This is a genomic window from Paraburkholderia sp. BGA-UO-ETr-F12 (assembly GCF_059567945.1).
In genome coordinates this window covers 1-106287 of record NZ_JCAQOZ010000008.1, presented here as the reverse complement: position 1 = coordinate 106287, position 106287 = coordinate 1, and the positions used below count along the sequence as shown (strand labels likewise).

At 62.7% G+C, this 106287-nt stretch carries 96 protein-coding genes, 3 tRNA genes and 1 other RNA gene; 58 read left to right on the top strand and 42 right to left on the bottom strand.

The genetic code is table 11. The annotated features are described in order from the left end of the window. Positions 1-247: 247 nt before the first annotated feature. A complete protein-coding gene (locus AC57B6_RS02510; protein WP_454806707.1) occupies positions 248-841 on the bottom strand; it encodes a hypothetical protein in 594 nt (197 codons plus the stop codon). Positions 842-1099: 258 nt separating this feature from the next. Between AC57B6_RS02510 and AC57B6_RS02505 the strand changes: the two genes are divergently transcribed. The 3 genes from AC57B6_RS02505 (at position 1100) to AC57B6_RS02495 (ending at position 3269) form a co-directional block, all read left to right on the top strand. Then, the gene (locus AC57B6_RS02505) at positions 1100-2320 is read left to right on the top strand and encodes a Bcr/CflA family multidrug efflux MFS transporter (RefSeq protein WP_444512911.1); all 1221 of its coding nucleotides are present in this window, start codon (positions 1100-1102) and stop codon (positions 2318-2320) included. A 219-nt stretch (positions 2321-2539) separates the two neighbouring features. Next, the gene (locus AC57B6_RS02500) at positions 2540-2767 is read left to right on the top strand and encodes a hypothetical protein (protein ID WP_030101199.1); all 228 of its coding nucleotides are present in this window, start codon (positions 2540-2542) and stop codon (positions 2765-2767) included. A 97-nt stretch (positions 2768-2864) separates the two neighbouring features. Then, complete coding sequence (locus tag AC57B6_RS02495; RefSeq protein WP_444512912.1) at positions 2865-3269, top strand: RidA family protein; 405 nt, start codon at positions 2865-2867, stop codon at positions 3267-3269. Positions 3270-3299: 30 nt separating this feature from the next. Here the strand turns inward: AC57B6_RS02495 and AC57B6_RS02490 are convergent, their stop codons facing one another. The 6 genes from AC57B6_RS02490 to rph all read right to left on the bottom strand — a co-directional run bounded on the left by AC57B6_RS02490 (position 3300) and on the right by rph (position 7058). Then, positions 3300-3770, bottom strand: coding sequence for a FapB/FapC family functional amyloid domain-containing protein (locus AC57B6_RS02490; RefSeq protein WP_252888345.1), 471 nt, complete (start codon positions 3768-3770; stop codon positions 3300-3302). A 138-nt stretch (positions 3771-3908) separates the two neighbouring features. After that, positions 3909-4082, bottom strand: a complete 174-nt coding sequence (locus tag AC57B6_RS02485; RefSeq protein WP_167346785.1) for a hypothetical protein — start codon at positions 4080-4082, stop codon at positions 3909-3911. Between the two features lie 224 nt (positions 4083-4306). Continuing rightward, a tRNA-Ser gene (locus tag AC57B6_RS02480) sits at positions 4307-4396 on the bottom strand. Positions 4397-4451: 55 nt separating this feature from the next. Continuing rightward, positions 4452-5681, bottom strand: coding sequence for a radical SAM family heme chaperone HemW (hemW, locus tag AC57B6_RS02475; RefSeq protein ID WP_028200158.1), 1230 nt, complete (start codon positions 5679-5681; stop codon positions 4452-4454). Beyond that, entirely contained in the window at positions 5678-6325 is a 648-nt protein-coding gene (gene rdgB / locus AC57B6_RS02470) for an RdgB/HAM1 family non-canonical purine NTP pyrophosphatase (protein ID WP_030101201.1), read from the bottom strand. The genes hemW and rdgB overlap by 4 nt, the downstream gene beginning before the upstream one ends. After that, positions 6318-7058 (bottom strand): ribonuclease PH, encoded by a 741-nt coding sequence (gene rph, locus AC57B6_RS02465; protein WP_028200156.1) that lies wholly within the window; start codon positions 7056-7058, stop codon positions 6318-6320. The genes rdgB and rph overlap by 8 nt, the downstream gene beginning before the upstream one ends. A 269-nt stretch (positions 7059-7327) precedes the next feature. Between rph and AC57B6_RS02460 the strand changes: the two genes are divergently transcribed. The 5 genes from AC57B6_RS02460 (at position 7328) to AC57B6_RS02440 (ending at position 12297) form a co-directional block, all read left to right on the top strand. Then, entirely contained in the window at positions 7328-8251 is a 924-nt protein-coding gene (locus AC57B6_RS02460) for a YicC/YloC family endoribonuclease (protein ID WP_028200155.1), read from the top strand. A gap of 18 nt (positions 8252-8269) precedes the next feature. Further along, positions 8270-8950 carry a guanylate kinase gene (gene gmk / locus AC57B6_RS02455; protein WP_028200154.1) on the top strand — a complete coding sequence of 227 codons (681 nt, stop codon included), beginning with the start codon at positions 8270-8272 and terminating at the stop codon, positions 8948-8950. Between the two features lie 60 nt (positions 8951-9010). Continuing rightward, positions 9011-9214, top strand: coding sequence for a DNA-directed RNA polymerase subunit omega (gene rpoZ / locus AC57B6_RS02450; protein ID WP_006025620.1), 204 nt, complete (start codon positions 9011-9013; stop codon positions 9212-9214). A 108-nt stretch (positions 9215-9322) separates the two neighbouring features. Further along, a complete protein-coding gene (locus AC57B6_RS02445; RefSeq protein WP_496420638.1) occupies positions 9323-11677 on the top strand; it encodes a RelA/SpoT family protein in 2355 nt (784 codons plus the stop codon). Between the two features lie 131 nt (positions 11678-11808). After that, positions 11809-12297, top strand: coding sequence for a phage protein NinX family protein (locus AC57B6_RS02440; protein WP_028200152.1), 489 nt, complete (start codon positions 11809-11811; stop codon positions 12295-12297). A gap of 112 nt (positions 12298-12409) precedes the next feature. On the opposite strand, the gene AC57B6_RS02435 is transcribed toward AC57B6_RS02440, so the two are convergent. Next, a tRNA-Arg gene (locus tag AC57B6_RS02435) sits at positions 12410-12486 on the bottom strand. A 120-nt stretch (positions 12487-12606) separates the two neighbouring features. Between AC57B6_RS02435 and greB the strand changes: the two genes are divergently transcribed. Further along, positions 12607-13176 carry a transcription elongation factor GreB gene (gene greB / locus AC57B6_RS02430; RefSeq protein ID WP_028200151.1) on the top strand — a complete coding sequence of 190 codons (570 nt, stop codon included), beginning with the start codon at positions 12607-12609 and terminating at the stop codon, positions 13174-13176. A gap of 72 nt (positions 13177-13248) precedes the next feature. Here the strand turns inward: greB and AC57B6_RS02425 are convergent, their stop codons facing one another. Both AC57B6_RS02425 and AC57B6_RS02420 read right to left on the bottom strand, forming a co-directional pair. Further along, entirely contained in the window at positions 13249-14397 is a 1149-nt protein-coding gene (locus AC57B6_RS02425; RefSeq protein ID WP_028200150.1) for a porin, read from the bottom strand. Positions 14398-14932: 535 nt separating this feature from the next. Beyond that, on the bottom strand, positions 14933-15190 hold the full coding sequence (locus tag AC57B6_RS02420) for a hypothetical protein (RefSeq protein WP_106352547.1): 258 nt from the start codon (positions 15188-15190) through the stop codon (positions 14933-14935). A gap of 440 nt (positions 15191-15630) precedes the next feature. On the opposite strand from AC57B6_RS02420, the gene AC57B6_RS02415 reads away from it, so the two are divergent. Further along, a complete protein-coding gene (locus AC57B6_RS02415; protein ID WP_046570151.1) occupies positions 15631-15834 on the top strand; it encodes a cold-shock protein in 204 nt (67 codons plus the stop codon). Between the two features lie 368 nt (positions 15835-16202). Then, complete coding sequence (locus tag AC57B6_RS02410; RefSeq protein WP_046568008.1) at positions 16203-17357, top strand: exonuclease domain-containing protein; 1155 nt, start codon at positions 16203-16205, stop codon at positions 17355-17357. Between the two features lie 119 nt (positions 17358-17476). Here the strand turns inward: AC57B6_RS02410 and AC57B6_RS02405 are convergent, their stop codons facing one another. The 3 genes from AC57B6_RS02405 to AC57B6_RS02395 all read right to left on the bottom strand — a co-directional run bounded on the left by AC57B6_RS02405 (position 17477) and on the right by AC57B6_RS02395 (position 20184). Beyond that, positions 17477-18073 carry a chorismate mutase gene (locus AC57B6_RS02405; protein ID WP_496420637.1) on the bottom strand — a complete coding sequence of 199 codons (597 nt, stop codon included), beginning with the start codon at positions 18071-18073 and terminating at the stop codon, positions 17477-17479. 337 nt (positions 18074-18410) lie between these two features. After that, positions 18411-18560, bottom strand: a complete 150-nt coding sequence (locus tag AC57B6_RS02400) for a hypothetical protein (protein ID WP_028200145.1) — start codon at positions 18558-18560, stop codon at positions 18411-18413. Between the two features lie 508 nt (positions 18561-19068). Then, complete coding sequence (locus AC57B6_RS02395; protein WP_496420636.1) at positions 19069-20184, bottom strand: aldo/keto reductase; 1116 nt, start codon at positions 20182-20184, stop codon at positions 19069-19071. Between the two features lie 128 nt (positions 20185-20312). Here AC57B6_RS02395 and AC57B6_RS02390 point away from each other — a divergent pair, with 128 nt between their 5' ends. Beyond that, entirely contained in the window at positions 20313-21224 is a 912-nt protein-coding gene (locus AC57B6_RS02390) for a LysR family transcriptional regulator (protein WP_218623388.1), read from the top strand. Between the two features lie 438 nt (positions 21225-21662). Here the strand turns inward: AC57B6_RS02390 and AC57B6_RS02385 are convergent. From AC57B6_RS02385 to pepN, 5 genes are all read right to left on the bottom strand, one after another. Continuing rightward, a tRNA-Thr gene (locus tag AC57B6_RS02385) sits at positions 21663-21738 on the bottom strand. A gap of 55 nt (positions 21739-21793) precedes the next feature. Beyond that, positions 21794-22810, bottom strand: a complete 1017-nt coding sequence (locus AC57B6_RS02380) for a class 1 fructose-bisphosphatase (RefSeq protein WP_028200141.1) — start codon at positions 22808-22810, stop codon at positions 21794-21796. 121 nt (positions 22811-22931) lie between these two features. After that, positions 22932-23387 (bottom strand): HigA family addiction module antitoxin, encoded by a 456-nt coding sequence (locus AC57B6_RS02375; RefSeq protein WP_106352548.1) that lies wholly within the window; start codon positions 23385-23387, stop codon positions 22932-22934. A 16-nt stretch (positions 23388-23403) separates the two neighbouring features. Next, the gene (locus tag AC57B6_RS02370; protein WP_496420635.1) at positions 23404-23685 is read right to left on the bottom strand and encodes a type II toxin-antitoxin system RelE/ParE family toxin; all 282 of its coding nucleotides are present in this window, start codon (positions 23683-23685) and stop codon (positions 23404-23406) included. 222 nt (positions 23686-23907) lie between these two features. Further along, entirely contained in the window at positions 23908-26604 is a 2697-nt protein-coding gene (pepN, locus tag AC57B6_RS02365; protein ID WP_496420634.1) for an aminopeptidase N, read from the bottom strand. A 223-nt stretch (positions 26605-26827) separates the two neighbouring features. On the opposite strand from pepN, the gene AC57B6_RS02360 reads away from it, so the two are divergent. The 19 genes from AC57B6_RS02360 to AC57B6_RS02270 all read left to right on the top strand — a co-directional run bounded on the left by AC57B6_RS02360 (position 26828) and on the right by AC57B6_RS02270 (position 45381). After that, the gene (locus AC57B6_RS02360; RefSeq protein WP_028200136.1) at positions 26828-27535 is read left to right on the top strand and encodes a DUF4136 domain-containing protein; all 708 of its coding nucleotides are present in this window, start codon (positions 26828-26830) and stop codon (positions 27533-27535) included. A gap of 693 nt (positions 27536-28228) precedes the next feature. After that, positions 28229-28972 (top strand): beta-ketoacyl synthase chain length factor, encoded by a 744-nt coding sequence (locus AC57B6_RS02355; protein WP_046568019.1) that lies wholly within the window; start codon positions 28229-28231, stop codon positions 28970-28972. Next, complete coding sequence (locus AC57B6_RS02350) at positions 28956-29750, top strand: lysophospholipid acyltransferase family protein (protein WP_028200134.1); 795 nt, start codon at positions 28956-28958, stop codon at positions 29748-29750. The genes AC57B6_RS02355 and AC57B6_RS02350 overlap by 17 nt, the downstream gene beginning before the upstream one ends. After that, positions 29725-30024, top strand: coding sequence for a phosphopantetheine-binding protein (locus tag AC57B6_RS02345; RefSeq protein WP_028200133.1), 300 nt, complete (start codon positions 29725-29727; stop codon positions 30022-30024). Before AC57B6_RS02350 ends, AC57B6_RS02345 begins: the two co-directional genes overlap by 26 nt. Before the next feature lie 2 nt (positions 30025-30026). After that, complete coding sequence (locus tag AC57B6_RS02340) at positions 30027-30278, top strand: acyl carrier protein (protein ID WP_028200132.1); 252 nt, start codon at positions 30027-30029, stop codon at positions 30276-30278. Next, positions 30278-30940, top strand: coding sequence for a COG4648 family protein (locus tag AC57B6_RS02335; protein ID WP_496420633.1), 663 nt, complete (start codon positions 30278-30280; stop codon positions 30938-30940). The genes AC57B6_RS02340 and AC57B6_RS02335 overlap by 1 nt, the downstream gene beginning before the upstream one ends. Continuing rightward, a complete protein-coding gene (locus AC57B6_RS02330; RefSeq protein WP_496420632.1) occupies positions 30937-32634 on the top strand; it encodes an ApeI family dehydratase in 1698 nt (565 codons plus the stop codon). Before AC57B6_RS02335 ends, AC57B6_RS02330 begins: the two co-directional genes overlap by 4 nt. Further along, positions 32634-34394, top strand: coding sequence for a glycosyltransferase family 2 protein (locus AC57B6_RS02325; RefSeq protein WP_496420640.1), 1761 nt, complete (start codon positions 32634-32636; stop codon positions 34392-34394). Before AC57B6_RS02330 ends, AC57B6_RS02325 begins: the two co-directional genes overlap by 1 nt. Then, positions 34381-35988, top strand: a complete 1608-nt coding sequence (locus AC57B6_RS02320; RefSeq protein WP_496420631.1) for an HAL/PAL/TAL family ammonia-lyase — start codon at positions 34381-34383, stop codon at positions 35986-35988. The genes AC57B6_RS02325 and AC57B6_RS02320 overlap by 14 nt, the downstream gene beginning before the upstream one ends. Next, positions 35985-36416, top strand: coding sequence for an acyl-CoA thioesterase (locus AC57B6_RS02315; RefSeq protein WP_028200127.1), 432 nt, complete (start codon positions 35985-35987; stop codon positions 36414-36416). The genes AC57B6_RS02320 and AC57B6_RS02315 overlap by 4 nt, the downstream gene beginning before the upstream one ends. Beyond that, positions 36404-37102, top strand: coding sequence for a LolA family protein (locus tag AC57B6_RS02310; RefSeq protein WP_252888331.1), 699 nt, complete (start codon positions 36404-36406; stop codon positions 37100-37102). The genes AC57B6_RS02315 and AC57B6_RS02310 overlap by 13 nt, the downstream gene beginning before the upstream one ends. After that, positions 37102-39540, top strand: coding sequence for an MMPL family transporter (locus AC57B6_RS02305; protein ID WP_496420630.1), 2439 nt, complete (start codon positions 37102-37104; stop codon positions 39538-39540). Before AC57B6_RS02310 ends, AC57B6_RS02305 begins: the two co-directional genes overlap by 1 nt. Next, complete coding sequence (locus AC57B6_RS02300; RefSeq protein ID WP_106352555.1) at positions 39537-40733, top strand: beta-ketoacyl-[acyl-carrier-protein] synthase family protein; 1197 nt, start codon at positions 39537-39539, stop codon at positions 40731-40733. The genes AC57B6_RS02305 and AC57B6_RS02300 overlap by 4 nt, the downstream gene beginning before the upstream one ends. A gap of 7 nt (positions 40734-40740) precedes the next feature. Then, on the top strand, positions 40741-41226 hold the full coding sequence (locus AC57B6_RS02295; RefSeq protein ID WP_106352556.1) for a hotdog family protein: 486 nt from the start codon (positions 40741-40743) through the stop codon (positions 41224-41226). Further along, positions 41223-41948 carry a 3-ketoacyl-ACP reductase FabG2 gene (locus AC57B6_RS02290; protein ID WP_028200122.1) on the top strand — a complete coding sequence of 242 codons (726 nt, stop codon included), beginning with the start codon at positions 41223-41225 and terminating at the stop codon, positions 41946-41948. The genes AC57B6_RS02295 and AC57B6_RS02290 overlap by 4 nt, the downstream gene beginning before the upstream one ends. Then, positions 41948-43174, top strand: a complete 1227-nt coding sequence (locus AC57B6_RS02285; protein ID WP_030101218.1) for a beta-ketoacyl-ACP synthase — start codon at positions 41948-41950, stop codon at positions 43172-43174. The genes AC57B6_RS02290 and AC57B6_RS02285 overlap by 1 nt, the downstream gene beginning before the upstream one ends. After that, positions 43171-44427, top strand: a complete 1257-nt coding sequence (locus tag AC57B6_RS02280; protein ID WP_496420629.1) for a beta-ketoacyl synthase N-terminal-like domain-containing protein — start codon at positions 43171-43173, stop codon at positions 44425-44427. Before AC57B6_RS02285 ends, AC57B6_RS02280 begins: the two co-directional genes overlap by 4 nt. A gap of 34 nt (positions 44428-44461) precedes the next feature. Then, positions 44462-44884, top strand: a complete 423-nt coding sequence (locus tag AC57B6_RS02275) for a signal peptidase (RefSeq protein WP_028200119.1) — start codon at positions 44462-44464, stop codon at positions 44882-44884. Positions 44885-44934: 50 nt separating this feature from the next. Then, positions 44935-45381 (top strand): excinuclease ABC subunit A, encoded by a 447-nt coding sequence (locus AC57B6_RS02270; RefSeq protein ID WP_030101221.1) that lies wholly within the window; start codon positions 44935-44937, stop codon positions 45379-45381. A gap of 56 nt (positions 45382-45437) precedes the next feature. Here the strand turns inward: AC57B6_RS02270 and AC57B6_RS02265 are convergent, their stop codons facing one another. Further along, the gene (locus AC57B6_RS02265; protein ID WP_028200117.1) at positions 45438-46166 is read right to left on the bottom strand and encodes a class I SAM-dependent methyltransferase; all 729 of its coding nucleotides are present in this window, start codon (positions 46164-46166) and stop codon (positions 45438-45440) included. 121 nt (positions 46167-46287) lie between these two features. On the opposite strand from AC57B6_RS02265, the gene AC57B6_RS02260 reads away from it, so the two are divergent. Continuing rightward, positions 46288-47550 (top strand): NAD(P)/FAD-dependent oxidoreductase, encoded by a 1263-nt coding sequence (locus tag AC57B6_RS02260; protein WP_252888326.1) that lies wholly within the window; start codon positions 46288-46290, stop codon positions 47548-47550. A 104-nt stretch (positions 47551-47654) separates the two neighbouring features. On the opposite strand, the gene guaD is transcribed toward AC57B6_RS02260, so the two are convergent. The 10 genes from guaD to AC57B6_RS02210 all read right to left on the bottom strand — a co-directional run bounded on the left by guaD (position 47655) and on the right by AC57B6_RS02210 (position 60830). Continuing rightward, positions 47655-49037, bottom strand: a complete 1383-nt coding sequence (gene guaD, locus AC57B6_RS02255; RefSeq protein ID WP_252888325.1) for a guanine deaminase — start codon at positions 49035-49037, stop codon at positions 47655-47657. A 106-nt stretch (positions 49038-49143) separates the two neighbouring features. Next, positions 49144-50196, bottom strand: coding sequence for an adenosine deaminase (locus AC57B6_RS02250; RefSeq protein WP_252888324.1), 1053 nt, complete (start codon positions 50194-50196; stop codon positions 49144-49146). Between the two features lie 96 nt (positions 50197-50292). Further along, positions 50293-51306, bottom strand: a complete 1014-nt coding sequence (gene xdhC / locus AC57B6_RS02245) for a xanthine dehydrogenase accessory protein XdhC (protein WP_102857454.1) — start codon at positions 51304-51306, stop codon at positions 50293-50295. A gap of 89 nt (positions 51307-51395) precedes the next feature. Further along, on the bottom strand, positions 51396-53834 hold the full coding sequence (gene xdhB / locus AC57B6_RS02240; RefSeq protein ID WP_496420628.1) for a xanthine dehydrogenase molybdopterin binding subunit: 2439 nt from the start codon (positions 53832-53834) through the stop codon (positions 51396-51398). After that, on the bottom strand, positions 53834-55387 hold the full coding sequence (gene xdhA / locus AC57B6_RS02235) for a xanthine dehydrogenase small subunit (protein WP_496420627.1): 1554 nt from the start codon (positions 55385-55387) through the stop codon (positions 53834-53836). The genes xdhB and xdhA overlap by 1 nt, the downstream gene beginning before the upstream one ends. A 425-nt stretch (positions 55388-55812) precedes the next feature. Further along, positions 55813-56322, bottom strand: coding sequence for a disulfide bond formation protein B (locus tag AC57B6_RS02230; protein ID WP_028200111.1), 510 nt, complete (start codon positions 56320-56322; stop codon positions 55813-55815). Between the two features lie 178 nt (positions 56323-56500). Next, positions 56501-57880 carry an amidase gene (locus AC57B6_RS02225; RefSeq protein ID WP_406867454.1) on the bottom strand — a complete coding sequence of 460 codons (1380 nt, stop codon included), beginning with the start codon at positions 57878-57880 and terminating at the stop codon, positions 56501-56503. 75 nt (positions 57881-57955) lie between these two features. Then, on the bottom strand, positions 57956-58636 hold the full coding sequence (locus tag AC57B6_RS02220) for a GntR family transcriptional regulator (protein WP_496420626.1): 681 nt from the start codon (positions 58634-58636) through the stop codon (positions 57956-57958). A gap of 144 nt (positions 58637-58780) precedes the next feature. Beyond that, the gene (locus tag AC57B6_RS02215) at positions 58781-60133 is read right to left on the bottom strand and encodes an MFS transporter (protein ID WP_028200108.1); all 1353 of its coding nucleotides are present in this window, start codon (positions 60131-60133) and stop codon (positions 58781-58783) included. Positions 60134-60140: 7 nt separating this feature from the next. Next, positions 60141-60830, bottom strand: a complete 690-nt coding sequence (locus AC57B6_RS02210) for a DUF2848 domain-containing protein (RefSeq protein ID WP_496420625.1) — start codon at positions 60828-60830, stop codon at positions 60141-60143. A gap of 211 nt (positions 60831-61041) precedes the next feature. Here AC57B6_RS02210 and AC57B6_RS02205 point away from each other — a divergent pair, with 211 nt between their 5' ends. Next, the gene (locus AC57B6_RS02205; protein WP_046568052.1) at positions 61042-62799 is read left to right on the top strand and encodes a cation:proton antiporter; all 1758 of its coding nucleotides are present in this window, start codon (positions 61042-61044) and stop codon (positions 62797-62799) included. A gap of 83 nt (positions 62800-62882) precedes the next feature. Here AC57B6_RS02205 and AC57B6_RS02200 read toward each other — a convergent pair whose 3' ends face one another. Further along, the gene (locus tag AC57B6_RS02200) at positions 62883-63083 is read right to left on the bottom strand and encodes a hypothetical protein (RefSeq protein ID WP_235429607.1); all 201 of its coding nucleotides are present in this window, start codon (positions 63081-63083) and stop codon (positions 62883-62885) included. Here AC57B6_RS02200 and AC57B6_RS02195 point away from each other — a divergent pair. Next, positions 63067-64446 (top strand): gamma-glutamyl-gamma-aminobutyrate hydrolase family protein, encoded by a 1380-nt coding sequence (locus tag AC57B6_RS02195; protein ID WP_244207455.1) that lies wholly within the window; start codon positions 63067-63069, stop codon positions 64444-64446. The two genes, AC57B6_RS02200 and AC57B6_RS02195, sit on opposite strands and share 17 nt — an antisense overlap. Before the next feature lie 385 nt (positions 64447-64831). After that, entirely contained in the window at positions 64832-65548 is a 717-nt protein-coding gene (locus AC57B6_RS02190; protein ID WP_496420624.1) for a DUF2968 domain-containing protein, read from the top strand. 76 nt (positions 65549-65624) lie between these two features. On the opposite strand, the gene AC57B6_RS02185 is transcribed toward AC57B6_RS02190, so the two are convergent. The 3 genes from AC57B6_RS02185 to AC57B6_RS02175 form a co-directional block, all read right to left on the bottom strand. Then, positions 65625-66509 (bottom strand): hypothetical protein, encoded by an 885-nt coding sequence (locus AC57B6_RS02185; protein WP_496420623.1) that lies wholly within the window; start codon positions 66507-66509, stop codon positions 65625-65627. Between the two features lie 651 nt (positions 66510-67160). Next, complete coding sequence (locus tag AC57B6_RS02180) at positions 67161-69188, bottom strand: tetratricopeptide repeat protein (protein WP_496420622.1); 2028 nt, start codon at positions 69186-69188, stop codon at positions 67161-67163. Between the two features lie 174 nt (positions 69189-69362). Then, positions 69363-69887, bottom strand: a complete 525-nt coding sequence (locus AC57B6_RS02175) for a GNAT family N-acetyltransferase (RefSeq protein WP_028200102.1) — start codon at positions 69885-69887, stop codon at positions 69363-69365. Positions 69888-70188: 301 nt separating this feature from the next. On the opposite strand from AC57B6_RS02175, the gene AC57B6_RS02170 reads away from it, so the two are divergent. After that, positions 70189-71490, top strand: a complete 1302-nt coding sequence (locus AC57B6_RS02170) for an MFS transporter (RefSeq protein WP_030101236.1) — start codon at positions 70189-70191, stop codon at positions 71488-71490. 129 nt (positions 71491-71619) lie between these two features. On the opposite strand, the gene AC57B6_RS02165 is transcribed toward AC57B6_RS02170, so the two are convergent. Continuing rightward, positions 71620-73467, bottom strand: a complete 1848-nt coding sequence (locus AC57B6_RS02165) for a tetratricopeptide repeat protein (protein ID WP_216749972.1) — start codon at positions 73465-73467, stop codon at positions 71620-71622. A gap of 127 nt (positions 73468-73594) precedes the next feature. On the opposite strand from AC57B6_RS02165, the gene AC57B6_RS02160 reads away from it, so the two are divergent. From AC57B6_RS02160 to AC57B6_RS02150, 3 genes are all read left to right on the top strand, one after another. Then, positions 73595-73954 (top strand): ArsR/SmtB family transcription factor, encoded by a 360-nt coding sequence (locus AC57B6_RS02160; protein ID WP_496420621.1) that lies wholly within the window; start codon positions 73595-73597, stop codon positions 73952-73954. A 251-nt stretch (positions 73955-74205) separates the two neighbouring features. Then, positions 74206-75270 carry a cation diffusion facilitator family transporter gene (locus AC57B6_RS02155; protein WP_496420639.1) on the top strand — a complete coding sequence of 355 codons (1065 nt, stop codon included), beginning with the start codon at positions 74206-74208 and terminating at the stop codon, positions 75268-75270. Between the two features lie 68 nt (positions 75271-75338). Next, positions 75339-77063 carry an FAD-dependent monooxygenase gene (locus AC57B6_RS02150; protein ID WP_496420620.1) on the top strand — a complete coding sequence of 575 codons (1725 nt, stop codon included), beginning with the start codon at positions 75339-75341 and terminating at the stop codon, positions 77061-77063. Positions 77064-77139: 76 nt separating this feature from the next. Here AC57B6_RS02150 and AC57B6_RS02145 read toward each other — a convergent pair whose 3' ends face one another. The 4 genes from AC57B6_RS02145 to AC57B6_RS02130 are packed head-to-tail and all read right to left on the bottom strand — an operon-like array spanning position 77140 to position 82416. Further along, positions 77140-77394 (bottom strand): formate dehydrogenase subunit delta, encoded by a 255-nt coding sequence (locus AC57B6_RS02145; RefSeq protein ID WP_028200097.1) that lies wholly within the window; start codon positions 77392-77394, stop codon positions 77140-77142. An 8-nt stretch (positions 77395-77402) separates the two neighbouring features. Further along, a complete protein-coding gene (fdhF, locus tag AC57B6_RS02140) occupies positions 77403-80348 on the bottom strand; it encodes a formate dehydrogenase subunit alpha (protein ID WP_496420619.1) in 2946 nt (981 codons plus the stop codon). Positions 80349-80362: 14 nt separating this feature from the next. Next, positions 80363-81934, bottom strand: a complete 1572-nt coding sequence (locus AC57B6_RS02135) for a formate dehydrogenase beta subunit (protein WP_496420618.1) — start codon at positions 81932-81934, stop codon at positions 80363-80365. Beyond that, positions 81931-82416, bottom strand: a complete 486-nt coding sequence (locus tag AC57B6_RS02130) for an NAD(P)H-dependent oxidoreductase subunit E (protein WP_496420617.1) — start codon at positions 82414-82416, stop codon at positions 81931-81933. Before AC57B6_RS02130 ends, AC57B6_RS02135 begins: the two co-directional genes overlap by 4 nt. Positions 82417-82550: 134 nt before the next feature. On the opposite strand from AC57B6_RS02130, the gene AC57B6_RS02125 reads away from it, so the two are divergent. Both AC57B6_RS02125 and AC57B6_RS02120 read left to right on the top strand, forming a co-directional pair. After that, positions 82551-83630, top strand: a complete 1080-nt coding sequence (locus AC57B6_RS02125) for a substrate-binding domain-containing protein (RefSeq protein ID WP_496420616.1) — start codon at positions 82551-82553, stop codon at positions 83628-83630. A gap of 107 nt (positions 83631-83737) precedes the next feature. After that, positions 83738-84004, top strand: coding sequence for a hypothetical protein (locus AC57B6_RS02120; protein ID WP_028200092.1), 267 nt, complete (start codon positions 83738-83740; stop codon positions 84002-84004). A gap of 199 nt (positions 84005-84203) precedes the next feature. On the opposite strand, the gene ssrA is transcribed toward AC57B6_RS02120, so the two are convergent. From ssrA to ompA, 4 genes are all read right to left on the bottom strand, one after another. Next, positions 84204-84573: a transfer-messenger RNA gene (gene ssrA, locus AC57B6_RS02115) on the bottom strand. Positions 84574-84741: 168 nt separating this feature from the next. Then, entirely contained in the window at positions 84742-85455 is a 714-nt protein-coding gene (gene gph, locus AC57B6_RS02110; RefSeq protein ID WP_046568074.1) for a phosphoglycolate phosphatase, read from the bottom strand. Between the two features lie 30 nt (positions 85456-85485). Further along, positions 85486-86184 carry a bifunctional 2-polyprenyl-6-hydroxyphenol methylase/3-demethylubiquinol 3-O-methyltransferase UbiG gene (gene ubiG / locus AC57B6_RS02105; RefSeq protein WP_028200090.1) on the bottom strand — a complete coding sequence of 233 codons (699 nt, stop codon included), beginning with the start codon at positions 86182-86184 and terminating at the stop codon, positions 85486-85488. Positions 86185-86397: 213 nt separating this feature from the next. Further along, entirely contained in the window at positions 86398-87045 is a 648-nt protein-coding gene (gene ompA / locus AC57B6_RS02100) for an outer membrane protein OmpA (RefSeq protein ID WP_028200089.1), read from the bottom strand. A gap of 512 nt (positions 87046-87557) precedes the next feature. Between ompA and gyrA the strand changes: the two genes are divergently transcribed. The 17 genes from gyrA (at position 87558) to AC57B6_RS02015 (ending at position 106008) form a co-directional block, all read left to right on the top strand. Beyond that, on the top strand, positions 87558-90194 hold the full coding sequence (gyrA, locus tag AC57B6_RS02095; protein WP_030101247.1) for a DNA gyrase subunit A: 2637 nt from the start codon (positions 87558-87560) through the stop codon (positions 90192-90194). Between the two features lie 123 nt (positions 90195-90317). Then, positions 90318-90923 carry a DUF2059 domain-containing protein gene (locus AC57B6_RS02090; protein WP_028200087.1) on the top strand — a complete coding sequence of 202 codons (606 nt, stop codon included), beginning with the start codon at positions 90318-90320 and terminating at the stop codon, positions 90921-90923. A 360-nt stretch (positions 90924-91283) separates the two neighbouring features. Next, the gene (serC, locus tag AC57B6_RS02085) at positions 91284-92366 is read left to right on the top strand and encodes a 3-phosphoserine/phosphohydroxythreonine transaminase (RefSeq protein ID WP_046568078.1); all 1083 of its coding nucleotides are present in this window, start codon (positions 91284-91286) and stop codon (positions 92364-92366) included. Positions 92367-92444: 78 nt separating this feature from the next. Next, on the top strand, positions 92445-93527 hold the full coding sequence (gene pheA, locus AC57B6_RS02080; protein ID WP_030101249.1) for a prephenate dehydratase: 1083 nt from the start codon (positions 92445-92447) through the stop codon (positions 93525-93527). A gap of 90 nt (positions 93528-93617) precedes the next feature. Beyond that, a complete protein-coding gene (gene hisC, locus AC57B6_RS02075) occupies positions 93618-94730 on the top strand; it encodes a histidinol-phosphate transaminase (protein ID WP_106352575.1) in 1113 nt (370 codons plus the stop codon). Between the two features lie 51 nt (positions 94731-94781). Next, positions 94782-95732 carry a prephenate dehydrogenase gene (locus AC57B6_RS02070; RefSeq protein ID WP_496420615.1) on the top strand — a complete coding sequence of 317 codons (951 nt, stop codon included), beginning with the start codon at positions 94782-94784 and terminating at the stop codon, positions 95730-95732. Between the two features lie 18 nt (positions 95733-95750). Further along, on the top strand, positions 95751-97055 hold the full coding sequence (gene aroA / locus AC57B6_RS02065; RefSeq protein WP_496420614.1) for a 3-phosphoshikimate 1-carboxyvinyltransferase: 1305 nt from the start codon (positions 95751-95753) through the stop codon (positions 97053-97055). A gap of 35 nt (positions 97056-97090) precedes the next feature. After that, a complete protein-coding gene (gene cmk, locus AC57B6_RS02060; RefSeq protein WP_028200081.1) occupies positions 97091-97777 on the top strand; it encodes a (d)CMP kinase in 687 nt (228 codons plus the stop codon). A gap of 169 nt (positions 97778-97946) precedes the next feature. Then, on the top strand, positions 97947-99680 hold the full coding sequence (gene rpsA / locus AC57B6_RS02055; protein ID WP_028200080.1) for a 30S ribosomal protein S1: 1734 nt from the start codon (positions 97947-97949) through the stop codon (positions 99678-99680). Between the two features lie 110 nt (positions 99681-99790). Continuing rightward, positions 99791-100117 carry an integration host factor subunit beta gene (locus AC57B6_RS02050; RefSeq protein ID WP_028200079.1) on the top strand — a complete coding sequence of 109 codons (327 nt, stop codon included), beginning with the start codon at positions 99791-99793 and terminating at the stop codon, positions 100115-100117. Beyond that, positions 100101-100376, top strand: coding sequence for a hypothetical protein (locus AC57B6_RS02045; protein WP_216749966.1), 276 nt, complete (start codon positions 100101-100103; stop codon positions 100374-100376). Before AC57B6_RS02050 ends, AC57B6_RS02045 begins: the two co-directional genes overlap by 17 nt. Next, on the top strand, positions 100373-100666 hold the full coding sequence (locus tag AC57B6_RS02040; protein WP_030101253.1) for a LapA family protein: 294 nt from the start codon (positions 100373-100375) through the stop codon (positions 100664-100666). The genes AC57B6_RS02045 and AC57B6_RS02040 overlap by 4 nt, the downstream gene beginning before the upstream one ends. Before the next feature lie 69 nt (positions 100667-100735). Next, complete coding sequence (lapB, locus tag AC57B6_RS02035; RefSeq protein WP_046568092.1) at positions 100736-101911, top strand: lipopolysaccharide assembly protein LapB; 1176 nt, start codon at positions 100736-100738, stop codon at positions 101909-101911. A 151-nt stretch (positions 101912-102062) separates the two neighbouring features. Further along, complete coding sequence (locus AC57B6_RS02030) at positions 102063-103478, top strand: UDP-glucose dehydrogenase family protein (protein WP_028200075.1); 1416 nt, start codon at positions 102063-102065, stop codon at positions 103476-103478. Continuing rightward, a complete protein-coding gene (gene rfaE1 / locus AC57B6_RS02025; RefSeq protein ID WP_081833245.1) occupies positions 103432-104439 on the top strand; it encodes a D-glycero-beta-D-manno-heptose-7-phosphate kinase in 1008 nt (335 codons plus the stop codon). The genes AC57B6_RS02030 and rfaE1 overlap by 47 nt, the downstream gene beginning before the upstream one ends. Positions 104440-104536: 97 nt before the next feature. Then, complete coding sequence (rfaD, locus tag AC57B6_RS02020) at positions 104537-105529, top strand: ADP-glyceromanno-heptose 6-epimerase (protein ID WP_028200074.1); 993 nt, start codon at positions 104537-104539, stop codon at positions 105527-105529. A gap of 77 nt (positions 105530-105606) precedes the next feature. Further along, positions 105607-106008 (top strand): ComEA family DNA-binding protein, encoded by a 402-nt coding sequence (locus AC57B6_RS02015; protein WP_028200073.1) that lies wholly within the window; start codon positions 105607-105609, stop codon positions 106006-106008. Positions 106009-106287 lie beyond the last annotated feature (279 nt).

Genomic DNA, 106287 nt, shown 5'->3' with positions numbered 1-106287 from the left:
GGTAAGCAAAACGGGCTACCGCTTCCGGTGAACGGAAAGGATCAGTTTCCGGACACTGGGACCAATATACAAGTAAGCAAAGAAAGCGGCTTCACACCGCAAGCTCATAAGCGGGTCCCCCGCGCAGCCACGGTAGTGGTGCATCTGGAATCTGTGTTCTCGCACATTCGGCGCTAGTGACAAGGCAGTCATACCTCCGGCGGCGCTGCGCGCGCCGACGCGGTACTTCATCAACCCCTGGCGGCGTTTAGGTCTTGCGCGCGCTTTTTGCTGCGGGTTTTTTGGCCGGCGCTGGCTTTGTTTTTGCGCGGCTTTCTGTCGCGGTTTTCGCGGCTGCCGCCTTGTGGGCCGTTACCTTGCTTGAGCGAATGAGGCCTGCTGGCTCATTCAGCTTCGGTGGCTTGCGCTTGCCTGTGAGTTCGGCCCAACGCTTTTCCAATGCGCCTTCGGCGATCGGCTTGATGACGGTTCCCGAGCTTTGCGCGTCCCATGTCTGGACCGAAAACGGATGCGTGCGCAACACGTCGCGCGCAATCACGACGCCTTCATGCGCGTCGACCACCCAGTCATACACGAAGTCGATGCACAAGCGGTAGCCACGCTTCGTCGCCGGGTCGGGGACCTCGTACGGCGCGCGCGTGACGTAGCCCGAGCCGAAAATGCCCTTGGGTTCCTGCGCGACACGATGCAGAAATACGCGGTCCCCCGGCAGGATGCTGCGGGCGAATCCGCATCCCCACACGTCAGCCACCGCCACGCCCGCGGCAACCCGTTTCGCTACGTCAGGCAACTCGGGCCACGGCCATTTCTTGGGGCTCCAGATCAGCAGGAAAGCAGTCATGTCGGGGGCGGGGTAGGCTGGGTTGGATTCAGGTAAAGGGTGGCGCGGGCGCCGCTGCGGGGCGCTCCTCACGCGTTCTCGCGGCAGCTTAACCGATCGGCGGCGCGCCTGCCGCGGGGCAGGGCGGTCCGCTCGACCAGCGTCCGGGCGCGGCGCATGCTTGAGCCGTCGCGTACAATTGAGGTCGTCAAGCTGCGGTTTGAGCCGTTTCACCGCGTTTCGCTGCCGATCACGGCGCGGCGCTTCATCTGGATTCCCATGTCTCACGTCACCAGACGCCGGCCCGATGGCCGGCTGATTCTGTTGCTCGGTGCGCTTGCCGCATGCGGGCCGATTTCCATCGATATGTACTTGCCGAGCCTGCCGACCATCGCGCAGGCATTCGCCATCAGCACCGGCGCCGCGCAAACCACGCTCACCAGCTTCATGTTCGGTTTTTCGATCGGCATGCTGCTCTATGGTCCGCTGTCGGATACCTATGGCCGCCGGCCTGTGCTGCTCGGCGGCATCATCATGTATGCGCTCGCGAGCGTGGCCTGCGCGCTGTCGTTTTCGATCGAGTCGCTGGTGACGTTCCGCTTCGTACAGGCGCTCGGCGCGGGGGCGGCTTCGGTGCTGGCGCGCGCAATCGCTCGTGACGCGCACGGTCCGACCGACGCCGCGCGCGTGCTGTCGATGCTGGCCATCGTCACGTCGATCGGCCCGTTGCTCGCGCCGTTGATCGGCGGCCAGTTGCTGCTGCTCGGCGGCTGGCGCGTCGTCTTTATCGTGTTGACGCTATTCGGTGCAGTGTGCGCGGTGACCGCGTTTCTCAAGGTGCCGGAAACCTGGCCGCCCGAAAAGCGCGCGCATTCGGCGCTGCTGAAATCGTTCGGCGCCTATGGCAGGTTGCTGCGCGATCCGGTTGCGTGGGGGCACATGCTGTGCGGCGGTATGGCGTTCGCGTCGATGTTCGCTTACATCACCGCGACGCCTTTCGTTTACATCGAATATTTCCACGTGTCGGCGCAGCATTACGGCTTTCTGTTCGCGTTGAACATCGTCGGCATCATGTTCGGTAACTTCATGAATACACGTCTCGTCGGGCGGCTGGGTTCGTTGCCCATCATTTCGTTTGCCGCGACGGTGAGTTGCATCGCGTCGCTGTTCGTCTGTCTCGTTTCGCTCACCGGGTGGGGCGGACTCTGGTCGATCGTCTTCGGTCTGTTCTTCGTGGTCGGCGTCGTTGGACTGTTGTCCGCCAACTGTACAACCGATCTTATGCATCGGTATCCGGTGAATGCCGGCGCCGCGGCCGCCGTGTTCGGCGCCGTACAGTTGGCACTCGGCGCGTTGTCGAGCCTCGCCGTCGGACTCTGGCAGGACGGCTCGCCCAAGGGCATGGGCGTTGTTGTAGGCGTTGCTGGTGTGTTGTGTTACATCGGCCGGATTCTGGTCGTTAAATGGCATCGCACGAAGGTGCCCGTCGCCGCGGCTTGAAGCGGCCCGTGTTAGTGTGAGTCTGTGTGAGGCCGTATGAGGTGCGGGTCCGTTGCTCAACGCGGATCATTGTTCCTTAGCCGAAACGTGCGGCGAAACTGTGTCTGCGCCCAGCGTTAATAAGCGTGTCTACGGAAAACACCAGGTGTTGCGCGCGCGCTACCGTGCGTTTTGATTTGCATTGCTATGATGGAGTCACTGTTCCTCGGAGCGGCAATCATGGCGATCAGAGATTTGATGAACGGCGAGCGGCAGCATGCTGCCTTTGCTGAAGCGCAGAAGCTGGCGGACAGCGGCGCCTATCACGATTACACAGACATCGAATACGTCTTGCGCTTTGATTACGGTTTGTCTGATGTATCAGCGCTGCTCGACAGTCAGCTGATGCATCGCGACCTGAATCGCCGCTGCGCCGATGCGCGTGAGAAGCTGGATGTGCCTGCTTAGCGTGTAAGCGTGTAAGCGTGTGACATGCGCGGCAAGTGCTTACAGTGCACCGCGCGTAGCCATGCGCCGCTTAGGCGCGATCCCCTTCGGAGTTTTCATGGCTGTTAGTCAGCACGACCCGCACCTGCCGCACCTCGATAATCCCGCTGCTTTGGCGAAGCCAGGTGGACACTACAGCCATGTCGCGATCGCTAATGGTTTTGTTTTCGTCTCGGGGCAGTTGCCGATCAACCCGCAGGGCGAAAAACTCGCGGATGCCTCGTTCGAGATTCAGGCCGAGCAGGTGCTGGCCAATCTTCAGGCTGCGCTCGAAGGCGCCGGCAGCAGCATTGCGCAACTGGTGCAGGTGCGCGTCTATATCGTTGATGTCGAAAACTGGACGAGCTTCAATCAGATCTACGCGCGTTGGGCCGGCGACGCGCGTCCGGCGCGTGCCGTCGTGCCGGTCCCTCATCTGCATTACGGCTTGAAGATCGAGATCGAAGCGACCGCGCTGGTTTAACTCTTGGCTAAGGTGTTTTTGCGCATCGGTTTAGTGAATCACGAGCCCATTGAATTGGGCATTGCCCGCGCCGGCCGCGATATTCACGCCAACGTTGCCGCTCACGGCCGCCAGTGAACCGGCGCCGAGCCCCGCGGTGGCATTGCCCGTCAACTGCGCGGCGGTCTGCAGATTCTGTTGCGAGGCGATCGCGGTTTGAGGTGTGCCGACAAGGGCGATCTGATTGGTCTGCGCATTCAGCGTTCCGGACGCCAGATTCACGCCGATATTGCCGCTCGCCCCTTTCAGCGCATTCGCGCCAACCGTTGCTGCGCACGCTCCAGTCGATGCACTGCCGCGTACATTCTGCAGACTGGACAACCCGGCGGAGCCGAACACCGCGGCGCTGTCGTCGTCGGATAGCGCTGTTGACGTCCCCGCAAATGTATCTGCAAATGCGGACGGAACGACCGTGCTCGCGGCAACCCAAATCGACGCAACGGCCAAAGCCCGGATTTTCATGAGCAACTCCCTGACTTGTGCTGAGTGCACAGATAGTCTTGATATCGACCGGGGGAGCAAGATGTTGAGGGAGGGGTTCCCCTTAATAGCGGACAGCGCCAGCAAATGGAGATCGACTGGCGCCGGCCTGGTTGCGGCTTACCATCTCCCGCGACCGCCGTAATAACCGCCGACGCCAACCCCCACGCTGACGCTCGGGGCGGCGTAGTAGCCGGGGGCGTATCCGTATGCCGGTGCGTAGCCGTACGGCTGCGCGACGACACATCCGGACAGGGCCACTGCGAAGCCGATCACAAACAGTAGTTTGACCATGGTTCCTCCGTCTTTAAGACTTGGAGGAGCCGGCAGCAGGGTTCGTTCGGGGTGCCGTGTGACGGCAAATTACGAAACCTCGATCTGATCGGGTTTCATTTACAGTTGCTTACCCGTTCGATTTATTGCGTGATGGCAGACCTTACTGGCACGTCGCCAATTGACAGGTTATTCGGTGGCCGGAAACGAAAAACGGGCCGAGTGGCCCGTTTTCATTGAGTGTCTGGCGGAGGCGGTGAGATTCGAACTCACGGAAGGATCACTCCTTCGCCGGTTTTCAAGACCGGTGCCTTAAACCGCTCGGCCACACCTCCAAGCCCGAAATTGTAACCTGAAAAATCCCCGTTGCGGGGCTCAGCGGCTCTGCAATTACTGCGGATCCTTCAGAAACAGCGCTTGCAGATCGTTCAGGAAGGCTTGGCCAAGCGGCGTCGGGGCGATCTTTTCGTGGTCGCGCGTGATCAGCTTGCGCCGTTCCGCCTCCTGCAAAGCCGGCTCGATCGAGGTCATCGACATTCCCGTACGCTCGATAAATCGATGTACCGGAAACCCTTCCACCAACCGCAGCGCGTTCAGCATGAACTCGAATGGCAGATCGCGCGGCCCGACCTCGTGCTCTTCCTGCACAGCGGTGCCGGCTTTGGCCTGCTCGATGAACGTGGTGGGATGCTTGTAGCGCATCTGACGCAGCACGCGGTTCGGAAACGACAGCTTGGTATGCGCGCCCGCGCCGATGCCGAGATAATCGCCGAAGCGCCAGTAGTTCAGATTGTGCTTGCTCTGCCGATGCGGCTGCGCATACGCGGATACCTCATAGCGTTCATAGCCGGCGGCCGTTGTGCGTTCGTGAATCCAGTCCTGCATGTCGGCGGAAGCATCGTCGTCGGGGAGCGCCGGCGGGAATTTGGCAAACAGCGTGTTCGGTTCGAGCGTGAGGTGATACAGCGACAAATGCGGCGGCGCGAACGACAACGCTGTTTCCACGTCTGCCTGACATTGTGCGAGCGTTTGCCCCGGCAGGGCAAACATCAGATCGAGGTTGAAGTTGTCAAAGGTGGTCGCGGCCACTTCCACCGCATGGCGTGCCTGCGTCGAATCGTGAATCCGGCCAAGCGCTTTCAGATGCGCTTCATTGAAACTCTGGATGCCCACCGACAGGCGATTCACCCCGCTCGCGCGAAACTGCGCGAACTTGTCCGCTTCGAACGTACCCGGATTGGCTTCGAGCGTGATTTCCGCATCGGCGTCGAGCGGGAGCAGCGCGCGGATGTCGGACAGCATGCGGTCGAGCCCGGCGGCCGACAGCAGGCTGGGTGTGCCGCCGCCAATGAATACCGTGTGGACCTGACGCCCCCACACGAGCGGCAGCGCGAGCTCCAGATCGGCGCGCAGCGCATCGAGATACTCGGCTTCGGGAAACGTGTCGCCTTTCCACTCGTGCGAGTTGAAATCGCAGTAAGGGCATTTGCGCACGCACCACGGAAAGTGCACATACAGCGCCAGAGGCGGCAACGACGTCAGGCGAATGCTGCCCGGCGACGTGAAAGCCTTGATGACGCCGTTGCCGATATCGGCAGGCGCTGGTTTGATCGGAATCACGCTTCCTCCGTCAGCCGCGCGAGCAGATGCCGTAACGCAATCGCGCGATGGCTGCTGGCATTCTTCACGGCCGGCTCGAGTTCCGCGGCGGTTGCTTTCAGCGACGGCAGGAAAAAGTACGGGTCGTAGCCGAAACCATGTCCGCCGCGTGGCGCATCCAGCATTTCGCCGTGCCAGCGGCCTTCGGCGATCAGCGGCTCGGGATCGTCCGCATGACGCACCAGCGCCAGCACGCAGTAGTAATACGCGCGACGATCGGTTTCGCCGGCCAGCGCTGAAACGAGCTGTGCGTTGTTCGCCGCGTCGCTCTTTTCGCCGCCGGCGCGCTGCGCATAACGTGCAGAGTAAACACCGGGGGCGCCACGCAGTGCGCGTACGCACAAGCCGGAATCGTCGGCCAGCGCGGGCAGGCCGGTTAGCTTCGCCGCGTGACGCGCCTTGGTTAGCGCGTTTTCGACGAAAGTCGGATATGGCTCTTCGGCCTCCGGCACGTTCAGCTCGCCCTGCGGGATCAGCTCGATGCCGGCCGCGCCGAGCAGCGCCGCGAACTCGCGCAGCTTGCCCGCGTTGTTCGACGCCAGCACGACCTTCTTCAGCGGCGAGTCAGATGCAACCCCGCCGATGTCTTGACGACCTTCACTCACTCTTCTGCTCCAATGCTTCTTTCTGCTTCGCGATCAGCGTGTTGATGCCGTCGCTTGCCAGATCGAGCAGCGCATTCATTTCGTCGCGCGAGAACGGCGCGCCTTCGGCGGTGCCCTGAATTTCGACGAAGCCGCCCGCGCCCGTCATCACCACGTTCATGTCGGTGTCGCATTGCGAGTCTTCGTCGTAGTCGAGGTCCAGCACCGGCAGACCGTCGTACACGCCGACCGAAATCGCCGCGATGTAGTCGGTGATCGGCGAAGTTTCGATGCGGCCCGCGGCCAGCAACTTTGCCACCGCGTCATGCGCGGCGACGAACGCGCCGGTGATGCTCGCCGTGCGCGTGCCGCCGTCGGCCTGGATCACGTCGCAATCGATATGCAGCGTGCGCGCACCAAGTTTCTCGAGATCGAATACCGAACGCAAGGCGCGGCCGATCAGGCGCTGGATTTCCTGCGTGCGGCCAGTTTGCTTGCCGCGCGCGGCTTCGCGGTCGCTGCGGGTATGCGTGGCGCGCGGCAGCATGCCGTATTCGGCGGTCAGCCAGCCCTGGCCACGGTCGCGCAGGAACGACGGCACGCTCTCGGCGATGCTCGCCGTGCAGATGACCTTGGTGTCGCCGAATTCGACCAGCACCGAGCCCTCCGCATGCTTCGTATAGTGGCGCGTGATGCGCACGTCGCGCAGCTGGTTGGCCTGGCGGCCGCTGGGGCGTTGGGTGTCGTTGGTCATGTTGGGATCGGTCTGGAAGAAAAGCGGGAGGGAAAGCGCGATTTTACCGCCGATCGCGCCGGGCGCGGGGCGGCCTGGTAGCCGGGCGGGCAGCCGCATGCGCCGGGGCTCTCAGCGAAGTCGCACGGCGCAGGCGGCGGCCCGCGTATAAAGGGCCTTGCCGGTAAAAATGGGATAATGCGGATTCCCCGCCCCGCGTCTCGTACACGCCGGGCGATTCGACTCTCCGGCCATCGTCAAAACGCATGGCCACAATCGCGAGAAATACGATGATCTACAGCATGACTGGCTATGCGAGCGCCACGCGCGAACTCGTCGCGGCCTCGGGCACCGGCGGTGTGAGCGTATCGGTCGAATTGCGCACGGTGAACTCGCGCTTTCTCGATCTGAACTTCCGGATGCCGGAAGACGTGCGCGTTTGCGAACCGACGCTGCGTGAAATGCTGATGAACAAACTTTCGCGCGGCAAGGTCGATATTCGTATCAACCTGCAGCGCAGCGAACAGTCGGCCAACGCAGGCTCGGTCAATCGCGATGCGCTGACGCAACTCGCGCTGCTCGAGCGCACCGTGCTGTCGACGTTTCCGGAAGCGGGGCGCCTGCGTACCGGCGAAATTCTGCGCTGGCCTGGCGTGCTGGCCGAAACCGGCGTGGCGCCGGAAGTGTTGCGCGACGCGGTGCTTGCTTGCGGCAAGCAGGCGATTACCGATCTGATCGACGTGCGTGCTCGTGAAGGCGCGCAACTGGCGACCATGCTGCTCGCCAACGTCACCGAGATGGAAGCGATCGTCACGAAGATCACACCGTTGGTGCCGGAACTGATCGCCAAGCATCAGCAGAAGATCGTCGAACGTCTGCAGGAAGCGCTTGGTATTGCCGCGCCCGATACGGCGGCAACGATCGTCTCGCGCGAGGAAATCAACGAGCGGATTCGCCAGGAAGTGACGATGTATGGCATTCGCATCGACATTGCCGAAGAATTGTCGCGTCTCACGGCTCACCTGAACGAAACGCGTCACGTGATCGAGAAGGGCGGCAAGGTCGGCAAGCGCCTCGACTTCATGATGCAGGAGCTGAATCGCGAAGCGAACACGCTCGGCTCGAAGGCGGCCGCGAAGGAACTGGCCGATTCGTCGATGACCCTGAAGCTGCTCATCGAACAGATGCGCGAGCAAGTACAGAATCTGGAGTAAGGCAGGAGCCCCGAGAACATGACCGACCACACACGCGAAACCAGCGCACCGCGCAACCCTTACGCCGGTGCTTATCCCGGCAACCTGTTCATGGTGGTCGCGCCTTCGGGCGCAGGCAAGTCGACGCTCGTGAACGCGCTGCTCGCCGGCGACGACGCGATCCGTCTGTCGATTTCGTACACCACACGCCCGCCGCGTCCGAAGGAGCAGGACGGCGAACACTATCACTTCACGACGGTCGACGATTTCCTGACCCGTCACGCGGCCGGCGAGTTTCTGGAAAGCGCGGAAGTGCACGGCAACTACTATGCGACGTCGCGCGTGTGGATCGAAGAGCAGATGAAAAGCGGCCATGACGTGCTGCTCGAAATCGACTGGCAAGGCGCGCAACAGGTCAAGAAGCAGTTTCACAACGCAGTGGAAATTTTCATCCTGCCGCCGTCGCTCGAGGCGCTCGAAGAGCGTTTGAAAAAGCGCGGCCAGGACGAACCGAACGTGATCACGCGCCGTTTGCTCGCGGCCGGCAGCGAGATGGCGCACGCGGCCGAAGCGGAGTACGTCGTGATCAACGACAGCTTCGATCGTGCGCTCGGTGAACTGCGCTGCCTCGTGGCCGCGACGCGTTCGCGCTTCGCCTCGCAATACGCGCGCCACACGCAGCTTTTCGTGCAGCTCGGCATCCACCTGCCGCACGCGTGAACGCGGCGATGGTTCGAGCACATAAGGTAGAATAAGCGACATACTGAGAAGGAACCCAACATGGCCCGCATTACCGTCGAAGACTGTCTCAAACAGATCCCGAACCGTTTCGAACTCGCGCTTGCCGCGACCTATCGCGCGCGTCAGCTCGCTCAAGGTCACACGCCGAAGATCGAAAGCCGCGACAAGCCCACCGTCGTCGCACTGCGCGAAATCGCAGCCGGCCAGGTTGGCGTCGAAATGCTGAAGAAGGTGCCGGTTTAAGGCGCACTGTTCGGTTTTCGATTGCCTGTATTTGCCAGGTCTATTTGCTACACGTAATTGCATCACCGTGCAGACCGGCGTCCAACCCTAACCGCTACGGAGGCGAACATGAGTACGACCCCGCCCACCGCCTCGGAAGTGGAACACGACGCTGACTCGCCCTCGTCCGCACGGAAGTACATCGACGCGGTCCTCGAACAGTCGTTTCGCCATCTGTTTGGGCCGACCGCCACGCCGGAGCAACCGCGCCGGCATGACGTCGTTTCGATCGCCAAACTGACCTCCGCTCTGTCCGGCTATTTGCAGCCGGAAGAGATCAAGGACGTCAAGGCGGCGTTCCATTTCAGCGACGAAGCCCACCTCGGCCAGTATCGGCAGAGCGGCGAACCCTACATTACCCATCCTGTCGCCGTCGCGGAAATCTGCGCCGGCTGGAATCTCGACGCCCAGTCGATCATGGCGGCGCTGTTGCACGACGTGATGGAAGACCAGGGCGTGACCAAGGCCGAACTCGCCGAGCGATTCGGCGCGAAGGTCGCGGAACTGGTCGACGGGTTGTCGAAGCTGGACAAGATGGAGTTTCGCAATCGCGAAGAGGCGCAGGCGGAAAACTTCCGCAAGATGCTGCTCGCGATGGCACGCGACGTCCGCGTGATTCTGGTGAAGCTCGCCGACCGGCTGCACAACATGCGCACGCTCGGTGCGGTGCCGCACGAGAAACGCCGCCGCGTGGCGCGCGAGACGCTAGACATTTATGCGCCGATCGCCCACCGGCTTGGCCTGAACAATACCTATCGCGAGCTGCAGGACCTGAGCTTCGCGAACTTCAACCCGCATCGCTACGCCACGCTCGAAAAGGCCGTCAAGGCCGCACGCGGCAACCGGCGCGAAGTGGTCGGCAAGATTCTGGAGTCGGTGCAGCGCGCGATTGCCGACGCGAAGCTCGACGCCGAAGTGACCGGTCGCGAGAAAACCATCTTCAGTATCTACAAGAAGATGCGCGACAAGCAGTTGTCGTTTTCGCAGGTGCTCGACGTGTACGGCTTCCGCGTGGTGGTTGAAAGCGCGCTCGAGTGCTACACGTGCATCGGCGCGTTGCATGCGCTCTACAAGCCAGTGCCGGGCAAGTTCAAGGATTACATCGCGATCCCGAAGGTGAACGGCTATCAATCGCTGCACACCACGCTGGTCGGCCCGTTCGGTGCACCGATCGAGTTCCAGGTGCGCACGCGCAAGATGCACGAGATTGCCGAAGCGGGCGTCGCGGCACACTGGTTGTACAAGAACGGCGGCGCGGATCTGAACGACGTGCAGAAGCGCGCGCACCAGTGGCTCAAGTCGCTGCTCGACATCCAGAGCGAAGCGGGCGATTCCAGCGAATTCCTCGAGCACGTCAAGATCGACCTGTTCCCGGACGCGGTCTACGTGTTTACGCCCAAGTCGAAGATCATGGCGCTGCCGCGCGGCGCCACGGCGCTCGATTTTGCATATTCGATCCACAGCGACCTGGGTAACCAGTGCGTCGCCGTGAAGATCAATAACGAACTGCTGCCGCTGCGCACCGAGTTGAAGAGCGGTGACATTGTTGAAGTGATCACGGCGCCGTACTCGAAGCCGAATCCGGCGTGGCTCGGTTTCGTGCGCACCGGCAAGGCGCGTTCGGCAATCCGCCATTATCTGAAGACGATGCGCCTGAACGAGTCCGTCCAGCTCGGCGAACGTCTTGTCGACCAGGCGCTGAAGGGCTACGGGCTGGCGCTGTCGGACGTGACGCCGGAAGCGTGGGAAAAGCTCGTGCAGTGGACGGGCAACAAGAACCGTCAGGAAATCTTCGCGGATATCGGTCTCGGCCGGCGTGTCGCCGCGGTCATGGCCAAGCGTATCGAAGTGCTGATGAGCGGCCGCGACGCGGACGACGACGGTTCGCGCGACGGCACAGCGCCGCATGCGCCGCCGGTCGTTATCACGGGCACCGAAGGCATGTCAGTACAGTTGTCCGCATGCTGCCGTCCGATCCCGGGCGACGACATCATGGGCTATATCGGCATTGGCCTCGGCATGGCGATCCACACCACCGATTGCCGCGTCGCGCAGCGCATCCACAAGCGCGACCCGGGCCGCTGGATCGATGTTGCATGGGCGCCGCAGCCGGGGCGTCTGTTCGACGTCGCGGTGAAGGTGCTGGTCAAGAACACCAAGGGCGTATTCGCCCGTGTGGCGGCCGACATCACGTCGGCGGATGCGAACATCGTCCACATCGCGATGGACGAAGATCTGTCGCAGGAATCCACGGTGCTGCGTTTCGTGATCCAGGTGAGCGATCGTGTCCATCTCGCCAATGTCATGCGCCGCGTGCGGACGAATCCGGACGTGATGCGGATCGCGCGCGAACGGCCGAGCGATGAGGGGCATCACCGTCACGACGGCGGGATGCGGATCGACCGCGAGCGGGCGGACTACTGATCTGTGGCCGGCTGAAGCTGCTCGCAGCGGACGTCTGAGCGCCCCACGGGTGGCGCCGGGCAGCGCCTTCGTTGAGACCGCGAACGCATCGGCCGTCGGTAAGTCTCATCTGTTCTTCAGGGAGAACCCTTATGAACGTAGCTGACCTCACCGGCGTGGCGCTCGACTATTGGGTCGCCCGCAGCCTGCACGACTTCGTGCGCGAAATCTACTTTACCGACAGCGGCGAAACGGTCTCGATTCGCGGCATTGACCGTGGCCGGTCATGGGACGGCCGTTTTACGCCGTCCAGGTCATGGGAAGCAGCCGCTGCGGTGCTGGAACGTACGCAACGGCTGGAGGTGCGTGAGCGGACCGATCGGGGTGCGGCGCATTGCATCGCGGAATTCGAGGGCGGCCATCGAACCGTGGAAGGGCGCGGAGACTCGCTGCAGATCGCGCTACTGCGGGCGTTCGTGGAAAGTCGCTTCGGCGATAGTGTGGGCGACGTGTTGCGCCAGGAGCAGGCGGTCACCGGCGAGCGTGCGCGGCCAATTGGCGAGGACACGGTGGGTAGTTCGTTTGAAGATATACCGACTCCCGATGGGCAGATCGGTGATATTCAGTCGGCGCCGCGATAGTTGCCGTGATGCTGGCCCGGGCGCAAAAGCAAAAGCCTGGCCGCGGGGCGTGACGATAGCAGAACCGGTCACGCAAAAACAAAGGGCCTTCCGATCGGAAGGCCCTTATAGGTGGTGCGGCTGGCAGGATTCGAACCCACGACCCCTTGGTTCGTAGCCAAGTACTCTATCCAACTGAGCTACAGCCGCACGCAGAAACGAGATTATAGCAAAGGTTTTGAAAAAGGGAAGCATGTAACTGCGATTTGTCTCATTGCCCTGATCGTGTACCCTTGATAGGCAGTCGTTTGCTGCGGTTACCGGATCATCATGAACAAGGCCTTTGTCAAAGAGTCGAGTGAAGAGAATGACGACGACCTCGACGTCGCGCAGCCCGAAATCCCACCGGGTACGAAAAACTACATCACGCCCGCCGGCTACCGGCGCATGCGTGATGAACTGCTACATCTGATCGATGTCGAGCGGCCGGAGGTGGTCAGACTGGTGTCGTGGGCGGCCTCGAACGGCGACCGCTCGGAGAACGGCGATTACATCTACGGCAAACGTCGTCTGCGAGAGATCGATCGGCGGATCCGCTTTCTGACCAAGCGACTCGATATTGCCGAAGTAGTCGATAGCAGCAAGCAGGAAAACGTCGATCAGGTTTTCTTCGGCGCGACCGTCGAATATGCAACGGAAGACGGCGAGGTGCATACCGTGACGATCGTCGGTGTCGACGAGGTCGACCTGGACGTTGGCCACGTGAGCTGGATTTCGCCGATCGCGCGGGCGCTGCTCAAGGCAAAGATCGGCGATACGGTGACCTTGTACACCCCGGCCGGCCCCCAGTCCATCGACATTCTGGACGTTAAGTATCCGCCGCCCGATACCGCTGGCTAAGCGAACTTTCGTGGCGACATAAAAAAGGCGCCGCGAACGGCGCCTTGGATACTGCGGCGATTGCCGACCGCTTTAGAAGCGGTGACGCAGACCTGCGGTCACGGCGACCTGCTTGTTGTTGCCAGAAGCGGCCAGCCCGTTGATGTCGGCGTCGACAACAGCGTTCTCGTTGACTTGCTGGTATTCGCCTTGCAGATAGACGTCCGTGCGCTTGGAGAGCGCGTACGCCGTTTGCAGGTTGAACTGGTTCCAGTGCGGGCGTGTGCCGGCAAGGCTTGCTCGGGTGTACGTGTACGAACCGGCGATGCTCACTGCCGGCGTCAGCGCGTAGCGAGCGTTAGCTTCGAAGTTCTGGAAGTGAGCGCTGCTGCCACCGAAGCCGCCGATACCACCGGTTTGACCCGACGCGCCGGCGCCGATGCCAGCCAGACCCGACAGGTTCGTTTGCGAGTACACGAGACCGACGGTAGCCGGGCCGAATGCATAGTTAGCACCCGCGCCCCAGGTTTGTTGGCGGCCCGCGAAGAACGTGTTGTCGCTCGAAACCGCGCCGCCCGAATTGAATGCTGCCGCTGCGCCAGTCGCGCCATTGCTGTTGAGTTGCAAGTAAGCAGCAGCGATATTCAGGCCGCCCCAGTTGTACGAAGCGCCCGCACTGTAAGCGCGGTTGTTGGCGAAGCCGTCAGCCTGGTTCGAGAAACCGTACATGCCGCCGAACTTGAAGCCGCCGTAGTTCACGCTCTGGTACTTGACCGAGTTGTTGACGCGGAACGAGTTGTTGAGGTTGTCGTTATCGAACGGGTGGGCGAACTGCGTGCCGCCATATTGCGTGCCGGTAAGCGCCAGCGGACCCACGTAGTCGACCATGCTGTCGTATTGACGACCGAGGGTGACGGAGCCGAACTGATCGCTGGACAGGCCGACGAACGCTTGACGGCCAAATTCGCGGCCGCCTTGTTTCAGCGTGCCGTCATTGATGCCGAAGCCGTTTTCCAACGTGAAGATGGCCTTCAGACCGCCGCCAAGATCTTCTGCGCCACGCAAGCCCCAACGGCTGCCGTTCACCGAACCGCTGGTTTCTTGCCAGTTGCTGTGGCCGTGCTGGTTATTCGTATAAGTGATGCCGGCGTCGATCAAGCCATACAGCGTGACGCTGCTCTGGGCATGTGCTGCCGTTGCAAAAACGCCCGTGAGGGCCGCGACCATGAGTGTCTTCTTCATCTTGTAACTCCGTGAGCTAGAGTGGGCTTTTTGAACCCAGGCTTAGGGAGACCTTCACGCGGGCGCAGCGAGAGGCGAAATCCGCATGAGAAACGCGTTGTACTCCAAACGCGCCGGTTTCCGGTTAGGCAGAGTGTAAAGAGACGCTCACAAAAGCGCGCATTCCGAATTTCGCAATAAAGTATTACTGGATGTGAAATGATGGACGAATTCCGCTTAAGCCTTACTGATAAAGGCTTTCAGCGCTATTGATGGGGAGTGGGAAGCGAATTGACGGCGTTGCGTTGTTCATTTGCGACAGTAATCGATGCAAAAAAACAACGCGATAAATCATACAAAAAAGGATTGTTGTTGCTATGGAAACAGATGGTTGTTAATTATGCGAATAATCGATTGCGTTTAAACCGCTATACTGAAAGTTCTGCTTTCCGAAGCAGACTTTTTCGTTGACGAAAAAGATCTCCAAACCTTTGTCGGCGCGACTTCCCAGTCGCGCTTTTTTTTTGCTCGCTGGTTATGGCTTCGCGGGCGCCAGTCAGTGTGCTGGCGCGGCGTTGTCTACTTCGCTCCAGTCGGTCAAGGTTGAGATGCTCCAGTCTTCCATCACGTAGCGGCGTGCGTCCATGGGTGACGACAGCAAGTTTTGCCAATGGTCCCCATGCCACATCGGATCAAATTCGAACACTGAAGGTGACGTGGCGGCCGGTTCAGACTGAACGGGAACCGTGCTGGCGCGCGGCTGATGCGGGTGGGTGAGCCAGGTAATAAGGCGGCGGAATTCATTGAACAGCATAGTAATCTCCCCTGAAGCGAATTACTTCTCGCTACTGATTTCCATCATGCGGCGATGAGTGCAGCGCAACAACTCGGATAAACACTTACCAGAAACATGTCTTGTTACATATTTTCATTGGTGGGAGAAGTTTTTGCCGACATTGCCAGTATCTGGCACCGATTAAGTAATATTGACTTGAAAGATTGTCCGGTTTTCGCTGACTATGCTGCTGTGATTTTGATTCATCCGGCATTGCATTATCGTGACCTGTACTAAGGGCATATGAAAAATTCGCTTGACGGTAATTCTTCGTTCCCCGTATAACGGCAATGCTGAATTTCAATCGCCGGATCTGATTGTGCAGGCCTTCTGAAATGTTCTGTCGCGGACGTAATGGCAATGAAGTGCGGCTTGAGGGCAACGTGCCCATTTTGATAAACGTAGAGGGAAACTGGAATATGGAAACTGGTATCGTCAAATGGTTCAACGATGCTAAAGGCTTTGGCTTCATTACATCGGATGCGGGTGGCGAAGACCTGTTCGCGCACTTTTCGGAGATCCGCTCCGAAGGTTTCAAGTCGCTGAAGGAGAATCAGCGCGTTTCCTTCGAGGTTAAGGCGGGCCCGAAGGGCAAGCAGGCGGCGAACATCCAGCCGCTGTAAATCGCGCGCGGCTTTGCGCGTGCCTCAGGGCAGTGTGATCCCAGTCGTCCCAAAAGCCTTCGCCAGATGCGAAGGCTCTTTTACTTCCGTTCATTATACCGACGTGCCTGATTTTATTAACTATCTGGTTCGTATTAAATATATGAGGCTATACGGGCGGTAAAGTGGCGTCTCCCGAAGTTTCAGGCCGGAGTTTCAAGCCGGAGTCATAAAAATATAATAATGCGCAGCGCTGAGCGGGTCAGGGATCGTGCGAAATGCAGTCTTTGCAACGCGTGGCACCCAAGGCAAAGCAATACGGGGTGGGTGCGAGGCGGCTAACTGGTGCATACTTGCCGCAAAGCCACGCGTCCAAAGTATCCTTTTCCATGTCTGAACAGTTTGTGCCAGAGTCGGCTCTGGCTATGCCGATCGTCTTCGTCGACCTTGAAACCACCGGTGGCTCGACCAGCGAACATCGCATCACCGAAGTTGGGGTGGTTGAAATAGGGCCGGCCGGCGTATCGCGTTGGAGCAGCCTGGTCGACCCCCAGCAACCGATTCCCTCTTTCATTCAGCAACTGACCGGCATCACGAACGCGATGGTGCGAGGTGCGCCGACGTTCGATGCCATCGCCCCGGTTCTATTCGAACGCCTGAATGGCAAACTTTTCGTAGCGCACAACGCGAGTTTCGACCGCGGCTTTCTGCGCGGAGAGTTTCGCCGGGCCGGCCTGGCGTTCGATCCGGATGTGCTGTGCACGGTGCGGCTGTCGCGCGCATTGTTTCCGGCGGAAAAACGCCATGGACTCGACGCGCTGGTGGAGCGTCATGGCCTCGTTCCGTCCGATCGTCACCGCGCGCTGGCCGACGCCGATCTGATCTGGCAGTTCTGGCAGCGTCTGCACGGCGGTCTCGTGCCATTAGAGGTTTTGCAAGCGCAGATCGAACGCACCACACGGCGCTACCGGCTTGCGGGCGACATCACCGAAGACCTGCTCGATACTGCACCGGCGGGGTGCGGCGTGTATGCCTTCTATGGAGAAGACGACCTCCCGCTGTATGTCGGGCGAAGCGTACGCGTGCGTCAGCGGCTACGCTCACATCTGACGGGCGAGCGACGTTCGTCGAAGGACATGCGGCTCGCGCAGCAAGTGCGGCGGGTCGAATGGCGTGCGACAGGCGGTGAACTGGGCGCCATGCTCGCGGAGGCGCAGTTGATCGCCACACTGCGTCCCGGCCATAACCGCGTGCCGCGCGTCACGAAGAGCGATCCGGTGGATGCGCCCTGGCCGTTCGAAGGTCCGGTCGTATTTGAGGAGCGTGAAGAAGCGTCGCACGCACGCGCTTTTCACGTTGTCGACCGGTGGCATTACCTCGGGCATGCGCCCTCGCTCGCGCAGGCGGCGACACTGCATGCATCGAGCGTGACTGGCCCCTTCGAGTTGTCGACCTATCGGCTTCTGCAAAGTCATCTTGCGCGCGGCTTGCGTGTGATGCCGTTGAGCGTTTCGAACGGCATACCGGTGGCGACTCTGGCTTAAGGCAGGGTTTCCCAAGCGGTGTCCCCTTTGCTTGATACGGGCGCAATCCGCCTGTAGGGCGGTGGCCGAATGTGAGTTACTTGAGGCCCCGATCCGGCCGCGCAGACCGCACAGAGCGACTAGCCCGTCGCACCGACTCCACCTGTTTCGCACACATGGCCGAGCGCGCGCGTCAACGCGCTCGAGCGGGTCGAGTCGTAGCGCGTCAGCGATTTCCAGTTGGCGAGCGACTGTGCCACGCGCGACGGACAATCCTGCGCCGTGCGCAGCGGCTGCACGCGCGCGAGTCCGGCCACGAGTGACTGCGTCGACCGGTCCAACTGCGGCCTTGTGCTGGTGGCCAGGTCGGGCGCGGGACCTTCGGGCGGGCGCGTGCTACGCCAGTTGGCAAACAGCGCGTTCTGCACGTCCTTGCTGGCGTCGATCTGATCCTGGAAGAAGGCGCGCGCAAACGCCGGATCGACGTTCGCCGCGACGGCACGCTTTTCGACGTCGGCGAGCAGCGCGTTCTCGCGTGGCGTATCCGTAATCGGTTGATGGTTCGCCCACTTCCAGCGTGCCACCGGTTCCGCGAGCGCGAGACGCTGCGATGCCAGGGCGATCAAGCTGGTCAGCGCGGTGTCGTCGCCATCCGCAACGGCGGGAGTGGGCACCAGCGCGATTGCGGTGAATAAAGCGAGCGCACATGACGCTCCAAAGCGATACGAGCGATTCATCGAAGAGGGGAGTGACCGGATGGCCGCAGAAGAAAAACCAGAAGAATAGACGATGCGCCGATCAAATGGGCTTAAGCGGGATTAGGTAGGTAGGCCGGGCGGGCTCAGGCTGACGTGCCGATCGATTGCAACAAACGACCAGCAAGCGACCAGCTATTCAAAGACGCCCGTCAGAGACGTGCGCTAACAAGGCGCCAGACCACATGTGCCAGGCGCCGCGATCAGGCAGGCGTACCCCGCGCCGCGCAAGCGGCAACAGACAATCGTAGGGGCGCGATCAAACCGTCACCGCGCGCCGAACGCGCGGACGCAGATGCTGCATCGCTGCACAGCCCAATTACTTCGAGTCGCACGACTTACGTTGTTCGTCGAAAAATGCGCGAACGTGCTCAGGCAGTTCGGCACCCAAAAACTCGACGCCAGCGGGTTCCGGATCCGGGCTAAAGACTTTATCCGGGGTCGGAATCTTCGGTGGTTTGGCATCCATGATCTTTCTCCTTTACAAACCGATTATCTGCCTCGGTCCCCGTTTTACACCAGCGTCTGATGCGGCTCAGATGTTTGTGTTGCTTTAACGGTACAGGCCGCCACGGGAGCGGAATGTTTGAATAGAATTTATCGGTTGACTGCATCCGGCTGAATTCGCCGCCGTCAAACAACGCAGTCCAATATCTCTGCCGTTCCTTCCTCAGCCTTGCCCCGCGCGCCTTCCGCTCATTATCTTCAATGCATCACAGTATGGTCTGTTCAACTGTAAGCATATGAACAAATGGCAGTGCTTTTTGTGCACTGCCGCATTGGAAGGATTTTCTCTGCGTTAGGCCGAACGTTCGTTAATTACCGATTCGTTCAGTGCGGTCATTCAGCCCCTCATTTGTTGGTAAACGAACGATTGCCCGAATTCGTTGACGATCGGGAGTGTTTTTCAGGTTATTTTTCGCAAATAAAAAGGCGCCGCGTCCTCGAAGAAGCGCGGCGCCTGCATCGGATGATTTTTACGCTGTCGGCGCTGGAATTTTCACAGGTGCTGAGTAGGCTGCGGATTTGTCGGCGACTTCGACCTGCCCGTGAATCCGCGCCTGATGGCCGTCCGCAAACATGTAGTACGGGAACGGACGGGCAGGCTCCGAAACGGCATCGAGCCGTGCGGCCAATTCCGGCGCGAGCGTGAAATCGAGCGAGCCAAGCGACTCTTGCAACTGTTCCGGCCGGGTCGCGCCGACAATGATGCTCGACACGCCGCGCTTCTGATGCAGCCAGTTCAGCGCGACTTGAGCCATCGGCCGTCCTGCCAGATTCGCAACGGCCTCGAGTTCCGCAACGATGCGAAAGTTGCGCTCGGTCAGCTTGTCGAATCCCGGCGGCGGTGCGCTCGCGAGGCTCGCAAGACGCCCGTCGCCGGAAATGGCGTTTGCCGCTCCGCTTTGCGACGGACGATATTTGCCCGACAGCATCCCCATGCCTAGCGGACTCCACGGCACGAGACCCATGCCGAGATTGGCGGCGAGATCCGCGAACTCGTTTTCGGCGTTGCGTTCGATCATCGAGTACTCGAGTTGCATGGCCGCGACGGGTTCGAAACCGCGCCAGTCAGCCAACGTCTGCGCGCGTCCGGCGAACCACGCGGGCGTATCCGACAGGCCGACGTAGCGGATCTTGCCCGCGCGCACTGCGTCGTCCATCGCGCGCATCACTTCGTCGACCGGGGTGACGCGGTCCCACGTGTGCAGGTAGTACAGGTCGATGTAGTCGGTGCCCAGGCGCTTGAGCGAGCCCTCGAGCGCACGCAGCAGATTCTTCCGGTGGTTGCCGCCCGCGTTTGGATTGCCGGTCTCGGCGTTGTAGCCGTACTTGGTGGCGATCACCAGCCGGTCGCGCAGACCGCGCGCCGCGACGAATTTGCCCAGCCATTTTTCGCTTGTGCCTTCGGTGTACAGATCGGCGGTATCGATGAAGTTGCCGCCGGCATCCACATACAGGTCAAACAGGCGTTGCGCCGATTGTTCCTCTGCGCCCCAACCCCATTCGGTGCCGAAGGTCATCGTGCCGAGTGCGATCGGGCTTACGCGAAGGCCCGCGCGGCCGAGCAGGTTGTAGCGGTCCATCGTCATGTCAGTCTCCTTGAGTGATCAGGCGGGAAGAGTTGAATCGATGGAGTAATCGTGCGCCGATTTTTTACTTGGAAAAATGACCTCTGTCTGCAAGCATTGTGAAGTGCGGCTTAATAGTGGAGATCGAGATGGATCCAGCCCAGTTGCCGGCCTTGATGGCGTTTGTGTGCGTGGCGCGTCACGGCAACTTTACGCGCGCGGCTGCTGAATCCGGGGTGACGGCGTCGGCGCTGTCGCAAAGCATTCGCTCGCTCGAGACGCAGCTAAATGTGCGCCTCTTCAACCGGACCACCCGGCGTGTCGCCTTGACTGAGGCGGGCGCACAATTCCTCGCTCGTGTGCTGCCTGCGTTGGGTGAGCTGGAAGCCGCTTTTGAGGCGCTCGATGAAACCCGCGATCAGCCTGCCGGTACGTTGCGCATTAATTTGCCGAGGGTCGCGAGCGAGATGCTGGTGCTGCCGCATCTGGCTGAGTTCACACAACGTTATCCGCAGATCCGCCTCGACCTGACACTCGACGATGGTTTCGCCGACATGGTCGGCGAAGGCTTCGACGCGGGCATCCGACTCGGAGAACGGGTCGCGCAGGACATGGTAGCGGTGCCGCTGGGCGGCGCTATCCGCATTGCCGTTGCTGGCTCACCGGCTTACTTCGAGCGCTACCCGGCACCGGCGACGCCGGCCGATCTCGCGGCTCATGATTGTCTGCGCTACCGCTTCTCGACCAGCGGCGGTATTTATCGATGGGAGTTCGCGCCGCCCGACGATTCGTCGCGCGTGTTCGAAGTCGAGACGCGCGGGAGTCTGGTCACTAACGATCTGCGTACGATGGTGAGGGCGGCAGAGCAGGGCGTGGGCCTCCTTCATGTGATCGACGACTACGTGAAGGAGCAACTCGCGGATGGTCGTCTGGTGAGGGTGCTGGACGCATGGTGTCCAAGCTTCCCGGGTTTTTATCTGTACACGGCGAGCCGCGTGCAGATGCCCTTCAAATTGCGCGCGCTGATCGATTTCCTGAAGGAGAAGCGCGAGTTTCAATAGAGATTCCGCGCCATTTTAGTAGCGAATTGCGCCATTGGCCGGTGAGGGCGCGCCGCGCCGCCTATGGTTGTGGCAGCGATCCACGGCGTTCGGTGCGCTGGCTAACGGACGCACTGGGCCTCGCGCGGAAGATGGCTGTCTTCGCCCCTCAGAGAGTTCACCATGGAAAACGCTGTCTACTGGCAAGGACGCCAGGTCGGAATCGAGTGTGCCGGCCGGATCTCGTGGTTTCCGTCAGCGCCGCAGGAAGCGGTGTTGGCGTATGACACGAAGCCGGCTGAGAACCTGATCGTTGCAGATGCAGTGGTCGCTCGCAATCTTGGCATGACTGCGCGATGCGACCGATGGGACTTTGGCGGGTAGACTCCGCGAATCTCGCAAAGCCGCGACAGAAAAAAAAGCCCGGTCACGAGGACTGGGCTTTTTGCTTGAATCTTGTGGTGCCGGAAAGAGGAATCGAACCCCCGACCTTCGCATTACGAATGCGCTGCTCTACCGTCTGAGCTATTCCGGCATCAGGAGAAACGAGATTATAGGGACTCTTTTACGAACTTGGCAAGCCCCTGCGATTACTTTTTTGCTTCCAGATGGTAACGGGTGACGCGGTCGACTTCGTTCTTCGAGCCGAGGAATACCGCCACACGCTCGTGCAGGCTCTTCGGCTGGATGTCCAGAATGCGCTTCTCGCCGTTGGTCGCGGCGCCGCCCGCCTGCTCGACGATGAATGCCATCGGGTTCGCTTCGTACATCAGGCGCAGCTTGCCCGGCTTGTCCGGCGTGCGCTTGTCGGCCGGGTACATGAAGATGCCGCCGCGGTTCAGGATACGGTGCACATCGGCCACCATCGACGCGATCCAGCGCATGTTGAAGTCGCTCTGGCGCGGACCTTCCTTACCCGCCTTCAACTCGCCGATGTATTTCTCGACCGGCGGGTACCAGTGGCGCTCGTTCGATGCGTTGATCGCGTATTCACGCGTCTCGACCGGAATGCGCATATCGCTTTGCGTGAGCACCCACGAACCCAGCTCGCGGTCGAGCGTGAAACAGTTCACGCCGTTGCCGGTGGTCAGCACCAGCACCGTTTGCGGGCCGTAAACCGCATAGCCTGCCGCGACCTGCTGCGTGCCGGGTTGCAGGAACGACTGTTCGGTGGGTTGCTGGCCGTCCGGGCAGCGCAGCACCGAGAAGATCGTGCCAATCGACACGTTGACGTCGATGTTCGACGAGCCGTCGAGCGGATCGAACACCAGCAGGTATTCGCCCTTCGGGTAGTTGGCCGGGATCGGGAAGAACTGTTCCATTTCCTCGGACGCCATGCCCGCGAGGTTGCCGCCCCATTCATTCGCTTCGAGCAGGATTTCGTTCGACAGGATGTCGAGCTTCTTCTGCACCTCGCCCTGAACATTCTCGCTGCCAGCCGTGCCGAGTGCGTCGCCCAGCGCGCCCTTGCTGACGTGGTAGCTGATCGCCTTGCATGCGCGCGCGACGACTTCGATCAGAAGGCGCAGGTCGGCCGGCAGGTTGTTGGTCTCGCGCTGCTGCTCGATCAGGTACTTTGTGAGAGTGGTACGACGTTGCAAAGCCATTGCTGTACTCCGGGAAGGCTTGAGGAATGTCTCGATTTTAACCGCTCGCCGTGTCGGTTCCGTGCTTTTGAGGTGCAAGAACCGGCGACGGTGCTACCGGACCCTGCAAAGGCCCGTGAATTCACGCTTTGCGGCGAGCCTTGATGGCCGTGACATTGCCTGTGAGGCTCGCCGCAAGCGCCGCCGCCCGGGCGTGTTCGGCCGAGACTTTCGGCAGTTTCGGCCGGTTCGCCCTGGGCATCGGCTCGATCTCGCGTTCGATCTGCTCGCCGGCCGCGGCGGTGGCGACGCGCAGGTCGTAAGCGATCTGCAGATTTAGCCAGAACTGCGCACTCGCGCCAAAGTAGCGTTCGAGCCGCAGTGCGGTGTCAGCCGAGATGGCGCGTTTACCGCGCACGATGTCGTTGATGCGCGGCGCCGGTACTCGCAGCGCAAGTGCGAGCGCATTGACGGACATGCCGAGCGGCTCGAGGAACTCGCTGCGCAGAATCTCCCCCGGGTGAGTCTCCGGGATGCTTTCTCCCGTGCCGATGTCGGAGAAGTCGATACTGCCCAGATCGGAGCGTTTGATGACCATGGTGGTCTCCCAATAATCAGTGATAGTCGACAATTTCGACATTCAGCGCCTCCCCGTCGACAAAATGAAAACAGATGCGCCACTGCGCTTTGATGCGAATGCTCCACTGCCCGCTGCGCTGGCCTTGCAAGGCTTCGAGCCGGTTGCCCGGCGGCGCATGCAGGCTGCGGATAGACTCCGCGGCGTCGATCATCAGCAGCTTGCGGCGTGCGAGCGCCTGCATGTAGAGCGGCAGTGAATGCACGAACTTGCCGTGGAAGATTGCTGCCGTAGCCTTATCGCCGAATGTCGTGATCATGGGATGATATAACGCGGTGCGTTAAACGTAAACCGTTAAATGAATGCGTTTACTTTCACCCTGCCGAGCCGATACGAATAGTCGTCCAGACGGCTAACGTCGAGCACTGCAATGCCGCGCCACGGCGCAAATTCAAGACGAAAAAAAGCCGGCAACACGTGCCGGCTTTTTGCTGCGGGAAGCGTCTTCAGAAGCGCGTTCAGCAGCGCCGTCAGATAAGCCTCATGCCAACGCTTTCTCCACGATCTCGCGCACGTCGCGCGACTTCGCCTGCGACGCCACTTTCTCCAGCGCCGCGCGCATGCCGTCGCGCAGCGTCGGCGTGAAGCGGCGCCACAGTTCCAGCGAACGGGCGAGGCGGGCGGCCACTTGCGGATTGATGGCGTCGAGCGCGATCACCTGGTCGGCCCAGAACGCGTAGCCCGAGCCGTCTTCGGCGTGGAACTGCGCCGGGTTTGCCGCACAGAAGCTGAAAATCAGCGAACGCGCGCGGTTCGGGTTCTTCAGGTTGAACGCCGGGTGCGTCATCAGCTTGCGCACGGTCTCGATCACCGGACGCTGCGCGCTGCCGCGCTGCGTGGCTTGCAAGGCGAACCACTTGTCGATGACGAGCGGCTCCTTTTCGAAGCGCCGGTAGAAGTCGTCCAGCGCTTCCTGCGCCTGAACGCTGCCGCCATTCGCGGCCGATGCATTGAGCAACGCGGACAGCGCCGCAGAGCGGTCGGTCATGTTGTTGGCGGTGTCGTATTGCGCGGACGCGAGACGCACGGCTTCAGCCGGATCGTCCAGTTCCGCCAGATACGACAAGGCAAGATTCTTCAGCGCGCGATGACCGGAAGCCTCCGGCGTGGCTTCGTACGCGCCCGGCGTGCGGTGCTTGTCGTACAGCGCAAGCCAGTCTTTCCTGAGCGCATTCGCGAGGCGCTTGCGCACGAATTGCCGCGCGGCGTGCACGGCAGCCGGGTTCGATTCGGCCATCTGCTCAGCCAGATAGGCTTCCGACGGCAGCATCAACGCCAGCTCGCGGAAAGCGGGCGAGAGCGTTTCGTCGGTCAGCACACGGGCGAACGCGTCGACAACCGAGTCGTCGAGTTGCAGGGGCACGCCGGTGGCGGCGCGCCCGGCGAGCGTCAGCAACTCGCGGGTGGCGAGCCGCTGGCCGGCTTCCCAGCGGTTGAACGGATCGCTGTCGTGTGCGAGCAGGAACGCGAGCTGTTCGGCTGAATAGTCGTATTCGACAATCACCGGCGCCGAGAAATTGCGCAGCAACGAGGGCAGCGGTTCCTGCGCGACGTTGACGAACGTGAAGGTCTGCTCGGTCTGCGTGAATTCCAGTACGCGCGTGGTGGCGTCCGAAGCTTTGCTTTCGCCTTCCAGTTGCAGCGGCAGGTCGTGGCCGTCGTTGCCGATCAAACCGATCGCGAACGGAATCAGCAACGGCCCCTTTTGTGTTTCACGCGCGGCCGGCGCTGCGTCGCCATAAGATTGCGTGAGCGTCACGCTGTAGCGCTGTTGCGCGGCGTCGTACCGGGTGCGAACCGAGACGCGCGGCGTGCCGGCCTGGCTGTACCAGCGCTCGAATTGCGCGAGATCGCGGCCGTTCGCGTCGGCGAGCGCGTGACGGAAATCGTCGCACGTTACCGCCTGGCCGTCATGACGCTTGAAGTACAGGTCCATGCCCTTGCGGAAGCCGTCGCGGCCGAACAGCGTCTGATACATCCGCACGACTTCGGAGCCTTTTTCGTAGACCGTCATCGTGTAGAAATTGTTGATCTCGACGTAGCTTTCCGGGCGCACCGGGTGCGCCATCGGACCCGCGTCTTCTGCAAACTGCATCTGGCGCAGCACGCGCACGTCTTCGATGCGTTTGGTGGCGCGTGCGGCTTCATCGGTCGCGCCGCCTGCCATGTCAGCCGAGAATTCCTGATCGCGGAACACCGTCAGGCCTTCTTTCAGGCTCAACTGGAACCAGTCGCGGCACGTCACGCGGTTGCCGGTCCAGTTGTGGAAGTACTCGTGACCGACCACCGCCTCGATGTTCGCGAAGTCGGTGTCGGTTGCCGTTTCGGGGTTCGCCAGCACGTACTTCGTGTTGAAGATGTTGAGCCCTTTGTTCTCCATTGCGCCCATGTTGAAGTCGCTCACCGCGACGATCATGAAGCGGTCCAGATCCAGTTCCAGCCCGAAACGCTGCTCGTCCCAGCGGATCGAGTTGATCAGCGAATCCATGGCGTGACGCGTCTTGTCCAGATCGTGCGGTTCGACCCACACCTGCAGCAGCTTTTCCTTGCCCGAGCCGCTCGTCACACGTTCTTCGAGCGCGACCAGCTTGCCCGCGACCAGCGCGAATAGATAACTCGGCTTCCTGAACGGGTCTTCCCAGCGGGCGAAATGGCGGCCGTCCGGCAGATCGCCTTCTTCGAGCAGATTGCCGTTCGACAGCAGCACCGGATAGTCGGCCTTGCTGGCGCGCAGCGTGACCGTGAAGGTCGCCATCACGTCGGGGCGGTCGAGGAAATAGGTGATGCGGCGAAAACCCTCGGCCTCGCACTGCGTGAAGAAGTTGCCGCCCGACACATACAGGCCCGACAGCGTGGTGTTTTCCGCCGGATTGCAGATGCTGGTGAGCGTGAGTTCGAAGTTATCCGGCACGTTCTCGAGCGTGAGGCCGTGCTCGTGCGCATGCGCGTTGGCAAACGCGGCGCCGTTCATCTCGGCGCTGACGAACTCGAGTTGTTCGCCCATCAGTTCGAGATTCGAAGCGCGGGACGCGTCCGGGTTGCGGCGCACCCGCATCGTGTTCCTGACGACGGTGCGTTCGGGGACCAGATCGAACTCCAGCGCGACGGTGTCGATCAGGAAGGCGGGCGGCGCGTAGTCGGCGCGGCGAATCACATTGGGCGTTGCGGTATCGGCCATGGCGTTCTGTAGTGATGGGACTCGAGCCGTCACGCGTGCTCATGGCGCGCGAGCCGGGCTTGTCGAGCCATTGTACAAAGGCTCGGCCGATCGTGCGGCTCGAACTTTTTACCGAATCGCCAGGTCAGCGTATTATCGGACGCCCGCGCGGCAACGGCTGCGCGCCAACGAACCCGATCAGGACTGGCAAGGACTGGCAATAACAGGCAACACGAGGTAGACCATGAAAACCAATCGATGGACCCGCCATGCCGCGCTGCTGCTGGGCGCGCTGACGGTGCTGCTATCCGGCTGCACGAGCTACGTGACCTCCCAGGTCACGGCGTTTTCCGACTGGAGCGGCAGCGACGCCACCCGTACGTATGCCTTCACGCGGCCGGCGGATCAGAAGAGCAACCTCGAACTCACTACTTACGAACGTATCGTCGGCAACGAACTCGCCACGCACGCATTCCGTCAGGTCGACGCTTCAGCGGCGCGCTACCTGGTGGGGCTGTCGTATGGGATTCGTTCGGACATGGTGACAGTCGCCCAGCCGGTGTATTACAGCCCGTGGCCGTCGCCGTACTGGGGCCGGCCGTTCGATCCGTGGGGCCCGTGGGGTCCATGGGGACCGTATCCGACGGCATACGTGAACCAGAGCTACCCGATTTTCACGCATCTGCTCGGCGTGCGGATCACTGAGCGTGCTAGCGGCAAGGAGGTCTATAACGTGACGGCGCGTAGCTCCGACGACGAGTCGTCGCTGGTAAGAGCTATGCCTTATCTGGCGCGCAGCGCGCTGGCCGATTTCCCGCTCGGCAATGGGGTGGTCCGTACGGTGAAGATTCCCGTCGACAAGAATGGCGGGATCTCGAACGAGGCCGCTACGACGAGCGCCTCACCGGCGGCAGCACCGGCAGCGGCATCGGGCGCGAAGGTCGTGCAGTAAGCGCAAGCGACGGGTCGATACATCGAACGGCCTGGATTGCGACGCAGTAGAAAAAACGGCCCGGCAGGTTGTTCCCGCCGGGCCGTTTGCTTTGTAAGCCCGCGCGTGTCTGATCGGGCGAAAGCCGATAGCAATAGGCACGACCTTGCAAAAATGGCTGCACGGTAAGCATTCGTAAGTCGTGAGTATGATTGACCGATTGCGCTGAGGCATTGAAGTGTTCCGAAACGAAACACGAATTTTCGAAAGTTAGTTGAAAGTTTCGACATCTATTGGTGTTGTGCCGATCGAGACCGCTCACCGCGAGCCGGTCTGCGAAGCTCGCGGCAAGTGGCTTTGCGGGCCGGTGGCCGGTTGTGCAAGGGCCGCCAGGCTTGCCTCCATGAGTTTGTCCAGCGATCCGTCGCACCTGCGACACGGATACAGATAGATACGTCTTTTGTGGCTGATTTAATCCACAATATTCAGTATGATTCCGCCGACCGTAGGGCGCCTGAGCCAATCCGCAGATTAATTGTCAAAAGGCACCTAAATAATCGGGGCCACGTGCCGTTAAATCGCTGAACCCATATAACAAGATTGGATTGACCCCCGGCTGGAGATTGTGGTTCCGCGCGGCGCGCACACGCTGTGACGGTTGCATATTCCGTCAGTGGCCCTCAGCCCTCATCGCTTTTACGCGCGAACACCGATATGCCCGATCTGCACTGGACCATTCCGGTCGCTCGCTGGTCTAGCTGGCCTGCTGCCGCTTCTGTCGCACCCGATATCGGCTTTATCGAGCCGATTGTGCGGCGTCGTCTGAGCACACTGTCCAAGGCTGCCCTGAAGGTTGCACACGATTGCGTGGCGCAAGACGAGGCGCGGGTCGTGTTTGCTTCACGCCACGGCGAATTGCGGCGCACAACGGACATTCTGCGCCAGATCAGCGCCGGCGAACCGGTCTCGCCGACCGCCTTCAGTCTGTCGGTGCTGAACGCCATGACCGGCGTGTTCGGTATCGCGCGCGACGATCGCTCCGCCGCCAGCGCGATTTCGGCTGGCGCTCAGACGCTCGGTTATGCGCTGCTGGAAGCGTATGCGCAGTACGCAACGCAACCCGGCTCGCCGGTGCTGCTGGTATACGCCGACGAGCCCGCCGATCCGGCATACGGCACGATTGAAGACGAAGTGCAGGGCGGCGCGGTCGCGATCCTGCTGAACGGCGAAGCGGCGGCGGGGCAGTTGGCCTGCACGTTGTCCGGCGCGGGTGAGCGGGCGGCTGGCGAGGCTGCAGAGACCGTGCAACTGGCAAACCCCGCAAGCGAAGCAGGCGCGGAGGAAAGTTTCGCGACCCAGAGCCAGGCGCTGCTGCACTGTCTGGAAACCGGCAAGCCTGTCGTCTGGCAAGGCGCCGGCGCCACCTGGCATTGGAGGTGGCATGAACAGGCGGCTTGATTATGTTTGGCGGTTCTGCGCGACAGGCATGGCCTTCGTCGTGTTTGGCGTCTGCGGCCTGCTGTTTTCGGTGCTGGTGTTCCCGCTCGCGTGGCTATGGCCGCACCGGGCCTCGCGCCAGCTTGCAGTGACAACGGTGATCCACTGGTTCTTCCGCGCACTGGTCGCGGTATTGCGGTGCATCGGCGTGATGGAGCTCGAGGTGTCGGGCGCGCAGGCATTGCGCGCGGGCGCTCCGGCAATCGTAGTCGCGAACCACCCGACCTACCTCGACGTGATGGTGCTGCTGTCGCTCACGCCGCGGGCCTGTTGCGTGGTGAAAAACGCGCACTGGGGCAACCCGTGTTTCTGGGGAATCGTCCGTTCGGCGGAGTATGTGAGCAATGCCGATCCCTCGGAACTCGTCGAAGCCGGCGCGCGGCAGCTCGCAGCAGGCTACACGATGATCATTTTTCCCGAAGGCACGCGCAGCCCGGCGCCGAACCGGCTGCACGCGTTTTCACGCGGTTTCGCGCACATGGCGTTGAAGGTCGGTGCGCCGATCGTGCCGGTTCTGATGGATTGCGATCCGCCGGCATTCACCAAGCAGATGCGCTGGTACGACGTGCCGGCGCGCGCGTTCCGGATACGCGTGAACGTGCTCGAGCCGTTCGGCGTCGAGCAACTTGCGGACCATGACACCTCACCGTCTCTCGCGGCGCGCAGCGTAACCAGCGCCATCGAAGCACATATCACCCAGCACCTGTTCGATTATGGATTCTTTAAAACTGGAAATTAAACAGCTCCTGATCGAAGCCCTCGATCTGGAGGACCTGAGCCCGGCCGATATCGACGACGATGCGCCGTTGTTCGATACCGACGGCATCGGTCTCGATTCGATCGACGCGCTCGAAATCGGCATCGTGCTGCGCAAACAATACCAACTGACCATCGCAGCGAACGACGAACGCACCCGCGAACACTTCCGCTCGATCAGCACGCTGGCCGCGCTGGTCGCGAGTCAACGCGAAACAGTCGACGCTGTGAACGAAACCACGAAAAAAGGGGATTAATCGTGTCCGAGGCAGAGATTCTTGAACGCATCCGCGCCATCTTCAAAGAGAACTTCGCGATCGAGCCGGAGCGCGTGACGCCCGAGGCGCACCTCTTCGAAGAACTCGATCTCGACAGCATCGACGCCGTGGACCTTGCGATCAAACTGCAGGAAATGACGGGCCGCCGCATCAAGCCGGAAGAGTTCAAGTCGGTACGCACGGTCGGCGACGTGATCGTTGCAGTCGAGTCGCTGCTGGCGGCACAGGGTTGATGCCAGCCGTGCGCTCGCGAATGCAAGCGGCGACGAGCGAGCCTCTCGAGGCATCGTCCGGCACCCAGCGGCACTGGGCCAAAGCGGTGCTCCCGGTTCTGTTGAAACTCGCATACCCCGCGCTGATTCTGTGCGCCTGGCGCTGGGACACGCCGCGCTACGTCGGCTGCATGCTGTTTGCGATTCTGTGGCTGCAGCGCTGGGCCGGCAGCGGTCCGGTCGCGACCTCGTTGCGCCGGCTTTCCTCGATAGATTGGACCGTGGTCGGCTTGCTGAGCTGCGCCTCGGCGGCGATCGTACTCACCAACAGCGAACTGCTGTTGCGCCTCTATCCGTCGCTCGTCAATCTGGGCCTGCTGATCGCGTTCGGCGCGACGCTGGTGCGCGGGCCGTCGATGATCGAAAAATTCGCGCGGCTGGGCAATCCGAACCTGTTGCCAGGCGCCGTGCGCCATACGCGGCGCGTGACCCAGGTGTGGTGTGCTTTCTTCGCGCTGAACGGCGCGTTCTCCGCTTATACGGCGCTGTACTGGAGCCGTGCGAACTGGTCGCTCTATAACGGCGCAATCGCCTACGGATTGATCGGCGTGCTGCTGGTAGCCGAGATTATCTGGCGTTATCTGGTGGTGCTGCCGCGAGCCGCGCGTTCGGAGGCGGCATGATTGCGTTGCATGATTTGTTGTCGGCGGCTCTTGAGGCCTCCGTCGCGAATGCACCGGTATGCCGCGACGGCGCCACGGTGCTCGACCGTGCTGCGTTTCGCGCGCGCGTTTCAGCGCTGGTCGCGTCACTGCAGGCGCAAGACGCGCAACGCTACGCGCTGTGTATCGACGATCCTTTCGATTTTTCCTGCGCGCTGTTTGCGTTGTTCGCGTGCGGCAAGGAGCCGGTGATTCCAGCCAATGCGACACCGGGTTATCTCGCCGATCTCGCCGACGCGTACGACGCCGTGCTGACCGATGCGGACCTGCCGCATCATATGCAGGACACCGATGCGGTACCCGGGCCGGCCGTGTATACGATCGATCCGCACGCCCCGTTGACGCTCTATACCTCCGGCAGCAGCGGTACTCCCAAACCGATCCGCAAGTCACTCGCGCAATTCAATGCCGAAGTCCACACGCTCGAAAAGCAGTGGGGCATGCTGGTCGGCAATGCGACGATGCTTGCGAGCGTGCCGCATCATCACATCTACGGGCTGCTGTTTCGCATCATGTGGCCGCTCGCAGCGGGCCGCGCGTTTGAGCGCGCGATCAGCATCGAGCCAATGCATTTGCAGGCGCAGATCGGGCAGTGTGGGGCGACGGTGGTCGTCTCCACGCCCGCTCAATTGTCGCGTTGGCCCGCGTTGCCAGGCTTTGCCGCGTTGACGCCGGCACCGCGTGCATTCTTTTCTTCAGGTGGCCCGCTTGCCCTGGAAGCCGCGCAGGAATATGCGGCTGCCTACGGCGCCGCGCCGCTCGAAATCTACGGCAGTACGGAGACCGGCGGCATCGCGTGGCGTCGTCAGGATCAGACCGATGCATGGCAACCGGTGTGCGGTATCGAAGTGCGCTGCGACGAAGACGGTGCGCTGAACGTTCGCTCGCCGCATCTCGATCACGCCGGCTGGCATCGTACGGACGACAAGATCGCCTTCGACGCCGACGGCCGCTTCCGCCTGCAGGGCCGGCTCGATCGTGTGCTCAAGCTGGACGGCAAGCGCGTGTCTCTGCCGGAACTTGAAGCGCGTCTCGCACTGCATCCGTATGTCGCGCAAGCGGCGATCGTGCCGCTGGACGGTGCCTCGCGCGAGCGCGTCGGCGCCGTGGTGGCGCTCACTGAAGCCGGCAGCGAAGCATTGCGCACCGAAGGCCGTGTGCAATTCGCGAAGATCTTGCGTCGGCATCTCGCTGCGTATTTCGATGTGGTGGTGCTGCCGCGTCATTGGCGTTTTCGCCTCGCCTTGCCGTTCGACGCGCGCGGCAAACTGCCGGTGGCGGCGCTCGCTGCGGCGTTCGCGCCGCGCGCGGACGGCATGGAAATGCTTGCCGAAGCCCGCAGCGCCGATACCTTGCACTACGAACTGCGGGTGCCGCCCACGCTCGTGCATTTCGCCGGCCATTTCCCCGGTTTGCCGATTCTGCCGGGTGTCGTTCAGGTGCACTGGGCCGTGCATCTGGCTGCCGAGCATGTGCCGGCCGTGAGCGCGCCGGCATCGATCGACCGGCTCAAGTTCATGGCGCCGGTGCCCCCGGGCGCGGTGCTGAATCTCACGCTCGCGCACGACGCAGCACGTGGACGCGTGCAGTTCAGCTACCGCTTGAGCGGGCGTGAATGCGCGTCCGGCGTGATCGTGTATCGGGAGCCTGCATGATGAGCATCGCTGCATGCATCGTGATTCCGATCTACAACCACAAGGACGCGATCGGCGCGACCGTGGCTCACCTCGCGGTGCACGGCTTGCCGATCTTTGTTGTCGACGATGGCAGCGATGAGGCGACCCAGCAGGTGCTTGCCGCACTCGCGCAACAATACGCGGGGCAGCTCACGCTGCTGCGTTTGCCGGTCAACGGCGGCAAGGGTGCGGCGGTGATGGCGGGGCTGCGTGCCGCGCGCGCCGCGGCTTACACGCATGCGCTGCAGATCGATGCCGACGGTCAGCACGATGCGACGGATGTGCCACGCTTCATCGAAGCGGCGCGTGCGGAACCGGGCGCGGTGATCCTCGGTCGCCCGGTCTATGACGAGAGCGTGCCGAAAGCACGCCTGTACGGCCGTTATCTGACGCACGTATGGGTGTGGATCGAAACGCTCTCGCTGACGATTCGCGATTCGATGTGCGGCTTTCGCCTTTATCCGCTGGCGCTGGCCTGCGAGCTGATCGACAGCGTGCAACTGCCGACCCGCATGGACTTCGACATCGAAATTCTCGTGCGTCTCTACTGGCGGCGCGCGGCCTTCCGCTCGATCCCGACGCGCGTCACCTATGCAAGCGACGGCGTCTCGCATTTCGATGTGCTGTGGGACAACGTGCGTATCAGCCGCAGTCATACGCGGCTCGTGTTCGGCATGCTGTGGCGTCTGCCGATGCTGCTCGCGCACAAGGTGATGCCACGCCGCGCGGCTGTTGCAAGTGAGCCGGATCAGCCGGGTGAACCGGGCAAGCCGGCCGGGTCGCGCGAACAGAATCAGCAAGACTGGTGGCGCATCGCCGAACGCGGCAGCCACCTGGGCATGTCCTTGCTCGCGCTCAGTTGCAAGCTGTTCGGCCGCCGTTTCACCGCGCTCTGGCTGCATCCGATCGTCGCGTATTTTCTGCTCACGGGCCGTGCCGCGCGCGAGGCGTCGAGCAATTACTTCACGCATCTCAGTCAAACCGCGCCGCACGGCGATACGCCGCGTCCGGGTTGGCTGTCCGCCTATCGCCATATGCTGGCGTTCGCGCAATCAGGCTTCGACAAGCTGGCGGCATGGTCGGGCCGTGTCAATAACGGCGACGTCAAATTCGAAGATCCGTCGGCATTCGAAGCCCTGGTCGCGAGTGGCAAGGGTGCGCTCGTGATCGGTGCGCATCTCGGCAATCTGGAAATGACTCGCGCGCTCGCCGCGCAAGGCGCCTACGCGAAAGTCACCGCCGTGGTCTACACCGAACACGCGCGGCGCTTCAATAGCGTGCTGGCGTCGGCGAATAGCCAGTTCGCGCGGCATCTGCTCGAAGTGAGCGATTTCGGTCCCGAGACCGCCATGATGATGCAGGAGCGCGTCGACTCGGGCGAGTTGCTGGTGATCGTCGGCGATCGCGTGCCCGCTCATGAAGCGGGCCGCACAGTCGATGCGCAATTTCTCGGCTCGACCGCTCCGTTCGCGCAAGGCCCTTACGTGCTGGCGCATGCGCTGGGCTGCCCGGTCTATCTGTTCTTCTGCCTGAAAGAACGTGACGGCTACCGTCTGTATTTCGAACCGTTTGCCGAGCGTATCGAGTTGCCGCGCCGTGAGCGCACGCAGCATCTTGCGGCGTGGGCGCAGCGTTACGCGGCGCGCCTCGAACACTATTGCCGTAAGGCACCTTATCAATGGTTCAATTTCTTCGATTTCTGGGCCAGCCCCAAGCGAGGCACACATGGCCGAACATGATCTGATCGACGCGCCGAATGCCAGCGCGAATGAGAACGCCCGCGCAAACATGGCGGCGGTGACGATCGGCGGGCGCAAGCTGACGATCGAAGAGGTCGTCGCGATTGCCCAGCACCGCCTGCCAGTTGCATTGAGCGCCGATCCGGCGTGGCGCGCACGCATTCAGCGCGGCGCGGATTTTCTGCGCCGGCATCTGGCAGCCGGCGCGACCGTGTACGGCGTCAACACCGGCTATGGCGATGCATGCGTGGTCGACGTGCCGATGGAACTCGTCGAGGCCTTGCCGCTGCAACTGACGCGTTACCACGGCTGCGGAATGGGTCAGTATCTCGACGATGCGCAAACGCTCGCGGTGATCGCCGCGCGTCTGAATTCGCTCGCGTACGGTTTTTCGGGCGTGCGTCCCGTGTTGCTCGAGCGTCTCGCCGACCTGATCAATCATCGCGTGCTGCCGCGTATTCCGTCCGAAGGGTCGGTTGGCGCAAGCGGCGATCTGACGCCGCTCTCGTATGTGGCCGCCGCGCTTGCTGGCGAGCGCGACGTGATGTTCGAGGGCGCGTTGCGCGATGTCCGCGAGGTATGGACCGAACTCGGTCATACACCGTTGACGCTCGCGCCGAAGGAAGGTCTCGCGCTGATGAACGGCACCGCGGTGATGACGGGCCTCGCGTGTCTCGCCTTCGCACGTGCGGATCATCTGACGCGCCTGAGCGCGCGTCTCACGGCGCTCTCAACCGTGGCGCTCGACGGCCGTGCCGCGCATTTTGACGCAACGCTGTTCGAGGTGAAGCCGCACGTAGGCCAGGCCGAAGCCGCCGCGTGGATTCGCAGCGATCTGAGCGGGCGCGACGATACGCCGGGGCATCGTCTGCAAGACCGCTACTCGATTCGCTGTGCGCCGCATGTGATCGGCGTCGCGCGCGATGCGTTGTCGTGGGTGCGCCGCGATGTCGAGAACGAACTGAACAGCGCGAACGACAACCCGTTGATCGATCCCGACAACGAGCGCGTGCTGCACGGCGGCAACTTCTACGGCGGCCATATCGCGTTCGCGATGGACTCGCTGAAAGTCGCGGTCGCCAATCTTGCCGATCTGATGGATCGGCAACTCGCGCTGCTGGTCGACGTGAATTTCAATAACGGCTTGCCGCGCAATCTGTCGGGCGCAGCCCCTGCGCGCGCCGCGATCAATCACGGTTTCAAGGCCGTGCAGATTTCCTCGTCCGCATGGACCGCCGAAGCGTTGAAGAATACGATGCCCGCGAGCGTATTCTCGCGTTCGACCGAGGCGCACAATCAGGACAAGGTCAGCATGGGCACGATCGCCGCGCGCGACTGTTTGCGCGTACTGGAGTTGACCGAGCAGGTTGCTGCCGCGCACACGCTCGCAACGGTGCAAGCGGCCCGTCTGCGCCTGAAGATCGACAGCGGTACGCCGATTCCCGCACCGCTGCAAAGCTTTATCGACAGCGTGACGGCGCACTCGCCGTTCGTCGACGAAGACCGCGCGCTGGAGAGCGATCTGCGCGCGCTGACCGCGCGCATCGCCGCATGCGATTTGCTGCACGACTATCGCGGAGGCTCGAACGCATGACCGGCTCCCCTAAGGTGCTGACAGCCAGCGCGACGGTCGAAGTGCCGTTTCACGACGTCGATGCGATGAACGTGTGCTGGCATGGCCACTATCTGAAGTACTTCGAGATTGGCCGCGCGGCGCTGTTACGCACGTTCGACTACGACTACCGCGAGATGCAGGCTTCGGGCTACCTGTGGCCCATCGTGGAGGCGCATCTGAAGTATGTGCGCCCGGCCACCTATGGCCAGGCGATCGAAGTACGCACACAACTGCTCGAACACGAAAACCGCCTGAAAATAGGCTATGAGATCGTCGATTGTGCATCCGGTACGCGGCTGACGAAGGGTTACACGATCCAGGTCGCGGTCGACGCCGCGACCCAGGAGTTGCAGTTCGTGTCGCCGCCGGTCGTGTTCGAAAAGCTGGAGCGCGTATGGGGACGATGAACTTGCGCAGCAGGGTGACGGGCACGGCCGCAGGGCTAGTGCTGGGCACGTTGACCCTGGCTGGCGTATCGGGCTTGACAGCCTGGCCGGCAGTAGCGGTCGCGGCAGAAGCAACGCAGGCCGCCGGTAACCCGGCGCTGGTTTCGCAAATCGCCTCCCATCTTGCACAAGCGAAAGGCGTGCGCGCGCAATTCACGCAGACGCAGACGCTCGCCGCGATGAAGCAACCGCTCGTCAGCACGGGCTCGCTGCTGTTCTTCCGCGAGCGTGGCGTGATCTGGCAGATAGAGACGCCATACAAGGCCACCTACGTGATCACCGACGCGGGCGTGACCGAACTCAACGCCAACGGTCAGCGCGTAACGGCCCGCAGTGCCCAGGGCACGCGCGGCGTCGCTCAGGTCTCGAAGATGATGCGCGCGATGCTCGGCGGCGATCTTTCGGCGCTGTATTCGCAATTCGACGTGCAGGCCGAAGGCAGCGCCGCGCAGTGGCGCATGCAACTCACGCCGAACCAGCCGCAGATTGCGCAGTCGATCAAAGGCTTGCAGATGAACGGCGGTGACTATCTGCAAAGTCTGCGCATCACGCTCGCGAACGGCGACGTCACGAAGCTCGAGTTTGCAAAAAGCGCGGCGGTAAGCGAGCCGACGCTGGCTGAACGCAGCCTGTTCGGAGCGCCGTAATGCAGGTGCTGCGCCAGCGGTCCGCGAAACAGGCATGGGGCATCCGCGCCGCCTGGCTGTTGCTCGCGCTTGCCGCGGCGCTGTACTGCGGCTGGCGTTTCGCCGGACCTTCGCCGTTGCAGACCAATCTGCTGGCATTGCTGCCTGCCACCGAAGCGGATCCGGTCGCCGAAAAGGCGGTCGATACGCTGGCAGGCGCGCTCGGCGACCGCACGGTTTTTCTCGTCACCAGCAATGACGACGCGCATGCGAAGGCGGCCGCAAAGCAGCTCGGCGCGTCGTTACAGAAGAGCGGGGCGTTCGGCTCGGTGACGGCGGAATTGCCACCGTTCGATCTGTCGCAGATCGCGGCGCTGTATCTGCCTTATCGTTTCGGTCTGCTGACACCTGCCGACCGTACGACGCTCGCGCAGAGCAATGCTTCGAATGCGAGCTTGCGCGACGCGCTCGCGCAGCGCATCTACAGCCCGTTGCGCGGTGCGCTGAGCACGTCGCTCGCCGACGATCCGTTCGGCTGGCTCGAACACTGGCTCGGCGGTTTGCCGCTTGCCACGTCGAATCTCGAACTCGAAGACAACATGCTGGTGTCGCATCGCGGCGCCGCGACGAGTGTGCTGATCGTCGCCACGCTGCCAGGTTCGGCTTACGAATCGACGACCCAGCGCGCCGTGCTGAGCGCACTCGCGCAAGGCGAAAGCACGTTGAAGCAGGCGTTCCCCGACGTATCGGTGGCGAGAACCGGCGCGGTGTTTTACGCGGAATCGGCGCGCAGCGCATCGGAGCGCGAGGTGCACCTGATCGGCATCGCGTCGCTGTGCGGGATTGCGCTGTTGATGATGTGGGTGTTCCGCTCGCCGCGGCTATTGCTGCTGGGTTTTGTCTCGACAGCGCTCGGCATTGTCTGCGCGCTCGCGGCGACGATGCTGGTGTTCGGCCAATTGCATCTGTTGACGCTGGTGTTCGGCGCGAGCCTGATCGGCGAGGCGGTCGATTACTCGATCCAGTATTTTGTGGTCTATCTTGGCGCGGGTCGTGATTGGGATTCGCGCCGCGGTGCGCGCGCGGTACGCCCGGCCTTGACGGTCGCCCTTGCCACCAGCCTGCTCGGCTACGCGATTCTCATGTGGGTGCCGTTTCCCGCGCTCAAGCAGATTGCCTGCTTCGCGATGGTGGGGATTACGACGGCGTTTGCCTCCGTGCTGTACCTGTTGCCCGCGCTGCTCACGCGGCCGCCGAAACGCAGCCCGCAACGCCTGTTTGCCGGCGCGGCGCGGCTGCTGACGGTTTGGCATCGGACGATAGGCGGCAAGCGCGCATGGTTCGTCGCGGCTCTACTGCTGATCGTGGCGATTCCCGGCTGGCTACGTCTGACGAGTGACGACGATATCCATTTGCTGATCCAGCGCGATCCTTCGCTGGTCGCGCAGGAAGACAAGGTACGCGCGGCGGTTGGCGTCGATAACAGCGCACAGTTTTTTGTGGTGCGTGGCGAGACGCCGGAGATCGTGCTGCAACGGGCCGAAGCGCTGGGTGCGAAGCTCGACGAACTGAACGGCACTGCGAACAGGGTCGGCACTTATCAGTCGGTGGCACAGTTCGTGCCTTCAGCGAAACAGCAAAACGAAGACCGTGCATTGCTCGCACAGCACGTCTTCAACGATCCAGCGGCATTGCGTGCACTGCTGCTGCAGGCAGGGTTCAAGGACGAAGTCGCCGACGCCTGGCTTGCCGCGCAAGCCAAACCGCAGCCGCTGCTCACGGTCGATACGTGGCTCGCCGCTTCGTGGTCACGGCCGTACCAACATCTATGGCTGGGCGTGGTCGATCCGGCTACCCGAGCGTATGCAGCCGTTGTGATTCCGCAAGGCGTGACGCCACAGAACGAACCCGCGCTGATCGCCATCGCGCGGACGGTTTCCGGCGTCGTATTCGTCGACAAGGCAGCGAGCGTGTCGAAACTGTTCGGCGAGTATCGCGTGGACAGCGGGTGGTGGCTCGGCGGCGCGCTGGCGCTCGTGCTCGTTTTGTTGATTCTGCGGTACGCCCGGAAGGATGTCTCCGTGGGGGACCGGTTGAGCGGCGGTATCGCCGTGATGCTACCGGTGTTGCTCGCTGTCGGCGTCACGCTCGCGGTGTTCGGTTACGTTCACGTGCCGCTCAATCTTTTCAATTGGCTCGCGCTGATGCTGGTGCTCGGCGTAGGCGCAAACTATGCGGTATTCCTGCGCGAAGGCTGTTTGCGCGCGGACGCCGATCTCGGCGCGGTGTGGACGGGCGTGCTGCTCTCGGCTGCCACCACGTTGTTGTCGTTCGGCATGCTCGGCATGAGCGCGATGCCCGCGCTGAAGAGTTTCGGCGCCACGCTCGCACTCGGCATCGCGGTGTCGGTGCTGCTCGCGCCGATCGGCATGCCATCGGAATCAAGGAGGGCCGTATGAAGGCGCCATCAGTTTATTTGCATGCGCTCGGCATGATCAATGCGCTCGGCAACGGCCTCGACGCAATCGTCCCGGCGCTGGCCGCCGCTCATGCACCCGGTATGGCGAACGCGCACACCGGCATTGGCGAAGCGTTTGTCGGCAGCGTGCTCGCGCCGCTCGATCTGGCGCCGCCGGCCGCGCTCGCGCGTTACGACTGCCGCAACAACCGCCTGTTGCTGGCCGCGCTGCAGCAGATCGAGCCAGCAGTCGCCGCGGCGCGCGAGCGTTACGGCGCGCATCGGATCGGCGTGGTGCTCGGCACCAGCACGTCGGGGATCGAAGCGGCCGAAGCCGCGTTCGTCTACCAGGCGCAAGCGGGCAATTTGCCCCCCAACTTCAATTACCGGCAGATGGAGATTGGCACAGTCGCGCCATTTGCCGCCGCCGCGCTAGGCGTGCAGGGCCCGGCGTTCACGATCTCGACCGCTTGCACGTCGAGCGCGAAGGCTTTTGCGTCGGCGCGCCGGCTGCTGCAATTACGGCTCTGCGATGCGGTGGTGGTGGGCGGTGTGGATTCGTTGTGCGAGCTGACGGTGCAAGGCTTTGCATCGCTCGAATCGACCAGCGCCATGCGTACCAATCCGATGAGCCGCAATCGCTGCGGGATCAATGTCGGCGAAGGCGCCGCGGTGTTCCTGATGAGCCGCGATGAAGCGGAGGTACGGCTCGCGGGGGTCGGCGAATCGAGCGACGCCCATCACATTTCCTCGCCGGACCCGCAGGGTGTAGGTGGCGAACTCGCGTTGCGCGCGGCGTTGGCCGACGCGGGCATCGCATCGTCGGCGATCGGTTATGTGAATCTGCATGCCACCGCTACCCGCAAGAACGACGACATGGAAGCGAAATTGATGGCGCGCGTTTTTCCCGAAGGCGTCGCGACGAGCGGCACCAAACCGCTGACCGGCCATCAACTCGGCGCGGCGGGCGCCACCGAGCTGGCCTTCGCGTGGCTGACTTTGGCGCGCGACAACCGGGCCCAGCCCGTGCCGCTGCCGCGTCATGTGTGGGACGGCGAGGCGGACCCCGCTTTGCCGGCGCTGGACCTGGTCGAAACCGAACGTTTTCTGCCGCTCGGCGCGGGGTCGCAGTACGTGATGAGTAATTCGTTTGCGTTTGGCGGCAGCAATGTCAGCCTGATCCTCGGACGTTGACCACACGATGACCCAGACGCTTTCCATTCAGGACCTCATCCGGCAACCGATCGAAGCGATCATCCCGCATCGCGGCACGATGCTGCTGCTCGACGGCGTCGATACTTTCGGCGAAGACACGGTGAGTGCGCGGGCGACCGTCCGCGTCGACGCCTGGTATGCCGACGCCGCCGGCGCGATGCCCGCATGGATCGGCATCGAATTGATGGCGCAGACCATTGCGGCGCACGTCGCGTTGCTGGCCATGCGCGGCGGCGGTACAGCGCGTCCTGGCGTGCTGCTTGGCTCGCGCAGTTATCGGGCCTTGCAACCGTCGTTCGCCGGTGGTGCCCGATTGCAGATCCGCGCAACGGAATTGCTGCGCAGCGAAGAGGGCCACGGCGCCTACGAATGCACGATCCACCACGGTGAGGCGTGTTGCGCCGAGGCGGTTATCAAGGTTTTTCAGCCGCGCGATTTTCAGTCATTCATCGAAGGGAGTTTCAGTTCATGAGCCGGCGTGTTCTCGTTACCGGCGCAAGCCGCGGCATTGGCCGTGCGATTGCGTATCAGTTGGCCGCCGACGGTTTCGCGGTGTCCGTGCATTGCCGCACGGGCCGCAGCGAAGCTGAAGCAGTCGCCACGGGCATTGCCGCGCAAGGCGGCACGGCGCGCGTGCTGCAGTTCGACGTGCGTGAGCGCGCCGTGTGCCGCGAAGTGCTCGAAGCGGATGTTGCCGCACACGGCGCGTACTACGGCATCGTGTGCAGCGCGGGCGTGACCCGCGACGCTGCGTTCCCCGCGCTCACCGAAGAAGACTGGGACGTCGTGATCGAAACCGGTCTCGATTCGTTCTACAACGTGGTCCATCCGTTGACCATGCCGATGGTGCGGGCGAAGAAGGGCGGCCGCATCGTCACGATCGCGTCGGTCTCCGGCGTGATGGGCAACCGCGGCCAGGTCAACTACAGCGCAGCGAAGGCCGGGCTGATCGGCGCGAGCAAGGCGCTTGCCGTCGAACTGGCGACGCGCAACATCACCGTCAATTGCGTGGCGCCGGGCCTGATCGAAACCGGCATGCTCGACGAGATGCCGCTCGAGCACGCGTTGAAGACGGTGCCGATGAACCGCGTCGGCCAGCCTGCCGAAGTCGCGTCCGTGGTCAGCTTCCTGATGTCGGATGCGGCCTCGTACGTCACGCGTCAGGTGATCGGCGTCAATGGTGGGATGGTGTGATGAAACGCGTCGTCATTACCGGCATGGGGGGCGTCACGGCGTTCGGCGATAGCTGGGACGTGATCGAAGCGCGCCTGAAGAGCGGCGTGAACGCGGTGCGCCGGATATCCGAGTGGGATTATTTCCAGTCGCTGCATACTCGGCTCGCGTGTCCGTTGCCGGGCTTCACGGCGCCCGCGCATTATCCGCGCAAGAAAACCCGCTCGATGGGACCGGTCTCGATGTATTCGGTGCGTGCGAGCGAACTGGCGCTCGCCGACGCGGGCCTCGCCGCAGACCTCAGCATCAGGGACGGCCGCATGGGCGTGGCCTATGGTTCGTCGTCGGGTTCGGTGCAGCCGATTCGCGCGTTCGGCACGATGCTCGAAACCGGTTCGATGAGCGACGTCACGTCGAACAGCTACGTGCAGATGATGCCGCATACCGCCGCGGTCAACGTCAGCCTGTTCTGGGATCTGAAAGGGCGGATCATTCCGACCTCGTGCGCGTGCGCGTCGGGCAGTCAGGCGATCGGCTATGCGTATGAAGCGATCCAGACCGGCAAGCAGACGCTGATGCTGGCAGGCGGCGCGGAAGAACTCTCGGGCCCGGCGGTTGCGGTGTTCGATACCTTGTACGCGACCAGCACGCGCAACGACGAGCCGCATCTCACGCCGCGTCCGTTCGATGCCGCGCGCGACGGTCTTGTGGTCGGGGAAGGCGCAGCGACGCTGGTGCTCGAAGAATACGAACACGCGGTGGCGCGGGGCGCGCGCATTCACGCGGAGATTGTCGGCTTCGGCTGCAATTCGGACGGCGCGCACATGACCCAGCCGACCGCCGAAACCATGGCGATCGCAATGCAGCTCGCGCTCAAGGATGCGCAACTCGCGCCGCAAGCGATCGCCTATGTGAATGCGCACGGCACGTCCACGGACCGTGGCGACATTGCCGAAAGCCATGCGACCGCGCAGACCTTCGGCGCGCGCATGCCGATCAGTTCGCTCAAGAGCTATGTCGGCCATACGCTCGGCGCGTGCGGTGCGCTGGAAGCGTGGTGGACCATCGAGATGATGAAACGCAACTGGTATGCGCCGACCTTGAACCTGGATAACGTCGATCCGGCCTGCGCGCCGCTCGATTACATCGTCGGCGCGGGCCGTGAGATCGACGCCGAACATGTGATGAGCAATAACTTTGCGTTTGGCGGCATCAATACGTCGCTGATTTTCAGGCGCGTTCGATGAGCATGGCGCTGCACCGCGTGGTCATTACCGGCATGGGGATCGTGTCGTGCCTCGGCAATACGCTCGACAGCGTGTCGGCCGCGTTGCGCGCGGGCCGCTCGCGTATCGAGCGGATCGACGCGTGGCGTGAGCGCGGTTTCGGTTCGCAGGTGGCAGCCGTCGCGTCGGTCGCACAGGAGCCGCCGTTCGATCGCAAGCTCGAACGTTTCATGGGCGACACCGCACGTTTTGCCTGCCATGCCGCAAAAAAGGCGATCGACGACGCTGGGCTCGATCCCGCCGCGTTGCGTTCGCCGCGCGCCGGTACGGTGATCGGTTCGGGCGTCGGCACGATGTCGAGTTACGACGTGGCGATGTCGATTGCGAATGCCCGTGGCGTCGATAAAGTGCCGCCGTACACGGTTCCGCATGCGATGAGCAGCACCGCATCGGCCAATGTCGCGCAGGTGTTTGGACTGGAGGGCGTGAGTTATTCGCCGTCGTCGGCGTGCACGACGTCGGCGCTCGCCATCGGTCAGGCAATGCAACTGATTCAGACCGGGCGCCAGCAGATCGTGCTGGCCGGTGGCAGCGAATCGTTGCACGACAACATGACGCTGATGTTCGATTCGATGGGCGCGTTGTCGCGCGGTTTCAACGACACGCCCCAGCGCGCTTCGCGTCCTTACGACACGGCCCGCGATGGCTTCGTGATCGCGTCGGGCGGCGGCGTGCTGGTGCTCGAGGCGCTGGATCACGCGTTGGCGCGCGGTGCCCGTATTTACGCCGAGCTGACCGGGTTCGGCGACTGTACGGATAGTGCCGGCATGGTTACGCCACGGGCGGCCGGTATCGCGCGAGCGATGCGCGGCGCGCTGGGCGACGCGGGTGCACTGGATGCAGTGGATGGCGGTGCCCGGCGGCCCGACTACATCAACACCCACGCGCCGTCGACACCGCTTGGCGATGTCGAGGAACTGCAGGCGTTGCGCGACGTATTTGGCGGCGAAGTGCCGGCGTTCTCGTCGACCAAAGGCATGACCGGACATCCGCTCGGCGCATGCGGAGCGCATGAGGCGATCTACACGTTGCTGATGATGCGCGACGGTTTCATCGCGGGGACGGCGGGCATCGAGACGCCGGAGCCCGCCGTCGATGGGTTGCCGCTGGTGCGCGCGACGCGTGACGCGCGCATCGGCACGGCGATGTCGAATTCATTCGGGTTCGGCGGCAGTTGCGCGAGCCTGATGTTTGAAGTGTGGCAGGGCGGTTGAAACGGCCGTCATTTAAAAAACGAGGGCAACAACAATGAAAAAACGTTTTGTACTGGGAGCACTTGCGGTGGTGGTGCTGACGCAGGCGGGCTGCGCGACCGACGTGAAGTCGGTGCCGCTCGCGGCGGCGGCCGGTCAGTCGCGCGGCGGTGTGCCGGTTTATTTCGGCCAGCAGAATCACCCGCCGGTGACGGCTGATCTGGGAGAGGTGTCTTTTTCGGCGCGGATCGCGCGCAAGGTATCGAGCCCGGACGACGCATGTCACGAAGCGCTGGCTGAAGCCGTGCAGAAGCTGCGCGCGGCTGCTCACGAACGCAACGCGAACGCCGTGATCGACGTGTCGACGCGTTTTCACAGCACGAAGACCGACTCATCGACCGACTTCACCTGTGGGGTGAGCCCGAGCGCGGCAGCGGTCGCGGTGAGCGGCCAGCTCGTCGTGCTGCAGGCGAACTAGGTCAAATCGAATCTGGAACTCACTAAAGCAACAACAACCAAGGAGTCTCGATGAAACGCAAAGTACTGTTTGCCGCGCTGTTTGCTTCGCTCGCCACGCTGAGTGCCACTCAGGCTTTTGCTCGCGATACGGTCGACAACTATCCGATCGCGCCGGCGCTGCAAAGCGAACCGGGCAAGGTCAGTGGCGACGTTGCGCTGTATTTCGCGGGTCAGCCGCATCCGGGCGTGCTGAAAAAGATGGGTGAATTCGCCACTAACAAGAAGACCAACGCTTTCGGCAAGAGCGACCTGGAAGCGTGCCAGCACGTTTTCCTTTCGGCTGTGATCGAGTTGCAGGAACGGGCGCGCAAGGAAGGCGGCAATGCGGTGATCAACATCAAGAGCAACTACAAGAACGAATTGCGCGAGAGCGCGACGGAGTTCACGTGTGGTGCGGGTGCGGTGATCGCCGGCGTGGCGTTGACGGGTGAGGTCGTGACGCTGCGCGGCAAATAAGTACGTCGTGAAGTTTGCGAGGGCGATGGCGACGCCGCCGCCCTCGCAAGACAGATTCAACCCGCCTTGACCGCCGCGACATTGACCAGCGTTTCACGGCGCTTGCCAGGTTGCGGATGGGACAGGCCGATCCGTTCGAGCAGGCCGAAGTCTTTCGCGCGGCTCCACCAGAGATACGGCAGCGAGACGTTGCGCCGCTCGAAGCGAAAACCGCCAGCGCGGATCATGTCGAGGTACCCGTCCGCGCTTTTCTGCACGTGCATGGGATGGCGGAACAGCAAGCGGATCACCCACGACTTGATGTACGCGTCGGTGGATTCGGCGAACAGCAGGATGCCGCCCGGTTTGAGCACGCGGCGGAACTCGGCGAGCGCGCGGTCCTGCTCGACCAGATGGTGGAAGGTTTGATGGCAGAACACGATGTCGGCGCTGGCATCGGGCAACGGCAATTGCGCGCAGTCGCCGTGCAGCACGTCGATGTCGGCGAGCTTGTCGCCGCAGGCGTGGGCGGCATTGGCGGCAAGCGTCAGCGACGGTTCGTGAAAATCGACGCCGACAATGCGGCGCGGCTTGAACGCGTCAGCCAGCAGGCGGAACGAAATGCCTTGTCCACAGCCGACGTCGACGATAACCGGCGCCACCGGCAAGGGCGCGTCGATCAGGCGTTTGAGGTCGTTGATCGCGACCCGCAGAACATGGTGTTCCCACGTATAGGTACGCAGGAACCAGATCCCGAAGGCGGTTTCCGGCACATAAGGCACGCTGGATGTTTCGGATGACGACACGCTGGGCTCCCCGGCGAAATAGCGTTCTTGCTGCGAGTGTTCTTGCTGTGAAGCGTAATTGTAACGAGAAGTAAGGATGCAGCGTAACGCTGCCTAGAGCAAGCAAACGATTGAGGCAACTTTGAGTACACATTCGTCAAAGCGCGTGACCGTCGATGTCGCGATCATCGGTGCAGGTCCGGCAGGTGCGGTCGCCGCGGCGCTCTTGCGCCGGGCGGGACGCTCGGTGCTGGTGCTGGAGCGCCAGCATTTCCCGCGGTTCTCGATCGGCGAGAGTCTGCTGCCGCAAAGCATGGCCTACCTCGAAGAAGCGGGCATGCTGCAGGCAGTGGTCGAGGCCGGGTTCCAGTACAAGAACGGCGCGCATTTTGTTCATCGCGGCCAGTCGTCGGCGTTCGACTTCCGCGACAAGCATTCGGCCGGCTGGGGCACCACGTACCAGGTCGAGCGCGCGGTGTTCGACGATATTCTGATTCGTTGCGCAGCCCAGCAGGGCGCCGACGTGCGCTTCGGCCACACGGTCCGCGCGATGCATCCGGGCACGGCAGGCGAGGGCGGCAAGAAGCCGTTGCTCGAGGTGATCGACGAAGCGGACAACGCGTACGAAGTGGAGGCGCAGTTCGTGTTCGACGCGAGCGGCTTCGGCCGTGTGCTGCCACGCTTGCTGAACCTCGAAGCACCGACGCGCATGCCGACCCGCGCCGCGATCTTCTCGCACGTTCTGGACGGCATTCCGGCCGGCGCGACCGACCGCAACAAGATCTGCGTGGCGACGCACCCGGAGCGCCGCGACGTGTGGTTCTGGATGATTCCGTTGGCGGGTGGCCGCTCTTCGGTGGGTTGCGTGGCCGAAGCGAGTTTCCTCGATGTGCCGGAAGCTGAACGCGACGCGAAACTGCGTACGTTGATCCGGCAGGAGCCGACACTCGGGCCGCTGATCGGCAACGCGCCGTTCCTGATGCCGGTGCGTCATATCGGCGGCTACGCGGCGAATGTCGAGCGTTTGCATGGGCCCGGCTATGTCCTGCTCGGCAATGCGGGCGAATTCCTCGATCCGGTGTTTTCATCCGGTGTGACGATCGCGCTGCGCTCCGCGCATCTCGCGGTGCAGACTTTGAACCGGCAACTGGACGGCGAGCAGGTCGACTGGTCGGCCGCTTACGACGTGCCGTTGCGCAAGGGGATCGATACGTTCCGCGCCTTCGTCGAACGCTGGTACACGGGCGAATTGCAGGACATCATTTTCTATCCGGACCAGACGCCTTCGATTCGCCGCATGATCAGCGCGGTGCTGGCGGGTTACGCGTGGGATGAATCGAATCCTTACGTCGCCGATCCGGTGCGCCGTCTGAATGCGTTGCACGACGTGTGTACGCATCGTTGATCAGCCCGCATCGCATGGGCAAATGAAAAACGGCGCTTCTTGAAGGAAGCGCCGTTTTTCATTCAACTGTCCGCATCGGGTCGGGACTCAGCCCAACAATCCGATCAGGCTGCGATTTTCGCCGCGCGCGGTGCATGCTGACGCACATCGTCGCGACGATGCACACGCTTGCCTGCCGCATACGTTTCGTAGATCGCGCGGTCGTCGCCGAGCAGCGCGAACGCGAACAGCAGTTCTTCGAGCGATTCCGTGCGTGCGGTGCGGCGCGCGAGCAGCGGCGTGGCTTGCGGATCGAGAACGACAAAGTCGGCTTCCGACTTCGGCTTCAAGGTGCCGACCTTGTCGGCCAGATCGAGTGCTTCCGCTGCCCCTGCGGTGGCCAGATAGAACATGCGCGTAGCCGTCAGATGATGGCCGCTCAGGCGCGCGACCTTGTGCGCCTCGTTCATGGTTTGCAGCATCGAGAACGAGGTGCCGCCGCCGACGTCCGTGGCGAGCGCGATCGGCGTGCCGGCTTCGTCGGCTTTGTCGAAGTCGAACAGGCCGCTGCCGAGGAACAGGTTCGAGGTCGGGCAGTGCGAGGCGACCGTGCCGGTTTGCGCCATGCGCTTGCGGTCTTCGTCGTCGAGGTAGATGCAGTGGCCGTACACCGCGCGGCGGCGCAGCAGACCGTAGTGATCGTAGATGTCCAGGTAGCTGCGGTGTCCCGGGAACAGATCGGCGACCCACTTCACCTCGTCGGTGTTTTCGGCCACATGGCTCTGGATGAAGATGTCCGGATGCTTGCCCGCCAGCACGCCGCACGCTTCGAGCTGCGCCTCGGTCGAGGTCGGCGCGAAACGCGGCGTGAGCGCGTACATCTGGCGGCCACGGTTGTGCCAGCGGCCGATCAGCTCGGCGCTGTCGTCATAGCCCGATTGCGCGGTATCGCGCAGGAATTCCGGGCAGTTGCGGTCCATCAGCACTTTGCCGGCCACCATGCGCAGATTGCGCGCTTCGCTTTCGGTGAAGAGCGCGTCGGCCGAGTCCTTGTGGACCGTGCAATACACGAGCGCGGTGGTCGTGCCGCAAGCCAGCAGTTCGTCGACGAAGAAGCTCGCCGTGTCGCGTGCATAGGCCGGGTCGGCAAAGCGGCGCTCCGTCGGGAACGTGTAGGTGTCGAGCCAGGGCAAGAGCCCGGGCGCCGGCGACGCGATCATGTCGGTTTGCGGATAGTGGATGTGCGTATCGATGAAACCCGGCACGATCAGCTTGTCGCGCATCTCCTGCACATGGGTGCCCGGCGCGAGTCGGGACGCGAGCTCGGCATACGCGCCTGCTGCGACGACATGGCCGTCTTCGACGATCAGCAAGCCGTCTTCGTTGAAGACCGCTGCGTTGGGCGATTGCGCGGGGTCGCCATTGAAGGTCAGCAGTTGTGCGCGGAAGGCTGATTGGGCGGGTTGGGCCGAGGGTGCCGGTGGTGCCGGTGGTGCCGATTGAGTCATGAGAAAAACCGTCTCCGTATTGTGGGGAGCTACGCAGCACGGGCGACGGTTTTAGTCTGGCTCTGAAACGAACCCGTGCCGCCGCCGGCTGCTATTCATTGGCCCGTCAGTGCGGGCCGCCTGGGTGCCAGTGCGCGTCGAGCTTCGCGATCAGTTCGCTGCGTTGCTCGGGCGTGACGAACGACGCTTCGAAGCTGTTGCGGATGATCGTGTAGACCTCGGCATCGTTGAGCTTCAACGCGTCGATGATGGCGAAATAGTTGGCGTTCACGTAACCGCCGAAATAAGCCGGATCGTCGGAATTCACCGTGACGGCGACGCCGCGATCGAGCAGGACCTTCAGTGTGTGTTGAGTCATGTCGTCGAACACGCAGAGCTTGAGGTTCGACAACGGGCACACGGTCAGCGCGACGCGTGTGTCGGCGAGGCGCGTGACGAGCGCCGGATCTTCGATGCTGCGCACGCCGTGGTCGACGCGATCCACGTTCAGCAGATCGAGCGCTTCGTAGATATACGAGGGCGGCCCTTCTTCGCCCGCATGTGCGACCAGTTTCAGACCGAGCGCGCGCGCCTTGGCGAACACGCGTTCGAACTTCGACGGCGGATGGCCGCGCTCCGACGAATCGAGCCCCACGCCGATCAGGCGGTGTTTGTATTGCTCGAACAAGGGCCGCGCTTCTTCAAAGGTTGCGAGCGCATCTTCTTCCGATAGATGGCGCAGGAAGCACAGAATCAGCTTGCTCGTCATGCCGCGCTTTTCCGCGTCGGCGAGCGCGCGTTCGATGCCGGCCACTGCCGTTGCGATCGGTACGCCACGCTCCGTGTGCGTCTGCGGGTCGAAGAAAATTTCGCTGTGGATCACGTTGTCGGCGAGGCAGCGTTCGACATAGGCCATCGTCATGTCGTAGAAGTCCTGCTCGTGCAGCAGCACGCTCGCGCCGGCATAGTAGATGTCGAGAAACGATTGCAGATCGGTGAACGCGTACGCGGCGCGCAAGGCGTCGATCGAGTCGTACGCAAGCTTCACGCCGTTGCGCTCGGCGAGCGCGAAGATCAACTCGGGTTCGAGCGAGCCTTCGATATGGATGTGCAGCTCGGCCTTCGGTGCGCGAGCGGTTTTCTCGACGAGCGATAGTGAGGTAGCGGTTGTTGTATTCATGGTCGGTCAGGAGTTCGTTGGAGTCGGTTCGCGCCGGATGCGGGATGCGTGGCAGGATGCAATCGCGTTCGGGCGGCAGGTCGATTGTGCTGCAAATCAGACCGTCTGCGCCGCATGCGCGCCCGCATTCGCCTCCACGGCTTGCAATACCTGGGCGGCCGCCGAGATCGCGATGATCTCCGGCGACTTGTCGACGATACCGTCGACGCCAAGCGGGCACTTCATCCGCGCAATCTGCGCAGGGTCGATGCCGCGCGCGGCCAGCCGATGTTCGAACTGCTTGCGCTTGGTGTGCGAGCCGATCATGCCGAAGAACGCGAAATCGCCGCGCCGCAGAATGCGCTCGGCCAACTCGAGATCGAGCGCATGGTTGTGCGTCATCACGATGAAGTACGTGTGCGGCGCGGCCTGGTCGATCGCTTCGTCGGGCGCGTCGTTCGGATCGATCTTCACATTCGGCGCATGCAGCGTTTCCAGCGGCGGGAACTGCGCGTCGCGTTCGTCGACCCAGCGCACGGTGCAAGGCAGCGTGGCCAGCACGCGAACCAGCGCCGCGCCCACGTGACCGGCGCCGAACAGCACGACCTGGAAGTCGCCTGGCGCGATGGTCTCGGTGAGCAGCGCGCCGCTGTCGTCGAAACCGGCGCCGTCCCATAGCAGGCAGTCGGCGGCATCGACACCCGGCTCGGGGTCGGACAGCATCACCGCATCCGGTGCGGGGCCGAATGATACGCTACGCACCGTCGATTGACCCGCGGCCACGCGTTTTGCGAGCGACGTGATCCAGCCGAGATCGCCGATGTCGAGGCGCTCGAAGGCGAGAATCACCGCCCCGCCGCAGCATTGGCCGAGACTCGGCCCAAGCGCGAAGCGTTCGAGGCGGCGTGCGTGCGGCGAGCGCATGCCGTCGCGCAGCACCTGGCGGGCGGTCTCGATGGCTTTCCATTCGAGGTGTCCGCCGCCGATCGTATGTTTGGCCGATTCGCGCGTGACGATCATCTTGGTGCCGGCTTCGCGGGGCGCCGACCCTTCGACGCGCGCGACCGTTACCAGCACGGCGGCGTCGCCGTGCGCGAGCAGTTGTTGCAGGTCAGGTAGCCAGGCTTGCATCCGGCGGTTCTCCATACAGGGCCGCGCGGGGTGTCCGTGCGGCCGGTTGAGCGTGGCGCGGCGCGTTCGTGTCGCGTCGGGCCCTGGCTTTAAATTGCTGAAATCGTTGTGGTTGGGGACGCGCTTGCCGCTTGCGTCGACTGTCCGGTTGCCTGATCGTTTGCGCTCGTCGGCGGTTGCAACGCGTCCAGCGCGTCGAGAATCGCTTCGGGTGTCGCCGGTGCGCGCAACGGCGGCGCATGGTCCGCATCCGGCGCCGCGGCCGCAATCGCGTCACGAATCGCGAGGAATACGGAGAACGGCAGCAACAGGGGCGGCTCCCCCACGGCCTTCGAATGGAACACCGTCGGCTCGGCGTTGCGGTTCCGATAGAGCTGCACGTTGAACGCCGCCGGCGTATCGCTCACGGCGGGAATCTTGTACGTCGACGGCGCGTGCGTCATCAGGCGGCCATCGCGGTTCCACCACAATTCTTCCGTGGTGAGCCAGCCCATGCCCTGAATGAAGCCGCCTTCCACCTGGCCGATATCGATCGCCGGATTGATCGATTGGCCGGCGTCGTGCAGCACGTCCGCGCGCACCAGTTTCCATTCGCCGGTCAACGTGTCGATCACGACTTCCGACACCGCGGCTCCGTATGCAAAATAATAAAACGGGTGACCGGTTAGCGTTTGCGCGTCCCAGTGCACTTTCGGCGTCGTGTAGAAACCGTCCGACCACAACTGCACGCGCGCCAGATACGCCGCGCCGACCAGTTGTTCGAACGGCATCGCACCACCGTTCACCGACACTTCTCCGTTGGCGAATTCCACCGCGTCGGCGTTGCCGCCCAACTGCCTCGCGGCGAGTTCCGCGAGCCGGTTGCGAATGGTCCGCGCCGCCGCTTCGGCGGCTTTGCCGTTCAGGTCGCTGCCGGTAGAGGCCGCCGTCGCCGAGGTGTTGGCGATTTTCGACGTATCGGCCGCCGTGACGCGCACGCGCGAAAGCGGCAACCCGAGTTGATTCGCGACAACCTGCGCGACCTTCGTGTTGAGCCCCTGGCCCATCTCGGTGCCGCCGTGATTGACGAGCACCGAACCGTCTTTGTACACATGCACCAGTGCGCCGGCCTGATTCAGAAACGGCACGTTGAACGAGATGCCGAACTTCACCGGCGAGAACGCAAGGCCGCGTTTGAGCACCGGGCTCTGCGCATTGAACGCGGCGATCGCTTCGCGGCGCGCGCGGTAGTCGCTGGTTTCCAGCAACTCGTCGGTCAGCGGCGCGATGATGTTGTCTTCGACGCGTTGTCCGTACGGCGTCGTATCACGTTCACCGATCCCGTAGTAGTTGGCGAGCCGCACGTCGAGCGGATCGCAATGCAATTGACGCGCGATGCTGTCGAGCATTACTTCCATCACCAGTGCGCCTTGCGGGCCGCCGAAACCGCGAAACGCGGTGTTCGACTGCGTATTCGTCTTGCAGCACAGCGCGACGATGTCGACGTCGGACAGGTAGTACGCGTTGTCGAAGTGACAGACGGCGCGCGTTGCGACTGCGCCCGACAGGTCGGCGGAATAGCCTGCTCTCAGCGCGATTTCCACGCGTGCGCCGAGAATCCGGCCGCTATCGTCGAAGCCGGCTTCGTACTCGTAGACCGCATCGTGCCGCTTGCCGGTGATCATGAAATCGTCGTCGCGATCGGCGCGTAGTTTGACCGGGCGGCGCAGCAGTTTCGCAGCCAGCGACGCCACGCACGCAAACAGCGCCGATTGCGATTCCTTGCCGCCGAAGCCGCCGCCCATGCGCCGGCATTCGCACACGACGTTATGCGCCGGCCAACCGAGCATATGCGCGACCACCTGCTGCATTTCGCTTGGATGCTGCGTCGAACTGTAGACCAGCATGCCGTCCATTTCCTTCGGCACGGCGTACGCGATCTGGCCTTCGAGATAAAACTGTTCCTGGCCGCCGACCTCGAACGTGCCGCGGATCCGATGCGGCGCGGCGGCAATTTTCGCCTCCGGGTCGCCCCGCTTCAGGTGTAGCGGCGGCAGGACGAACTGCTTGTTGGCTTTCGCTTCGGCGGGCGTGAGGACGACTTCGAGCGCTTCGTAGCGCACCACGTCGTCGCTTTTGGCGAGCGCGGCGGCGCGGCGCGCGAGTTCATGACTCTCGGCGATCACCGCGAACACCGGTTGGCCTAGATACAGCACTTCGTCCACCGCGAGAATCGGATCGTCGTGCAGCACCGGGCCGCAATTGTTCTCGCCGGGGATATCTTCGGCAGTCAGAACCGCGACGACGCCAGGCGCTTTTCGTACGGCATCCAGATCGAGCGACACGATCCGCGCGTGCGCGTGCCGCGAGAGTCCCAGCGCAGCGTGCAGTGTGCCTTGCAATTCGGGAAGATCGTCGGTGTAGATGGCCTCGCCGCTCACATGCAGCGTGGCGGATTCGTGCGGCAGCGACACACCGATTGCCGTCTCGCTTTCCTGGGCGGCAGCGTGCCTCGCGGCAGGTTCGACAAAAGCATCGGTCCGGTTCATCACGACGGCTCCTTTGCAACGGCCACGGCACCGTCCGTCGCACCGGATTCGTACGCGAACGCATTCACGTCGCAGAGCGCGAGCGGCGCTTCATCGCGTGTTTCGAGGTGGAAGCGCCACAGCAGATTGCGCGCGACCTTGAGCCGGTAGGCGCTGGATGCGCGCATGTCGGTGAGCGGCTGGTAATCGGCGACGAGTGCGTTCATCGCTTGCCGCGCGGTGCTTTCGTTCCATGTTGCGCCAGTGAGCGCAGCTTCGGTTTGCGCGGCGCGTTTCGGGGTCGCGGCCATGCCGCCGAAGGCGATGCGGGCATCCGTGATCAGGCCGTTTTCGCCGATGTGCAGCGCAAACGCGGCGCACACCGCGGAAATGTCCTGATCGTAGCGCTTCGACACTTTATACGTGCGGAACCGCAGATCGCGAGCCGGACGCGGCACGCGCAGCGCCGCGACGAATTCGCCGGCCGCGAGCGCGGTTTTCTGATAGCCGAGGTAGAACGCGTCGAGCGTCAGCGTGCGGGTTTTGGCGCCGTGGCGCAGCACGACTTCGGCGCCGAGCGCGAGCAGCGCGGGCATCGAATCGCCGATCGGCGAGCCGTTCGCGACATTGCCGCCGAGCGTGCCGGCATTGCGGATCGGCAGCGACGCGAAACGCGTCCACAACTCAGCGAGCTCCGGATAATCGACGGCGAGCGCCGCGTAGGCGTCTTCGAGCGTGACCGCCGCGCCGATTGTCAGCGTCTGCGCATCGCGTTCGATCGTCTTCAATTCGGCGACGTTGCCGATATACAGAATGTCGCCGAGATCGCGGAACTGCTTGGTGACCCACAAACCGACGTCGGTGCTGCCGGCCAGCAGGCGCGCCTGCGGATGTTCGGCGCGCAGTCTGGCGAACGCGTCGAGTGTGAGCGGCGCACGGAAGACGGGCGAGCCGAATTCGGCGCCGCGCGTATCGGGCGCGCTGTATTCGAAGGTGTCACGGCGCTGGATCTTACGCAGCGTGTCGGCGACCGCTTTGCGGTCCAGCGTCACGCGGGGATATTGCGGATAGTCGAACATCTTCTGCGATGCGTCGACAATCGGGCGATAACCGGTGCAGCGGCACAGATTGCCTGACAGCGCGGCGTTGATTTCGTCACGTGTGGGCAGGCCGGCGGCGGCCGGCTGGTTTTCGTACAGCGCCCACATCGACATCACGAAGCCGGGGGTGCAGAAACCGCACTGGGAGCCGTGGCAATCGACCATGGCCTGCTGGACGGGGTGCAGGGCGCCGTCGGCGGTGCGCAGATCTTCGACGGTGAACAGGGCTTTGCCGTCCAGCGTCGGCAGGAACTGTATGCAGGCGTTGACCGCTTTCAGCGCGAGGCTGCCGTGCGCATCCAGTTCGCCGATCACGACCGTGCAGGCGCCGCAGTCGCCTTCCGCGCAACCTTCCTTGGTGCCCGTGCAATGCAAGTCGTCGCGCAGGTGCTGAAGCACGGTGCGCGCCGCCGGGACGCCCGCGACCTCACGGACGGACCCCTGGTGATAAAAGCGGATGGTTTGCGTTGTCATGGCGAATCCGAAAGACAGTGCGGACCGGGCGCGCGTTACGCATGGGGTCGCGCCAAAGCCGGCCTCGCGCACGTAGATCGCCATCCAGTTCCGAAGATAGCATTACCTTGTCCCGAAAATATTTCCCAACTCGCATGAAGCTTATTCGGAAGCGGTCATGTGATTGATACGATTCGCGCCGCGCCGGGAAGTTGCGTGAGGCGGGGCGGATGGGGGGAAAACCAGGCGGGGTGGGTCGGAACGGGGCGTGAAGGGCGCTGCGTATGTACCTGCAGGGGCGCCGGTGGTGCGGTTTTGCCGACTCTACGGGGCCAGAGCCGACATGAAAACGCCGGCCTTCGAGCCGTCGTAAAAAACGGTCCAAAGGCCGGCGCGAAGCCGGTTAAGTCAACCTAAGCAGCCGAAAAAGCTGGCTCGGGGCGCGTTCAGTCGAAACGGCGGCGATTCTTGACGAGGCTCAGCGCCAACGGCACGAAGGCCACGACGAAAGCCACCAGCGACCAGGTGGGCAGCGACAGACCCAGAATCGGCGGATAGGCCGTTTCGCAGAGCCCCGCCACCTTGAAGACGCCGGGCAGCCAGTGCGCGGGCGGCAAGCTGTCGACGACCGGCTGCAGCGCGTCGAAACCGCAGCTAAAACCCGGATTGGCCTGCACATACACGTGCCGCGCGGCGGTCACGATGCCGGCGAGAGCCGACAGCGCCGCCAGCACTTCCAGCAGCCGCACGCCGCGCCAGCTGTTGAAGCGCGCACCGAGAAACGCAAAAATCGCGATCAGCAGGAAGAAATAGCGCTGGATGATGCACAGCGGGCAGGGATCTTCATGCAAGCCGTATTGCAGATAGAGCGCGCCGGCGACGAGGCCGACGCAGATCAGGCCGAGCAGAACCAGCAGGGAGCGCTCGCGGCGCAGCATCGCATTGTCGTTATTCATGGGTCGTGTGGCTGTCTGGAAACGGAAAGGGCGGGTGCCCGCGATTCTAGCGCGAACCCCCGCCCTGGCGCTTATCGCGCTTTTAAGTCGCAATCCGGCTGAATGCCCGCTCGGTGCCCTGCTCAGTGCCCCGCTCAATGCCCATTCGTTGCCCGCTCGGCGCCCCGAGCGTCCTTGGTCAGCGAATCGCGTTGAGTACCGCCTCGGCGCCGCGGCCGATGGCCAGCAACGCGTCGTCGGCGTGCGGCGCGCCCGCCAGCATCAGACCCACCGGCGCGTCGCCGCGCAGATGGCAGGGCAGCGAGAGCGCGCAGGCGTCGAGGAAGTTGAACGCGCTCGGATTGCGCAGGATCAATGCGTTGGTGCGTCCGAAAGCGTCGTCATCGTGAATCAGATCGGCCACGCGCGGCGGCAGCACCGGCACGGTCGGCGCGACAACCGCGTCGAAGCGTTGCCACAGCGTGCGCGCGGCTTCGTCGAGCATGGCCTGGCGCTCGGCGAGCAGGTCCAGATAGTCGGCGGCGCTGGCGGGTTGGCCCTTGAGAATACGCACCAGCACGCGCGGGTCGTACTGCTCGCGGTGCTTTTCCAGCAGCGGACGGTGCCACGCGTACGCTTCGATCGGGGAAAAGCCGAAGCGGTTGATCTCAGGCAGACGGTCGAGCGGCGCGAAGCGCACTTCCGTAACGATAGCGCCGGCCGCTTCCAGATGCTTGAGGGCCGTGTCGATTGCGGCGGCGACTGCCGGTTCGACACCGTCGGTCACGAAATTGGTCAGCACGCCAAGGCGCACGCCTTCGAGCGGCCGGGCCGACGGAATGCGCGGCTCAAGCCCGGCCAGCATGCGATCGACCAGCGCGCAGCAGGCGACCGAGACGCCGATCGGCCCGAACGAGTCGAGCGTCGGAGAAAGCGGCACGCCGCCCTGCTTGGGGATACGGTCGGCGGTGGGCTTGAAGCCGGTCAGGCCGCACAGCGCCGCCGGGATGCGGATCGAGCCGCCGGTGTCGGTGCCGAGCGCGACGGCCGCCATGCCGTCCGCGACCGACGCCGCCGCGCCCGACGACGAACCGCCCGAAATCCGCTCGTCGCCCTTCACGCCGCGCCGATACGGCGACAGCGGGTTCCCGTAATGCGGATTCAGGCCGAGTCCGGAAAACGCGAATTCGCTCATGTTGGTGCGCCCGACGATCACCGCGCCCGCCCGTTTCAGTCGCGCGACGGCGACAGCGTCCGCCTTGGCGGCGGGCGCGTCGGCTAGCACCACGGAGCCCGCGCGAGTCGGCTGGCCTTCGATATCGAACAGGTCTTTGACCGACACCGGAATGCCGGCGAGCGGCGACAGGACCGTGCCGGCGGCGCGCAGGCGGTCGTGCGCATCGGCGGCGGCCCGGGCGCTGTCGGCGTCGACGTGCATGAAGACGGCGGCGCCCTGGCCGGCCGGCTCGGCGATCCGTTCGAGCGCGGTTTCGACGAGCGCGCGGCTCGTGGTGCGGCCGGCGGCGAGGTCGGCGGCAAGCTGGGCTAGCGGCGGGAAGGGCGTGAATTCAGTAGCCATGGTGTCGGGGGAATCCGGTTGAACCGGCTGAAACCGGTCGAGGTCGATTGGTTGCGTACGATGAAATGCGATCGATCAGATGCGGCTGAACAAGGTCGCGCGAAACGCTTCGATATGCTTTTGCACCGATTGGCGGGCGCCTTCGGCATCGCGTTCGCGCAGCAGGCGAAACAGTTCCAGATGTTCTTCGTGGACGTCTTCCAGATGATGCGGCTCGGACAGCGAAATGAACCAGAAGCGCAGCGAGCGTTCATGCAAGCCACGCAGGATGTCGGCCAGCACCGGATTGCGCGAGGCCGCCGAAATCGCCAGATGAAACTCGCGGTCGATGTCCATCATGCCTTCAATATCGTGCGCGGCGACGCAAACCGCCGAGCGTTCGAGCAGGGCCTGCATCGCGTCGAAATCGTGTTGCTGCGCATGGCGCGCGGCCAGCTCGACGCAGTAGCTCTCGTTGACGAGCCGCACGTCGATGATCGCCAGCACGTCGTCGAGTGACACCGGCCGGACCATGATGCCCTTTCTCGGCATGATGGTGAGCATGCCTTCGTGCACCAGCCGGTGCAGCGCCTGATGAACCGGCGTTCTGCCGATGCCCGTCAACGCCATCAATTCTGCTTCGTTGAGCACCTCGCTCGGCCGCAGACGCATCGTGATGATCTCGCGCTTGACGAAGGCGTAGGCCTGTTCGGCGAGACTCGCCGAGGCGGTTTCGCGGGGGGCACTGGAGCGGCGGGCGGTCTGCAAAAGCGTCATGTGAAGAAAGAGCGGGCGGTGTCGTCCGCATTGTAGAGCAAGGTTTTGCGCGGACGGCGGTCGGCGGGCGATTGCTCGCCGGCCGTCGTTTGCGTATGACGTACGGCTGCGTGTCATCTGCAATCACGCAGACCGCGCCGCATGTCAGGCGCTCCTCGGTGTGACCGCAGCGGCGTGCTGCACCTTGACGCGCGGCATCATCAACGTGACGAGGCCGCCGACGATCAACGCGCCCGCGATCAGCACCAGCCCGAAGGTCACGCTATGCGTCGCATCCTTGACGATGCCGAGCACGTAAGGGCTCACATAGCCCGCCAGATTCGCAATCGAGTTGATCACGGCGATGCCGGCAACGGCCGCGGTGCCTTGCAGGAAGGTGGTGGACATCGACCAGAAAATGCCGAAGCCCGCCAGAATGCCGATATAGGCGATCGACAAACCGGTGACGGCGAGCGGAATCGAATTCGTCACGGAGGCGCTGCCGAGCAGACCCGCCGCGCCGATGAAACAGCACACGGCGTAGTGCCAGCGCCGTTCGCCGGTGATATCCGACGAGCGTCCGATCAGGATCATGCCGATACCCGCCGCAAGGTACGGAATCGCGGTGACGAAGCCGTTCGTGACGAGATTCGTGACGCCGAGATCCTTGACGATCTGCGGCAGCCAGAACGAGAAGCCCGCGTTGCCGGTGACGAGGCAGAAGTAGATCAGCGTAAGCAGCCAGAAGCGGCCCGAGCGCAGGGCAACCGAGAGGCTATGCTCGGCGCCGGCTGCCGCGGCGGCGGTGTTTTCGCGCGCGAGGCGGCCGAGAATCACGCGCTTTTCGTCGTCGCTCAACCAGGCGGCTTCGGCGGGTGTGTTGCGCAACACGGCGAGCGCCCAGAAGCCGGCGAGGATCGACGGAATGCCTTCGATCAGGAACATCCACTGCCAGCCGCGCAAGCCGTGCGCTTCGTGCAGCGCCGACATCAGAAAGCCCGACAAGGGCGCACCGATGATGCCCGCGACCGGAATTGCCGCCATGAACACGGCGACCATCCGCGCGCGCCGGTCGGACGGAAACCAGAAGGTCAGATACAGCACCACGCCCGGCACCAGCCCGGCCTCGGCGACGCCGAGGAAAAAGCGCAGCACGTAGAACATCGTTTCCGAGCGCACGAACATCATCAGGCACGACAGCAGCCCCCACAGCATCGTGATGCGGGCGATGGTGGCGCGTGCGCCGAATTTTTTCAGCAGCAGATTGCTCGGCACTTCGAACACGAAATAGCCGAAGAAAAAGATCCCCGCGCCGAGGCCATACGCCGCATTCGAAAGGCCGAGGTCACCGGTGAACTGCAGCTTCGCGTAGCCGATGTTGACGCGGTCCAGGTACGACAATACGTAGACGAGAAACAGGAACGGCATGATGCGCCAGGTGATCTTGCGCAGGGCGGCGGCCTCGATCCACGCGTCGGAAGACGTGTCGGCGTTGGCGGATAGCGGGGGGGTGCTCATGGGTGCCTCATTCGACGATGGGGAGCGCGTGCACGCGATAAGCGTGGCGCAGTGTGCGTTTCAGGACGGGGTCGTGCAACTCAAGCTCGAGCGCGTCGCCGTCGACCATGCCGACGATGCCGCCTTGTACGGCCAGCGTGCCGCAGAACATCGCGGCGCCTTCTGCCACGGGCGCGCGTTCCAGCAGGTCGGCGGCCGGCAGCAGCGACGCGACGCTGCCTTGCTGATAGACGCGCCGCTCGCCGTTGCCGGTCACGGCGAAAGCGCGCAGTTCAAGCTGATCCCAGTGGCCGGCCACGTCGTCGAAGCGCCACGCGTCGCGCGCGACCGGTTTTGGGCAGACCTGTTTGGAGACGGTGACGCCATAGGCCTCGACTTCGCGATCGGTGTGATCCGAGCCGACGGTGACGAGCAGTCCGGCTTTCGAGCGGACCAGCACGCATTCGGCTTCGCCGCTGGATTTCACGCCAACCACATCGATCTGTTCGGCCTGGGTCAGCAGTTCGGCACCGAGGCGGTAGAAGCAGGGCGTGGTCGACGGCCGCTTAACGCCGAGTTCGGCCAGCTCGGCGATGTGATGCTCGATCGCCGCCTGGTCCCGGCCGGCCCAGCCTGCAATTGTCAGACGATTCACCTCGACGATATCGGCGTGGCTGTCGCCGGAACGATCTACAACATTGAAGGCCACCTGCTGCATCACTCGACTCCCAAGAAAATATGCGGAAAATATTATTGTGATATTTCACTGGTGTCCAGCGTGTCAAAAAAGTTTCGGATGAAACGGCCGGCCGGTTCGCTGGCGGTTCGACCAATCCCGCGTCCTCCCGGCGTTTGCGCGTTGCCGGCCGGTCGCATGAGTACGTTACACTGCGTTTTTTAAGACATTACTTTTTGTAAGGGACGCATCCATGCATCATGGCATCGGCTTCATTCAGGACCTGGCGGTCGTGATGGCGCTCGCCGGCGTCGTCACCGTGCTGTTCCATCGCCTGAAACAGCCGGTGGTGCTGGGCTACATCGCCGCGGGCGTGATCATTGGGCCGTACACGCCGCCGTTCCAGCTGATCCACGACGAGCAGACCATCCAGACGCTCGGTGAACTCGGCGTGGTGTTCCTGATGTTTTCGCTTGGGCTCGAATTCAGCTTGCGCAAGCTCTTTAAGGTCGGTGCGACGGCGATCGTCGCGGCGCTTTCCGAAATCGTGTTGATGCTGTGGATCGGTTACGAGATCGGCAGCGCATTTGGCTGGAGTTCGATGGACTCACTGTTTCTCGGCGCGATTCTCGCGATCTCGTCGACCACCATCATCGTCAAGGCGCTCTCCGAGTTGGGTCTCAAGCGCGAGAGCTTCGCGCAACTGGTGTTCGGGATTCTGATCGTCGAGGACATCCTCGCCATTGCGATGCTGGTGCTGCTCTCCGGCATTGCGCAGACGGGCGAGCTGAGCGCCGGGGTCGCCGTCGTAACGCTCGGCAAACTGCTGCTCTTCATGACGGTGTCGCTCGTGGTCGGCATTCTGGTCGTGCCGCGTGCGCTGAACTATGTGGCGCGCGCCAAAAGCGACGAAATGCTGCTGGTGTCGGTGCTCGGCTTCTGTTTCGGCTTCTGTCTGCTGGTGGTGAAGCTCGACTACAGCATGGCGCTCGGCGCATTCCTGATCGGCGCGATCATGGCCGAGTCGCGCCATCTGCATCGCATCGAGCATCTGATCGCGCCGCTGCGCGACGCTTTCTCGGCGATCTTCTTCGTGACGATCGGTCTGATGCTGAACCCGACCGTGCTGCTCGACTACGCGTGGCCGATTGCGGTGATTACGGTGGCGGTGATCGTCGGCAAGATCGTGTCCTGCGGGCTCGGCACGTTTCTCGCCGGCAAGGATGGGCGCACGGCGATGCGGGTCGGCATGACCGTCTCGCAGATCGGCGAGTTCTCGTTCATCATCGCCTCGCTCGGCCTGACGTTGAAGGTGACGAGCGCGTTTCTGTATCCGATCGCGGTAGCCGTTTCCGCGTTGACCACGCTTTTCACGCCTTACCTGATTCGCGCCGCCGATCCGTTGACGCAGCGCCTCGGCCGCGCCATGCCGCCCACGCTGGCCAATGTGTTCAGCATGTATGGACAGTGGCTGCGCAGTTTGAGCACCGGGAGCGGTGAGCCGACGCTGTTCAGCATGACGCGGCGGATCATTCTGCAGATTGCCGTCAATCTTGCGCTGGTCGCGGCGATCTTCCTGATCGTGTCGTATAGCGCGCCGTACACCGGCACCTTGCTCTCGCACTGGGTGGCGTCCGAGCCGATGCAGCGCGTGGTGCTGTGGAGCATTGCGCTGGTGCTGTCGCTGCCGTTCCTGGTGGCGGTCTATCGAAAGACCAAATCGCTCGCGCTGTTGCTCGCCGAAGTGAGCGTGCAGCCGGCGACCGCGGGGCGCTTCACCAGCGCGATCCGTTATGCAATTTCGGATCTGGTGCCGGTGGTTTCGATGGTCGGCGTATTTCTGCTGGTGGCGGCGCTCTCCGGCAGTATCTTGCCGCCGACCGGCCTCCTGACCGTGGTGCTGCTGTGCGCCGCGCTGCTGCTGGCGCTGGTCTGGCGCTGGTGCGTGAAAATCCACGCGGCGATGCAGATCGCTCTGCGCGAAACCTTTGAAGAGCAGCCTGATCCCTGAACGCGTTGATCTCACGCCTTGAGTTGCAACCTTGAGCTGCAACAATGTGAGCAATTGTGTGCGCGTTTGCCGGGCTTGCCGGGCTAGCGGATAATCAGGGCATATTCATTCGTTCGCGTGAAAGGCGCCTGTCTGACAGTTATGAGCGAAAACAAACCTGAAAATGCCGGCCAGCCCGGCAGCCCGTCGTCCTCTTCGGGGACGCCATCGCCTTCAACGTCGCCCACGTCCGCAACGGCGCCCACTTCGTCCGGCGTGACTTCCGGCGTGTCAAAGCCCGACACGCTGCCGCCCGAGCCGGCGGCTACGCTGCCGCTCTCGCATGAAGACGCCATCCAGTCTCCGGTCAAGGACGTGGTGACACCGGCTGCCGAAGAGGCCGCGGTGAGATCGTCCACCGACAACCCTGATAGCGCTTCCACGGTCACCCCCACGCATCCGCAAACGGCGCAGCAACGCGATGCGGCCGAGGCGCGCAGTTCGGCGGCCGCGTCGACTGCGCAACAGGAGACCGAGGTTCACGAGCGCGCGGCGGCCAAAGCCGAGCGTGCCGCGAAGGTTCAAGCCTCACGTCCCGCTGCGCTCGGGAGCAACGAAACGCTCGCAGGCGGATTGAGCGTGCCCGCTGACGAGGTGGTTCTCACAGAAAAGGCGGAAGAAGCTGCGGCCGCAACTCGCCCGGCCGGCTCACCGCCGCCGGGGTTCGGCGCTGCGCCGGATTTCACGGCAACGAACCCGCCGCCGCCGAACGCATTGCCGCCGTCGCCACCGCGCTATCTGAAGCAAAGCGACTCGGCGTGGACCGTGTTTGGACGCATCATCGCGGCCCGCGCGCGTCAGTTGTTCGATCGCGCCGGTCAGCGGATCACGCAGCGCACGCTGCGCATCGGCGTGTCGGCACGCATCTTCCACCCCGAGCCGGGTGCGAAGGGGCTGCGAGGCAAGACCTTGCAATATCTAGAGGAATCGATCGCGCACTGGGTCATGTCGCGTGACGTGCTGGTGTTCATGATTCCGACGGTCGGCCATCAAGGCATGCTGCACCCGAGCAATATCCGTTTGCGCGACTATGCGAAGCACCTTGACGGTCTGCTGCTGCAGGGCGGCGCGGATGTGTCGCCGCAGTCCTACGCCGAACAGGCGACGAGCCCCGAGTGGCCGGGCGACCGTGTGCGCGACATGTACGAGCTCGAACTGCTGCATGAGTTTATCGAGTCCGGCAAGCCGGTGCTCGGCGTATGCCGCGGTTGCCAGTTGATCAACGTGGCGTTTGGCGGCACCTTGTATCAGGACATCGCCACCGACGTGCCGACCGCCGGCGCGCACGTCAACGAGAACTACGACCAGCATCGGCACAGCATTCATTTCCCGGACGGCTCGACGCTCGTCAATATGTTTCCTGGCCGGCGTGAGGCGATCGTCAATTCGATCCACCATCAGGCGGTCAAGACGCTCGGTCGCGATCTGAATATCGAGGCCGTGTCGGCGTCGGACGGCATCATCGAGGCCGTGCGCTATCGGCGCGCGCCGTTCGTGATGGGTGTGCAGTGGCACCCGGAGTTTCATCGCGCGGGCGGTCCCGAATTGCTCGATTGCACGCCGTTGCTCGACACCTTCCTGCGGGTGGCACGCGAAACGCGGTTTTAGACGCGCGGTTTTAAAGACGCGATTCCAGAAACGCGGTCTAAAGGCCATGCCTTTAAGCCGCGCTTTCGAGTGCGGTTGTTCACGAAGATTCTTGCAGCGTGCCACCGGCATCTTCGCGGCCGCTATCTCCCTATTGTCACGATGCTCGAGGTCGAATTCGCGCGAGTGCGGTGCAGATTCCGAAACGTCCGCACGAGTCAGATTGTTGCGTTTTTGTCCTATCTGAAATCTTTTATTTCGCGACTGACGGCTTCGCCTGGCCAAATCATTCGGTATCGATTTATCTCGATTTAAAGTTCTTCAGCGTGGCGTTTGAATGCTTCGCTTAACGGCTAATCCGCGCGATAATCCAAGGCTGTTTTGGATTTGCATGGAGCATGCACGTATGAAGTACCCCTTAATAGTACGGCGCGCCATGCTGCTCGCGACCTCGTGTGCGCTGTTGCAGCATGGCGGTTTCGTGCTGGCAGCACAAAGCGACGAGGCCGCACCTCTGGTCGGCACGCGGCCGGCCATGAATACGCTAACGCCGCAACCGGTCGCGGATGCGCTACGTAGCGCCGCATCGAGTACATCGGCTGCCGCTGGCGACGTACAAGGTAACGTTGCCGAACTGATGCAGATGATTCACGACGCCAGGCTGAGCGAATTACGCACCACGTATAACGGCAGTTACGGCGCAAGTCTGTTTTTCTATCCGCAGGAAATGACGTACTACGTTGCGCTTTTTCAGGACAAGCATTGCTGGCGGGTGATCAGATCGGAAGACGTCGGTCGTGCTGAAGCGATCTATGCGGGTTTCGTCCAGCAGACGGCACAACTTGCAGACGTTGAGATTCGCCGCACACAGTTGCAAGCGCAGAAGGCGTATATCGAAAATATTATCGCGTTGTCGGAAGATCGTGCGCGGCGCTTGCAGGCCGATCTCGATGTTGCGCGTACGCAGCAGGCCAAGGTCAACGACTACCAGCGGCAGACGCAAGGCGAGGCGGCTGCGCTAAACGCGGAAAAGGAACGGGTACAAGCGCAGTTGCGTCAGGTGCAGGGCGAAGTGATGCAATTGCAGCGGCAAACCGAGTTCGGATTGCCAACCCGGAAGTAGACGTACGAGTGCAAAAAAAGCCCGGCAAAACGAATTGCCGGGCTTTTTTTGTTTCGCGTTTTTTAGATAACGGCGCTTACCTGGCGAACTGGTCGGGCACCTCGGTTACGCGACGTTGCGACACGTGATTGATCCATTCGGTCCCGCCGGTTGCAGGCGGATTGATCGACGAAACCGGGCGCGATGGCGGCGCAATATTGCGCAGGTGGGTGGCGGCTGACGTGGTCATCGACGCATATTCGCCGGTACCGAGTTGCGACGGCGCAAGTGGCGAGTAAGGACCCGCCGACGATGGCGCCGGTGTCGTTCGTTGCGCGATCGCCGGCACGGCAATTTGTGACACTTCGGCGTTCATCGGCGAAGTGCGTGGCAACTGCGGTGCCAATCGCGTTGCGATGGTGAGTTGCGAACGGCGATTGCTTCTTTCGTATCGGTTCGCGGCGTCTTTGCGCTGCTTATCCTGGCGGCGCGATACGTGCTTGCCGACGGAAGCGCGCGCCGGCGTGGTTTTGACCGGCGTGACGATTTTGGGAGCGGGAATTGCCGTGAAATCGCGTAGCGGAGCAGCGGCAAGCGCATTCGGAAAACTTTCAGGCGATGCGGGTGCGGATGCGGGCGTGGATCCGGACGCGCCTCCCACATATACCGGCGACGACGCGGCGCTCGGTGCAAGCACCGCTGCATGGTTGTCGGCGGTGGCATTGGAAACGACAGCGGCGTCAAACGAATGAGGATTAGCCAGTTGTGCTTGCTGGCGAGCCGGAGCCCTGGCCACTGGTTTGACATCGCTAATCGGGTGACGCTGCGCCAGATGATCGAACGCAACCCAGGCAAGCATCGCGGCGCCACCGAGCGCACAGGCGCCTCCCGCTAGCGCACCCCAACGCAATTGTGCCCCGCGCGGCGAGGCTGGAGCCGCCGGTGCGCTAACCGGCGAGAAAGGTGCGGCTTCGGTGGACATTCGCAAAGATTCGTCTACCGGTGTGTCGAACACAGTCGTCGAGGGAGCGGCTGCGTTGAGCCCTGATGACGCAGTTGGTGGCGAGCGCCGCGTTTCCCATTGACAGAGCGCGCGGATGGTCTCCGCATTCAAACAAAAGGTACGTAACACGGCCGCGTAGAGCGCCTTGAGTTCAGCTCTCAAACTGTACCCTGGCGGCAGCAGTGCCCAATCGCGGCCGAATGGCGGGGGCAGCAGGCGACCGAGCGGCGCCAGGCTCGGTAGCGCCATGGAGCCTTCGATCAGGGTGAGAGGGATCGTGGTCGACATTGGTTTCTTCGCAGCGGCTCGTAAAGGGGCCGTGGGCTGGCGGCTCAGGGGGCTCTGGCTTCGAAGCGATGCGCGTAAAACGCGGTACACAACGCCATAGGCGAGCGCTGTGCCCAAGACAGGAGCGGTCGCTGCGAAGCCAGTGGAGTATCGAAGATGATGCCTCGAAGCGACGGAGCTGACGATCGGATTGTTCCGAAAAGAAGTGACGATCTTCCGGAGTCCATGTCAATCCCACGGAGTGCTTCAGGCTTGCCAAACGGACGTGGTATTCAGCCTTGGCGCAGGGACCCCGCAGACTGGAAGGCAAAGCGGCTTACTAGCTGGCGGCTTGCGAGCGATTCACCGGGCATGCCGACCGCCGTCGTGAACAAACTCGCGCGGGAATTCATGCTGCAGGGCTGCGGCGACCCGTACGAGCACCTCGTCCCAGTTGCCTCGCTGTGCTTGGCTGAAGATGCGGATGGTGGGATACCAGGGACTGTCATTTCTATCGCGCAGCCAGCGCCAGCATCCTGCGAAGCGGTTGAGCAGCCATACCGGCTTACCCATCGCCGCAGCAAGATGAGCCGTTGACGTGTCGACGGAGATCACCAGATCGAGGTTTTCGATCAACGCGGCAGTGTCGGCGAAGTCGGCGATTTCATCGGTCCAGTCTGTCAGGCGTGCCTGGCTCGCCGTATCGGCGCGCTTCGAAACGTCATCGGTCTTTTGCAGGCTGATCCAGCGTACGTGTGACAAGGCGAGCAGCGGTGCCATTTGCGCGGACGTCATGCTGCGCACTTTGTCCTCCGCCATGCCTGAATGGCCTCCTGCCCATACCACGCCCACGCGCGGAAGTCCGGGATTGGGCAACTGAGCGAGCCTCGCTTGCCACGCGGCGGCGCGCGCGGAATCGGCATACAGATAGGTTGCGGGGGCGGGAATGTTGTCCAGTCGGGTGCCGAACGCCATCGGCAGGGACATCAAAGGACAATACCAGTCCCAGTTGTCCAGTTCGGGGAGTAGGGGATCGAGCAACACGAGACCAGGCCAACGCGAACAGAACGACTCTTCGTACAGGCGCCGCAAAGGTCGCGGGCAGATGTAGCCAACCTGCGCAAAACGTGTCAGTGCCAACGGCAGATAGCGCGCAAACTGCAGGCTGTCGCCCAGACCTTGCTCGTGAATGACCAGCAGGCGTGCGCTGCGCGGGGCCGTTGCATTGTCACGCTTCGCTGTGTCCGGAGGCTCTCCTTTCCACTGCGGCAGCGGCAGTTGCGGGCGTATTGAGTTGTGGCGACTGTCGGCATGGGTGAGATGGACCTGGCGGTCGTCGAAATAAGGCCATGCTTCTTCATAGCGGCCGGCGGCCAGTAAAACCATGCCGAGGTGGGCACGAGCGGGGAAATTGTCGGGCATGAGCGCGATGGCACGCCGCAGGTGGCGCTCGGCGTCGTCCCACGCGCCAAGATTCCTCGCGAGGACGCCGAGGCTCGTGTGCGCGTGCGCATAGTCCGGGTCCAGTTCGAGCGCGCCGCGATAGAACACTTCCTCCTCGTCGAGACGGCCTTGCGCGCCGAGCGAGGCGCCCAGGCAGACGAGATTGGCGGCGTTTGGCTTCAGGGCGACGGCCTGGCGGTACTGCTGCTCGGCGTCGGCATAGTGGCCGAGCCTGCACATTGCACTGCCCAGATTGATGTGCGCATTGGCAAAGGCGGGGCGCAACTCGGCGGCGCGGCGAAAGCACGCGATCGCCGCCGCGCTGTCGCCTTTCGCCATCTGGGCATTGCCGGCGTTGAAGTACGCGTCGGCAGAAAAGGGGGCGAGTGCCAGCGCCCGCTCATAGCAGGCGAGCGCCTCGTCGTGCCGTTCGAGCCTGGCGAGCACGCTGCCGAGATTCAGATACGCGTCGGCCAACGAGGGGTCGAGCGCAAGCGCGTCATGATAGGCCTGGATCGCCTCGTCGAAAGCGTTTTGCGCTTGCAGCGCCACGCCGAGATTGTTGTGCGCGTCGGCGAAATCGGGTTGCAGTTGCAGCGCGTTCCGGTAGAACCGCGTCGCTTCGTGATGATTGCCGAGCGCGGCGGCGACAAGGCCGCGGTTGCTCCAGCAGGCCGCGTCGGTGGGATCGATTATGAGGGCGTGTTCCAACAAAGCCGCCGCGGCGGCGTGCGAGCCGCGCTGATGATGCAGCACGCCGAAGTAATGCAGCGCTTCAGCATGGCGCGGGTCAAGCGTGAGTGCTTGCCGGTAGAGCGGCTCGGCTTCATCGAGCCGGCCGGCGCGATGCGCGGCGACCGCCGCGGCTACCAGACGCCCCGGGCCCGAAAGGCGGTCGGCGGATGATGAGATAGCGGGCGTGTCTTCGGGATGGGACGGCTGTCGCATGAAAATCCGCCGGGCGATGGGCCGGTGAACGCGCCGTTGTGCGTGCGGATGAGCGCACGCCTCGCGACGGCGCGAGTGGATGGAAAACCATCCGGCAGCGTACGTTTCACGTCAGTCGGTATCGATCAGACGAATCCTATTAGGCATGTACTTTCTCGACCGGACGCGGCCATCTCATCGATCCAGCCGGTACACGTAGCGTAAAGCAGTAATATCCACGCCGCCCATATGATCCGGTTCGGCGCCGACGAACTGCCAGCCTTGTCTTTCATAGAATCCGATTGCCGGCGTGTTGCCTTCGAGCACATAAAGGTATAACTGCGACTCTCCCTGTGCGCGAGCCCAGTCTTCGGCCGCGCGCATCAACAGCTTGCCGGCGCCGATCCCCTGATGGCCGGGCAGCGCATGCAGGTTGTCGAGCAGAACGCCCCACGCGGACTCCGGTTGCCGCTCGACACAGACGAAACCAATCGGCTCGCCCGCGAGTTCGGCAATCAGGACCATGCGGCGCTCGCCGCCCGGCGCGCGCAGGCGCGCTTCCCAGTAGGCGGCCCGCTCACGCGTCACTTCGCCGTCGAGGAAAGCGTCTGGCAACAGGCCGCGATACGTAGCCTGCCAACTGGTGCTATGGATCGAGGCGATCAGCGCTGCATCCGCGAGGGTTGCGGGGCGCAACGAAAGTGCGGGGGAGGTTTGCATCGGAAGGGTGGTCAACGGGAATGGCCTGTCTGCAAAAAGTTTATCGCGAGGGGAGCAAGCGTAGTTTGTAATGAAACTGTATGGAATGCGCAACGGTGCCATCAAAGGTAACATTACGTGTTGCGGGCTTCGGGTATTTCACAACGTTTACCCTGATACCGTGTAAATCTGTTCAGCATGAAAATGCAGCGCCCCCGGCGCGTTTCAAATTGCCGTGGGATCCGCTTGCCGAACGCGGTGGATCGTTTCAACTGCCCGAGCGCCACCAGTCTGCGTGGCGACGGGCTATTCAGAGAATGTCATGTCTACTGCGTCACACGCTCCTTCCTCATCCAGAGAATCCAAGGTCAAGACGGTTTTCCGCGTGGTCAGCGGCAACTTTCTTGAGATGTACGACTTCATGGTCTACGGCTATTACGCATCCGCGATCGCCAAGACCTATTTCCCGAGCGGCAACGAATTTGCGTCGCTGATGCTGTCGCTGTCGGTATTCGGCGCGGGCTTCCTGATGCGTCCGCTGGGCGCGATCATACTCGGCGCCTACATCGACCATCACGGCCGGCGTAAAGGCCTGATCCTCACCCTCGGGCTGATGGCGCTCGGCACGCTCACGGTCGCGGCGATCCCAGGCTACGCGACCATAGGCGTCCTCGCCCCGGTACTTGTGTTGTTCGGCCGGCTGCTGCAAGGCTTCTCCGCCGGGGTTGAACTTGGCGGTGTGTCGGTCTATCTGTCGGAGATCGCCACCAAGGGCAACAAGGGCTTCTATTGCGCGTGGCAATCGGGCAGCCAGCAGGTCGCCGTGGTGTTCGCCGCACTGATCGGCGTGGTGCTCAACAAGGTGCTGCCGGCCGACCAGATGACGGCCTGGGGCTGGCGCGTGCCGTTCCTGATCGGCTGCCTGATCGTACCGTTCCTGTTCCTGATTCGCCGTTCGCTGCAGGAAACCGAGGAATTCACGGCGCGCAAGCATCATCCGAGCATGGGCGAAATCATGAAGACGATGGCCGCGAACTGGGGCATCGTGCTGGGCGGGATGGGCATGGTCATCATGACCACCGTGTCGTTCTACATGATCACGGCCTACACGCCGACGTTCGGCAAGGAAGTGCTGAAGCTGTCGTCGATCGATACGCTCGTTGTCACCGTTTGCATCGGTTTGTCGAACCTGATCTGGCTGCCACTCGCGGGCGCGTTGTCGGATCGCATCGGCCGCCGTCCGGTGCTGCTGGCCTTCACGATTCTGACGATCATCACCGCGTATCCGGCGCTGCAATGGCTGGTTGCCGAACCGTCGTTCGTTCGCCTGCTGGTGGTCGAGTTGTGGTTGTCGTTCCTGTACGGCAGCTACAACGGCGCAATGGTGGTGGCGCTGACCGAAGTGATGCCTGTCGAAGTGCGGACCGCCGGTTTCTCGCTGGCTTACAGCCTTGCTACGACGATCGGCGGCTTTACGCCGGCCATCTCGACGCTGCTGATTCACACTACCGCCAATAAGGCCGCACCGGGGTTGTTCCTCGGCGCGGCGGCAATCTGCGGCTTGATCGCGACGCTGGTGCTGTATCGCACGCCGGAATCGCGCAATCAGTATCGAACCGCCTGACGGACACCTGGCTGAAGATTCACCGGTTGGTCTGGACAAACAAAAACCCCGCGCTCGTGAGAACGCGGGGTTTTTTTCTGAGCGCTGCACCGGCACATCGGCAACAGGCTGCAGACGAATCCGTCCTTGCTAACCGTCGCGCAATTCGTTTGCCACTGCCTCCACCACCTCGTTCCACGCGCCGGGTTGCGGCTGGCGCAGCAGCGTCGCGCCCGGATACCACGGGCTGCGCGTCTCGTTGACGAACCAGCGCCAATCCGCCGCGAACGGCAGCATCAGCCACAGGGGTTTTTTTAGTGCGCCGGCGAGGTGAGCGATCGACGTATCGATCGATACCACGGCGTCGAGCCGCTCGATGATCGCCGCGGTATCCGCAAAATCGCCGATCCGTTTATCCATGCGATGAATCGACGCCGCACGCGCATGCGTGTCGAGCGCCGCGCGTTCCTCGGCGCTCAGCTCAGGTTGCAGCACGATCCAGTCGATGCCCTCGAGCGCGAATAGCGGTGCAAGCGCGGCGAGCGGCATCGAACGGGTTTCGTTCTGCTGGATGCGTCCCGACCACGCAATGCCGATCTTTCGCTTCGCATGACCGCCGAGCGACCCGCGCCATTTGCGGCGGTAAGCGGGCGGCGCGCTGAGGTAGGGCGTGCGGCCGGGAATCGTGTCGTAGGTCGTGCCGAGCGCGAGCGGCAGGCTCAGCAGCGGGCAGTGCAGATCCGCCGCCGGGCGGGGCGTGCCCTGAGCGATCAGGGTGACGCGCCAGGCTTGCGCGGCCGGTGCGAGCAGCGGCAGTAGTTGCGGCTGCACTTCGAGTACGACGCGCGCGGCGCGCTGGGCGGCCAGTGGCACGAAGCGCACGAATTGCAACGTGTCGCCGAAACCCTGCTCGGCATGCACGAGCAGCGTGCGCTGTTCGATCGGCTCGCCGTGCCAACGCGGCAAGGTCTGGATGACCGGCTGCGCGGTAGTTTGCAGCCGCCATTCGTACTCCGGCAGCCCACGCGCGAAATCGCGCTGCGCGAGCCAGGCAAGCGCACGGTTCATATGCGCGGATGGGAGATCGGGGCGCAGGCGCAGCGCCTGATCGAAAGCCCGCACCGCCGCGGCATGCGCGCCGAGCGCCTGATGGGCTGTGCCGAGACTCAACCAGGCGAGCGCGAATTGCGGATCGAGGCCGACGGCGCGCTCCAGATAAGGCAGTGCCTGCGCGTGGCGCCCCAGCGCCGCGAGCGCGTTGCCGAGCCCGAAGATGGTGGGTGGCAGGTTCGGCTGCAATGCGAGCGCTGCCTGGAAAGAAGCGACCGCCTCTTCGTGACGGCCGGTGGCGTCGAGCGTGTTGGCGAGATTGAAGTGCGCGGCGACGAAACGAGGCTCGGCTGCCAGTGCCGCCCGAAAGTGCTGGATCGCCTCGTCCGCGCGTTCAAGCGCGTTCAGCGACATGCCCATGTTGTTGAGTGCGCCCGCGTGCCCGGGGCGCAGTTCGAGCGCGCGCTGGAACGATGCGATCGCTTCCGCATGACGGCCGAGCGCATGCAATGCGTTGCCGAGATTGTTATGCGACGAGGCGTCATTCGGCTGCAGGCGCAGCGATTTCTGGAAAGCGTCGGCGGCGTCTTCGTGGCGCCCCACCGACGCGTACGCATTGCCCAGGTTGTAGTGCGCCATCGGGAAAGTCGGCGCCAGCGTGAGCGCATTGCGGAACTGTTCGATGGCGTCGTCGATCTGGCCCAGCGCCTTGAGTGCGTTGCCGAGGTTCAGTTGCAGCGCCGCGTCTTCCGGGCGCAGGTTCACTGCGCGCCGCACGAGCTCGGCGGCTTCGGCGTGCTGGCCCTGCTGATGGCGCAGAACGCCCAGCAGGTGCAACGCATCGACGTGCGCGGGATTGCCGTCGAGCGTCGCGCGGTAGCCGCGTTCGGCGTCGTCGAGGCGGCCGTCACGATGCGCCGCGAAAGCGCTGTCAAATACTTGTTGCATGACGCAGGGATGGGATTTCGGGTGAGGCGGACGCCGCATTTTCCCACACTCGCCGCGCCACCCTCCGATTTGACCTGTCGTCTCGATATCTATAACATATGAACACGTGTTCATATGTGTGTCAATCATGTCGTTTGCTCTGGCTTCCGCTAGGTTAGCTGCTGGTTTCGAAGACCGTCCGGTGGAGACGATCGTGCCGCTGGCCGACCTGTTTCGCCTGCTCGGCGATCCGACGCGCTTGCGCATCGTGCTCGCGTGCGTCGAGGAGCGGCGCGCGGTCGGCGCCATTGCCCAAGGTCTGGGTTTGTCGCCGTCGCTGGTGAGCCACCATCTGCGGCTGCTGCGCGCGGCGCGGATCGTGCGCGCGGAGCGGCAGGGCAAGCAGGTGTTCTATCTTGCTGCCGACCGCCATATCAGCGCGATGCTGACCGGCATGCTCGAGCATGTGGCTGAGCCGGCCGGCGAATTTCCTGTGGATCCGTCATGAAAAAAACCACCGTACCGAACCACGTCGCCAAGGAGCGCGAGGACGACCACGCGCCGGTATGGCTCGACGGGGAGTCCGACGGGACCGATGGTGACGACGCGCAGCCGAAAAGCCAGGCGCGCGCGGCTGACGAGCAGGGCGGGCATCGTCATGGCGCGGTTCGTCCGGAGGTCGACGACGCTCGTGGTGAGGGCGGCACGCAGGACCACGGCGTACAGGTGAGCGATTCGCACGGCGACGGCGCGGACCGGATGCAGTCCGACACCCACACGCACACCCACAGCCAAGGCGCCGACAAGGGGCCGAGCCACGCTGCTCACAGCCACGATAGCCATAGCACGCACAAGCACGGCGACCACAACAGCCACGCCGGTCATAACCACGGCACCCGCAGCCACGGCTCACACAGCCACGCCGGTCACAGCCACGCCCATGCCCCCGTCGCAGGTCACGGCCGCGCCTTCGCACTGGCTGTCGCACTGAACGTAGCGATCGTGGTGGTGCAAGCCGTGTATGGCGTGATCGCGCACTCCACCGCGCTGCTCGCCGATGCCGGCCACAATCTCTCCGACGTGCTCGGCCTGCTGCTTGCCTGGGGCGCAGCCTGGCTCACCACGCGCCGCCCTTCGGCACGCTATACCTTCGGCTACGGCAGCTCGTCGATCCTCGCGTCGCTTGCCAACGCGGGGCTGTTGCTGTTCGCGTGCGGCGTGATCGTCGCCGAGGCGATCGGGCGCCTGATGAACCCGGCGCCGGTCGCGGGACTGGTCGTGTTCGTCGTCGCGACGGTCGGTGTGATCGTCAACGGCTTCTCAGCATGGCTTTTCATGCGCGGCCAGAAAGATGATCTGAATATCCGCGGCGCTTTTCTGCATATGGCCGCGGACGCCGGCATCTCCGCCGCGGTCGCGATCAGCGGGCTCGTGATTCTCTATACCAACTGGACGTGGCTCGACCCGGTGATGAGCCTGCTGGTGGTCGCGGTGGTGATCTACGGCACGTGGGGTCTGCTGCGCGATTCGGTGCGCATGGCGCTGGATGCCGTGCCGCCGGGCGTCGATCTGCAGCCGATCCGCGACTATCTCGCCGGACAGCCGGGCGTCACCGATGTGCACGATCTGCATGTCTGGGCGCTATCGACCACCGGCAATGCGCTCAGCGCCCATCTGGTGATGCCGGCAGGCCATCCCGGCGACGAGTCGATCGACGCCATCGTGATCACGCTGCGCGAACGTTTTTCGATGCAGCACGCCACACTGCAAGTCGACCTCGGCACCACCGAGCATCGATGCGCGATGGGTCATCCCCGCGATTGATGCAGCGCACCGTTACGCGCGCTATCGGCGGCGTACACTAGGACGTCCTGTTGTCTCCGGAGGTCCGCATGGATGCTGCCGCACACGATGCGTCGCCAGTGCTGATCGTCGGCGCGGGTCCGACCGGGCTCGCCGCGGCGATGAGTCTCGCGCGTGCCCACATCCCCGTACGTCTGATCGAGAAAGCGTTGCAGCCGGACCCGCACTCGCGGGCCATCGGCATTCAGGCGCGCACACTCGAACTGCTCGAACAACATCGGCTGGTCGAACCGTTTCTCGAACTCGGTCATCGCGCGCGCATCGCCAATCTTTTTTCCAATGGCATGCGTCTCGCGCGCCTCGATTTCGATCCGCTGCACACCCGCTATCCGTATCTGCTGTTCCTCGACCAATCCGTGACCGAACGCTTGCTCACGGAACATCTCGCGACATTCGGCGTGACGATCGAACGCGGCGTCGAGCTGACGACGTTCTCGCAGGGTTCGGCCGGCATTCAGGCGACCTTGCGGCACGTGGACGGCCGTACCGAAACGATCCGTCCGTCGTACATGATCGCCGCCGACGGTGCGCATAGCACGATCCGTCACCGGCTCGGCTTGAGCTTTGAGGGCAACACCTTCGAGCAGACCTTCCTGCTTGCTGATCTGCACGCCGAAACCGATTGGCCCGAAGACGAGTTCCATATCTTTGCTTCAGGCGAGGGTCTCGTCGCGCTGTTCCCGATGGGCCATGGCCGTCATCGTCTGATTGCGGATCATCCCGCCGAAAAGGCTACAGTCTTGACCTCGGCCGCGCCCGTCGTACTCGGTGAACCGCCGCTCAACCAGGTTGCGCCGCCGTCGCTCGCCGAATGCAAGGCGCTGATCGCCCGGCGCGTGCGCGAACGCGTCGACGTGTCTGACCTGGCATGGTCGTCACATTTTCGTCTGAACAGCAGGATGGTGGACAGGCTGCGTGTGGGTCGCATTTTCCTCGCAGGCGACGCGGCCCATGTACACAGCCCGGCCGGCGCGCAAGGGATGAACACCGGCATTCAGGAAGCGTTCAATCTCGGCTGGAAGCTCGCGCGCGTGCTGCAAGGCGGCGCGCCTGACCGGCTGCTCGATACGTACCATCAGGAACGGCATCCGATCGAGCGCGACGTGCTGCGGCAAACCGGCTTCATCACGCAGATGGCCGAGGCCGATCATGGACCGCTCAGGCTGCTGCGCGAGCGCGTAATGCCGGTGCTGGCCGCGCTCGGTCCCTTGCGCGATGCGGCGCGGATGACCATCAGCGAGTTGTCGATCCAGTACCGGCGCAGTCCGCTGACGCTCGAGCGCGTCCTCGATGGCGGTCCGCGTGCCGGTGAGCGCGCGCCGGACGCGCTGGTGCATGTGGTGGATGGCCCGCTTGGCCGCGCGCCGGGTGTCGGGTGCATCTTCGATCTGCACGATCCCGCGTTCTTCTCGCTCTTCCTGCTGGTGCCGCCGCAGCCCGTCGACGACATGCCGCTCGATCCCGCCGCGAAGCACGCGCCGCCGCCGGACCCGGAACTGGAGAAAATGACCGCCGAAGTCGAGAGGCTGTTGCCGGGCGCGGTACGCATCTGGCGCGTGACCGATACGAACGGCGAGGGCGCTCCGGCTCTCGTCGAATCCTATGGGCGCACACGGCCTTCGTTCTATCTGGTGCGGCCGGACGGCTACATCTGCGCGCGCGGGCGCACCGGTTCCGATCTGAACGGTCTGCTGCGGCATTGCGAAGCGTGGTTCGCCGTGGGGGGCGTGATACCGGAGCAGGCGGCCTTGTGAAATGACCGTGCAGGCCGGCCCGTGATGTGGGCCGCCTTATCGATGGATGGCGGGCGCCGTTCGAACGGCGCCTCGCCTACACCGCCGTAGAAAGAGCGGCAGGCGTCAACCCGTCACGATGCTTGACGAGCGCCTCCCTGACGATGCCCGACATCTCGACGCCGTTCGCGTCGGGCTCATCGAGCGTCGCCAGCAAAGCGCGCCGCATGCGCGGCTCCCAGAAGCGGCGGATATGATCGGCGATGCCGTCGAGCGCCTCTTCGCGATCCGGCATCGAATCGAAAAAATCTCCGATCCGGTTCGCCATGTCGATCAGATTCTGATTGTCCATGGCTTGCCTCACTTACCCGAGCTTGCATTGGCCAACTCGCGCTGCTTCAGCAGATCGAGTTGCTCGCTATTGAAGCGCGAATAGTCCTTTTGCCATTGCGACGGTTGCTCGACCGGCATCACCTGCACCGCGGTCACCTTGTACTCGGGGCAGTTGGTGGCCCAGTCCGAGCTATCGGTGGTGATCACGTTCGCCCCCGATTCGGGGAAGTGGAATGTCGTATAGACGACACCCGGCTGCATCCGCTCGGTCACTTTCGCACGCAACACGGTTTGTCCCGCGCGCGATTCGATGCCGACCCAGTCGTCATTGCGGATGCCGCGTTCTTCCGCATCGTGCGGGTGAATCTCGAGACGGTCTTCGTCGTGCCAGCGCGAATTTTCGGTGCGGCGAGTCTGCGCGCCGACGTTGTACTGCGACAGGATGCGGCCCGTGGTCAGCAGCAGCGGGAACTTGCGCGTGACTTTTTCCGGCGTGGCGATGAACTTCGTAATCACGAATTTGCCCTTGCCGCGCACGAAAGTATCGATGTGCATGGTCGGCGTACCGTCGGGCGCGTTTTCATTGCATGGCCACTGGATGCTGCCGAGTTCGTCGAGCTTCCGGTACGACACGCCGTGGAAGGTCGGCGTGAGACGCGCGATCTCGTCCATGATCTGCGACGGATGCGTGTAGTCCATTTCATAGCCGAGCGCCCGCGCCAGCATCACCGTGACTTCCCAGTCGGCGTAACCCGGCACCGGCGGCATCACCTTGCGCACGCGCGAGATGCGGCGCTCCGCGTTGGTGAAGGTGCCGTCCTTTTCGAGGAACGACGAACCGGGCAGCAGCACGTGCGCGTACTTCGCGGTCTCGTTGAGGAAAATATCCTGCACGACGATGCATTCCATCGACGATAGCGCCGCTGACACGTGATGCGTGTTCGGATCGGACTGCACGATGTCTTCGCCCTGGCAGTACAGGCCCTTGAAGGTGCCGTGCACGGCGGCGTCGAACATGTTCGGAATGCGCAGGCCCGGCTCGGGTTGCAACGTGACATTCCAGGCTTCTTCGAACAGCGCGCGCGTGATCGAATCGCTAATGTGACGGTAGCCGGGCAGTTCGTGTGGGAACGAGCCCATGTCGCACGAACCCTGCACGTTGTTCTGGCCGCGCAACGGATTCACACCGACGCCTTCACGGCCGATGTTGCCGGTCGCCATCGCCAGATTTGCTATGCCCATTACCATCGTCGAGCCCTGGGCGTGTTCGGTGACACCGAGGCCGTAATAGATCGCGGCGTTGCCGCCGGTAGCATAGATGCGGGCGGCTTCACGGATGGAGGCGGCGGGCACGCCGGTGAGTTCCTCCGTGGCTTCCGGTGCATTCTCGGGCAGCGCGACGAACGCACGCCATTGCTCGAAAGCGCGCGTTTCGCAACGCTCGGCGATGAATGCCTCGTTCAGCAGGCCTTCCGTGACGATCACGTGTGCCAGTGCGTTGACCACCGCGACGTTGGTGCCCGGACGCAGTTGCAGATGATGCGAAGCTTTTACGTGCGGCGTATCGACGATATCGATGCGGCGCGGGTCGACGACGATCAGCTTCGCGCCTTCGCGCACACGGCGCTTCATACGCGAGCCGAACACCGGGTGGCCGTCGGTCGGATTCGCGCCGATCACCATGATCACGTCGGCTTTGTCGACCGAGGCAAACGTCTGAGTGCCGGCGGATTCGCCTAGCGTGGTCTTCAGCCCATAGCCGGTCGGCGAGTGGCACACGCGCGCGCAGGTGTCGACGTTGTTGTTGCCGAACGCGGCGCGCACGAGCTTCTGCACCAGATACGTTTCTTCGTTCGTGCAACGCGACGACGTGATGCCGCCGATCGAATTGCGGCCGTGCTTCGCCTGAATCCGGCGGAATTCCGAGGCCGCGTAAGTGAGCGCCTCTTCCCAGCTGACTTCGCGCCACGGATCGGTGATCTTCGCGCGGATCATCGGCTTGGTGATGCGGTCCTTGTGCGTCGCGTAGCCCCATGCGAAGCGGCCCTTCACGCAGGCGTGCCCTTCGTTGGCCTGACCGTTCTTGTGCGGCACCATCCGCACGACCTCGTTGCCTTTCATCTCGGCCTTGAACGAGCAGCCGACGCCGCAATACGCGCAAGTCGTGACGACCGAATGCTCGGCCTGGCCGAGCATGATGACGGTTTTCTCCTGCAACGTGGCGGTCGGACACGCGGCGACGCAGGCGCCGCACGACACGCATTCCGATTCCATGAACGGCTTGTTTTCGCTGGCAGCTACGCGCGATTCGAAACCGCGTCCGGCAATGGTCAGCGCAAACGTGCCCTGGGTCTCTTCGCACGCGCGCACGCAACGATTGCAGACGATGCACTTCGACGGGTCGTACGTGAAGTACGGGTTCGATTCGTCCTTCTTGTCCTTCAGATGGTTCGCGCCGTCGAAGCCGTAGCGCACTTCGCGCAAGCCGGTGACGCCCGCCATGTCCTGCAGTTCGCAGTCGCCGTTGGCGGGGCAGGTGAGGCAGTCGAGCGGGTGATCGGAGATGTATAGCTCCATCACATTCCGGCGCAGCGATTGAAGGCGATCGGTTTGCGTGCGGACCTTCATGCCGGCTTCGACCGGCGTCGTGCACGAAGCAGGGTAGCCGCGCTTGCCTTCGATTTCGACCAGGCACAACCGGCATGAGCCGAACGGTTCGAGCGAATCGGTCGCGCAGAGCTTCGGCACGTTGACGCCGGCTTCGATGGCGGCGCGCATCACGGAGGTGCCGGCCGGAACCGTCACCGCCTGGCCGTCGATTTCCAGCGTGACGTCGACGTCGGCGTGACGCAACGGTGTACCGTAGTCGGTATCGTCAAAGGGCGAGCGCGCGGCGCGTTGTTGCGCCTGGGATTTGCACGCGCAGTTTCCGGAGCCGCAGCCGCCGGCAGGGGAGTTGAGCACATCGGACATGTGAGGCTCCTGGGTCAGGCCGCAGCCGCTTTGGGCGCGAGGTCGTGGACGTTGTCGAGACCGAAGTCTTCGGGGAAATGGTCGAGCGCTGACAACACCGGGAACGGCGTCATGCCGCCCATCGCGCAGAGCGAACCGGACACCATCGTGTCGCAAAGATCGCGCAGCAACTGCACTTGCCGCGTGGACGTGTCGCCGTTGCGAATCCGTCCGATCACTTCGACGCCGCGCGTCGAGCCGATCCGGCACGGCGTGCATTTGCCGCACGATTCGAGCGCGCAGAAGTGCATCGCGTATTGCGCGAGTTCGGCGAGATTCGAGGTGTCGTCATGCACGACGATGCCGCCGTGGCCGACCACCGCGCCGACGGCTGCATATGCTTCGTAGTCCATGGGGATGTCCCACTGGCTTTCCGGCAGATACGTGCCGAGCGGACCGCCGACCTGCACCGCGCGCGCGGGGCGTCCGCTTGCCGTGCCGCCGCCATAGTCGTACAGCAGCTCACGCAGCGTGACGCCGAACGCGAGCTCGACCAAGCCGCCTTGCTTCACATTGCCGGCGAGCTGGAACGGCAGCGTGCCGCGCGAGCGGCCCATACCGAAATCTTTGTAGAACGCGGCGCCGCGCGCGAAGATGATCGGCACCGTCGCGAGCGTGATGACGTTGTTGATCACCGTCGGCTGGCCGTACAGGCCGACTAGCGCCGGCACGGGCGGCTTCGCGCGCACGATGCCGCGTTTGCCCTCGAGCGATTCGAGCAGCGCGGTTTCCTCGCCGCATACATAAGCGCCGGCGCCTTTCGCCACGAACAGTTCGAAGCGGTGCGCCGCCGAGCCGAGCACGCTGTCGCCGAGCCAGCCGACGGCGCGTGCTTTCGCGATCGCAGCTTGGAGTGTTGCGATCGAGTGCGGATATTCGCTGCGTACGTAGATGTAGCCGACCGTCGCGCCGGTGACGACGCCCGCGATGATCATCCCTTCGATTAGCACGTACGGGTCGCTTTCCATCACGAGGCGATCGGAGAAGGTGCCGGAATCGCCTTCGTCCGCATTGCAGACGATGTATTTCTGCGCCGCTTTGGCGCCGCGCACGGTGCGCCATTTGATGCCGGCGGGGAAGGCCGCGCCACCGCGACCGCGCAGGCCGGATTCGATCAGCGCTTCACAGGCGGCGTCGCCGTCGGTTTCCAGGGCCTGCTTGAGGCCCTCGAGGCCGCCGTGGGCGATGTAGTCGTCGATGGAAAGCGGGTCGGTGATGCCGATGCGAGCGAAGGTCAGGCGCTGCTGCCTCTTCAGATACGGTATTTCATCGACCACACCGACACGGCTGGCGTGCTCGCCGCCTTCGATAAAACCGGCGTCAAAGAGCGCGGCAACATCGCTTTCTTCGACGTTCGCATAGCCGATGCGGCCTTCAGCCGTGGCAACTTCCACGAGCGGTTCGAGCCACAGCAAACCGCGCGAGCCGTTGCGAACCAGTTCGATGGCAATGCCGCGGCGGGCCGCTTCGGCTTCGATGGCTTGAGCGAGGGCATCGGCGCCTAGCGCAAGCGCCGACGAATCGCAGGGAACGTAGATGCGTGTCATGCCGTAACCTCCACGCATTTATTGGCGGCCGCGAACAGCGTGTCGAATTTTTGGGGCGTGACTTTCGCGTGCAGCGTGCCGTTGAGCATCAGCGCCGGCGACAGTGCGCATTGGCCGAGGCAATATACCGATTCCAGTTCGACTGCCGCACCGTCATGATGCTCGGCGTCAAAACGGCAGCCGGTGTGCGCCTCGATATGCTGCGCGAGCGCCTCGGTGCCCATGCTGCGGCAGGCTTCGGCTCGGCACAGTTGCACCATGACGGGCGCCGCAGGTTGCGTGCGGAAGTGGTGGTAGTAGGTGATGACGCCGTGCACTTCCGCACGCGACAGGTTCATGGCGCGCGCGAGAGGCGCGACTGTGTCGGCGGGTACGTAGCCGAGCTCGTCCTGAATCGCGTGCAATACCGCTAGCAGCGACCTGCCCGGCTGCGCGTGACGCTGCACGAGTTGTTCCGGCGCGATGGCGATGGAATCGTCCAAGTGGGGGCTCCTCCAAAGACATATATGCACTTGTTATTCATAATGCGTGCACTTATGCTTCGTATATTCGATATGGGATAGCCGAACAATAGGCGGGTGATACGCCTCGTGCAATAGGAAATGGTTAAGCATATATGATCCGAATCGAGTGTCAGGTGCAGCTGGTCGTGAAGGGCCCCGATGGCCGTGAGGCAAGCCTGTCGGACGTCGTGCCGCTCCTTGCGCTGGTGGACGAATCCGGCAGCATCGCGCAGGCGGCGACGCTTAAGGGTTTGTCCTACCGTCACGCATGGGGTTTGTTGCGCAGCATCGAGGAACGTTTGGGTGGTCCGCTAATCGCGAAGGAGCGCGGGCGTGGCTCGGTGCTGTCCGAACTCGGGCAGGCCGTGTTGCGCGCGCAGCGTCTGTGCGGCGAGCGGCTCGACGGCAATATGCAGGCGCTGGCGAGCGAAGTCGCCAGCGATCTGAACCGGTGGCTCGCCCCGGCCGCCGACGACGTGAGGATCTATGCGTCGCACGGTTACGCCGTGGCGGCGCTGGTGACGGCGCTGGTCGCGAACGATCTGCCGGTCGATATCAAATACCGCGACAGCGCGGACGCGGTGAGTGCGCTCGCTCGTGGCGAATGCGATCTGGCCGGTTTCCACTTACCGCTGGGCGAATTTCGCGCGGTCTGTGCCGATACCTACCGGCGCTGGCTCGATCCGCAGCGTCACGTGCTCGTGCATCTGACGAGGCGCAAGCAGGGTCTCTTTCTTGGCAAGGGGAATCCGAAGGGAATCGGCGGCCTGGGCGACCTCGCGCGCGACGATATTCGCTTCGTCAATCGTCAGCCTGGTTCCGGCACGCGCATGTTGCTCGACCTCGCGCTACGCAAGGTCGGGGTCGATCCGGACCGGGTCAACGGGTATGCATCGACGGAACTCACGCACTCGGCGATCGCGGCGTTCGTGGCCAGTGGCATGGCGGATGTGGGTTTCGGCGTCGAGCCGGCGGCGCATCACTTTGGGCTCGACTTCATCCCGATTGTCGATGAAGACTATTATTTCGCCTGCGACCGGGCCCGGCTCGAGCGCGCGCCGCTCGCAACCGTGATCGGTTTGCTGCGCGGCGCCGTGTTCCGGCATAGCGTCGACCAGCTCGAAGGTTACGATCCGCACGACTGCGGCAAGCTGCTCGATCTCGAAACCGGCCTCGGCCCACCGGCGCTGTAAGCGACCGTAAACTATTTAATGTGGCGGTCACTGCGTGAGGCGTTCGTTTGGGATAATCTAGCTTTCCGCTTACGCCTTGACCGCGCGCTGTGCCGCGCTGAATCGATATGAAAGTTCTTCTTCACGCATGTGCTGCCGCCGCCGCGGCCACGGTGCTGCTCGCTACCGCTTCGGTTGCCTTCGCCCAGAATTCGCCGGGTGTGCCGGGCGGCATTCTGCAAGATCAGTTCCGTCTTGCCGAGCATCCGCAACTGCCATTCGCAGCATCGGCGCCCTCGGACAAATACCAGTCCGACAAGAAGTCGGCCATGCGCAAGCGCGGCGACAATGGCGATCCGAATGGGTGTAATTTGCAATGCCCTAAAGACGAGTAAGCGCGCGAGCTAGCGGTTTTTGCTTGCGCGGTTCGTCTTTGGGTTCTGCTTTTGGTTGATTGAAACGCCGGCATGCTGCCGGCGTTTTTGTTTGCGGCGTTCTATTGCGAGCTTCGCGGCGCCGGCAACAAAAAACCCCGAGAGCCTTACGCTGCCGGGGTTCTTGGTAAAACTTTGCTGCTACTACGTGCAAGGTGTTTGGTGGAGGCGGCGGGAATCGAACCCGCGTCCAGAAGCACTCTACGACTAGTTCTACATACTTAGTTCTGTCATTTGATTTAACCACCACGACGCGGACGAACACGCTGCGTGACGGCGATTCACTAAGTTTTCGACCCGGGCGTCGTGACGCCGCCAAGGCTTAACTGACGTATATGACCTCTGTCGGTATTGCTACCGGTCTTGCGACTCTAGCCCGTCAGTGAACTAGGCAGAGGACGGCGGCCCTTAGGCTGCCAGTGCGAACGTTTCGTCGTTTGCAGTTACGTTTTTCCCATTGATTAACGAGGTGACGGGTCCTCGGTATGCCCTAGCCGCTTCGCAACCCCTGTCGAAACCAGGTCGCCCCCGCGGTTCGTTGCCCAAAAATCTGGGCCAACGAGCATTTTACAATAGTTTGACAGCCACGTCCTGTCTGATTGCTTCGCTGTCTTGCTGTTCCGGTAGCGCTGCGGCGTTGCCGCAGTGAAGCCGCAAAGTGCTGCGCTACGTTCAGTGCGCCGGGTCCGTTTGTACGATCAGTCGATGTCGCGCAGCAGCCTCAGCAATTCAGCGGGCGATTGCACGACATGTTGGGCATGCCACTGCGTGGGCGGGATGTCGTTGCCGCAATAACCGTAGGCGGCCGCGATGGTCTTCATGCCGGCCGCGAAACCTGCCTGCACGTCGCGCAAGTCGTCGCCGACATAGACAATGCGTTCCGGCAGCACATCCAACTCGCGTGCCGCGTGTAGCAAGGGTGCGGGGTGCGGTTTCGAATGGGGCGTCGTGTCGCCGCTTACCACACAGCCGGCGCGCTCTTCGAGGCCCAGTAGCGCAACTAGCGGCTCGGTGAGCCTTGCCGCCTTGTTTGTCACGATGCCCCAGCGCACGCCCCGTGCATCGAGGTCGTCGAGCAACTCGGGAATGCCGGGAAACAGCGTGGTCTCGATGCACAAGTCCGCTTCGTAATTGGCGAGAAACTCCTCGCGCATCGACGCGAACTCATGGTCTTGCGGACCGATGCCGAAGGCTCCGCCGATCAGCCCGCGCGCACCCGCCGACGCGAGCGGTCGCAGGTCTTCGAGCGGCACCATCTCGAGGTTGCGATCATGGCGCATTTTGTTGACGGCGGCCGCCAGATCGGGCGCGGTGTCGGCCAGCGTGCCGTCGAGGTCGAACAGGACAGCCTGGCAAAGACCGAGGGCGTCCTCGTTGTCTTCGCGTTGGGGCAGGGGCGTAGGATCGCTCATTGAGTGGCTTGAGTCCGGGCAGGTCGGGGATCAGGCGTCGCGGCGGCAAGCGAGCATGTAGTTCACGCTCGTGTCGTCGGACAGCGTGAAATGCTTGCTGAGCGGGTTATAAACGATACCTTTGATATCGGCGGTGCGCAGGCCGGCGGCGCGCACGAAGCTCGCCAGTTCCGACGGGCGGATGAAGCGCGCGTAGTCATGAGTGCCCTTGGGCAACATCCGCGCGATATATTCGGCGCCAATGACCGCGAACAGATAGGACTTCACGTTGCGGTTGAGCGTGGAGAAGAATACCCACCCGCCCGGTTTCACCAATGTCTTGCACGCCTCGACGATGGCTGCCGGTTGAGGCACGTGTTCGAGCATTTCCATGCAGGTGACGACGTCGTACGTGCCTGGTTCGCGAGCCGCCAGCGCCTCAGCCGCGATTTCTTCGTAACTGACGGTTACACCGCTTTCAAGACTGTGAAGATCTGCCACGCCGAGCGCCTGGCTCGACAGGTCGATTCCTTTTACGTGCGCCCCCAATCCCGCCATCGACTCTGTCAGAATGCCGCCGCCGCAGCCGATATCCAGCACGGTCTTGCCGGCGAGGTGCGCGTGCGCGTCGATCCACCCCAAGCGGATCGGATTGAGTTCATGCAGGGGTTTGAATTCGGCATTCGGGTCCCACCAACGATGTGCAAGGTCGCTGAATTTCTGCAGTTCGTGGGGATCGGCGTTGGTCATAGCGGAAGCTGCCTCGATGAGAGCGTTGAGCGGGCGCTCGAGGATAAACCCTGAGTATATAGGCCGAGCGACGGGGCGGCAAAATGCCGCGCGATGGCTGGCGTGCGCTGTTCCGGCAAATCAGGCGAGCACTCGGAGGAGGAGGCGAGCGGCGCCAGCGGCATAAAAAAAGCCCCGCCGAAGCGGGGCTTTGATGCTGCGGTAATTTGTAGCTTACTGCTTCGAAGTACCGACAACTTCGACTTCCACGCGACGATCCGGTGCGAGGCAGGCGATGAGTTGCTTGTGGTTCTTCTGGTTGCAACCGGTCGTGACCGGGTTGCGCTTGCCCTTGCCTTCCGTATAGATACGGTTGGATTCGATGCCCTTGCTGACCAGGTATGCCTTGACAGCTTGAGCGCGGCGCAGCGACAGACGGTCGTTGTACTTGTCCGAACCGATACGGTCCGTGTAACCCGTTGCGACGACGACTTCCAGGTTCAGCGCGCCGATCTTCGATGCCAGATCGTCCAGCTTTTCCTTGCCAGCCGGCTTCAGGATAGCCTTGTCGAAGTCGAACAGAGCGTCAGCTTGATACGTAATCTTTTGGCTCGTAATAGCCGGTGCAGGTGCGACCGGAGCCGGCGGGGTCGGAGCCTGGGCAACCAGGGCGCCATCGCACTTTGCGTTGGCCGTTGCCGGCGTCCAGAATGCATCGCGCCAGCAAAGCTCGTTCGTGCCGTTCATCCACACGTATTCGCCGGTACCATTCACCCAGTTGTCGTTCGTGGCTTGTCGCGACGCCGGCACCGATTGCGCCATGGCGGATGCAGCCATAACTGCGGTAGCTGCAATGAACGCGAGCTTTGAAAGTTTATTCATATTTCTCCTCTCGAAATTGAGATTACCGCAGGTTTACTGCGAGCCTGTTGACGAAGACAAGTCATACATTGCTCGAAGTATAACATCGGTGTAGAACAAAAAACGTGCTGTGTAGACTTCGAGCAGTGTCTAACTCTTTGTGCGTTGGCATTTTGCCATATCGTTCCCTTCCAACGATAAAAAAATCTGCCCCCGATCAAATCGCCCTCCAATTGTGGTGCATGCGCAACAGAAGCAATCCGCTGGAGGCACCGCCAGTCATGGCTGAGCGGCGGATTGGCCCACGCACAAATCGAGCCTGCCCCAAGTCGATCATGGGGCGTTCAGGCGCCATTTCGGTTCGCCTGCTAATAGGTATACGTACCCCCGCCGGGGGCGGATGCGCGGCATGTTAGAATCGCGTGATGCGTTGCGCCTGCAATGCTTACGCGAAGGCGCGGCGAGAGGGGCTTCAAGCGAGAGGCTTCAAGCGAGCTTCACGCCACCGCCTTGGCACGTAAAAGATACGGATAATGGATCAATTCGCCAAAGAGACTCTGCCAATCTCCCTAGAGGAGGAAATGCGCCGTTCGTATCTCGATTACGCGATGAGCGTGATCGTGGGGCGTGCGCTTCCCGATGTCCGCGATGGCCTGAAGCCGGTACACCGGCGCGTGCTGTACGCGATGCACGAACTGAACAACGACTGGAACCGGGCTTACAAGAAGTCGGCGCGTATTGTCGGCGACGTCATCGGTAAATATCACCCGCACGGCGACACGGCTGTATACGACACGATTGTCCGGATGGCGCAGGACTTCTCGCTGCGTTACATGCTGGTAGACGGCCAGGGCAACTTCGGTTCGGTCGACGGCGACAATGCCGCGGCGATGCGGTACACCGAAATCCGCATGGCAAAGATCGGCCACGAGTTGCTGGCCGACATCGACAAGGAAACGGTCGATTTCACGCCGAACTACGACGGCAGCGAAAACGAACCGGCCATCCTGCCGGCGCGTATTCCCAATCTGCTGATCAATGGATCGTCCGGTATCGCGGTCGGCATGGCGACCAACATCCCGCCGCACAACCTCAACGAGGTTGTCGACGCTTGTCAGCATCTGCTGAAAAACCCGGAAGCCACGATCGACGAACTGATCGAAATCATTCCGGCGCCCGATTTCCCGACCGCCGGCATCATCTACGGCGTGGCCGGCGTACGCGATGGTTATCGCACCGGCCGGGGCCGCGTCGTGATGCGCGCGCTTACGCACTTCGAAGAAATCGACCGCGGTCAGCGCATGTCGATCATCGTCGACGAGTTGCCGTACCAGGTGAACAAGCGCTCACTTCTGGAACGCATCGCCGAGCTGGTCAACGAGAAGAAGCTCGAAGGCATCTCCGACATCCGCGACGAATCCGACAAGAGCGGCATGCGCGTCGTGATCGAGCTGAAGCGTGGCGAAGTGCCGGAAGTCGTTCTCAACAATCTATATAAGGCGACCCAGCTTCAGGACACCTTCGGCATGAACATGGTCGCGCTGGTCGACGGCCAGCCGAAGCTGCTGAACCTGAAGGAAATGCTGGCGTGCTTCCTGTCGCATCGCCGGGAAGTGCTGACGCGGCGCACTGTATACGAACTGCGCAAAGCCCGTGAACGCGGCCATGTGCTCGAAGGTCTGGCGGTTGCGCTGGCCAATATCGACGAGTTCATCGCGATCATCAAAGCGGCGCCGACTCCTCCGATCGCCAAGCAGGAATTGATGGCGCGTCCGTGGGATTCGTCGCTGGTGCGCGAAATGCTGGCACGCGCCGAGACGGAAAATGCGTCGGCCGGTGGCCGCGAGGCTTACCGTCCTGACGGTCTGAACCCGTCCTTCGGTATGCAGTCCGACGGCCTCTACCGCTTGTCCGACACTCAGGCTCAGGAAATCTTGCAGATGCGTCTGCAACGCCTGACGGGTCTGGAGCAGGACAAGATCATCGGCGAGTATCGCGAAGTGATGGCGCAAATCGCCGACCTGCTGGATATTCTGGCTCGCCCGGAACGTATTACGGCGATCATCGTCGACGAACTGACGTCGATCAAAGCCGAATTTGGCGACGCGCGCCGCTCGAAGATCGAGTTGAACGCAACCGAGCTGAACACCGAAGACCTGATCACGCCGCAAGAGATGGTCGTGACCATGTCGCACGCCGGCTACGTGAAATCGCAGCCGTTGTCCGAATATCGCGCTCAGAAGCGCGGCGGTCGCGGCAAACAGGCGACTTCCATGAAGGAAGACGACTGGATCGACACGCTCTTCATCGCCAACACTCACGATCACATCCTGTGCTTCTCGAATCGCGGCCGCGTCTACTGGGTCAAGGTTTATGAGGTGCCGCAGGGCTCGCGGAACTCGCGTGGCCGTCCGATCGTCAATATGTTCCCGTTGCAGGACGGCGAAAAGATCACGGTGGTGCTGCCGGTCAAGGAATTCACGGCGGACAAGTTCGTGTTCATGGCCACCGCGTTAGGAACGGTAAAGAAGACGCCGCTGGAAGCCTTCAGCCGGCCGTTGCGCAAGGGTATTATTGCGGTCGGTCTGGATGACGGCGATTACCTGATTGGTGCCGCCATTACAGACGGTCAGCACGACGTGATGCTGTTCTCGGATTCCGGCAAGGCAGTGCGTTTCGACGAGAACGACGTTCGTCCGATGGGCCGTGAAGCCCGGGGTGTGCGCGGCATGCAGCTTGAAGACGGCCAGAGCGTAATCGCGTTGCTGGTGGCGGGCGACGAGCAGCAGTCGGTGCTGACCGCAACCGAAAACGGCTATGGCAAGCGCACGCCGATCACCGAGTACACGCGTCACGGGCGCGGTACGAAGGGAATGATCGCGATCCAGACGTCGGAGCGTAACGGCAAGGTTGTCGCCGCCACGCTGGTGGATCAGGAAGCGCAGATCATGCTGATCACCGATACGGGTGTGTTGATTCGCACGCGCGTATCGGAAATTCGGGAAATGGGACGCGCAACCCAAGGTGTTACACTCATCAGCCTTGACGAAGGGACCAAGCTTTCAGGTCTGCAACAGGTTGCTGAGGCAGAAGCGGATGGTGATGTGGAAGGCGACGCCGAAGGTCCTGCCGAAAGTGATAACGGCGGTGAAGATGGCGGTGCGGCCTGATCCGCGTCAGCGGCTTTCAGTCTCAGTTATTAGTTGAAAGCTGCGCAGGGAGTAATGGCGTGTCGGGCCGACACGCATCCCGCGCGGCTCGCAGTTCAAGTTAATTTCTCTTAGGGAGTAATGATGCAAAAACGATTCAAACAACTGATGTTGCTGGCTGCTCTCGTGCCGACCTTCGCTATGGCTCAAGCGCTTCAGAGCCAGGCTCCGGCGGCTCCGGCTGCTGCCGCTGCAGCACCGGTTGATCCGGCCAAGCAGGCTGCAATCAAGGACCTGCTGGACGCAATCGATGCACAAAAGCTGGTTGGCGCAATCGGCAACAGCGCCCAGATGCAAGCCAAGCAGCTGGTTCCGGCGATCCTGTCGGACGCCCTGAGCGAAAACAAGACGATGACGGACAAGCAGAAGCAGGCTTCCGTCCCGACGCTGCAAAAGAACGCTGTGCCGAAGCTGGTTGACGGTGCAGGCCAGGTGTTCGCAACGGACGCTTTCCGTCAAGACGCCATGCAAGCTCAGTACGACGCTTACGCGAAGTACTACAGCACGTCGGAAATCAAGGATCTGACGGCGTTCTACAAGAGCCCGACCGGCCGCAAGTTCATCCAGGTGCAAGACCAGGTTGGCCGCGACGTGGTGAATGGTTTGATGCAAAAGTACATGCCGCAATCGATCAAGGCAACGCGCGACCAGGCTGACAAGGAAGTCGCTTCGGTCAAGCCGGCTAAGTAAGTCAGGTAACTAAGCCTGCTAACTAAGCCGGCTTCGGGCCCAAAGATCGACAGGCAGCGCTGACGCGCCAGCCGTTGCTTGGCAAGCTGTACAGCGTGCTGAGTGGCGTTCCGGTTTGGCGGGTTTGCGGTGACAATGCGATAATGGCTGTTTGCGCACATGCGCAGACGGCCATTTTCTTTTTGGGCGCGAAAATGTTGCCAGATGCGTGTCGTCAATACGTGTTGCCAAATACGCACCGTCAAACTCGGGTTGCCGGGTTCGCGGCGCTGATTTTGCGGCGGCTAGCTTTGCGGCCGCCAACTTCGCCGATTTTCGCGCGATCTGTTCGTTTTTCGCGCCAGCTTCCAGGATCTCATGATGCGCGTCTTTAATTTCTCCGCCGGCCCCGCTGCCATGCCCGAAGAAGTGCTGCGTCAGGCAGCCGACGAAATGCTTGATTGGCAGGGCAGCGGCATGAGCGTGATGGAAATGAGCCATCGCGGCAAAGAATTCATGTCGATCCATGAGGAAGCGCTCGTCGATCTGCGTGAGTTGCTCCAGGTGCCCGCCAGCCATCGCATCCTGTTTCTGCAAGGCGGCGGTCTGGGCGAAAACGCCATCGTGCCGATGAACCTGATGGGCGCGAAAGCGCGCGCGGATTTCATCGTGACGGGTTCGTGGTCGCAGAAGTCGTTCAAGGAAGCGCAAAAGTACGGCACGGCACATCTCGCGGCGAGCGGCCAGACAGCCGAAGGCTTCACGCGCGCACCGGCACGCTCGGAATGGCAACTGTCGGACGATCCGGCTTACGTGCATCTGTGCACCAACGAGACCATTCACGGTGTCGAGACGTTCGAAATTCCCGACCTCGGCAATATTCCGCTGGTGGCGGACGCCTCATCACACATCCTGTCGCGCCCGATGGATATCGCCAAATACGGCGTGCTGTTCGGCGGTGCGCAGAAGAACATCGGCATGGCCGGTGTGACGGTCGTGATCGTGCGCGAAGACATGCTGGATCGCGCGCAAGCGATCTGCCCGTCGGCGTTTGAATGGAAAACCGTCGCCGAAAACAATTCGATGTACAACACGCCGCCCACGTACGCGATTTACATCGCGGGGCTGGTGTTCAAGTGGTTGAAGAAGCAGGGCGGCCTTACCGCGATGGAAGCGCGTAACCTCGAAAAATCGAAGCTGTTGTACGACGCGATCGATTCGAGCAGCTTCTATCTGAACAAGGTCGAACGTGGCTCGCGCTCGCGGATGAACGTACCGTTTTTCCTCGCCGACGAGTCGCGCAACGAAGATTTCCTGGCCGGCGCGAAAGCGCGGGGAATGGTGCAGCTAAAGGGCCACAAGTCCGTCGGCGGCATGCGGGCGTCGATTTATAACGCTGTCCCGCTCGAAGGCGTCAAAGCGCTTGTCGAATACATGAAGGAATTCGAACAGCGCAGCGCCTGAGTCGGTCAGCTATTCAGGCACGCGCATCCTTTCCAGCACGCATTTGTGCAGCAGCTATCGGCAGGGCCGTTTTCACGCATGGACGACGAACTCAATACCCGACTCAAGCCCCTTCGCGAGCGCATCGACGCGCTCGACGCGCAACTGATCGCGCTCCTCAATCAGCGCGCCGCGGTGGCGCTCGAAGTGGGCGAGGTGAAGAAGCATTTCAACGCGCCGGTGTTTCGCCCCGAGCGCGAGCAGCAAGTGATCGCGCGTCTGCAGGATATGAGCAACGGCCCGCTGGCCAGCGAACATATCAGCGCGATCTGGCGCGAGATCATGGCCGCGAGCCGCGCGCTCGAAAAGACCATCAAGGCCGCGTATCTCGGCCCGGTCGGCACGTACAGCGAACAGGCGATGCATGAGTACTTCGGTCAGTCGATCGAAGGTCTGCCGTGCCCGTCGATCGACGAGGTGTTTCGCTCGGTCGAAGCCGGCGCGGCGGAATTCGGCGTCGTGCCGGTCGAGAATTCGACTGAGGGCGCGGTGTCGCGCACGCTCGACCTGCTGCTGCAAACGCAGCTCACGATCGGCGGCGAACTGGCGTTGCCGATTCATCACAACCTTCTGACGCTGAGCGGCGGTCTCACCGGCGTGAAGCGAGTGTGTGCGCACGCGCAGGCGCTCGCCCAGTGCCAGCGCTGGCTCGCGACCAATGCGCCGCATCTCGAGCGCCAGGCGGTGTCGAGCAATGCCGAAGCGGCGCGCATGGCGGCGGAAGATCCGACCGTGGCGGCTATCGCCGGCGATCGCGCCGCGACGCATTACGGGCTGCAAGTCGCTTACGCGCTGATTCAGGACGATCCGCACAATCGCACGCGTTTCGTGATGATCGGCAAGGAACGCACCGGGGTGAGCGGACACGACCAGACGTCGTTGATCGTTTCGGTGGCGAACGAGCCGGGCGCCGTGTTCAAGTTACTGGAGCCGTTGGCGCGCCATAGCGTATCCATGACCCGTTTCGAGTCGCGCCCGGCGCGCGTCGGCACGTGGGAGTATTACTTCTATATCGACGTCGAAGGCCATCGGGACGAACCGGCGGTTGCTGCCGCGCTGACCGAGCTTGGCCAGAAGGCCGAATTCCTGAAGATACTCGGCTCGTATCCGCGCGCCCGTTAATGTTTGTCGAGTTTGTCGAGGCACGCTCATGCCGCTTGGGCTTGCCTGTCGCATATTCATCTATTACTAATTAGTCGTTCGGAGATTTTCATGACAACGTCCTTCGGCCCTTCCTATGTGCGCGCGATTGCGCCTTACATCGCCGGCAAGCCGATTTCGGAAGTGGCCCGCGAGTTTGGCCTCGACGAAGCGGCCATCGTGAAGCTGGCGTCGAATGAAAATCCGCTGGGCATGCCGGAGTCGGCGCAACGCGCCATGGCGCAGGCGGCCAGCGAACTTGGCCGCTATCCCGACGCGAATGCCTTCGAACTGAAGGCCGCGCTGAGTGAGCGTTACGGCGTGCCGGCCGACTGGGTCACGCTTGGCAACGGCAGCAACGATATTCTCGAAATTGCCGCGCACGCGTTCGTCGAGAAGGGGCAGTCGATCGTCTATGCCCAGTATTCGTTCGCCGTGTACGCGCTCGCCACGCAAGGCGTGGGTGCGCGTGCGATCGTCGTGCCGGCCGTCAGATACGGCCACGACCTGGACGCGATGCTTGCCGCGATCACCGACGACACCCGCCTGATTTTCGTCGCCAATCCGAACAACCCGACCGGCACGTTCATCGAAGGGGCGAAGCTCGAAGCGTTTCTCGACAAGGTGCCGCGCAACGTGGTCGTCGTGCTCGACGAGGCGTACACGGAATATCTGCCGGAAGCAAAACGCTACGACTCGATCGCATGGGTGCGTCGTTATCCCAATCTGCTGGTATCGCGCACCTTCTCCAAGGCGTTCGGCCTGGCCGGTTTGCGGGTCGGCTTCGCCATCGCGCAGCCGGAATTGACGGACTTGCTGAACCGTCTGCGTCAGCCGTTCAACGTGAACACGCTGGCGCAAGCCGCAGCGATCGCGGCGCTGAACGACAAGGCGTTTCTGGAAAAGAGCGCGGCTTTGAATGCGCAGGGCTACCGTCAACTGACCGAGGCGTTCGACAAACTCGGCCTCGAATATGTGCCGTCGGACGGTAACTTCGTGCTGGTGCGCGTCGGTAACGACGACGCAGCGGGCAACCGCGTGAACCTCGAACTGTTGAAGCGGGGCGTGATCGTTCGGCCGGTCGGCAACTACGGTTTGCCGCAATGGCTGCGCATCACGATCGGCCTGCCCGAAGAAAACGAAGCATTCCTCGCGGCGCTCGAACAGACGCTTGCCGCCGCGTAAGCGCTTGACCTTGAACCACGCGCCTTACTTGACGGAAGGTGCGCTTTTTCTGTGACCGACGTGGCCGCGTTTTCTTTTGACAAGTTGGTGATTTTCGGTGTCGGCCTGATCGGCGGATCGCTCTCTCGCGCGCTGCGTGAACGGGGCGAGCAGGGTGAGGCGACGGGCGCGCGCACCGTGATCGGCGTTGGGCGTTCGTCCGCGTCGACTGCGCGCGCGCTGGAATTGGGCCTGATCGACCAATCGGCGGCGTTGACCGACGATGCCGCGTTGCGTGCCGCACTCTCCGGCGCGGATATCGTGCTGCTTGCCGCGCCCGTCGCACAAACACAAACGCTGCTCGAGCGCATTGCGCCGTTTGTCGACGCGGGCACGATTGTCACCGATGCCGGCAGCACCAAGTCCGACGTGGTTGCATCCGCACGCGCGGCGCTCGGCGCGCGCATCGGCCAGTTCGTGCCGGGGCATCCGATTGCCGGCCGTGAAGCGAGCGGCCCGGATGCCGCGTTGCCCGACCTGTACGTGGATCGCAACGTCGTGTTGTGCCCGCTGCCGGAGAACGCGCCGGAAGCGGTCGAGCGCGTTGCCGCGATGTGGCGCGCAACCGGCGCGTGCGTGCGGGACATGACGCCCGAACAGCATGACCGGGTGCTCGCGTCGGTCAGCCATTTGCCGCACGTTTTGTCTTTCGCGCTGGTCGAGCAGATTCTCAATTCGCCGGACGCTGCGCTGAAATTCTCGTTCGCTGCCGGCGGTTTCCGCGACTTCACGCGCATCGCAGCGTCGAGCCCGGAAATGTGGCGCGACGTGTGCGTGGCGAACCGCGCCGCGTTGCTCGACGAACTCGATGCGTACACGGCGGTGCTCGCGCGCTTGCGCACGGCGATCGAAGCCGCCGATGGCGCCGCACTCGAAGCCGTGTTCACGCGTTCGCGGGTCGCGCGCAGCGAATGGCAGGAGCAGCGCACCGCCGGGACAGCCCTCGGCGACGCTTCGAAATAACCGGAACTGGACTCAATCATGGAATTCCTCGATCTCGGACCATTCTCTCGTGCGTCCGGCACGGTTCGTTTGCCCGGCTCGAAAAGCATTTCGAATCGTGTGCTGCTGCTCGCGGCGCTCGCCGAAGGCGAAACGACGATCACGAATCTGCTCGACTCCGACGACACCCGCGTGATGCTCGACGCGCTTGAAAAGCTCGGCGTGCGTCTGAAGCGTGGGGGCGACACTTGTGTCGTGACCGGTACGCGTGGCGCGTTTACAGCACGCACCGCCGATCTGTTCCTCGGCAACGCCGGCACGGCGGTGCGTCCGCTGACCGCGGCGCTCGCGGTGAACGGCGGCGATTATCGTATTCACGGCGTGCCGCGCATGCACGAACGGCCGATCGGCGATCTGGTCGACGGCTTGCGCCAGCTTGGCGCGAAAGTCGACTATGAAGAGAACGAAGGTTATCCGCCGCTGCGGATTCGCCCGGCGCAAATCACGGCCGACGCGCCGATCCGCGTGCGTGGCGACGTGTCGAGCCAGTTCCTGACTTCACTGCTGATGACGCTGCCGCTGCTGCGCACGGAAAGCGGCGTGACCGTCGTGCAGGTGGACGGCGAGCTGATCTCGAAGCCGTACATCGAGATCACGATCAAGCTGATGGAGCGGTTCGGCATCAAGGTCGAGCGCCATGAATGGCATCGCTTCGTCGTGCCGGCGGGGCAGCGCTATCAGTCGCCGGGCACCATCATGGTGGAAGGCGATGCATCGTCGGCGTCGTATTTCCTCGCGGCCGGCGCGCTCGGCGGCGGACCGTTGCGGGTGGAAGGTGTGGGCCGCTCCAGCATCCAGGGCGACGTCGGCTTTGCCGATGCGCTGATCAAGATGGGCGCGAACCTGCAGATGGGCGACGACTGGATCGAGGTGCGCGGAGTCGGCAACGACAACGGCAAGCTCGATCCGATCGACATGGACTTCAACCTGATTCCCGACGCCGCGATGACGATCGCGGTCGCCGCGCTGTTCGCGGACGGCACGACCACGCTGCGCAATATTGCCAGTTGGCGTGTGAAGGAAACCGACCGGATCGCCGCGATGGCTACCGAGCTGCGCAAGGTCGGCGCGAAAGTGCAGGAGGGCGAGGATTTCCTCGTCGTCACGCCGCCTGAAAAGCTGATTCCGAACGCCTCGATCGACACTTACGACGATCACCGCATGGCGATGTGCTTCTCGCTCGTGAGCCTGGGTGGCGTGCCGATCCGGATCAACGACCCGAAGTGCGTCGGCAAGACGTTTCCCGATTATTTCGAGCGCTTCACCGCGCTCGCTCAACCCTGATTCGCTTCTGAATCGACTGACGTGCGACTTTTTCGATGAAACCGATCCGTCCCTTTCACCAAACGCCCGTCATTACGATCGACGGCCCCAGCGCCTCCGGCAAGGGCACCGTGGCCGCGCTGGTTGCCGCGAATCTCGGCTTCCATTTGCTGGACAGCGGCGCGCTTTACCGGCTCGCCGCGCTTGCCAGCATGCGCTACGACATCGAGGAGGATGACGTCGAAGCGCTGGTAAAACTGATCGACGACCTCCATATTACTTTCCGCGAGGGGCTGGCCCAGCTCGACGGTGTCGACGTATCCGCCGACATTCGCGCCGAGGAAGTTGGCAGCCGGGCCTCGTCGATAGCCGTGCACGCCCCCGTCAGAGCCGCGTTGGTGGCCCGTCAGCGGGCTTTTCGCAAGGAACCGGGACTGGTCGCGGACGGCCGCGACATGGGCACCGTGATCTTCCAGGACGCCGTGTTGAAGGTGTTCATGACGGCCAGCGTCGAAGCCCGCGCGGCGCGCCGGCATAAGCAATTGATCCAAAAAGGATTTTCTGCTAATATAGATGACTTGCTCCGGGATTTGCGTGAGCGCGACGAGCGTGACAGTCAACGCGCGGCCGCGCCGCTCAAGCCCGCAGCGGATGCAAAGCTGCTTGATACCTCGGCATTGTCGATCGACCAGGCGGTTGAACAGGTGGTGCAGTGGTACGAAGCATTGGTCCCGCATGCTTGATGTCCGAGTGGTATCTGAGGATATCCGGGCAGCGGGCGCAGTAGAAGTAGGCGTTGTCAGTAGGTGCTCCGCGAGTGTCGTGGAGCGTGTATTAACCCCTTAACCCCGCGTGGCATTCGCACACAGCCGTCATTGCTGATCATCCGGTCAGCCGGGCACCGCGAGAACCATGCAAATTTTGATTTTTATGTCCGACCTGCAAACTTCCAACCCGAATACCGAATCTTTTGCGGCTCTGTTCGAAGAGTCGCTGACCAAGCAAGACATGCGCGCCGGCGAAGTGATCTCCGCCGAAGTCGTGCGTGTTGACCACAACTTCGTGGTCGTCAACGCTGGTCTCAAGTCCGAAGCCTACATCCCGCTCGAAGAGTTCCTGAACGACGCGGGCGAGGTAGAAGTGCAGGCGGGCGACTTCGTTTCCGTCGCGATCGACGCGCTGGAAAACGGCTATGGCGACACGATCCTGTCGCGCGACAAGGCGAAGCGCCTCGCTTCGTGGCTGTCGCTGGAAAAGGCTCTCGACAACAACGAACTCGTGACCGGCACGATCACGGGCAAGGTCAAGGGCGGCATGACCGTCATGGTCAACGGCATCCGCGCGTTCCTGCCGGGTTCGCTGGTTGATACGCGTCCGGTCAAGGACACGACCCCGTACGAAGGCAAGACGCTGGAATTCCGCGTCATCAAGCTCGACCGCAAGCGTAACAACGTCGTGCTGTCGCGCCGTGCCGTGATCGAAGCAACCCAGGGCGAAGAGCGCGCAAAGCTGCTCGAAACGCTGAAGGAAGGCGCGATCGTGGAAGGCGTGGTGAAGAACATCACCGACTACGGCGCGTTCGTGGACCTGGGCGGTATCGACGGCCTGCTGCACATCACCGACATCGCATGGCGTCGCGTGCGTCACCCGAGCGAAGTTCTGTCGGTTGGCCAGGAAGTCACCGCGAAGATCCTCAAGTTCGATCAAGAGAAGAACCGCGTTTCGCTGGGTATCAAGCAACTGGGCGACGATCCGTGGGAAGGCATCTCGCGCCGTTACCCGTCGGGCACGCGCCTGTTCGGTAAGGTCACCAACATCACCGACTACGGCGCATTCGTCGAAGTCGAATCGGGCATCGAAGGCCTGGTTCACGTGTCGGAAATGGACTGGACGAACAAGAACGTTGCACCGTCGAAGGTTGTTCAGTTGGGCGACGAAGTCGAAGTCATGGTTCTGGAAATCGACGAAGACCGCCGCCGTATCAGCCTTGGCATGAAGCAATGCAAGCCGAACCCGTGGGACGATTTCAGCCGCAACTTCAAGAAGGGCGACAAGCTGCAAGGCGCAATCAAGTCGATCACCGACTTCGGCGTCTTCATCGGTCTGCCGGGCGGCATCGACGGTCTGGTTCACCTGTCGGACCTGTCGTGGTCGGAAACGGGCGAAGAAGCGGTTCGCAAGTACAAGAAGGGCGACGAAGTGGAAGCGATCGTTCTCGGCATCGACGTCGAGAAGGAACGCATTTCGCTGGGTATCAAGCAGCTCGAAGGCGACCCGTTCAGCAACTTCGTTGCAATGAACGACAAGGGTTCGATCGTCGACGGCGTGGTCAAGACGGTAGATGCGAAGGGTGCGGTGGTCCAGCTGTCGGCGGAAGTCGAAGGCTACCTGCGTGCTTCGGAAATCGCTCAAGACCGCGTGGAAGATGCTCGCAACGTGCTGAAGGAAGGCGACAAGGTCAACGCGATGATCATCAACATCGATCGCAAGTCGCGTGGCATCAACCTGTCGGTCAAGGCCAAGGATTCGGCTGAGCAACAGGAAGCGATCCGCGGCCTGGCTTCGTCGGATTCGAGCTCGGCTGCTACCGGCACGACGAACCTCGGCGCGCTGCTGAAGGCCAAGCTCGACGGTCAGAACCAGTAATTGAGGAACGCCCCCAACCTGGCGCTTTGCGCCAGGCCCTCCGAGGGGACTTCCTTCGGGGCTAAAAACACGGGGGCGACCCGGCGTTCTCTTGAGAGGTCTGCTGCAGTATGACCAAATCGGAATTGGTCGCCCAGCTGGCTACGCGATTTCCGCAACTTGTACTTAAGGATGCGGATTTCGCGGTGAAGACGATGCTTGATGCGATGTCGGAGGCGCTTGCCAACGGTCATCGGATTGAAATTCGCGGCTTCGGCAGCTTCGGCCTTAATCGTCGTCCGTCCCGCGTCGGGCGCAACCCGAAGTCGGGCGAGAAGGTGCTGGTACCTGAGAAGTATGTGCCGCACTTCAAGCCGGGCAAGGAATTGCGCGAGCGGGTAGACCGACGTTCGGGCGAGCCGTTGAAGGCCGATGAGCCGGATGACGACGACCTGTAATGCTTCGCTGTGCGGTTCGCAGCATGGCATTGGTAGCGTCAGCGGCCAAAGCCAGACGGCAAAAGACCAGAAAAAGCGCCTTCGGGCGCTTTTTTTTCGTCCGCAATTTTCCCCGCATCAGTCCTCTATCAGCCAGTTCCTGCCCAGCCGCGAGGGCATCCATTACAATACGGGTCACTTCGGCGCGGGCAACACCGTGGCGCGACGCGTCATCAAGCCGGCGTCACCCCGCAACTGCCGTCAAGAGACCTATTCATGAAATTTATCGTCTGGCTGATCCGTGTGCTGGTGTTCGTGCTCCTGCTGGTGCTCGCGCTCTCCAATACGCAACCTGCTACGCTGAATTTCCTCGCCGGCTACGCGTGGTCGGCGCCTTTGATCCTGATCGGCCTCGCGTTCTTCGTGGTGGGGCTGCTGGCCGGCCTGGTTTCGGCGATGCCGGCAATGGTGCGCTTGCGCATGGAGAATGGCCGGCTCAAGCGTGAGTTGCGTGTGGCGCGCGAAGCCCCGGTCGTGGTCGAACAACCGCCCATGCCGCCGCTGATCTAAGTTGTCTTCTGCCGCGCCTCTCAAGCGCGGCTTTCCGTTTCCGCTGTCCCGCACATTTGCATTAATCGCATGGATCTAGACTTCTGGTGGCTGCTTGTCATACCCGTCGCTTTTGCGTTCGGCTGGATGGCCGCACGCTACGACCTCAAGACGCTGCTGTCCGAAAGCGCCAACCTGCCGCGTTCGTACTTCCGCGGCCTGAATTTCCTGCTCAATGAGCAGCCCGATCAAGCGATCGACGCGTTTATCGAAGTCGTCAAACTCGACCCGGAAACGATCGAGTTGCACTTCGCGCTGGGTAACCTGTTCCGCCGCCGCGGTGAGACTGACCGCGCGATTCGCGTGCATCAGAACCTGCTGAGCCGCACCGATCTGCCCGTCACCGAGCGCGATCACGCGCTGTACGAGCTGGGCCAGGACTTTCTGAAGGCTGGGTTGCTCGACCGCGCCGAGGAAACGTTCCGCACGCTCGAAACCGGCAGCTACGCGCTGGGTGCGCAACGTGCGCTGCTCACCATCTACCAGATCGAGAAAGACTGGGTGAAGTCGATCGATACCGCGCGTCACCTGGAAACCATGGGTGCCGAGTCGCTCGACAAGGAAATCGCGCAGTTCCATTGCGAGCTCGCCCAGGAAGCACTGCAGCAGAAAAATGCCGACGAGGCACGCCGTCAACTCGGTTTTGCGTTAAAGGCGAACCCGACCAACGTGCGCGCCACGATCCTGTTCGGCGACGTCGATGCATCAGCCGGTTCGCAAGAGGCGGCGATCGTCCAGTGGCGGCGCGTCGAGGAGCAGAATTCCGCCTATCTACCGCTCGTCGCGGAGAAGCTGATGAAGGCCTATGAGGCGCTCGGCCGTCCGCAAGATGGTGCCGATCTGCTTACCACATGGGTTGACCGCTATCCGTCGAACGATCTGCTCGACGTGACCTATCCGCATATTGCGGCGATACGCGGAGCTGACGCCGCACATGCACTGGCGCGCTCGCAGATGCAGAAGTCGCCGAACCTTGCGGGCATGACGCGTCTTCTGGAAGCTCAGGAAGCCGTCGCGGAAGAGCCGCGGCGCAGCGAGCTCGAATTGATGCGTACGTTAATTCGGCAGCGCACCAAAAATCTGCCACGGTATACGTGCCAGAATTGCGGCTTCAGGGCGCGACTGTTCTACTGGCAATGCCCGGGCTGCAGCGGTTGGGAAACCTATGCGCCGCGTCGCGTCGAACCGATCACGGCGTCGAATTGACGCGGACGCAATTGCGGATGCAATCGCGAATGCGCCCGTATAGCCGCGCCGCAACGACGGCGGCCCGTCGGGCGGATCAGGCCGACGGGATCATGACGGCCTAGTTTTTGACTACGAGAAACCCTCACCGGAACCCTCCACCGGAAAGCGTATGAAAATCACCATTGTCGGCACGGGCTATGTTGGCCTCGTCACTGGCGCGTGCCTCGCCGAAATCGGCCATGACGTCTTCTGTCTCGACGTCGATCCGCGCAAGATCGAAATCCTCAACAACGGCGGCGTGCCGATTCACGAGCCGGGTTTGCTGGAGATCATTGCGCGCACGCGCGCGGCGCGCCGTATCACGTTTTCGACGGATATCGAAGCGGGCGTGGCGCACGGCGAGGTGCAGTTCATCGCCGTCGGCACGCCGCCCGACGAAGATGGCTCGGCCGACCTGCAATACGTGCTCGAAGCGGCGCGCAACATTGGCCGTACGATGAACGGCTTCAAGGTGATCGTCGACAAATCGACGGTGCCGGTCGGCACCGCGCAACGCGTGCGCGCGGTGGTCGAAGAGGAACTGGCCAAACGCGGGCTCGCCAATAGTGCGCAGCACCGCTTTTCGGTGGTGTCGAACCCTGAATTTCTGAAGGAAGGCGCGGCCGTCGACGATTTCATGCGTCCCGATCGCATCGTACTCGGCAGCGACGAAGACGAAGCCGGCCTGCGCGCGCGCGAACTGATGAAGCGTTTGTACGCGCCGTTCAACCGCAATCACGAACGCACGCTGTATATGGACGTGCGCTCGGCTGAATTCACGAAGTACGCAGCCAATGCGATGCTCGCCACGCGCATCTCGTTCATGAACGAGATGTCGAATCTGGCGGACCGGGTCGGCGCGGATATCGAAGCGGTGCGTCGCGGTATCGGCTCGGACCCGCGCATCGGTTATCACTTTCTGTATGCCGGCTGCGGCTACGGCGGCTCATGCTTCCCGAAGGACGTGCAGGCGCTGATCCGCACCGCCGCCGAAACCGGCCACAATCTGCGCATCCTCGAAGCGGTCGAGGAAGTGAATTACAAGCAGAAGGACGTGCTGGTGCGCAAGATCACGGGCAAGCTCGGTGAAGACCTGAGCGGCCGCACGTTCGCCGTGTGGGGTCTCGCGTTCAAGCCGAATACCGACGACATGCGCGAGGCGCCGAGCCGCCGCGTGATCGCTGAATTGCTGGCGCGCGGGGCGCAGGTTCGCGCGTACGATCCAGTCGCGGTAGCCGAGGCGCGCCGCGTATTCGCGCTCGATCTGCACGACGCACCGGATCAACTCGCGCGCCTGCATTTCACGAGCACCCAGGACGAAACGCTCACCGGCGCCGACGCGCTGGTGGTCGTCACTGAATGGAAGGAATTCAAGAGCCCGGATTTCGTGCATCTGAAATCAGTGCTGAAGTCGCCACTGATTTTCGACGGCCGCAATCTGTACGAGCCGGACGCAATGACCGAACTCGGCATCGACTATCACTCGATCGGACGACCTTATGCCCAGCCCTCTGAACTTCCGGCCGGTGTCTCCAGCAATGCCTGAGGCTGCTCACCCCGCACCCGCCGCGGCATTGACCGTGGTGCCGCGCGAACGCCTCGGGGCGGCGCGCGTGCTGGTAGTCGGCGACGTCATGCTCGATCGCTACTGGTTCGGCGACGTGAACCGTATTTCGCCGGAAGCGCCGGTGCCGGTCGTGCATGTACAGCGCCAGGAAGATCGGCTCGGCGGCGCGGCGAACGTGGCGCGCAATGCGGTTGCGCTCGGCGCGCAAGCGGGTTTGCTGTGCGTGGTCGGCCACGACGAGCCCGGCGAGCGCATCGTGCAATTACTCGATGAAAGCGGGGTAGTGCCGCATCTGGAGCGCGATCCGGATTTGCTCACCACCATCAAGCTGCGCGTGCTGTCGCGTCAGCAGCAGTTGCTGCGCGTCGACTTCGAAAACTCGCCGGCGCACGAAGTGCTGCTCGCGGGCCTCGCGCGTTTCGACGACCTGCTGCCGTCGCACGACGTGATCCTGATGTCGGATTACGCGAAGGGTGGTCTCACGCACGTCACGCAGATGATCGCGAAGGCGCACGCGGCGGGCAAACCGGTGCTGGTCGATCCGAAGGGCGACGACTGGGAGCGCTATCGCGGCGCCACCCTGATCACGCCGAATCGCGCCGAGTTGCGCGAGGTGGTCGGGCAGTGGAAGTCCGAAGAGGATCTGATCGCGCGTGTGACTAAACTGCGGGCCGATCTCGCGTTCAAGGCCTTGCTGCTGACCCGCTCGGAGGAGGGCATGACGCTCTTCTCCGACGACGGTATCCTGCACGCTTCGGCCGTTGCACGTGAAGTGTATGATGTATCGGGCGCGGGCGACACCGTGATCGCCACGCTCGCCGCCATGCTTGGCGCGGGTTTGACGCTGGTCGAGGCGGTCGGACTCGCGAATCGCGCGGCCGGCATCGTGGTCGGCAAACTCGGCACCGCCACTGTCAACTACGACGAACTCTTTCATTGATGCGGCCCGCGGGAATCCCGGCTTTGCGCGCTTAAGCTTCAGCGGCGTAAACAGGGGCCCGCGAGGCGTCGACTGAACACATTACCGCAGGATCATCATGACCCTCATCGTCACCGGCGCGGCCGGCTTTATCGGCAGCAATCTCGTGAAGGCGCTCAACGAGCGCGGTGAACAACGCATCATCGCGGTTGATAACCTCACGCGCGCGGACAAGTTCAAGAATCTGGTCGACTGCGAGATCGACGATTATCTCGACAAGACCGAATTCGTCGAACGCTTCAAGCGGGGCGACTTCGGCAAGGTGCGCGCGATTTTCCACGAGGGCGCCTGCTCGGATACGATGGAAACCGACGGCCGCTACATGATGGACAACAACTTCCGCTATAGCCGTGAGGTGCTCGACGTCTGTCTCGCGCAGAACATCCAGTTTCTGTATGCATCCTCGGCGGCAACGTATGGCGGGTCGAGCCGTTTTGTCGAAGAGCGCGAAGTCGAGCAGCCGCTGAACGTGTACGGCTATTCGAAATTCCTGTTCGACCAGGTGATTCGCCGCGTGCTGCCCACCGCGAAAAGCCAGATTGCCGGCTTCCGTTACTTCAACGTGTATGGGCCGCGCGAGACCCACAAGGCGCGCATGGCGTCGGTGGCGTTTCACAACTTCAACCAGTTTCGCGCGGAAGGCAAGGTCAAGCTGTTCGGCGAATACAACGGCTATGCCGCCGGCGAACAGACGCGCGATTTCGTCTCTGTCGAAGATGTGGTCAAGGTGAACCTGTTCTTCTTCGACAATCCGGACAAGTCAGGCATTTTCAATCTGGGCAGTGGTCGTGCGCAACCGTTCAACGACATCGCGAGCACGGTGGTCAACACGCTGCGTGCGCTGAACAACGAGCCGCCGTTGTCGCTCGCGGATCAGGTGCAGCGCGGACTGATCGAGTACATTCCGTTCCCCGATGCGTTGCGCGGCAAGTACCAGTGCTTCACGCAGGCCGACCTGACGAAGCTGCGTGCCGCCGGCTATGACGCGCCGTTCCTGAGCGTGCAGGAAGGTGTCGATCGGTACGTACGTTGGCTATTCGGCCAGGTGTAAATCTTTCGGATACCTCTTTAAACTGGAATCTCCCGGTTGGTGATGGTCGCCAACCGGTTGTACGAGGGAGATTCCATATGTTTCGAAAAATTCTGGTTACCGCGGCCATGCTCGCCGCTTTCGGCCACGCGTATGCGGCGGTCGACGTCAACACGGCTAACGAGGATGCGCTGCGCGGCATCAAGGGCATCGGTCCTGCCAAAGCGAAAGCCATTCTCGAAGAACGTTCAGCGCATGGTCCATTCAAGGACCCGGCCGATCTCGGCAAGCGCGTCAAAGGCATGGGCGGGCATACCGTCGAGCGCCTGCAGGCGGAGGGTCTCGCTGTCGGTCCGGCTGGCGCGGCTGCTAACACGCAGGCTGCGGCGTCTGCACAGAGCAAAGGCGCGCCCGCTTCGGGTAACGGCGCCAACCCGGCCAACTCGACTAGCGCGGCCGCTACTCAGAAGAGCAACGCCACTGTGGCGGTGAAGAAATAGCCTGACGCGGGCCGGGCGCGCGAGGCGGGTCACCTCCGTGCGCCCGGCCCCGCATCCCGTCAGTTACCGTTGTTCCCCTTCATGGTCGGAGTGGTCAAGAACACTCCTTCAGCTGTCATGCAGATGACTGGCTCCCGCGGTCCTCAGCCGCGGGTTTTTTGCCTCTTTTCAATTCTCAGTGGGTGGGTTGGCGGGTCAAGTACGGGCGCCAGCCCGGCGAAGCGAATACTTGACGTGCCTTGAAGAAGTAAGCTGAGAGAGGGCTGGTTGCGGCAGAAT

Excerpts from the sequence above, each read along its gene's own strand:
- AC57B6_RS02460 (WP_028200155.1), top strand. The coding sequence starts at position 7,328 with ATGATCTACAGCATGACTGGCTATGCGAGCGCCACGCGCGAACTCGTC.
- AC57B6_RS02155 (WP_496420639.1), top strand. The coding sequence starts at position 74,206 with ATGCAGTCCGACACCCACACGCACACCCACAGCCAAGGCGCCGACAAG.
- AC57B6_RS02420 (WP_106352547.1), bottom strand. The coding sequence starts at position 15,190 with ATGCTGTTCAATGAATTCCGCCGCCTTATTACCTGGCTCACCCACCCG.
- AC57B6_RS02185 (WP_496420623.1), bottom strand. The coding sequence starts at position 66,509 with ATGTCCACCGAAGCCGCACCTTTCTCGCCGGTTAGCGCACCGGCGGCT.
- AC57B6_RS02180 (WP_496420622.1), bottom strand. The coding sequence starts at position 69,188 with ATGCGACAGCCGTCCCATCCCGAAGACACGCCCGCTATCTCATCATCC.
- AC57B6_RS02370 (WP_496420635.1), bottom strand. The coding sequence starts at position 23,685 with ATGATCACGACATTCGGCGATAAGGCTACGGCAGCAATCTTCCACGGC.
- AC57B6_RS02350 (WP_028200134.1), top strand. The coding sequence starts at position 28,956 with ATGAACAGGCGGCTTGATTATGTTTGGCGGTTCTGCGCGACAGGCATG.
- AC57B6_RS02405 (WP_496420637.1), bottom strand. The coding sequence starts at position 18,073 with ATGAATCGCTCGTATCGCTTTGGAGCGTCATGTGCGCTCGCTTTATTC.
- AC57B6_RS02050 (WP_028200079.1), top strand. The coding sequence starts at position 99,791 with ATGACCAAATCGGAATTGGTCGCCCAGCTGGCTACGCGATTTCCGCAA.
- AC57B6_RS02320 (WP_496420631.1), top strand. The coding sequence starts at position 34,381 with ATGGCCGAACATGATCTGATCGACGCGCCGAATGCCAGCGCGAATGAG.
- AC57B6_RS02395 (WP_496420636.1), bottom strand. The coding sequence starts at position 20,184 with ATGACGATGGACCGCTACAACCTGCTCGGCCGCGCGGGCCTTCGCGTA.
- AC57B6_RS02330 (WP_496420632.1), top strand. The coding sequence starts at position 30,937 with ATGATTGCGTTGCATGATTTGTTGTCGGCGGCTCTTGAGGCCTCCGTC.
- AC57B6_RS02210 (WP_496420625.1), bottom strand. The coding sequence starts at position 60,830 with ATGCAGCAGGTGGCCTTCAATGTTGTAGATCGTTCCGGCGACAGCCAC.
- AC57B6_RS02215 (WP_028200108.1), bottom strand. The coding sequence starts at position 60,133 with ATGAGCACCCCCCCGCTATCCGCCAACGCCGACACGTCTTCCGACGCG.
- cmk (WP_028200081.1), top strand. The coding sequence starts at position 97,091 with ATGAAACCGATCCGTCCCTTTCACCAAACGCCCGTCATTACGATCGAC.
- rpsA (WP_028200080.1), top strand. The coding sequence starts at position 97,947 with ATGCAAATTTTGATTTTTATGTCCGACCTGCAAACTTCCAACCCGAAT.
- ubiG (WP_028200090.1), bottom strand. The coding sequence starts at position 86,184 with ATGACCAACGCCGATCCCCACGAACTGCAGAAATTCAGCGACCTTGCA.
- AC57B6_RS02495 (WP_444512912.1), top strand. The coding sequence starts at position 2,865 with ATGGCTGTTAGTCAGCACGACCCGCACCTGCCGCACCTCGATAATCCC.
- AC57B6_RS02270 (WP_030101221.1), top strand. The coding sequence starts at position 44,935 with ATGAAACGCAAAGTACTGTTTGCCGCGCTGTTTGCTTCGCTCGCCACG.
- AC57B6_RS02250 (WP_252888324.1), bottom strand. The coding sequence starts at position 50,196 with ATGAATACAACAACCGCTACCTCACTATCGCTCGTCGAGAAAACCGCT.
- AC57B6_RS02410 (WP_046568008.1), top strand. The coding sequence starts at position 16,203 with ATGTCTGAACAGTTTGTGCCAGAGTCGGCTCTGGCTATGCCGATCGTC.
- greB (WP_028200151.1), top strand. The coding sequence starts at position 12,607 with ATGAACAAGGCCTTTGTCAAAGAGTCGAGTGAAGAGAATGACGACGAC.
- fdhF (WP_496420619.1), bottom strand. The coding sequence starts at position 80,348 with ATGTCCGATGTGCTCAACTCCCCTGCCGGCGGCTGCGGCTCCGGAAAC.
- AC57B6_RS02125 (WP_496420616.1), top strand. The coding sequence starts at position 82,551 with ATGATCCGAATCGAGTGTCAGGTGCAGCTGGTCGTGAAGGGCCCCGAT.
- AC57B6_RS02135 (WP_496420618.1), bottom strand. The coding sequence starts at position 81,934 with ATGACACGCATCTACGTTCCCTGCGATTCGTCGGCGCTTGCGCTAGGC.
- ompA (WP_028200089.1), bottom strand. The coding sequence starts at position 87,045 with ATGAATAAACTTTCAAAGCTCGCGTTCATTGCAGCTACCGCAGTTATG.
- AC57B6_RS02175 (WP_028200102.1), bottom strand. The coding sequence starts at position 69,887 with ATGCAAACCTCCCCCGCACTTTCGTTGCGCCCCGCAACCCTCGCGGAT.
- AC57B6_RS02325 (WP_496420640.1), top strand. The coding sequence starts at position 32,634 with ATGAGCATCGCTGCATGCATCGTGATTCCGATCTACAACCACAAGGAC.
- AC57B6_RS02040 (WP_030101253.1), top strand. The coding sequence starts at position 100,373 with ATGAAATTTATCGTCTGGCTGATCCGTGTGCTGGTGTTCGTGCTCCTG.
- AC57B6_RS02375 (WP_106352548.1), bottom strand. The coding sequence starts at position 23,387 with ATGGTCATCAAACGCTCCGATCTGGGCAGTATCGACTTCTCCGACATC.
- AC57B6_RS02225 (WP_406867454.1), bottom strand. The coding sequence starts at position 57,880 with ATGGCTACTGAATTCACGCCCTTCCCGCCGCTAGCCCAGCTTGCCGCC.
- AC57B6_RS02295 (WP_106352556.1), top strand. The coding sequence starts at position 40,741 with ATGACCCAGACGCTTTCCATTCAGGACCTCATCCGGCAACCGATCGAA.
- AC57B6_RS02485 (WP_167346785.1), bottom strand. The coding sequence starts at position 4,082 with ATGGTCAAACTACTGTTTGTGATCGGCTTCGCAGTGGCCCTGTCCGGA.
- AC57B6_RS02500 (WP_030101199.1), top strand. The coding sequence starts at position 2,540 with ATGGCGATCAGAGATTTGATGAACGGCGAGCGGCAGCATGCTGCCTTT.
- AC57B6_RS02230 (WP_028200111.1), bottom strand. The coding sequence starts at position 56,322 with ATGAATAACGACAATGCGATGCTGCGCCGCGAGCGCTCCCTGCTGGTT.
- AC57B6_RS02170 (WP_030101236.1), top strand. The coding sequence starts at position 70,189 with ATGTCTACTGCGTCACACGCTCCTTCCTCATCCAGAGAATCCAAGGTC.
- AC57B6_RS02335 (WP_496420633.1), top strand. The coding sequence starts at position 30,278 with ATGCCAGCCGTGCGCTCGCGAATGCAAGCGGCGACGAGCGAGCCTCTC.
- AC57B6_RS02285 (WP_030101218.1), top strand. The coding sequence starts at position 41,948 with ATGAAACGCGTCGTCATTACCGGCATGGGGGGCGTCACGGCGTTCGGC.
- AC57B6_RS02440 (WP_028200152.1), top strand. The coding sequence starts at position 11,809 with ATGAACGTAGCTGACCTCACCGGCGTGGCGCTCGACTATTGGGTCGCC.
- xdhC (WP_102857454.1), bottom strand. The coding sequence starts at position 51,306 with ATGCAAGCCTGGCTACCTGACCTGCAACAACTGCTCGCGCACGGCGAC.
- AC57B6_RS02045 (WP_216749966.1), top strand. The coding sequence starts at position 100,101 with ATGACGACGACCTGTAATGCTTCGCTGTGCGGTTCGCAGCATGGCATT.
- AC57B6_RS02090 (WP_028200087.1), top strand. The coding sequence starts at position 90,318 with ATGCAAAAACGATTCAAACAACTGATGTTGCTGGCTGCTCTCGTGCCG.
- AC57B6_RS02150 (WP_496420620.1), top strand. The coding sequence starts at position 75,339 with ATGGATGCTGCCGCACACGATGCGTCGCCAGTGCTGATCGTCGGCGCG.
- AC57B6_RS02030 (WP_028200075.1), top strand. The coding sequence starts at position 102,063 with ATGAAAATCACCATTGTCGGCACGGGCTATGTTGGCCTCGTCACTGGC.
- AC57B6_RS02300 (WP_106352555.1), top strand. The coding sequence starts at position 39,537 with ATGAAGGCGCCATCAGTTTATTTGCATGCGCTCGGCATGATCAATGCG.
- AC57B6_RS02445 (WP_496420638.1), top strand. The coding sequence starts at position 9,323 with ATGAGTACGACCCCGCCCACCGCCTCGGAAGTGGAACACGACGCTGAC.
- gmk (WP_028200154.1), top strand. The coding sequence starts at position 8,270 with ATGACCGACCACACACGCGAAACCAGCGCACCGCGCAACCCTTACGCC.
- AC57B6_RS02505 (WP_444512911.1), top strand. The coding sequence starts at position 1,100 with ATGTCTCACGTCACCAGACGCCGGCCCGATGGCCGGCTGATTCTGTTG.
- hisC (WP_106352575.1), top strand. The coding sequence starts at position 93,618 with ATGACAACGTCCTTCGGCCCTTCCTATGTGCGCGCGATTGCGCCTTAC.
- AC57B6_RS02345 (WP_028200133.1), top strand. The coding sequence starts at position 29,725 with ATGGATTCTTTAAAACTGGAAATTAAACAGCTCCTGATCGAAGCCCTC.
- AC57B6_RS02220 (WP_496420626.1), bottom strand. The coding sequence starts at position 58,636 with ATGACGCTTTTGCAGACCGCCCGCCGCTCCAGTGCCCCCCGCGAAACC.
- guaD (WP_252888325.1), bottom strand. The coding sequence starts at position 49,037 with ATGACTCAATCGGCACCACCGGCACCACCGGCACCCTCGGCCCAACCC.
- AC57B6_RS02380 (WP_028200141.1), bottom strand. The coding sequence starts at position 22,810 with ATGGCTTTGCAACGTCGTACCACTCTCACAAAGTACCTGATCGAGCAG.
- xdhA (WP_496420627.1), bottom strand. The coding sequence starts at position 55,387 with ATGACAACGCAAACCATCCGCTTTTATCACCAGGGGTCCGTCCGTGAG.
- AC57B6_RS02190 (WP_496420624.1), top strand. The coding sequence starts at position 64,832 with ATGAAGTACCCCTTAATAGTACGGCGCGCCATGCTGCTCGCGACCTCG.
- AC57B6_RS02160 (WP_496420621.1), top strand. The coding sequence starts at position 73,595 with ATGTCGTTTGCTCTGGCTTCCGCTAGGTTAGCTGCTGGTTTCGAAGAC.
- AC57B6_RS02205 (WP_046568052.1), top strand. The coding sequence starts at position 61,042 with ATGCATCATGGCATCGGCTTCATTCAGGACCTGGCGGTCGTGATGGCG.
- AC57B6_RS02510 (WP_454806707.1), bottom strand. The coding sequence starts at position 841 with ATGACTGCTTTCCTGCTGATCTGGAGCCCCAAGAAATGGCCGTGGCCC.
- AC57B6_RS02315 (WP_028200127.1), top strand. The coding sequence starts at position 35,985 with ATGACCGGCTCCCCTAAGGTGCTGACAGCCAGCGCGACGGTCGAAGTG.
- AC57B6_RS02120 (WP_028200092.1), top strand. The coding sequence starts at position 83,738 with ATGAAAGTTCTTCTTCACGCATGTGCTGCCGCCGCCGCGGCCACGGTG.
- AC57B6_RS02280 (WP_496420629.1), top strand. The coding sequence starts at position 43,171 with ATGAGCATGGCGCTGCACCGCGTGGTCATTACCGGCATGGGGATCGTG.
- gph (WP_046568074.1), bottom strand. The coding sequence starts at position 85,455 with ATGAGCGATCCTACGCCCCTGCCCCAACGCGAAGACAACGAGGACGCC.
- AC57B6_RS02390 (WP_218623388.1), top strand. The coding sequence starts at position 20,313 with ATGGATCCAGCCCAGTTGCCGGCCTTGATGGCGTTTGTGTGCGTGGCG.
- AC57B6_RS02275 (WP_028200119.1), top strand. The coding sequence starts at position 44,462 with ATGAAAAAACGTTTTGTACTGGGAGCACTTGCGGTGGTGGTGCTGACG.
- aroA (WP_496420614.1), top strand. The coding sequence starts at position 95,751 with ATGGAATTCCTCGATCTCGGACCATTCTCTCGTGCGTCCGGCACGGTT.
- serC (WP_046568078.1), top strand. The coding sequence starts at position 91,284 with ATGCGCGTCTTTAATTTCTCCGCCGGCCCCGCTGCCATGCCCGAAGAA.
- rph (WP_028200156.1), bottom strand. The coding sequence starts at position 7,058 with ATGACCAACGACACCCAACGCCCCAGCGGCCGCCAGGCCAACCAGCTG.
- rfaD (WP_028200074.1), top strand. The coding sequence starts at position 104,537 with ATGACCCTCATCGTCACCGGCGCGGCCGGCTTTATCGGCAGCAATCTC.
- AC57B6_RS02360 (WP_028200136.1), top strand. The coding sequence starts at position 26,828 with ATGAAAACCAATCGATGGACCCGCCATGCCGCGCTGCTGCTGGGCGCG.
- rfaE1 (WP_081833245.1), top strand. The coding sequence starts at position 103,432 with ATGCCCAGCCCTCTGAACTTCCGGCCGGTGTCTCCAGCAATGCCTGAG.
- AC57B6_RS02310 (WP_252888331.1), top strand. The coding sequence starts at position 36,404 with ATGGGGACGATGAACTTGCGCAGCAGGGTGACGGGCACGGCCGCAGGG.
- AC57B6_RS02015 (WP_028200073.1), top strand. The coding sequence starts at position 105,607 with ATGTTTCGAAAAATTCTGGTTACCGCGGCCATGCTCGCCGCTTTCGGC.
- pheA (WP_030101249.1), top strand. The coding sequence starts at position 92,445 with ATGGACGACGAACTCAATACCCGACTCAAGCCCCTTCGCGAGCGCATC.
- AC57B6_RS02165 (WP_216749972.1), bottom strand. The coding sequence starts at position 73,467 with ATGCAACAAGTATTTGACAGCGCTTTCGCGGCGCATCGTGACGGCCGC.
- AC57B6_RS02305 (WP_496420630.1), top strand. The coding sequence starts at position 37,102 with ATGCAGGTGCTGCGCCAGCGGTCCGCGAAACAGGCATGGGGCATCCGC.
- AC57B6_RS02355 (WP_046568019.1), top strand. The coding sequence starts at position 28,229 with ATGCCCGATCTGCACTGGACCATTCCGGTCGCTCGCTGGTCTAGCTGG.
- lapB (WP_046568092.1), top strand. The coding sequence starts at position 100,736 with ATGGATCTAGACTTCTGGTGGCTGCTTGTCATACCCGTCGCTTTTGCG.
- AC57B6_RS02400 (WP_028200145.1), bottom strand. The coding sequence starts at position 18,560 with ATGGATGCCAAACCACCGAAGATTCCGACCCCGGATAAAGTCTTTAGC.
- xdhB (WP_496420628.1), bottom strand. The coding sequence starts at position 53,834 with ATGAACCGGACCGATGCTTTTGTCGAACCTGCCGCGAGGCACGCTGCC.
- gyrA (WP_030101247.1), top strand. The coding sequence starts at position 87,558 with ATGGATCAATTCGCCAAAGAGACTCTGCCAATCTCCCTAGAGGAGGAA.
- AC57B6_RS02145 (WP_028200097.1), bottom strand. The coding sequence starts at position 77,394 with ATGGACAATCAGAATCTGATCGACATGGCGAACCGGATCGGAGATTTT.
- AC57B6_RS02425 (WP_028200150.1), bottom strand. The coding sequence starts at position 14,397 with ATGAAGAAGACACTCATGGTCGCGGCCCTCACGGGCGTTTTTGCAACG.
- AC57B6_RS02415 (WP_046570151.1), top strand. The coding sequence starts at position 15,631 with ATGGAAACTGGTATCGTCAAATGGTTCAACGATGCTAAAGGCTTTGGC.
- pepN (WP_496420634.1), bottom strand. The coding sequence starts at position 26,604 with ATGGCCGATACCGCAACGCCCAATGTGATTCGCCGCGCCGACTACGCG.
- AC57B6_RS02290 (WP_028200122.1), top strand. The coding sequence starts at position 41,223 with ATGAGCCGGCGTGTTCTCGTTACCGGCGCAAGCCGCGGCATTGGCCGT.
- rpoZ (WP_006025620.1), top strand. The coding sequence starts at position 9,011 with ATGGCCCGCATTACCGTCGAAGACTGTCTCAAACAGATCCCGAACCGT.
- AC57B6_RS02490 (WP_252888345.1), bottom strand. The coding sequence starts at position 3,770 with ATGAAAATCCGGGCTTTGGCCGTTGCGTCGATTTGGGTTGCCGCGAGC.